The 115,343-nt window shown below is 44.8% G+C and carries 103 protein-coding genes, 1 other RNA gene, 1 pseudogene and 1 riboswitch; of the genes and pseudogenes, 66 read left to right on the top strand and 39 right to left on the bottom strand.

The window, feature by feature from the left end:
- The first annotated feature begins 49 nt into the window (after positions 1 to 49).
- The 5 genes from rpsA (at position 50) to pyrF (ending at position 4,614) form a co-directional block, all read left to right on the top strand.
- Positions 50 to 1,720 carry a 30S ribosomal protein S1 gene (rpsA, locus tag OH455_RS09750; RefSeq protein WP_045975247.1) on the top strand — a complete coding sequence of 557 codons (1,671 nt, stop codon included), beginning with the start codon at positions 50 to 52 and terminating at the stop codon, positions 1,718 to 1,720.
- A gap of 212 nt (positions 1,721 to 1,932) precedes the next feature.
- A complete protein-coding gene (ihfB, locus tag OH455_RS09745; RefSeq protein ID WP_045975246.1) occupies positions 1,933 to 2,214 on the top strand; it encodes an integration host factor subunit beta in 282 nt (93 codons plus the stop codon).
- A gap of 137 nt (positions 2,215 to 2,351) precedes the next feature.
- Positions 2,352 to 2,633: a lipopolysaccharide assembly protein LapA domain-containing protein gene (locus OH455_RS09740; RefSeq protein WP_045975245.1), complete on the top strand. Its 282-nt coding sequence runs from the start codon at positions 2,352 to 2,354 to the stop codon at positions 2,631 to 2,633.
- 25 nt (positions 2,634 to 2,658) lie between these two features.
- Positions 2,659 to 3,828, top strand: a complete 1,170-nt coding sequence (lapB, locus tag OH455_RS09735) for a lipopolysaccharide assembly protein LapB (protein ID WP_269981234.1) — start codon at positions 2,659 to 2,661, stop codon at positions 3,826 to 3,828.
- 87 nt (positions 3,829 to 3,915) lie between these two features.
- Positions 3,916 to 4,614, top strand: a complete 699-nt coding sequence (pyrF, locus tag OH455_RS09730; protein WP_269981233.1) for an orotidine-5'-phosphate decarboxylase — start codon at positions 3,916 to 3,918, stop codon at positions 4,612 to 4,614.
- A 250-nt stretch (positions 4,615 to 4,864) separates the two neighbouring features.
- Here the strand turns inward: pyrF and miaE are convergent, their stop codons facing one another.
- Together miaE and OH455_RS09720 are read right to left on the bottom strand one after the other, a co-directional pair.
- Positions 4,865 to 5,635: a tRNA isopentenyl-2-thiomethyl-A-37 hydroxylase MiaE gene (gene miaE, locus OH455_RS09725; RefSeq protein WP_269981232.1), complete on the bottom strand. Its 771-nt coding sequence runs from the start codon at positions 5,633 to 5,635 to the stop codon at positions 4,865 to 4,867.
- Between the two features lie 68 nt (positions 5,636 to 5,703).
- Positions 5,704 to 6,468 carry a DNA repair protein gene (locus tag OH455_RS09720; RefSeq protein WP_269981231.1) on the bottom strand — a complete coding sequence of 255 codons (765 nt, stop codon included), beginning with the start codon at positions 6,466 to 6,468 and terminating at the stop codon, positions 5,704 to 5,706.
- A 296-nt stretch (positions 6,469 to 6,764) separates the two neighbouring features.
- Between OH455_RS09720 and cysB the strand changes: the two genes are divergently transcribed.
- The 5 genes from cysB to OH455_RS09695 all read left to right on the top strand — a co-directional run bounded on the left by cysB (position 6,765) and on the right by OH455_RS09695 (position 11,929).
- Positions 6,765 to 7,739, top strand: coding sequence for an HTH-type transcriptional regulator CysB (gene cysB, locus OH455_RS09715; RefSeq protein ID WP_045975240.1), 975 nt, complete (start codon positions 6,765 to 6,767; stop codon positions 7,737 to 7,739).
- Between the two features lie 54 nt (positions 7,740 to 7,793).
- Complete coding sequence (locus tag OH455_RS09710; protein ID WP_269981230.1) at positions 7,794 to 9,008, top strand: methyltransferase; 1,215 nt, start codon at positions 7,794 to 7,796, stop codon at positions 9,006 to 9,008.
- Positions 9,009 to 9,159: 151 nt separating this feature from the next.
- The gene (locus OH455_RS09705; RefSeq protein ID WP_045975238.1) at positions 9,160 to 10,125 is read left to right on the top strand and encodes an ABC transporter substrate-binding protein; all 966 of its coding nucleotides are present in this window, start codon (positions 9,160 to 9,162) and stop codon (positions 10,123 to 10,125) included.
- A gap of 68 nt (positions 10,126 to 10,193) precedes the next feature.
- Positions 10,194 to 11,138, top strand: a complete 945-nt coding sequence (locus tag OH455_RS09700) for an ABC transporter permease (RefSeq protein ID WP_045975237.1) — start codon at positions 10,194 to 10,196, stop codon at positions 11,136 to 11,138.
- Positions 11,135 to 11,929, top strand: a complete 795-nt coding sequence (locus OH455_RS09695) for an ABC transporter ATP-binding protein (RefSeq protein WP_269981229.1) — start codon at positions 11,135 to 11,137, stop codon at positions 11,927 to 11,929. The genes OH455_RS09700 and OH455_RS09695 overlap by 4 nt, the downstream gene beginning before the upstream one ends.
- A 333-nt stretch (positions 11,930 to 12,262) precedes the next feature.
- Here the strand turns inward: OH455_RS09695 and dusC are convergent, their stop codons facing one another.
- Both dusC and OH455_RS23410 read right to left on the bottom strand, forming a co-directional pair.
- The gene (dusC, locus tag OH455_RS09690; protein WP_269981228.1) at positions 12,263 to 13,207 is read right to left on the bottom strand and encodes a tRNA dihydrouridine(16) synthase DusC; all 945 of its coding nucleotides are present in this window, start codon (positions 13,205 to 13,207) and stop codon (positions 12,263 to 12,265) included.
- 30 nt (positions 13,208 to 13,237) lie between these two features.
- Complete coding sequence (locus tag OH455_RS23410) at positions 13,238 to 13,462, bottom strand: prepilin-type N-terminal cleavage/methylation domain-containing protein (RefSeq protein WP_443088596.1); 225 nt, start codon at positions 13,460 to 13,462, stop codon at positions 13,238 to 13,240.
- Positions 13,463 to 13,721: 259 nt separating this feature from the next.
- Between OH455_RS23410 and OH455_RS09680 the strand changes: the two genes are divergently transcribed.
- The 4 genes from OH455_RS09680 (at position 13,722) to serS (ending at position 17,767) form a co-directional block, all read left to right on the top strand.
- On the top strand, positions 13,722 to 14,336 hold the full coding sequence (locus OH455_RS09680) for a YecA family protein (protein ID WP_269981227.1): 615 nt from the start codon (positions 13,722 to 13,724) through the stop codon (positions 14,334 to 14,336).
- Between the two features lie 81 nt (positions 14,337 to 14,417).
- Positions 14,418 to 15,014, top strand: a complete 597-nt coding sequence (gene lolA, locus OH455_RS09675; protein ID WP_045975232.1) for an outer membrane lipoprotein chaperone LolA — start codon at positions 14,418 to 14,420, stop codon at positions 15,012 to 15,014.
- A 2-nt stretch (positions 15,015 to 15,016) separates the two neighbouring features.
- Positions 15,017 to 16,363: a replication-associated recombination protein A gene (locus OH455_RS09670; RefSeq protein WP_269981226.1), complete on the top strand. Its 1,347-nt coding sequence runs from the start codon at positions 15,017 to 15,019 to the stop codon at positions 16,361 to 16,363.
- Positions 16,364 to 16,459: 96 nt separating this feature from the next.
- On the top strand, positions 16,460 to 17,767 hold the full coding sequence (serS, locus tag OH455_RS09665; RefSeq protein ID WP_269981225.1) for a serine--tRNA ligase: 1,308 nt from the start codon (positions 16,460 to 16,462) through the stop codon (positions 17,765 to 17,767).
- A gap of 56 nt (positions 17,768 to 17,823) precedes the next feature.
- Here the strand turns inward: serS and OH455_RS09660 are convergent, their stop codons facing one another.
- The 3 genes from OH455_RS09660 to sppA all read right to left on the bottom strand — a co-directional run bounded on the left by OH455_RS09660 (position 17,824) and on the right by sppA (position 21,795).
- On the bottom strand, positions 17,824 to 18,654 hold the full coding sequence (locus tag OH455_RS09660) for a CPBP family intramembrane glutamic endopeptidase (RefSeq protein WP_269981275.1): 831 nt from the start codon (positions 18,652 to 18,654) through the stop codon (positions 17,824 to 17,826).
- A 139-nt stretch (positions 18,655 to 18,793) separates the two neighbouring features.
- Positions 18,794 to 19,810: an asparaginase gene (gene ansA, locus OH455_RS09655; protein ID WP_045975229.1), complete on the bottom strand. Its 1,017-nt coding sequence runs from the start codon at positions 19,808 to 19,810 to the stop codon at positions 18,794 to 18,796.
- A 134-nt stretch (positions 19,811 to 19,944) separates the two neighbouring features.
- The gene (gene sppA / locus OH455_RS09650; protein ID WP_269981224.1) at positions 19,945 to 21,795 is read right to left on the bottom strand and encodes a signal peptide peptidase SppA; all 1,851 of its coding nucleotides are present in this window, start codon (positions 21,793 to 21,795) and stop codon (positions 19,945 to 19,947) included.
- A gap of 206 nt (positions 21,796 to 22,001) precedes the next feature.
- On the opposite strand from sppA, the gene OH455_RS09645 reads away from it, so the two are divergent.
- On the top strand, positions 22,002 to 24,005 hold the full coding sequence (locus tag OH455_RS09645; protein WP_443088595.1) for an FAD-dependent oxidoreductase: 2,004 nt from the start codon (positions 22,002 to 22,004) through the stop codon (positions 24,003 to 24,005).
- 60 nt (positions 24,006 to 24,065) lie between these two features.
- Here OH455_RS09645 and purU read toward each other — a convergent pair whose 3' ends face one another.
- Positions 24,066 to 24,899 carry a formyltetrahydrofolate deformylase gene (gene purU, locus OH455_RS09640; protein ID WP_269981222.1) on the bottom strand — a complete coding sequence of 278 codons (834 nt, stop codon included), beginning with the start codon at positions 24,897 to 24,899 and terminating at the stop codon, positions 24,066 to 24,068.
- Positions 24,900 to 25,094: 195 nt separating this feature from the next.
- Between purU and OH455_RS09635 the strand changes: the two genes are divergently transcribed.
- The 8 genes from OH455_RS09635 (at position 25,095) to rnd (ending at position 32,824) form a co-directional block, all read left to right on the top strand.
- Positions 25,095 to 25,295 (top strand): hypothetical protein, encoded by a 201-nt coding sequence (locus tag OH455_RS09635; RefSeq protein WP_045975225.1) that lies wholly within the window; start codon positions 25,095 to 25,097, stop codon positions 25,293 to 25,295.
- 121 nt (positions 25,296 to 25,416) lie between these two features.
- Entirely contained in the window at positions 25,417 to 27,342 is a 1,926-nt protein-coding gene (locus OH455_RS09630) for an ATP-dependent DNA helicase (protein WP_269981221.1), read from the top strand.
- Between the two features lie 12 nt (positions 27,343 to 27,354).
- Positions 27,355 to 28,056 carry a tRNA (adenosine(37)-N6)-threonylcarbamoyltransferase complex dimerization subunit type 1 TsaB gene (gene tsaB / locus OH455_RS09625; protein ID WP_269981220.1) on the top strand — a complete coding sequence of 234 codons (702 nt, stop codon included), beginning with the start codon at positions 27,355 to 27,357 and terminating at the stop codon, positions 28,054 to 28,056.
- A gap of 20 nt (positions 28,057 to 28,076) precedes the next feature.
- The gene (locus OH455_RS09620; protein WP_269981219.1) at positions 28,077 to 28,379 is read left to right on the top strand and encodes a chromosome partitioning protein ParA; all 303 of its coding nucleotides are present in this window, start codon (positions 28,077 to 28,079) and stop codon (positions 28,377 to 28,379) included.
- Positions 28,380 to 28,398: 19 nt separating this feature from the next.
- A complete protein-coding gene (locus OH455_RS09615) occupies positions 28,399 to 28,956 on the top strand; it encodes a Slp family lipoprotein (RefSeq protein ID WP_045975221.1) in 558 nt (185 codons plus the stop codon).
- Positions 28,953 to 29,810 (top strand): alpha/beta fold hydrolase, encoded by an 858-nt coding sequence (locus OH455_RS09610; RefSeq protein WP_269981218.1) that lies wholly within the window; start codon positions 28,953 to 28,955, stop codon positions 29,808 to 29,810. The genes OH455_RS09615 and OH455_RS09610 overlap by 4 nt, the downstream gene beginning before the upstream one ends.
- A 110-nt stretch (positions 29,811 to 29,920) precedes the next feature.
- Positions 29,921 to 31,609 carry a long-chain-fatty-acid--CoA ligase FadD gene (gene fadD, locus OH455_RS09605; protein WP_045975219.1) on the top strand — a complete coding sequence of 563 codons (1,689 nt, stop codon included), beginning with the start codon at positions 29,921 to 29,923 and terminating at the stop codon, positions 31,607 to 31,609.
- A gap of 99 nt (positions 31,610 to 31,708) precedes the next feature.
- Positions 31,709 to 32,824, top strand: a complete 1,116-nt coding sequence (rnd, locus tag OH455_RS09600) for a ribonuclease D (RefSeq protein ID WP_269981217.1) — start codon at positions 31,709 to 31,711, stop codon at positions 32,822 to 32,824.
- A gap of 67 nt (positions 32,825 to 32,891) precedes the next feature.
- Here the strand turns inward: rnd and OH455_RS09595 are convergent, their stop codons facing one another.
- Together OH455_RS09595 and rne are read right to left on the bottom strand one after the other, a co-directional pair.
- Positions 32,892 to 34,451 carry a SulP family inorganic anion transporter gene (locus OH455_RS09595; RefSeq protein ID WP_269981216.1) on the bottom strand — a complete coding sequence of 520 codons (1,560 nt, stop codon included), beginning with the start codon at positions 34,449 to 34,451 and terminating at the stop codon, positions 32,892 to 32,894.
- 298 nt (positions 34,452 to 34,749) lie between these two features.
- The gene (gene rne, locus OH455_RS09590; RefSeq protein WP_269981215.1) at positions 34,750 to 37,665 is read right to left on the bottom strand and encodes a ribonuclease E; all 2,916 of its coding nucleotides are present in this window, start codon (positions 37,663 to 37,665) and stop codon (positions 34,750 to 34,752) included.
- A gap of 558 nt (positions 37,666 to 38,223) precedes the next feature.
- Between rne and rluC the strand changes: the two genes are divergently transcribed.
- Complete coding sequence (rluC, locus tag OH455_RS09585; RefSeq protein ID WP_269981214.1) at positions 38,224 to 39,168, top strand: 23S rRNA pseudouridine(955/2504/2580) synthase RluC; 945 nt, start codon at positions 38,224 to 38,226, stop codon at positions 39,166 to 39,168.
- Between the two features lie 356 nt (positions 39,169 to 39,524).
- Here rluC and OH455_RS09580 read toward each other — a convergent pair whose 3' ends face one another.
- Complete coding sequence (locus OH455_RS09580; RefSeq protein WP_269981213.1) at positions 39,525 to 40,106, bottom strand: Maf family protein; 582 nt, start codon at positions 40,104 to 40,106, stop codon at positions 39,525 to 39,527.
- A gap of 148 nt (positions 40,107 to 40,254) precedes the next feature.
- Between OH455_RS09580 and yceD the strand changes: the two genes are divergently transcribed.
- The 15 genes from yceD (at position 40,255) to OH455_RS23405 (ending at position 52,951) form a co-directional block, all read left to right on the top strand.
- On the top strand, positions 40,255 to 40,779 hold the full coding sequence (gene yceD, locus OH455_RS09575) for a 23S rRNA accumulation protein YceD (protein WP_006959290.1): 525 nt from the start codon (positions 40,255 to 40,257) through the stop codon (positions 40,777 to 40,779).
- 31 nt (positions 40,780 to 40,810) lie between these two features.
- Entirely contained in the window at positions 40,811 to 40,981 is a 171-nt protein-coding gene (rpmF, locus tag OH455_RS09570) for a 50S ribosomal protein L32 (protein WP_006959289.1), read from the top strand.
- A 9-nt stretch (positions 40,982 to 40,990) separates the two neighbouring features.
- Positions 40,991 to 42,016, top strand: coding sequence for a phosphate acyltransferase PlsX (gene plsX / locus OH455_RS09565; RefSeq protein WP_269981212.1), 1,026 nt, complete (start codon positions 40,991 to 40,993; stop codon positions 42,014 to 42,016).
- Positions 42,017 to 42,021: 5 nt separating this feature from the next.
- The gene (locus OH455_RS09560) at positions 42,022 to 42,972 is read left to right on the top strand and encodes a beta-ketoacyl-ACP synthase III (RefSeq protein WP_045975503.1); all 951 of its coding nucleotides are present in this window, start codon (positions 42,022 to 42,024) and stop codon (positions 42,970 to 42,972) included.
- A 77-nt stretch (positions 42,973 to 43,049) separates the two neighbouring features.
- Positions 43,050 to 43,973: an ACP S-malonyltransferase gene (gene fabD / locus OH455_RS09555; protein ID WP_206374066.1), complete on the top strand. Its 924-nt coding sequence runs from the start codon at positions 43,050 to 43,052 to the stop codon at positions 43,971 to 43,973.
- A gap of 23 nt (positions 43,974 to 43,996) precedes the next feature.
- On the top strand, positions 43,997 to 44,731 hold the full coding sequence (gene fabG, locus OH455_RS09550) for a 3-oxoacyl-ACP reductase FabG (protein WP_029236328.1): 735 nt from the start codon (positions 43,997 to 43,999) through the stop codon (positions 44,729 to 44,731).
- Between the two features lie 235 nt (positions 44,732 to 44,966).
- A complete protein-coding gene (acpP, locus tag OH455_RS09545) occupies positions 44,967 to 45,200 on the top strand; it encodes an acyl carrier protein (RefSeq protein WP_004406112.1) in 234 nt (77 codons plus the stop codon).
- Between the two features lie 86 nt (positions 45,201 to 45,286).
- Positions 45,287 to 46,531, top strand: a complete 1,245-nt coding sequence (gene fabF, locus OH455_RS09540; protein WP_269981211.1) for a beta-ketoacyl-ACP synthase II — start codon at positions 45,287 to 45,289, stop codon at positions 46,529 to 46,531.
- Between the two features lie 77 nt (positions 46,532 to 46,608).
- Positions 46,609 to 47,412 carry an aminodeoxychorismate lyase gene (gene pabC, locus OH455_RS09535; protein WP_269981210.1) on the top strand — a complete coding sequence of 268 codons (804 nt, stop codon included), beginning with the start codon at positions 46,609 to 46,611 and terminating at the stop codon, positions 47,410 to 47,412.
- Positions 47,409 to 48,425 (top strand): endolytic transglycosylase MltG, encoded by a 1,017-nt coding sequence (mltG, locus tag OH455_RS09530; protein WP_269981209.1) that lies wholly within the window; start codon positions 47,409 to 47,411, stop codon positions 48,423 to 48,425. Before pabC ends, mltG begins: the two co-directional genes overlap by 4 nt.
- Positions 48,422 to 49,051 (top strand): dTMP kinase, encoded by a 630-nt coding sequence (tmk, locus tag OH455_RS09525; protein ID WP_269981208.1) that lies wholly within the window; start codon positions 48,422 to 48,424, stop codon positions 49,049 to 49,051. The genes mltG and tmk overlap by 4 nt, the downstream gene beginning before the upstream one ends.
- 2 nt (positions 49,052 to 49,053) lie before the next feature.
- Positions 49,054 to 50,016, top strand: coding sequence for a DNA polymerase III subunit delta' (locus OH455_RS09520; protein ID WP_269981207.1), 963 nt, complete (start codon positions 49,054 to 49,056; stop codon positions 50,014 to 50,016).
- The gene (locus OH455_RS09515; RefSeq protein ID WP_045975496.1) at positions 50,007 to 50,774 is read left to right on the top strand and encodes a TatD family hydrolase; all 768 of its coding nucleotides are present in this window, start codon (positions 50,007 to 50,009) and stop codon (positions 50,772 to 50,774) included. Before OH455_RS09520 ends, OH455_RS09515 begins: the two co-directional genes overlap by 10 nt.
- A 444-nt stretch (positions 50,775 to 51,218) precedes the next feature.
- Positions 51,219 to 52,715 (top strand): PTS glucose transporter subunit IIBC, encoded by a 1,497-nt coding sequence (gene ptsG / locus OH455_RS09510; protein WP_269981206.1) that lies wholly within the window; start codon positions 51,219 to 51,221, stop codon positions 52,713 to 52,715.
- A gap of 107 nt (positions 52,716 to 52,822) precedes the next feature.
- Positions 52,823 to 52,951, top strand: a complete 129-nt coding sequence (locus OH455_RS23405) for a hypothetical protein (protein ID WP_443088594.1) — start codon at positions 52,823 to 52,825, stop codon at positions 52,949 to 52,951.
- Between the two features lie 912 nt (positions 52,952 to 53,863).
- Here the strand turns inward: OH455_RS23405 and OH455_RS09500 are convergent.
- Both OH455_RS09500 and OH455_RS09495 read right to left on the bottom strand, forming a co-directional pair.
- Positions 53,864 to 55,063 carry a TcdA/TcdB catalytic glycosyltransferase domain-containing protein gene (locus tag OH455_RS09500; protein ID WP_269981274.1) on the bottom strand — a complete coding sequence of 400 codons (1,200 nt, stop codon included), beginning with the start codon at positions 55,061 to 55,063 and terminating at the stop codon, positions 53,864 to 53,866.
- A 76-nt stretch (positions 55,064 to 55,139) separates the two neighbouring features.
- Complete coding sequence (locus OH455_RS09495) at positions 55,140 to 55,373, bottom strand: hypothetical protein (RefSeq protein WP_269981205.1); 234 nt, start codon at positions 55,371 to 55,373, stop codon at positions 55,140 to 55,142.
- A 226-nt stretch (positions 55,374 to 55,599) separates the two neighbouring features.
- Between OH455_RS09495 and OH455_RS09490 the strand changes: the two genes are divergently transcribed.
- A complete protein-coding gene (locus OH455_RS09490; protein ID WP_269981204.1) occupies positions 55,600 to 56,835 on the top strand; it encodes an HlyD family secretion protein in 1,236 nt (411 codons plus the stop codon).
- Positions 56,835 to 58,982: a peptidase domain-containing ABC transporter gene (locus OH455_RS09485; RefSeq protein ID WP_269981203.1), complete on the top strand. Its 2,148-nt coding sequence runs from the start codon at positions 56,835 to 56,837 to the stop codon at positions 58,980 to 58,982. Before OH455_RS09490 ends, OH455_RS09485 begins: the two co-directional genes overlap by 1 nt.
- Before the next feature lie 133 nt (positions 58,983 to 59,115).
- Here the strand turns inward: OH455_RS09485 and OH455_RS09480 are convergent, their stop codons facing one another.
- The 3 genes from OH455_RS09480 to OH455_RS09470 form a co-directional block, all read right to left on the bottom strand.
- Positions 59,116 to 59,217, bottom strand: coding sequence for a MetS family NSS transporter small subunit (locus OH455_RS09480; RefSeq protein ID WP_157634026.1), 102 nt, complete (start codon positions 59,215 to 59,217; stop codon positions 59,116 to 59,118).
- Between the two features lie 2 nt (positions 59,218 to 59,219).
- Positions 59,220 to 60,680: a sodium-dependent transporter gene (locus OH455_RS09475; protein ID WP_269981202.1), complete on the bottom strand. Its 1,461-nt coding sequence runs from the start codon at positions 60,678 to 60,680 to the stop codon at positions 59,220 to 59,222.
- A gap of 511 nt (positions 60,681 to 61,191) precedes the next feature.
- Positions 61,192 to 61,779: an outer membrane beta-barrel protein gene (locus OH455_RS09470; protein WP_269981273.1), complete on the bottom strand. Its 588-nt coding sequence runs from the start codon at positions 61,777 to 61,779 to the stop codon at positions 61,192 to 61,194.
- Between the two features lie 139 nt (positions 61,780 to 61,918).
- Here OH455_RS09470 and cydH point away from each other — a divergent pair, with 139 nt between their 5' ends.
- Together cydH and OH455_RS09460 are read left to right on the top strand one after the other, a co-directional pair.
- Positions 61,919 to 62,011: a cytochrome bd-I oxidase subunit CydH gene (gene cydH / locus OH455_RS09465; protein ID WP_157634025.1), complete on the top strand. Its 93-nt coding sequence runs from the start codon at positions 61,919 to 61,921 to the stop codon at positions 62,009 to 62,011.
- 9 nt (positions 62,012 to 62,020) lie between these two features.
- Complete coding sequence (locus OH455_RS09460) at positions 62,021 to 63,166, top strand: patatin-like phospholipase family protein (RefSeq protein ID WP_269981201.1); 1,146 nt, start codon at positions 62,021 to 62,023, stop codon at positions 63,164 to 63,166.
- 35 nt (positions 63,167 to 63,201) lie between these two features.
- Here OH455_RS09460 and pyk read toward each other — a convergent pair whose 3' ends face one another.
- Positions 63,202 to 64,644: a pyruvate kinase gene (pyk, locus tag OH455_RS09455; protein WP_269981200.1), complete on the bottom strand. Its 1,443-nt coding sequence runs from the start codon at positions 64,642 to 64,644 to the stop codon at positions 63,202 to 63,204.
- Positions 64,645 to 64,941: 297 nt separating this feature from the next.
- Here pyk and mlc point away from each other — a divergent pair, with 297 nt between their 5' ends.
- Together mlc and OH455_RS09445 are read left to right on the top strand one after the other, a co-directional pair.
- The gene (gene mlc, locus OH455_RS09450; RefSeq protein WP_045975488.1) at positions 64,942 to 66,159 is read left to right on the top strand and encodes a sugar metabolism global transcriptional regulator Mlc; all 1,218 of its coding nucleotides are present in this window, start codon (positions 64,942 to 64,944) and stop codon (positions 66,157 to 66,159) included.
- Positions 66,160 to 66,283: 124 nt separating this feature from the next.
- Positions 66,284 to 67,231, top strand: a complete 948-nt coding sequence (locus OH455_RS09445) for a chemotaxis protein CheV (RefSeq protein ID WP_045975487.1) — start codon at positions 66,284 to 66,286, stop codon at positions 67,229 to 67,231.
- Between the two features lie 272 nt (positions 67,232 to 67,503).
- Here the strand turns inward: OH455_RS09445 and OH455_RS09440 are convergent, their stop codons facing one another.
- The 4 genes from OH455_RS09440 to OH455_RS09425 form a co-directional block, all read right to left on the bottom strand.
- Entirely contained in the window at positions 67,504 to 70,575 is a 3,072-nt protein-coding gene (locus tag OH455_RS09440) for an error-prone DNA polymerase (RefSeq protein ID WP_269981199.1), read from the bottom strand.
- Between the two features lie 14 nt (positions 70,576 to 70,589).
- Entirely contained in the window at positions 70,590 to 71,990 is a 1,401-nt protein-coding gene (locus OH455_RS09435; RefSeq protein WP_269981198.1) for a Y-family DNA polymerase, read from the bottom strand.
- Between the two features lie 2 nt (positions 71,991 to 71,992).
- On the bottom strand, positions 71,993 to 72,670 hold the full coding sequence (gene imuA, locus OH455_RS09430) for a translesion DNA synthesis-associated protein ImuA (RefSeq protein ID WP_269981197.1): 678 nt from the start codon (positions 72,668 to 72,670) through the stop codon (positions 71,993 to 71,995).
- A 126-nt stretch (positions 72,671 to 72,796) separates the two neighbouring features.
- Positions 72,797 to 73,540: a YciK family oxidoreductase gene (locus tag OH455_RS09425; protein WP_045975483.1), complete on the bottom strand. Its 744-nt coding sequence runs from the start codon at positions 73,538 to 73,540 to the stop codon at positions 72,797 to 72,799.
- A gap of 88 nt (positions 73,541 to 73,628) precedes the next feature.
- On the opposite strand from OH455_RS09425, the gene sohB reads away from it, so the two are divergent.
- The gene (gene sohB, locus OH455_RS09420; RefSeq protein WP_269981196.1) at positions 73,629 to 74,690 is read left to right on the top strand and encodes a protease SohB; all 1,062 of its coding nucleotides are present in this window, start codon (positions 73,629 to 73,631) and stop codon (positions 74,688 to 74,690) included.
- A gap of 61 nt (positions 74,691 to 74,751) precedes the next feature.
- On the opposite strand, the gene OH455_RS09415 is transcribed toward sohB, so the two are convergent.
- Both OH455_RS09415 and rrtA read right to left on the bottom strand, forming a co-directional pair.
- Positions 74,752 to 76,200, bottom strand: coding sequence for a DEAD/DEAH box helicase (locus tag OH455_RS09415; protein ID WP_269981195.1), 1,449 nt, complete (start codon positions 76,198 to 76,200; stop codon positions 74,752 to 74,754).
- A gap of 101 nt (positions 76,201 to 76,301) precedes the next feature.
- Positions 76,302 to 76,868 (bottom strand): rhombosortase, encoded by a 567-nt coding sequence (rrtA, locus tag OH455_RS09410; RefSeq protein WP_269981194.1) that lies wholly within the window; start codon positions 76,866 to 76,868, stop codon positions 76,302 to 76,304.
- Between the two features lie 3 nt (positions 76,869 to 76,871).
- On the opposite strand from rrtA, the gene OH455_RS09405 reads away from it, so the two are divergent.
- Together OH455_RS09405 and OH455_RS09400 are read left to right on the top strand one after the other, a co-directional pair.
- Positions 76,872 to 77,477 (top strand): tRNA-uridine aminocarboxypropyltransferase, encoded by a 606-nt coding sequence (locus tag OH455_RS09405; protein ID WP_206368572.1) that lies wholly within the window; start codon positions 76,872 to 76,874, stop codon positions 77,475 to 77,477.
- Between the two features lie 104 nt (positions 77,478 to 77,581).
- Positions 77,582 to 77,681, top strand: a riboswitch (purine riboswitch).
- 82 nt (positions 77,682 to 77,763) lie between these two features.
- On the top strand, positions 77,764 to 78,774 hold the full coding sequence (locus OH455_RS09400; protein WP_269981193.1) for an adenosine deaminase: 1,011 nt from the start codon (positions 77,764 to 77,766) through the stop codon (positions 78,772 to 78,774).
- Positions 78,775 to 78,804: 30 nt separating this feature from the next.
- Here OH455_RS09400 and OH455_RS09395 read toward each other — a convergent pair whose 3' ends face one another.
- The 3 genes from OH455_RS09395 to OH455_RS09385 all read right to left on the bottom strand — a co-directional run bounded on the left by OH455_RS09395 (position 78,805) and on the right by OH455_RS09385 (position 82,259).
- The gene (locus tag OH455_RS09395) at positions 78,805 to 80,121 is read right to left on the bottom strand and encodes an anti-phage deoxyguanosine triphosphatase (RefSeq protein WP_045975506.1); all 1,317 of its coding nucleotides are present in this window, start codon (positions 80,119 to 80,121) and stop codon (positions 78,805 to 78,807) included.
- A gap of 253 nt (positions 80,122 to 80,374) precedes the next feature.
- Positions 80,375 to 80,974 (bottom strand): 5'-deoxynucleotidase, encoded by a 600-nt coding sequence (gene yfbR, locus OH455_RS09390; RefSeq protein WP_045975477.1) that lies wholly within the window; start codon positions 80,972 to 80,974, stop codon positions 80,375 to 80,377.
- 70 nt (positions 80,975 to 81,044) lie between these two features.
- On the bottom strand, positions 81,045 to 82,259 hold the full coding sequence (locus OH455_RS09385) for a pyridoxal phosphate-dependent aminotransferase (RefSeq protein WP_045975476.1): 1,215 nt from the start codon (positions 82,257 to 82,259) through the stop codon (positions 81,045 to 81,047).
- Between the two features lie 219 nt (positions 82,260 to 82,478).
- Here OH455_RS09385 and OH455_RS09380 point away from each other — a divergent pair, with 219 nt between their 5' ends.
- The 7 genes from OH455_RS09380 to OH455_RS09350 all read left to right on the top strand — a co-directional run bounded on the left by OH455_RS09380 (position 82,479) and on the right by OH455_RS09350 (position 90,100).
- Positions 82,479 to 83,786 carry an isochorismate synthase gene (locus tag OH455_RS09380; RefSeq protein ID WP_269981272.1) on the top strand — a complete coding sequence of 436 codons (1,308 nt, stop codon included), beginning with the start codon at positions 82,479 to 82,481 and terminating at the stop codon, positions 83,784 to 83,786.
- Positions 83,787 to 85,505 (top strand): 2-succinyl-5-enolpyruvyl-6-hydroxy-3-cyclohexene-1-carboxylic-acid synthase, encoded by a 1,719-nt coding sequence (gene menD, locus OH455_RS09375; protein ID WP_269981192.1) that lies wholly within the window; start codon positions 83,787 to 83,789, stop codon positions 85,503 to 85,505. It begins immediately after the preceding gene.
- On the top strand, positions 85,495 to 86,280 hold the full coding sequence (menH, locus tag OH455_RS09370; RefSeq protein ID WP_269981191.1) for a 2-succinyl-6-hydroxy-2,4-cyclohexadiene-1-carboxylate synthase: 786 nt from the start codon (positions 85,495 to 85,497) through the stop codon (positions 86,278 to 86,280). Before menD ends, menH begins: the two co-directional genes overlap by 11 nt.
- 29 nt (positions 86,281 to 86,309) lie before the next feature.
- Entirely contained in the window at positions 86,310 to 87,176 is an 867-nt protein-coding gene (gene menB / locus OH455_RS09365) for a 1,4-dihydroxy-2-naphthoyl-CoA synthase (protein ID WP_269981190.1), read from the top strand.
- Between the two features lie 133 nt (positions 87,177 to 87,309).
- Positions 87,310 to 88,296: an o-succinylbenzoate synthase gene (gene menC / locus OH455_RS09360; protein WP_269981189.1), complete on the top strand. Its 987-nt coding sequence runs from the start codon at positions 87,310 to 87,312 to the stop codon at positions 88,294 to 88,296.
- Positions 88,296 to 89,669 carry an o-succinylbenzoate--CoA ligase gene (menE, locus tag OH455_RS09355; protein WP_269981188.1) on the top strand — a complete coding sequence of 458 codons (1,374 nt, stop codon included), beginning with the start codon at positions 88,296 to 88,298 and terminating at the stop codon, positions 89,667 to 89,669. Before menC ends, menE begins: the two co-directional genes overlap by 1 nt.
- A 257-nt stretch (positions 89,670 to 89,926) precedes the next feature.
- The gene (locus tag OH455_RS09350) at positions 89,927 to 90,100 is read left to right on the top strand and encodes a hypothetical protein (protein WP_167336327.1); all 174 of its coding nucleotides are present in this window, start codon (positions 89,927 to 89,929) and stop codon (positions 90,098 to 90,100) included.
- On the opposite strand, the gene OH455_RS09345 is transcribed toward OH455_RS09350, so the two are convergent.
- From OH455_RS09345 to OH455_RS09335, 3 genes are all read right to left on the bottom strand, one after another.
- Positions 90,097 to 91,020 carry a YeiH family protein gene (locus tag OH455_RS09345; protein WP_206368591.1) on the bottom strand — a complete coding sequence of 308 codons (924 nt, stop codon included), beginning with the start codon at positions 91,018 to 91,020 and terminating at the stop codon, positions 90,097 to 90,099. The genes OH455_RS09350 and OH455_RS09345 overlap by 4 nt on opposite strands.
- Positions 91,021 to 91,130: 110 nt before the next feature.
- Entirely contained in the window at positions 91,131 to 93,002 is a 1,872-nt protein-coding gene (locus OH455_RS09340) for an MFS transporter (RefSeq protein WP_269981187.1), read from the bottom strand.
- A gap of 27 nt (positions 93,003 to 93,029) precedes the next feature.
- Entirely contained in the window at positions 93,030 to 93,620 is a 591-nt protein-coding gene (locus OH455_RS09335) for a TetR/AcrR family transcriptional regulator (protein WP_045975467.1), read from the bottom strand.
- Between the two features lie 192 nt (positions 93,621 to 93,812).
- Here OH455_RS09335 and OH455_RS09330 point away from each other — a divergent pair, with 192 nt between their 5' ends.
- Both OH455_RS09330 and OH455_RS09325 read left to right on the top strand, forming a co-directional pair.
- Positions 93,813 to 94,691 carry a Tim44 domain-containing protein gene (locus OH455_RS09330; RefSeq protein WP_045975466.1) on the top strand — a complete coding sequence of 293 codons (879 nt, stop codon included), beginning with the start codon at positions 93,813 to 93,815 and terminating at the stop codon, positions 94,689 to 94,691.
- A gap of 105 nt (positions 94,692 to 94,796) precedes the next feature.
- Positions 94,797 to 95,117 (top strand): DUF1244 domain-containing protein, encoded by a 321-nt coding sequence (locus OH455_RS09325; RefSeq protein WP_045975465.1) that lies wholly within the window; start codon positions 94,797 to 94,799, stop codon positions 95,115 to 95,117.
- A gap of 74 nt (positions 95,118 to 95,191) precedes the next feature.
- Here the strand turns inward: OH455_RS09325 and OH455_RS09320 are convergent, their stop codons facing one another.
- Positions 95,192 to 96,256 carry a PLP-dependent cysteine synthase family protein gene (locus OH455_RS09320; RefSeq protein WP_045975464.1) on the bottom strand — a complete coding sequence of 355 codons (1,065 nt, stop codon included), beginning with the start codon at positions 96,254 to 96,256 and terminating at the stop codon, positions 95,192 to 95,194.
- A 115-nt stretch (positions 96,257 to 96,371) separates the two neighbouring features.
- Here OH455_RS09320 and OH455_RS09315 point away from each other — a divergent pair, with 115 nt between their 5' ends.
- Positions 96,372 to 96,845: an Lrp/AsnC family transcriptional regulator gene (locus OH455_RS09315; RefSeq protein WP_045975463.1), complete on the top strand. Its 474-nt coding sequence runs from the start codon at positions 96,372 to 96,374 to the stop codon at positions 96,843 to 96,845.
- 96 nt (positions 96,846 to 96,941) lie between these two features.
- Positions 96,942 to 97,967: a YHYH protein gene (locus OH455_RS09310; RefSeq protein ID WP_269981186.1), complete on the top strand. Its 1,026-nt coding sequence runs from the start codon at positions 96,942 to 96,944 to the stop codon at positions 97,965 to 97,967.
- A gap of 48 nt (positions 97,968 to 98,015) precedes the next feature.
- Here the strand turns inward: OH455_RS09310 and bla are convergent, their stop codons facing one another.
- Positions 98,016 to 98,867 (bottom strand): class A beta-lactamase, encoded by an 852-nt coding sequence (gene bla / locus OH455_RS09305; RefSeq protein WP_269981185.1) that lies wholly within the window; start codon positions 98,865 to 98,867, stop codon positions 98,016 to 98,018.
- Positions 98,868 to 98,985: 118 nt separating this feature from the next.
- A complete protein-coding gene (gene tesB / locus OH455_RS09300; RefSeq protein ID WP_045975460.1) occupies positions 98,986 to 99,846 on the bottom strand; it encodes an acyl-CoA thioesterase II in 861 nt (286 codons plus the stop codon).
- A 191-nt stretch (positions 99,847 to 100,037) separates the two neighbouring features.
- Between tesB and OH455_RS09295 the strand changes: the two genes are divergently transcribed.
- Positions 100,038 to 100,466: a YbaY family lipoprotein gene (locus OH455_RS09295; protein WP_269981184.1), complete on the top strand. Its 429-nt coding sequence runs from the start codon at positions 100,038 to 100,040 to the stop codon at positions 100,464 to 100,466.
- A 21-nt stretch (positions 100,467 to 100,487) separates the two neighbouring features.
- On the opposite strand, the gene OH455_RS09290 is transcribed toward OH455_RS09295, so the two are convergent.
- Positions 100,488 to 100,790 (bottom strand): MGMT family protein, encoded by a 303-nt coding sequence (locus OH455_RS09290; RefSeq protein ID WP_045975458.1) that lies wholly within the window; start codon positions 100,788 to 100,790, stop codon positions 100,488 to 100,490.
- A gap of 50 nt (positions 100,791 to 100,840) precedes the next feature.
- Here OH455_RS09290 and OH455_RS09285 point away from each other — a divergent pair, with 50 nt between their 5' ends.
- From OH455_RS09285 to OH455_RS09265, 5 genes are all read left to right on the top strand, one after another.
- A complete protein-coding gene (locus OH455_RS09285; RefSeq protein WP_269981183.1) occupies positions 100,841 to 101,581 on the top strand; it encodes a hypothetical protein in 741 nt (246 codons plus the stop codon).
- A 141-nt stretch (positions 101,582 to 101,722) separates the two neighbouring features.
- Positions 101,723 to 103,750: a GGDEF domain-containing protein gene (locus OH455_RS09280; protein ID WP_269981182.1), complete on the top strand. Its 2,028-nt coding sequence runs from the start codon at positions 101,723 to 101,725 to the stop codon at positions 103,748 to 103,750.
- A 120-nt stretch (positions 103,751 to 103,870) separates the two neighbouring features.
- An RNA gene (gene ffs, locus OH455_RS09275) (signal recognition particle sRNA small type) lies at positions 103,871 to 103,967 on the top strand.
- 771 nt (positions 103,968 to 104,738) lie between these two features.
- Positions 104,739 to 105,233, top strand: a complete 495-nt coding sequence (locus OH455_RS09270; protein ID WP_269981181.1) for a hypothetical protein — start codon at positions 104,739 to 104,741, stop codon at positions 105,231 to 105,233.
- A 700-nt stretch (positions 105,234 to 105,933) separates the two neighbouring features.
- A complete protein-coding gene (locus OH455_RS09265; RefSeq protein ID WP_206371294.1) occupies positions 105,934 to 106,356 on the top strand; it encodes a VOC family protein in 423 nt (140 codons plus the stop codon).
- A 157-nt stretch (positions 106,357 to 106,513) separates the two neighbouring features.
- Here OH455_RS09265 and OH455_RS09260 read toward each other — a convergent pair whose 3' ends face one another.
- Both OH455_RS09260 and OH455_RS09255 read right to left on the bottom strand, forming a co-directional pair.
- Positions 106,514 to 107,920 (bottom strand): HipA domain-containing protein, encoded by a 1,407-nt coding sequence (locus tag OH455_RS09260; protein WP_269981180.1) that lies wholly within the window; start codon positions 107,918 to 107,920, stop codon positions 106,514 to 106,516.
- The gene (locus OH455_RS09255) at positions 107,913 to 108,248 is read right to left on the bottom strand and encodes a helix-turn-helix domain-containing protein (protein WP_269981179.1); all 336 of its coding nucleotides are present in this window, start codon (positions 108,246 to 108,248) and stop codon (positions 107,913 to 107,915) included. Before OH455_RS09255 ends, OH455_RS09260 begins: the two co-directional genes overlap by 8 nt.
- Positions 108,249 to 108,550: 302 nt before the next feature.
- Between OH455_RS09255 and OH455_RS09250 the strand changes: the two genes are divergently transcribed.
- Entirely contained in the window at positions 108,551 to 108,703 is a 153-nt protein-coding gene (locus tag OH455_RS09250; protein WP_269981178.1) for a hypothetical protein, read from the top strand.
- Between the two features lie 127 nt (positions 108,704 to 108,830).
- On the opposite strand, the pseudogene OH455_RS09245 reads toward OH455_RS09250, so the two are convergent.
- The 4 genes and pseudogenes from OH455_RS09245 to OH455_RS09230 all read right to left on the bottom strand — a co-directional run.
- A pseudogene (locus OH455_RS09245) lies at positions 108,831 to 109,034 on the bottom strand (integrase core domain-containing protein); the annotation flags it as partial.
- Between the two features lie 96 nt (positions 109,035 to 109,130).
- A complete protein-coding gene (locus tag OH455_RS09240) occupies positions 109,131 to 110,381 on the bottom strand; it encodes an MFS transporter (protein ID WP_206372289.1) in 1,251 nt (416 codons plus the stop codon).
- 52 nt (positions 110,382 to 110,433) lie between these two features.
- Entirely contained in the window at positions 110,434 to 114,924 is a 4,491-nt protein-coding gene (locus tag OH455_RS09235; protein WP_269981177.1) for an amino acid adenylation domain-containing protein, read from the bottom strand.
- A gap of 4 nt (positions 114,925 to 114,928) precedes the next feature.
- A partial coding sequence (locus OH455_RS09230) for a phosphopantetheine-binding protein (RefSeq protein WP_269981176.1) occupies positions 114,929 to 115,343 on the bottom strand: 415 nt, incomplete at its 5' end.

Here is a 115,343-nt window from a genome sequence, read left to right as displayed (position 1 = left end):
CCACGTGGTAGGACACCCGTGGACGTTTAATTTATTGAAGATTAAATAAATGACTGAATCTTTTGCTCAACTCTTTGAAGAGTTTCTAAACGAGACTGAATTCCAACAAGGTACTATCGTTAAAGGTACTGTAGTCGCTATCGAGAACGGTTTCGTTCTTGTTGACGCTGGTCTTAAGTCTGAGTCTGCAATCCCTGCTGAACAGTTCAAGAACGCTGCTGGCGAACTTGAAGTTGAAGTTGGTTCTGAAGTAGACGTAGCGCTAGACGCTGTTGAAGACGGTTTCGGTGAGACTCAACTTTCTCGTGAGAAAGCGAAGCGTCACGAAGCTTGGATCGTTCTTGAGAAAGCTTACGAAGAAGCTGAAACTGTTGTTGGTATCATCAACGGTAAAGTTAAAGGCGGTTTCACTGTTGAACTAAACGGTATCCGTGCTTTCCTTCCAGGTTCTCTAGTAGACGTACGTCCAATCCGCGACACTGCTCACCTAGAAAACAAAGAGCTAGAGTTCAAAGTTATCAAACTTGACCAGAAGCGTAACAACGTAGTTGTTTCTCGCCGTGCGGTAATCGAGTCTGAGAACAGCGTTGAGCGTGATGAGCTTCTTGAGTCTCTACAAGAAGGCGCAGAAGTTAAAGGTATCGTTAAGAACCTAACAGACTACGGTGCATTCGTAGATCTAGGTGGTGTTGACGGTCTTCTACACATCACAGATATGGCTTGGAAGCGCGTTAAGCACCCTTCTGAGATCGTGAACGTTGGTGACGAGATCCAAGTTAAAGTTCTTAAGTTCGACCGTGAGCGCACACGTGTATCACTAGGTCTTAAGCAACTAGGCGAAGATCCATGGGTAGCAATCGCTAAACGTTACCCAGAAGGTCACAAACTTTCAGGTCGCGTTACTAACCTAACTGACTACGGCTGTTTCGTTGAAATTGAAGAAGGCGTTGAAGGTCTAGTACACGTTTCTGAAATGGATTGGACTAACAAGAACATCCACCCATCTAAAGTTGTTAATGTTGGCGACGAAGTTGAGGTTATGGTTCTTGAAATCGACGAAGAACGTCGTCGTATCTCTCTAGGCCTGAAACAGTGTAAAGCTAACCCATGGCAATCTTTCGCTGAAGCGCAAGCTAAAGGCGACAAGGTGACTGGTAAGATCAAGTCTATCACTGACTTTGGTATCTTCATCGGCCTAGATGGCGGCATCGACGGTCTTGTTCACCTATCTGACATTTCTTGGAATGTTGCTGGTGAAGAAGCAGTACGTGAGTACAAGAAAGGTGACGAGATCTCTGCAGTTGTTCTAGCAGTTGACGCAGAGCGTGAGCGCATTTCTCTAGGTGTTAAGCAAATGGAAAATGACCCATTCAATGCTTACGTTTCTGAGAACAAGAAAGGTGCACTAGTTAACGGTACTGTTACTGCAGTAGACGCTAAAGGTGCAACTATCGAACTAGAAGAAGGCGTAGAGGGTTACATCCGCGCTTCTGAAGTTGCTCGCGACCGCGTAGAAGATGCTTCTCTAATCCTAAGCGTTGGCGACAGTGTTGAAGCGAAGTTTACTGGTGTAGACCGTAAGAATCGCGTAATCAACCTATCTGTTAAAGCTAAAGATGAAGCAGAAGAGCAAGAAGCAATGGCTTCTCTGAACAAAGCAGATGATGCTTCGTTCGGTAACGCAATGGCTGACGCTTTCAAAGCAGCTAAAGGCGAATAATACATCGCTTTACTGAAAAAGGAGCCGAAAGGCTCCTTTTTTATGGATTGAGCTAAACGAGTCCTAATACCAATCTCAGCAAGTAACTCTGATAAAACGCGATTTGAAAATTGCGCAATTTGTTGGTTTTGTGTCTAGAATTGATAGCAAGTGTTTGTTGGAATTGGTATTACTTACTATAATAAGTGATAAACTACTCTACGAGGGAAACTATGACTAAGTCTGAACTGATTGAGAGACTCTGCGCTGAGCAAACCCACCTTTCAGCGAAAGAGATTGAAGATGCTGTGAAAGACATTCTAGAGCATATGGCTTCGACACTAGAAACCGGCGATAGAATTGAAATTCGCGGATTTGGTAGTTTCTCTCTGCATTATCGCGAACCTCGTGTAGGTCGCAACCCGAAAACTGGTGAAAAAGTCGAGCTTGATGGAAAATACGTCCCTCACTTTAAGCCAGGCAAGGAATTACGTGAGCGTGTCAACCTCGATTAATTCCTGTTATTCATCTGAAAAAGCGGCATACTTTCGTATGCCGCTTTTTTATGAGATGAAATTCAGAGATAGGCATGGTTTGTTCAGGGGTTTTACTGCATAATCGTATCGGCAGATATCGACTTAGGTGATAGAACATGAAAATTATAAAAATTGTTATCGTGCTGGCCCTGTTTTTAATCGCACTGGCTTTAGGCTCTCAGAATCAAGAAGTAGTTAAATTTAATTACTTGTTGGCACAAAGTGAGTTTCACCTATCAACATTAGTTGGTGTTGTATTTGTAACTGGCTTCGTTTTAGCTTGGATTATCTTCGGTAGTTTGCATCTACGCTCTCAACAACAAGTACGAAAGCTAAGAAAACAAGTGAAAAAACTTTCTCCTCCAGAAAGCGAACCTCAACAGGTTAAAGCCCAATAAGTTGTATAGATAGGCTTTTTACTCGATGCTAGAAATACTCTTCTTGTTACTACCAATCGCTGCTGCATACGGTTGGTATATGGGTAATCGAAGTGCCCAGCAAGACAAGCAGAAGCAATCCAATCAAATTTCCCGCCAGTATGTGACGGGTCTAAACCTGCTATTGTCTGATCAATCAGACAAGGCGGTAGACCATTTCATTGAACTTCTTCAGGTCGACAACGAAACGATTGATACCCATTTGGCATTGGGAAACCTCTTCCGCTCTCGCGGTGAAGTAGATCGTGCGATTCGTATTCACCAGAATTTGATTTCACGTTCAGGCCTAACGATCGACCAAAAAAATATTGCTCTTCAGCAATTAGCCAAAGACTATATGGCTTCAGGGTTTCTTGACCGAGCAGAGAAGATTTTCGAGCAACTTGTCGAGGAACCTGATCATCGAGAAGCCGCATTACAACAGCTGGTTTCGATTTATCAACAGACTCGCGAATGGGGTAAAGCGATTCAATATGCTTCGCAGTTGGTTAAATTGGGTCGAAAGAGGATGCGCACCAGTATCGCGCATTTCTGGTGTGAGCTTGCAATGCAAGATAAAGCTGACGGCGATAGCCATCGCGCTATTCAGCATTTCAAACGAGCGATATCAGAAGATCCTAAGTGTGTCAGAGCAAGTATTGCCCTAGGCAAGCTGTACTTGGACGTTGAAGATTATGCTAAAACGATAAAGTATTTGGAAATGGTGCTTGAGCAAGACAAAGACTTCATCAGTGAAGTGTTGCCCATTCTTGCAGATTGTTATCACCATCTTGGCCAAGAAGATGAGCTGCTAGATTTCTTACGCCAATGTATAGTCGCTAAGGCTGGTGTATCGGCAGAACTGATGTTGGCGCAATTGGTAGCACAACATGAAGGCTCAGGCACAGCACAAGAACTTTTGACTCGTCAGTTAGTAAAAAATCCAACAATGAAAGGTTTCTACCGCTTGATGGACTATCACTTGGCAGATGCAGAGGAAGGTCGGGCGAAGGCCAGTTTGCAAACACTTCAGAGACTAGTTGGCGAACAGCTTAAGGTGAAGCCGCACTATCGATGCCGCAAATGTGGCTTCTCTACCCATTCCATGTATTGGCATTGTCCCTCATGCAAAGGTTGGGGGACCATCAAACCTATTCGAGGCCTTGATGGTGAGTAAGAGATTCGATTGGTATTCCAATCAAAAAAATAGCAGCGGTGATCCCGCTGCTTTTTTTAGGCATGTAAGTATTAAGTAGGAGATGAAATGATTGACCAAAGAGTTATTGTTGCACTGGATTACGACAATCAAGCGGATGCATTGGCTTTTGTTGATAGAATTGACCCAAATTCTTGTCGACTAAAAGTGGGCAAAGAAATGTTCACGCTGTTTGGTCCTAATTTCGTTAAAGAGCTACATAAGCGTGGTTTTTCTGTATTCCTGGATCTCAAGTTCCACGACATTCCTAACACTTGTTCAAAAGCGGTACGCGCTGCAGCTGAGCTAGGTGTGTGGATGGTTAACGTTCATGCCAGTGGTGGAGAACGTATGATGGCCGCATCTCGTGAGATCCTGGAGCCTTATGGCAAAGATCGCCCATTATTAATCGGTGTTACCGTACTGACGAGTATGGAGCAAAACGACTTGGTTGGTATTGGCCTTGATGTTGAGCCGAAAGATCAGGTGATTCGTTTGGCTAGGTTGACAAAAAACTCAGGCCTAGATGGGGTCGTCTGCTCCGCACAAGAGTCTTCTATGCTTAAAAGTGAGCTAGGCAAAAACTTTAAACTTGTGACTCCCGGCATTCGTCCTGCAGGGGCTGCTGTCGGCGATCAGAAACGTATTATGACCCCTTTCGATGCAGTCCAGGCCGGATCGGATTATTTGGTTATTGGTCGACCAATAACTCAGGCTCTGGAACCAGCTCAAACGTTGGCAGACATCAACCAAACTCTCGTTATCTAACTCTCTAAAGTGGTTCGCAAAGTAGGCAAGTTTTTTGTTATAGGTACAACCTACCGAGATGGCAATTGTTCGTATTGATTATTGGTTAGGTTGTTGTTGTGAAGCAGAACCATTGAGACGTATAGCCCAAAAATAGTGCCGTAAAGGGCTCGATAGTGCTTTTTCTGTCCTAGTTTGAGGTTGTAGCTGATGTGACAAAAAGGTGCCGTATGGCACCTTTTTTATATAGGAAGGATAACTTAGGTTGATTTTATATCGGTGTGCCACTGTGGAATTTAAAGTCTTTATCGGGACTGATAATAAGATCAGCTTCTAATTGACCGAAAAAAGCAACGCGTTGTGAAATATCTTCTCCGGCGATGTCTTCAGCTAAGCTTAGGTAATCCTGATAGTGACGAGCTTCAGAGCGTAACAGTGATGTATAAAATTTGGCGAGGTCGTCATCCATATGTGGTGCGAGCATAGCGAAACGTTCGCATGAGCGGGCCTCAATATATGCGCCAATGATCAATTTATCGATCAGTGTCTGTGGCTCATGAGTTGCCATTTGACTTAAAAGGCCTTTAGCATAGCGACTCGCTTGAACTGGCTCATAATCGATCCCTCGATTTTCCATTATTTCCAGAACTTGATAAAAGTGATGCAGCTCTTCTTTTATCAGAAGCACCATCTTATCGATTAAATCCTGGCTATAGGGTGAATTCGATTTGGCCATAATCGCTTTGGATATGTTACTTTTGCCTTTTAACGTTTCAAGGCTCCCTGTCTTTCTATAAGCAAAGTCTTCATAGGGTTTAAACCAATCTAATAGGTTATATGCGCTATCCTTATCGACAGCATACTTGCGGATTAGATACATTGCCGATTGACCCGCTTTGAGCTCACACAACAAATGATCGATTAGAATTGTTTTGAGGTTTTCGGGTTTTCTTGCCTCTGCAATCCACTCATTAGGTGTCGAGCATTGGAGAAAATTATTGATAGGTTCGAGTAGGGAGTTGTAGTTTTCTAAATCGATCATGATGAGTATTTAAACAAATAGAAAAGGCCGCCAAGGCGACCTTTTGAAATTGGGATCCAAGGATTATATTACCATTTTTTCTTTTCACCAAAGAGCTCATCCATATCATTTTTACGCTGGTCTTCTTCGATTTGGTGAAGCTCCTCAGCGTTTTTAGACTGACGTTTCTGCTCTAGGTCATCGAGCATGCCCTGAAGTTTCTCTCGAGCTTGATTGGAATAATTATCGTTTTTGGTACTAAGTGCATCAAGGCCTTTACGCAGCAGTTGAAGGGCTGTGCCGGGCTGGCCACGAACGATGGAATCATTTGCTCGTTTAATGACGTTTTCGATGTTTATTCGGACTTGGATCGTTTCTAGACGAGCGTTTTCTGCCACATAAGCTTGAGTCTCAAATCGGCCTTTGTTGTGTTCGCTACGGATAGTGTCTCGTAGGCGTTTGACCAGCTTGAGCATCACAATCGCTTGTTTGTCGCTGCCCGGCGTTTTAAAGGATGTGCTTTCGCCACCTTTTTTATCTTCCTTAAGCTGTTTTATCTGCTGTTTTACATGCTCAACACGTTGTTCTAGTTGCTTGTTCTTGGGATCAAGCTCGAACATGCTTTCGACCGAATCTAAAATACGATTGTTCAAGCAAACCAATAAATCTTTGCTGTATGGCATGTGATGTGCGTGGCCGATGAGTTCTTCCGTCGCATCAATGATGGCGAGGTATCGAGCCCCTTCCTGTTTTTTAGCCGCTTCGACTTTCACTTTGTACTGAAGCATGATGTTATAGCCAAGCACTAACACCAGTAAGATGGCAACTAAAGCTATGATTAACCCAATATTCATAAATTCCGTATCTTATGTTTTGTTGGCTAGCGAGTAAGGATACACGATTCTTATCAACCACTGCACCTATTTTGTATTATTACGTTTCCATGGCTAATTATTAACGAAAACTCTGATCTGTGGGTAATTTTTGCGTTATTGCTTACAAAAAAGTCATCTAAATCAGAATTTACTCTGTTCATCCAACCCAAAAAGGCAAATCTGCTATCAATTTTAACCAAGAGACGTTATAACTAAATATTATAAACTATATTTGCTCACAATGGGGCGTCGAGTAAGGGATTGCGGGGTTAAGAATGAAGTTACAACAACTGAGGTATATTGTTGAGGTAGTTAACCACAACCTGAATGTTTCTGCTACTGCGGAGAGTTTATACACCTCGCAACCAGGTATTAGTAAACAAGTCAGATTGCTTGAAGATGAGCTGGGTATTCAGATTTTTGAGCGAAGTGGTAAGCACCTGACCCAAGTTACTTCAGCGGGCGAAGATATTATTCGAATCTCTCAAGAGATCCTCGCACGGGTTGAAAGTATTAAAGCGGTAGCAGGGGAGCATACTCACCCTGAAATGGGTACTCTCAACATTTCTACGACTCATACTCAGGCCCGCTATGCTTTACCCGATGTAATCAAAGGATTCACGGCTCGATATCCAAAAGTATCCCTGCATATGCATCAGGGTACGCCAACTCAGATGTCCGAAGCGATTGCAAAAGGGACGGCAAATTTCGCGATTGCGACGGAAGCTTTGCATCTTTACCAAGATGCTATCATGCTGCCTTGCTACCACTGGAACCGTTCAATTGTTGTCTCCAAAGAACACCCTTTGGCTCAAAAAGAGAAGATTTCAATCGAAGACCTTGCCTCTTATCCTTTGGTCACGTATGTATTCGGCTTTACCGGACGCTCAGAATTGGATACAGCTTTTAATAAAGTAGGTTTGACGCCCCGAGTCGTTTTCACCGCGACGGATGCTGACGTGATTAAGACCTATGTTCGGATGGGAATAGGGGTGGGGGTGATTGCAAGCATGGCGATCGATAAAGATCAAGATGAAGATTTAGTGGCTATTGATGCGAGCCACATTTTCGGTGCAAGTACAACCAGCATAGGCTTCCGCCGTGGTACTTTCCTTCGCTCCTATATGTTCGATTTTATGGAGCGATTTGCTCCGCACCTCACACGACCTGTTGTGGAACAAGCTCTATCTTTGAAATCAAGTGCAGAAATTGAAGAAATGTTTAAGGATATCGAGTTACCAGTCCGCTAAAAACTTTCATCTCATCATGCTTCCCTCTAGAATAAACCCTTGTCAGGGGGAAGCATGCAAGACACATTTCAACAACTCGATTCATTTCTCTTATCTCATCAGAAATTTTGGCGCTTTGAGCCCTTCTTTTCTAGCTTTGAAGATCGATTACCATGGCAAGTTGAGCACCCGCAGTTGTGTCAATGGCTTGCTTCTCTGAGCCCTGAACAAATTGAAGAATTTAAGACTAACCCCAAGCGATTCCATAAAGTTCTTGAGCAATTTATCCCGGCTTTATCTGTTGTTGATGAACTCACTCAGCTCACTGGCTCTACCTTATATGGTTTGCAATTGGAGCGAGGTCTTGAAACAGGTGTTCCAGGCAGAAAGCTCGAACAGATTGTATCGATGGGTGAAGCAGCGTTAAGCTCTCATCAAGGCAGTGAGTGGCTTGAATGGTGTTCAGGTAAAGGCTTCTTGGGTCGTATACTTGCCAGCAAAAGCCAGCAACCAGTCACCAGTTTTGAATTTCAACAAATGTTGTGTGATTCTGGTCAACAGGAAGCAGATAAGCAGAATTTACCCATGACGTTTGTTCAAGGGGATGCGTTATCCGCTAACGCGATGCAAGTGCTTAACCCTAAACAACACGCTGTGGCTTTGCACGCATGCGGAGATTTGCATGTTGCTCTGATTGAAAATGCTGTGTTGGTAGGATTGCCAGCATTAAGTATTTCGCCTTGTTGTTATCACCTTATCCAAGGTAATCATTATCGTCCATTGTCAAAACCCGCTCGTGCTTCTGCCCTTAACCTATCCAAATCAGAGCTGAGGATACCACTTCAAGAAACAGTGACAGGGGGAGATCGAGTTAAGCGGCATCGTTTTCTCGAAATGAGCTATCGTCTCGGGCTTGATCTGCTTTTGCGACAGGTTGGTGGGCATCAAGGTTACGTAACGGTACCAAGCATTAAAAAGTCGTTGTTGGCTGATGGTTTTGGCGCTTTTTGCCAATGGGCAGCCGATCAGAAACAGCTGGATTTACCAACCAATGTGTCGTTTGCCAAGTTTGAAGCGAAAGGTGAACAACGCTATTGGCAAATGGAGAGGCTCAGCCTTGTTCAGCAGCAGTTTCGTCGTAGCCTCGAAATGTGGCTGGTACTTGATAAGGCTTTGTATCTCAGCGAACATGGTTATCAGGTATCGATTGAAACTTTTTGTGCTAAAAGCATCACACCGAGAAATATCTTAATTCAGGCGACTAAAAACGGCCAGCATACACACGTCTAAGTTTGTTGACTAATTGTTAAAACTCTCTTCCCATTTTTCTAAGTTATTGGTAATAATGAATGAGGTGCACATAAAATGTGCAACTCAATCAACAATTATATAAACACCAAACACAACATCACATCAATAATGCTGTAATCAAGGAGTTGAGATGAAAGCAGGAAAAGTTATTGCTACTGCAGTATTGGCAGGAGCCGCGCTACTGTCATCAGCAAGCATCATGGCGAAAACAGCGAAAGTGGCGGTATCACAGATCGTCGAGCACCCGGCACTTGATGCTGCTCGTCAGGGGCTGATTGATGGCCTGAAATCAAAGGGCTACGAACAAGGTAAAAATCTCGACTTTGACTATAAAACGGCCCAAGGCAATCCTGCGATCGCTGTGCAGATTGCTCGCCAGTTTGTCGGTGAAAAGCCGGATGTGTTAGTGGGTATTGCTACGCCGACGGCTCAAGCCTTAGTCTCAGCAACGCGTACAATTCCAGTTGTGTTTACCGCAGTAACCGATCCGGTGGGCGCTAAACTGGTAAGAAGTATGGAAAAACCCGGGAAGAACGTGACAGGTTTGTCAGATCTCTCTCCAGTCAGTCAGCATGTCGAACTGATCAAAGAAATCATGCCAGACGTGAAATCTATCGGCGTAGTATTTAACCCTGGCGAAGCGAACGCCGTCACGTTGGTGGCACTACTCAAAGAGAGTGCAAAAGCGCAAGGTATTGAGGTTGTTGAAGCTACGGCACTAAAGAGCGCGGATGTTCAGTCAGCCACACAAGCGATTGCCGAAAAGTCAGACGTGATTTACGCGCCAACAGATAACACAGTCGCGAGTGCCATCGAAGGTATGATTGTTGCGGCGAACCAAGCCAAGACCCCGGTGCTTGGTGGGGCGACTTCTTATGTTGATAAAGGTGCGATTGCAAGCTTAGGCTTTGACTACTACCAAGTCGGTGTACAAACCGCAGATTATGTCGCTGCTATTATAGAAGGTTCGAACCCAGGTTCACTGGATGTAAAAGTCGCTAAGGGTTCTGATCTTGTGATCAACAAGAGCGCAGCAACTAAGCTAGGCATTTCTATTCCTCAATCTGTTCTAGATCGTGCAACAAGCGTGAAATAAACCTCAACCTCAAGTATGTGCAACACATGCTTGAGGCGTTTTGATCTCAAGCAGAAAAGGGAGTTGGTATGTCTGCGTTTGCATTTTTTGGCGCGCTTGAAATTGGCTTGCTATATGGTCTTGTTGCTCTGGGTGTCTATCTGACTTTTCGGGTATTGGATTTCCCCGATCTCAGTGTTGACGGCAGTTTCCCTATGGGAGCGGCCGTGGCTGCGACGGCAATTGTTGCGGGCATTAATCCTTGGGTCGCGACCGCAATGGCCATCTTAGCGGGAGCGGCAACTGGTTGGTTGACGGCTTTTTTAGCAGTTAGGTGTGGGATCCTTCACCTTCTCGCCTCTATTCTCACCATGATTGCTGCATTCTCGATCAACATTCGCATTATGGGGCGCCCGAATATAGCCTTGTTGGGGGAGGAAACGATTCTGACTCCCTTTGAAGCTATTGGTGATCCAATGCTAATGCGGCCATTGTTGGTTGGGATACTCGTGCTCGTTTCGGCATGGTTTGTCGTTAGGTTGCTTAACAGTGACTTTGGTTTAGGTTTACGTGCAACGGGTGTGAATGCACGTATGGTGTCAGCGCAAGGTGGTAGCACATCCTTTTATACCTATTTTGGTCTAGCACTGTCGAACGGCTTTGTTGGCTTTGCCGGTGCTCTATTTGCCCAAACTAACAGCTTTGCAGATGTGACCTCTGGTGTGGGGACTATTGTTGTTGGTCTGGCTGCCGTTATTTTAGGGCAGACACTCATTCCCGGAAGAAAGATATGGGTGACTGTGTTGGCTGTTATTGTTGGCTCTGTGCTGTATCGACTTGCTGTGGCATTTGCACTAAGTACAGGAATGTTTGGTCTACAAGCTTCTGATCTTAACTTGGTTACAGCGATTCTGGTAGCAATTGCGCTGATTGCGCCGAAGCTAAAAGGAAACTTCAAATCAAAAAAGCCTAGTTCACCTGTTGAGAGTAAAGTCGTCTCTGATCAGGATGAAAAATCAGGAGGTGCAGTATGATTCAGCTTGAGAACATTCAAGTCACTTTTAATCCTGGAACTATTCTTGAAAATCCAGCACTCAAAAGCGTTTCACTGCAAGTCCCTGAGCACCAATTTCTAACCGTGATTGGCTCTAATGGCGCCGGTAAGTCAACATTATTAGGGGCTGTGACCGGTGAAACGCCTATGGTTGGTGGTCGAGTGGTTATCAACGATCTGGATGTGACTCGGCAAACCGTCGATCAAAGAGCGCGCCAATGTGCTCGGGTGTTCCAAGATCCACTGGCGGGAACTTGTGGTGATCTCACAATAGAAGAAAATATGGCTCTGGCTTATATGCGAGGAAAAAAGCGCGGCTGGAGTCTGTCTTTATCAAGTAAGCGTCGCAAACTGTTTCAAGAGCGTATCAGCATTCTTGGGCTAGGGTTAGAAGATCGTTTGGGTGACAGCATCGGCCTGCTCTCGGGTGGTCAGCGTCAGGCTGTAAGCCTAGTGATGGCAACCTTATCTGATAGCAAGCTGCTATTACTTGATGAGCATACTGCAGCGCTTGACCCAAGAATGGCGGCATTCATCATTGATTTGACGAACAAAATTGTGACTGAATTTAATTTGACCGTGATGATGGTTACGCACTCAATGAAGGATGCGTTAGCGTGTGGTAATCGCACCGTGATGCTCCATCAGGGAGAGATTGTGCTTGATGTGGCAGGTGAGCAAAGAGCGAATATGCAAGTGCCAGACTTATTAGAAATGTTCTCTAAAGTAAGAGGAGAGGAACTGGCAGACGATAGCCTTCTCCTTAACTGATAAGTGGAAGTTAACGATACCTTAACCTTACTGCTTTGAGTTCTAACAAGTTTTTATCTAAAGCCCATTTTGCAGATTATCCTATGGATGGGCTTAGTGGTGTATCTACGCAGTCGAAATGTTGAAAAGATGCGAATGATGATGGAGCGCGTACACGAGGAAATTGGTTGGGATTGTGCAAACGTTATCTAAGGCGGATTTACGGTGTAAGTGGGGGGGAGAGATAGTCAGTTCGGAAGAAAACTGCGACTTTGAACGTTTAATCAAAGTCGCGGACGAAAAGTTTTATAGGGTCAAAAATAGAGGCAAAAACAGGTTGGTGTTTTAGGCCACTCATAACTGAGTTTGATATTCCGTAATACGTTCTACAATCGGCTCAGCCTTATTAAAGGTACGAATTTCACGAAAGAGCTCGTTGGCCTCTGGGTACTCATGACGTAAGTAGGAGAACCATTGCTTGACTCGATTTGGGTAGTAGAGGCCTTTATCGCCTTTCATTTCGTATTGCGAGTAAAGCAACAGCAGTTTGACCACATCTGTCCATGGCATCACGGTGTGATTGTGCTTAACTACGTTGCCCAAATTAGGCACATTGAACGCACCACGGCATACCATTAAAGAATCGACCCCAGTGGTTTCAATGCAGGCTTGGCCATCTTCATGGTTCCAAATCTCGCCATTCGCAATCAATGGAATAGTAAAACGTTGACGAATCTGGTTAATATAGTCCCACTTAATTTCGCTAGCCTTATAACCACCCGTTTTTGTGCGTGCGTGAACGGTGAGTTCGTCTGCCCCAGCGCTTTGAATCGCATCTACGATCTCGAAGCAATCTTCTGGGTTATCCCAACCAAGGCGAATTTTCGCTGTCAGTGGTGTGCTTTCTGGAACAGCTTCACGACACGCTTTGACTACGCGATGAATAAGCTCAGGGTGTTGCAGTAGTGCCGCTCCGCCTTTACTTTTGTTTACTAGCTTTGCTGGGCAGCCGAAGTTGATATCTACGCCTTTCGCTCCAAGCTCGGCAGCACGAACGGCATTTTCAGCCATCCAATGTGGGTCTTGTCCCAACAGTTGGATATGAACCGGGACACCGGATTTGGTGTGTGAGCCTTGCTTTAGCTCTGGGCAGAGGCGATAGAATACATGTTCAGGCAACAACTGATCGACCACGCGAACGAATTCAGTGACACATAGATCATAGTCATTGATGTCAGTTAATATCTCTCGCATCAAATGGTCTAAAACGCCCTCCATAGGGCCCAGAACAACTCGCATAACAACGCCTCCAAATTCGGAGGCGTGATTTTAGAGGCTTAATGACAAGATGTCTAACAACTCAGCATGATTTATACCAATCGCCTCCTCAACGATTCCGGTCAAGGGGAGTAGCGCAGCATCGGCCCTTGAAACATGCGCATCGCGTTGGTAAGTCAAAAATCTGGAGGCGGCGGTGACGGCAAGCACGCCAAGAAAAACTAGCACGACCACCAGTTCGATCAGCGTCAAGCCGCTGGGTTTGTGCTTTTTCATGGTTTACCCGACTGTGTTCAAATCGGTTACTAAAACTATCATCGACGGTATTTTTCACTCATCACTCTAAATCTCAAAGTGAAATAAGTCATTGATTTGAATCCTTACTCCATTTAAGCCTAAGACTGTTCAGCGGAATGAACATCTTCTCAAAAAATGAGCCAAAAGAGCCGTCTACGTACTTTATCAAGACTTGAGTGACCCGCAGCGATGCATAGGGTTATAATGGCGCTAGAATCTTGCAACACTGAATCAGATAATGACTTATCAACTACTGACACTTGAACCATCCCAAACTGAAGAATCTGCACTGTATCTTGAAGGCGTCACTTTGGCGGCAAATTTGGCGACAAAGCCACTTGCGCCAGAAAGTTGGTTGCCTAGCCTTTTCTCTGAGCAAGCACAGGCTATTAAAGCGGGGGTTGAAGGTCATATAAATCAGCAATACAGTTATTTAAAGCGTAATGAATATTCTTTGCTGTCCTTGTTGGATGAAGAGCAGCGTGACGAGCAGCTCGCAGATTTTGCTGAAGGGTTTATGATGCTCTGGCCCACCATCGAAGAGCAATGGGCGGAAACGTCTATCGGCGATGGGACATTACGCATGCTACAAGCTTTGCTAACCACAATGATGTTGGCAATCGATGAAGAGCAGACTCAAGCACAAATGAAAGAGGCAGGTATTGAAACGCCTCCAACCCTGAATGATTTTCTTGGTCAGCTGGATCTGATGATTAACGAAGTTGCGCAAGCGGCCGATGAAGCCATGGTTGGTGCCAAAGCACAAAGCGTAAACCCATTTAAAGATATCGGGCGTAACGACATTTGCCCGTGTGGTAGTGGTAAAAAATTCAAACAGTGTTGCGGTCAGTAGAACAAAGTTAACTTTACCCGGTCAAAATTGTATCGAAACCGAGGTATAACGTCGTATTCACGACGCATAGGATGATAAAGAATGAAGAAATTAGCCGCGTTGTTTTTCCTTAGCTTCTCCGTTATTGCAGCCCCCAAGGACGAATTGAGCCAGCGACTGCAACTGACTGACGGGTTTAGTGCGGACTTTTCACAGCAGTTGATCAGCCCTGAAGGGGAAATGTTGACAGAGGGTGAAGGCAAAGTCGAAATTGCGCGTCCAAGCTTGTTCCGTTGGACTACTACTTCACCAGATGAGAATGTCTTGGTGTCAGATGGTGAATCTCTGTGGTATTACAGTCCTTTCATAGAACAGGTCAGTATTTATTGGCAGGAGCAAGCCACGGAACAAACCCCTTTTGTTCTGCTTACTCGCAACCGCGCTAGTGACTGGGCCAACTACACAGTGTCACAACAGGGTGATGTGTTTACCTTGGTTCCTACTGCTGTCGACACCAATCAGGGCCAGTTTAAGCTAGAGATTGATCGCAAAGGCGCTGTGCAAGGCTTTAGTGTCATAGAGCAAGACGGTCAGAAAAGTACCTTCAAGTTCAATAACATCAAATTGGTTAAGCCGAGTGCTGATCGTTTTACCTTTACTATTCCAGAAGGAGTAGAGGTCGACGACCAAAGGAATTAATAGTGAGCAACTATTCATTGGATTTTTCAGGGGACGAAGACTTTCGTCCCCTTGCTGCAAGAATGCGTCCAGAAACGCTGGACCAATACATAGGTCAGCAACATATTCTTGGATTGGGTAAACCTCTGCGCCGCGCGTTGGAAGCGGGGCATATTCATTCAATGATCCTTTGGGGGCCGCCTGGCACGGGGAAAACGACGTTGGCGGAAGTGGCAGCGAACTACGCCAATGCAGAAGTCGAACGTGTCTCTGCGGTGACGTCTGGGGTTAAAGACATTCGGGCTGCAATAGACAAAGCGCGTGAAAATAAATTGGGTGGCCGCAGAACGATTTTATTCGTTGACGAGGTTCATCGCTTTAACAAATCCCAACAAGACGCGTTTCTCCCTCATATTGAAGATGGTACTGTGACTTTTATTGGCGCGACGACGGAGAATCCCTCCTTTGAACTTAACAACGCTTTGCTGTCTCGTGCTCGGGTTTACAAACTTACCTCTTTGGCTCAGCAAGATATCCGTCTAGCACTAGAACAGGCCATTTATGATGTTGAGCGCGGTTTAGGTCAGTTTGAAGCACATTTCGCCGATAACGTACTGGATCGCTTATCCGAGTTAGTGAATGGCGATGCGCGCATGTCACTTAACTATCTTGAGCTACTGTATGATATGGCGCAAGAGGACGATAAGGGCGTCAAGCAAATCACGATAGAACTCCTTGCTGAAGTGGCTGGCGAAAAAGTCTCGCGCTTTGATAACAAGGGGGACATTTGGTACGACTTGATTTCAGCAGTGCATAAATCGATTCGTGGCTCGAATCCGGATGCGGCACTGTACTGGTCAGCACGTATGATTACCGCAGGTTGTGACCCTTTGTATATTGCTCGCCGATTACTGGCGATCGCGTCTGAGGACATAGGCAATGCGGATCCGCGCGCAATGCAGGTCGCGTTGTCGGCGTGGGACTGCTTTACCAGAGTGGGCCCAGCAGAGGGTGAGAGAGCCATTGCCCAGGCTATTGTTTATCTTGCCTGTGCTCCGAAAAGTAATGCGGTTTATACCGCTTGGAAACAGGCCCTGCGTGATGCCCACAATCAACCTGAGTACGAAGTACCGCCTCATCTTCGCAATGCACCAACAAGTTTAATGAAAGATCTCGGTTATGGAGCGGAATATCGTTACGCTCATGACGAACCCGGTGCTTATGCTGCTGGAGAGGAATACCTACCACCAGAAATGGCAGACACTCGTTACTATTCTCCTACAAACCGAGGCTTAGAGGCGAAAATTGGCGAAAAGTTAGATTACTTGGCTAGTTTAGATGCAAAAAGCCCACAAAAGCGCTATGAATAAGCGTCTTTTTTGGATACATTTGTTCGGTTAATTATAAAAGCGTTTGAGCATGAAGTTTGGACGCACTTTCACAACCAAAAAAGCATAGGATTAACAATGCTGGATTCTAAATTACTTCGTACAGAGCTGGATGAAACAGCTGCTAAACTGGCGCGTCGTGGCTTTAAGCTAGACGTAGAGACAATCCGTACACTTGAAGAACAACGTAAGTCCATTCAAGTAGAAGTTGAAAATTTACAATCCACGCGTAACTCCATCTCCAAGCAAATTGGTCAGAAAATGGCGGCTGGAGATAAAGAAGGTGCTGAAGAGATTAAAAAACAGATTGGTACCTTAGGTAGCGATCTGGAAGCGAAAAAAGGCGAGCTGGTGGAAATCCAGAACAAATTGGAAGACATCACCTTGTCTGTACCAAACTTGCCAGACGATGAAGTGCCAGATGGCAAAGATGAAAACGAGAATGTTGAAATCTCTCGTTGGGGTGAGCCTAAATCTTACGATTTTGAAGTAAAAGATCACGTTGATTTAGGTGAAATGGGCGATGGCCTAGATTTCGCTAGCGCAACAAAGATCACCGGTGCTCGCTTTATCGTGATGAAAGGTCAATTTGCGCGTTTGCACCGTGCGATTGCGCAGTTTATGCTGGATCTTCACACAGATGAGCATGGCTATACAGAAATGTACATGCCTTATCTAGTGAATTCTGACAGCTTGTTTGGTACTGGTCAGTTACCTAAATTTGGTGAAGATCTATTCCACACTGAACCGTTGACTGAAAAAGTGAATGATGAAGAGCCACGTAAACTCTCCCTTATCCCAACGGCAGAAGTACCAGTAACCAACATGGTGCGTGACACTATTTCTGATGAAGCCGATCTGCCATTGAAGATGACGGCGCACACACCGTGTTTCCGTTCTGAAGCAGGTTCTTACGGTCGTGATACTCGTGGCCTGATTCGTATGCACCAGTTCGACAAAGTTGAGCTAGTACAAATCACCAAGCCAGAAGAGTCAATGGCAGCACTTGAAGAGCTAACAGGTCATGCTGAGAAGGTACTACAACTACTTGAGCTTCCTTACCGTAAAGTCATTCTATGTACAGGTGATATGGGCTTCGGTGCGCGTAAGACTTATGACCTTGAAGTCTGGGTCCCTGCGCAAGAGACGTATCGTGAGATTTCTTCATGTTCAAACATGTGGGATTTCCAAGCTCGTCGTATGCAAGCTCGCTTCCGTCGTAAAGGCGAGAAGAAACCAGAGCTAGTGCACACGCTAAACGGTTCAGGGTTAGCTGTGGGTCGTACTATGGTTGCGATTCTTGAAAACAATCAAGAAGCAGATGGCCGTATCGCAATCCCTGCTGTACTACAAAAGTACATGGGCGGCGTAACACACATCGGTTAATCTGAAATAAACACCAAAAGCCAGCTCAAGTGGGCTGGCTTTTTTGTATCTGCTTATTATCCACGAAGAATTGGGTAGGTATAAAACAGTAAATGACTGAAGTTAAATAGAAAGTGTACTAAAACCGCAGCCCACATTCTTCCAGTCGTATGGAAGATCAAGCCGTAGCCAAGCCCAGCTAGTGACGCGAAAACAATGAATAGTGGGCCGCCTGCAAAGTGTGCGAATCCAAATAACAGACTCGCGGCTACAACGCCGATATAGGCACCATACTTGTTAGTTAACTTTTGTTGGATATAGCCACGGAACAGGGCTTCTTCAGCGACACAGGTGAACAATAGATTGTTAAAGGCGAACAACCACCACCAGCTGGGAATAGAGAACTCAGGTTTGATTGCTCCCAGCAGTGATGCAATAGGCAGTAACGCGAACAAGGGGATTGATATCAATAGTACGGATCGATAGTTTACCTTGCGCTTTTCTCCTAACAATGTGGGGAAAGCCAAAAGAAGGGCGAAGAAGGCCAGAGGTTTGTCTAGGTTCAAATACATGCTGAAATCTGCACTCAGAGCGCCAGCTTGCACGTTTTGAAGGACTATCGGATTGCTAAAACCCGGGACCAAATGTAGAAAGAGCGCGAGGCTCCCAATGATGACAACTATTGAGAGTATCACTGATGGTAGCGAAGACTTGTTTTTGAGGTAGTAAGTAACTGCTAGAAAGGTCACGACGAGAATCAAGCCTAGAGGCGATAATACACCAGCTATCAAGCCACCGAGAAGAGTTGCGGCAAGCAAACTCAATGAGGAATTCGGCGCTTTAAGAAATGCGGCCAGAATGGAAGCGCTGAATAGGAGCCAAACCCATATAGAATGATCAATGTACATAAGGTGGAATTGATTGCTATTGAAAAGCGCATGATGAACTGAATCATAAGCCAGAACAAGTCTCATCAGAGCTCTGAAATAAAGAGAAAAGCCGACATCTTGTCGGCTTTTTTATCATTATTTTTGGAAAAGATATTTGTTATATCGACATTTCACCGCGCAGTACTTTCTGCATTTGAACTTTCACTTGCTCGTAAGTCAGGTTTTGACTCAAAAGATAGTGTAGTTTGGCCAGTGCAGCTTCAGGAGTCATGTCGTAACCGCTGATGACGCCAGCTTCTGCCAGTGCGCAGCCCGTGGCATAACCACCCATGTTGACTTTACCCGCTAAGCATTGAGTCAGGTTGACCACGATAACACCACGCTCGGAAGCATCTTTAAGATGTGCGAGCAGTTCCGGATTTTGCGGAGCATTGCCCACGCCAAAGGTTAGTAGGATCATCGCGTTGACTGGCTGGAGCAGTGTATTACGAATCACCTCATGTGAGATACCCGGGTACATGGTGATCACGCCAATTGGCTGAGGTGTAATGTCATGAACCTTAAATTCGCCTTCTGGTTTTTCACCCACCACAATATCGTTGCTGATCTGGATATTGATACCCGCTTCTAGTAGCGGTGGTAAGTTCGGGGAAGTAAAGGCATTGAAACCGTCTGCGTGTGATTTCGTACTGCGGTTACCACGCATCAATTTGTTGTTGAAGAACAGAGTAACTTCATTGATTGGGTAATTGGCCGCAATGTGCAGAGCGTTAAGCAGGTTGGCCTGGCCATCTGAGCGTAGCTCCGCAAGTGGGATTTGTGAGCCCGTCACAATCACAGGTTTGCCGAGGTTTTCCAGCATGAAAGACAATGCTGAGGCAGTATATGCCATTGTGTCTGTGCCATGTAGAATAACGAAACCATCGTATTTATCGTAATTCTCGCGAATATCATCCGCGATTTGCTGCCAGTCCTTAGGGGTCATGTCGGATGAATCGATCAGCGGATCATATTCGTGAATCGTAAATTCTGGCATTTCTGGGCGCTGGAACTCTGGCATGCTAGCCAGTTGTTTTTCCATGAATCCAGCCACTGGAACGTAACCGTGATCATCTGACTTTTTCATGCCGATGGTTCCGCCAGTGTAAGCGATATAAATGTGTTTTCTTGCCATTGCTTAGAAACCAGTTAATTGTAGGGGGAACAGAGCGTGGGATTATATATCAATCAGTAGCAATAAAAAGGGGTACCCCGCACAGGAATACCCCAGATACTCAGATAGGCTCAATCCAGTTGATGAATCAGTCGTTATTGAACCTGACAGTTTAGACAGAATGCGTAATGGCCTTTCGGATCATTGAAACTGTCCAGTAAGCTGGCATCCTGAACAACTTGTGCTGCTACAGGTTGCAGGGCGGTAGGCAACCATGCGCTGGCATCGACACCAAGATTGACCTTGACTTGACTCATGAAGTCTTGGATAAACTGCTCTGCAGGCGACAATGGTTCTTCTACCCAATACAGGTTATATTCTTCGACTTTTGCCAGCTCCGCTGCCAGCTTAACAGCGTCATCAAAGTCACCCATTTTATCAACCAGACCGAACTTCGCGGCATCTTGGCCCGTCCATACGCGACCCTGAGCGATACTATCCATATCTTTCAATGGGATGTTTCTGCTTTCACTGACTAAGCCGATAAAACGATGATAGCCGTGTTCAATACCCATTTGGAAAGCATCTGCGGCACCTTCAGATAAGCCGGTGGTGATACCTACTCCTGAAAACGGGGAAGTTCCCACCCCATCAGTGTATACACCGAGTCTATTTAAGCCTTTTTCGAATGTCGTAATAACACTAAAGATACCAATTGAGCCGGTTAACGTCGTTGGTTGTGCAACAATACGATCTGCGCCCATCGAAATCCAGTACCCTCCTGAAGCGGCTAAGCTCGACATCGAGGCCACCACTGGTTTGCCTGCTTCTTTCAGAGCTTCGATTTCATTGCGGATCACTTCGGATGCAAACGCGCTACCGCCCGGGCTGTCTACCCGCAAAACAACCGCTTTGATTTTTTCATCGTTACGTGCTTGTCGTAGAAGTGCAGCGACAGTATCACCGCCAGTTGTACCTCTTGGTTGAGAGCCATCCAGGATGGTACCACTAGCGACGACAATCGCGATATCGTCCTGCGACAAATTGAACGTTGGCTTCATTGTGGTTTGGTATTCGTAGTAATCGACGTAGTTGTAACTGTCTTCGCCATTGCTACCAAATATCTCGCTCAAATCGGCACGTACTTGTTGTCGTGTCGCCAGCTCATCCACTAAGCCTAGTTCAAGAGATAAGGCCGCCAAATCGCCATCTTGCTCTTTTAACAAGGCTAAAAACTCTTCCATGCTTGGATTCAGCGTTTCGGTTGACACCTGACGATTAGTGGCTACGTCATCGACATAGGCCCCCCACAATTGACCCAGCCAGCGTGACGCAGACTCTTTAGCCGCGTCTGACATATCATCGCGTACGAAAGGCTCAATGGCTGATTTGTAGGTACCAACACGAAAAACATGCGTGTTGACATCAATCTTTTCTAACAGTGTCTTGTAGTACATTGAGTATGCGCTGTAGCCTTTAATCAACACTGCGCCATCTGGCGCTAGGTAAATTTTGTCGGCGTAACTGGCTAGGTAGTACTGACTTTGGTTGTAAAATTCACCCGCGGCGTAAATAGGCTTGCCCGAAGCCTTAAACTCATTAAGTGCTTTAGCTATGTAGCGCAACTTAGTTAAATTAGTTTCTGGCATGTCACGCAGAGCAAGCACTATACCGGTGATCTTAGGATCGTCTTTGGCATGGCGTATTGACTCAACAATATCAAACAAGACGTTTTCTCTTGGCATATCCTGACCAAATAGCGAGCCAGTAAAAGAGTCCATAGGGTTCACATATCTTGATTGCTCAACGATTGGTCCAGAAAGATTGAGCACTAACGCAGACTCTTTAGGGACGGACGGGATGGCGGACTCTGCGTTTGTGTAAATGAAGTAAATAATGCCAATAGTGGCTAGAAAGATAAGATTAACCAGGGCAAGACGAATAAAGGTAATGAGTTTCCATATGCCTTTAAAAATCATACCGATCAACTTAAATAAATTTTTCATTAGGGCTCCGCTGCGCTTAGCACAGGTATAGGTCTTGATATTCTAAGATTGTCTAAATACAGATAAGTTATATCCTACTCAAACTAGTATACCCAAACAACTGCAAGATTGATCGGTGTTACAAAAATGTAAACGCTTGTTTGATTTTTATTACAACTCACCGTATTGTGGTCAGACCAGAGTAAAATAACAAAGTGATGTCTGCCATGTACCCAAACTTATTAAAGCCGTTGGATCTAGGATTTACTCAGATTAGAAACCGAGTCTTGATGGGCTCGATGCACACTGGTCTGGAGGAGCATAAAGAAGGTCTAGGGAAATTGGCTGCCTTTTATGCTGAGCGTGCAAAAGGTGGTGTCGGTCTGATTGTTACCGGTGGTTTCTCGCCTAACTTACGTGGTCGTTTACACCCGTTTAGTGCTGAATTCAGTAAGCCTAAGCATGCCCGCGCGCACAAAGTCGTGACGGAAGCCGTTCACGAACATGGTGGCAAAATTGCTTTGCAGCTTCTCCATGCCGGGCGTTACGCGATGCACCCATTTTCGCAAAGTGCTTCTTCCATTAAAGCACCGATTGCGCGATTTTCTCCAAGCGAAATGAGCCCTCGTCAGATTCACAAAACCATCGGGGCATTTGCTAATAGTGCGAAGTTGGCGCAGTCTGCGGGCTATGATGGCGTTGAAGTGATGGGCTCAGAAGGCTATCTGATCAATCAGTTCATCTGTAAACGTACCAATATGCGCTACGATGAGTGGGGTGGTTGCTACGAAAATCGCATGCGTATGCCGCTAGAGGTTGTGCGGGCCATTCGTAAGGAAGTGGGTGAAGAGTTTATCATCATTTTCCGGCTTTCTATGTTGGACTTGGTTGAGGAAGGCAGCACGTTTGACGAAGTGATTACTCTGGCAAAAGAGCTCGAAAAAGCAGGCGTGACCATCATCAACACTGGTATAGGTTGGCATGAAGCAAGGGTTCCGACTATTGCAACTCAAGTGCCACGGGGAGCCTTTACTTGGGTAACGGAAAAAGTGCGCCCACATGTCAACGTGCCGATTGTCACCTGTAACCGTATCAATACGCCGGAAGAAGCAGAGCGTATTCTCTCCGGTGGTCACGCTGACATGGTATCTATGGCAAGGCCTTTCCTTGCCGACCCGCATTTTGTCGTTAAGGCCGAAAATAAGCAGTCACATTTGATAAATACTTGTATCGGTTGCAACCAAGCGTGTCTAGACAATGTCTTTAAAGGTAAACGAGCTAGTTGTCTGGTAAACCCACTTGCCTGTCGTGAAGATGAGCTTGTGATCACCCCGACCGACAAGCCTAAGAATATTGCAGTGGTTGGTGCTGGCCCTGCCGGACTTTCATGTGCGACGACTCTGGCTAAGCGAGGCCACCATGTCGACCTGTTCGAACGTAACGATAGGATCGGTGGTCAATTCCGTTTAGCCATGCAAATACCTGGAAAAGAGGAATTCCGCGAAACCATCCGTTACTTTGCGAACCAGATTGATGAGACAGGCGTGAAGTTGCATCTTGAAACGGACGCAAATTTCGATCTATTGGCCGAGTATGACGAAGTGGTCATGGCATCTGGCGTAGAGCCGCGTAAAGTCAAGATTGATGGTATCGATAATCCAGAGAAGGTGATTGATTACCAGACGTTGATTAAAGAGAAAACTTACGTCGGTCAGAAGGTCGCTATTGTGGGCGCTGGCGGGATCGGTGTCGATATTGCCACCATGTTGACAGAGCCTACAGGTCATAACTTAGACGACTGGTTGCACGAATGGGGGATTGATAAAGAGATCTCTCATCCGGGTGGTTTGTACCCCTATCCCGAATCTCTGAGCGAAAAAGACGTTTGGGTTCTACAGCGCCGCCAGGGCAAAGTGGGCAAAGGTCCTGGTAAAACAACTGGTTGGATTCATAAACGTACTCTAGAGAAACGAGGAGTCAATCTAGTGGGAGGCGTTAGCTACGACAAGATTGATGATACTGGCTTGCACATTAGCCATGAGGGTAAATCCGAGTTGCTTGAAGTGGATAAAGTCATTATCTGTGCTGGTCAGGAATCGGTGAGACCGTTTGAGGATCAATGGCAGCAATTTGGTGACAAGATACATATCATAGGCGGTGCCGATCATGCCGGCGAGTTGGATGCTGTACGTGCTATCAGGCAAGGTGTCGAATTGGCTGCGAAGCTCTAACAAATCCAAACATTAAAAAAGACCTCCGATGAGAGGTCTTTTTGCATTTGGGATGGAAGACTAAAGAATGACCGTCTTGTTGCCGTAGACAAATACGTGGTCATTTATCACTTTATTGAGTGCTTTACTCAGAACATTCTTTTCAACATCTCTTCCCGCCTGAGCCATATCCTTTGCGCTGAAGTTATGGTCGACCGGAATCACGTCTTGCTTGATGATTGGCCCTTCGTCTAGGTCATTGGTGACGAAGTGAGCGGTTGCACCAATGATTTTAACGCCGCGCTCGTAAGCTTGTTGATAAGGCTTTGCACCAATGAAAGCGGGTAGAAAACTATGATGGATGTTAATGATCTTATGGTGGTATTTTTCGACAAATGATGGTGTTAGTACGCGCATGTACTTAGCCAAGACCAAATAGTCCGCATTGTACTGATCGATGACTTCGAGCATTTTTTGCTCATGTTCTTCCCGATTTAGCCCCTCGTGAGAGACGCAATGATATGGAATATCAAACTTCTCTGTCAGACTTTTAAGCGTATCGTAGTTACCCACTACTGCAGCAATATCAACGTCTAGGCTGCCATCGAAATTTTTCATCAGAATATCACCAATACAGTGTGCTTCTTTGGTGACGAGAATAACAACGCGCTTGCGGTTTGGGCCAATCAATTTTCTTTTAGCACCTTGCGGTAGAGCCTGGTCTAGGTCGGCAAGGAAGGTTTGATCATTGAAATAACCTTCCAGTTCGGTCCGCATGAAGAAATGGCCGCTGGTATTATCGACAAATTCATTATTATGAATGATATTGAGTTGGTGCTTATAACAAATATTGGTGATTTTAGAAATCAGGCCTGGTGCATCGGTACAATGAGTGAGCAGTGTTTTCTTTTCCATTGGGTTAAAACTTCCGTGATTTATTTTTTTCGCATTCTGAAATTTTTGCTGAGCGTCGAACGGTGAAGCGCTCCACAATATGGAAGCTACAATTAAACTAATATTAGAAAGGTTTCAACAATTAATCCGAGTTAACCGATTAGCTCGGCGAATTTGTTCAAAAATTGTCAGCTTTTAGCACGACAGGTGGTTCGTATGGATAAAGATCTACTCGCACGTAAGTTGTATTCCGAGAGAGTCAGTGCGCTTCTCGGTGACCACGAGATGAATGAAGAGCTGCTTAATGAAATGTGGGAAAGCAAAGCGTCGCCCAGTGAAGCCGCTCGTGTCATGATGGACAGTCACAACGAGTTTTCTGGCCCAGCGTGGTTATCACGTTATCTCAACCGTCGCTAACACAACTTGCACATCAATAACGTAGCCGACTGGCGCGGATCCGATTTGCATTCGCGCCCAGTCTCTAAACCTGCCATAATCCCTCGTTCGTAACCTCATTCAATTCAAATTACACTACTTGATGATCTCGAAAACGTTCTCAGCAGATGGTGCTCTAGGTAAAGCGATTCCTGGGTTCCAACCCCGACAGGCTCAACTTGATATGGCTGAATCTGTGGTTAAAGCAATTAAAAGTGACCAGCAAGTCGTTATTGAAGCAGGAACCGGGACAGGGAAAACCTTCGCTTATCTGGTTCCTGCATTACTGAGTGGTAAAAAAACCATCATTAGTACCGGTTCGAAAAACCTCCAAGAACAGTTGTTTCATCGTGATTTACCCTTGATGACGGACGCACTGGGCTTTTACGGTCAAGTGGCGTTACTTAAGGGGCGAGCAAACTACTTGTGTCTTGACCGTCTTAGTCGACAAATGGTTGAAAGTCATGGGCATCATGCGGATCCAGCGCTGCTCAGCCAGCTGGTCAAAGTCCGCTCATGGGCGAGTGAGACCAAAACTGGCGATTTAGGCGATTGTGACGAAATCGCAGAAGACAGCCCAGTTATCCCAACGATTACTTCAACCAACGACAATTGCTTAGGTAAAGAGTGTCCAAGTTATCAAGATTGTTTTGTTCTTAAGGCTCGCAAAAAAGCCATGGATGCGGACGTTGTGGTCGTTAATCATCATCTATTTTTGGCCGATTTAGCGATAAAAGAAACGGGGTTTGGGGAGCTGATACCAGAAGCGGAAGTGTTTATCTTCGACGAAGCTCACCAGTTACCTGATATTGCCAGTCAGTACTTTGGTCAGTCTCTCTCTAGCCGTCAGATTCAGGAGCTTTGTAAGGATATTGAAATAGGTTATCGCACCGAAGCAAAAGACATGCGCCAATTGCAGAAGATCAGCGAGAAATTGCTGCAAACTGCGATGGACTTAAGAATTGCCCTCGGTGAACCAGGTTTCCGAGGTAACTGGCGTGAAGCGATTCAATCTCCCTCAATTGCCAGAGAACTAGAAAGATTACGTGAGTCGCTGGATTTTTGTCTCGAAGTACTCAAATTAGCATTGGGTCGGAGCCAGCTGTTGGATACGGCGTATGAACGAGCCAGCACAATTCAAGCGAGACTGGAACGAATTTGTGAGGTTTCCATTACGGGGTACTCTTATTGGTATGATACGACGCCGCGTCATTTTAGCCTTCATATCACCCCGCTTTCGGTATCAGACAAATTTCAGGAACAGATCGAGTTAAAGCAAGGGGCGTGGGTATTTACTTCCGCTACTTTAGGTGTAAAAGGGGATTTCGGTCATTTTACTTCTCGGTTGGGCCTAAAACCTCAGACGGAAATGTCTTTGCCAAGTCCATTTGATTATCAGAGTCAGGCAAGGTTATGTGTGCCGCGTTACCTTCCTGAGCCGAATAGTCCGGGTATGGCGGATAAGCTTGTTCGCATGCTCGGCCCTTTGATCGAGCAGAATCAGGGGCGCTGTTTTTTCCTTTGTACCTCGCATAGCATGATGCGGGAACTCGGTGAGAGGTTCCGTGAGCGTTTGAGCATTCCAGTGCTAATGCAAGGTGAAACCAGTAAACAAAAAACACTGGCAGAGTTTATGGAACTGGGTAATGCTTTGCTGGTGGCGACAGGTGCATTTTGGGAAGGGATTGATGTTAGAGGTGACACACTGAGCTGTGTTATTATCGATAAATTACCTTTCACAGCACCCGACGACCCGCTACTTAAAGCGCGGATAGAAGATTGCCAGCTTAAAGGTGGGGACCCATTTTCACAGGTCCAGATACCGGATGCCGTGATTACCCTTAAGCAAGGGGTTGGTCGCTTAATCCGAGATAAAAAAGACAAAGGTGCGTTGATCATTTGTGATAATCGTTTAGTGACACGCGAATATGGCGGCGTATTTCTTGCCAGCTTACCTCCAATTCCCAGAACACGGGACTTGGGGCTAGTGCAGGATTTCCTTAAAAAAATTTCACAAACAACCGAATAATCAGAGAATTCAATGAGTGCAAAAATTCTTGCCTTAGACACGGCAACAGAGAACTGCTCTGTTGCGTTGCTAGTTAATGACCAGATCTATGTTCGTAGTGAAGTAGCACCACGAGACCACACTAAAAAGATCCTCCCGATGGTAGACGAAGTGCTGAAAGAAGCGGGGATCACTCTGGCTGAACTTGACGCGCTCGCGTTTGGTCGTGGACCGGGCAGTTTTACAGGTGTCCGCATTGGCATTGGTATTGCACAAGGTTTAGCATTTGGTGCTGATCTGCCTATGATTGGTGTTTCAACATTGCAAGCCATGGCTCAAGGTAGTTACCGTAAACATGGTGTGAGCCACGTGGCGTGTGCGATTGACGCGCGAATGAGCGAAATCTACTGGGGTCGTTTTTCGCGTCAAGAAGATGGCACTTGGATTGCTACTGATGCCGAATGTGTTATTCCTCCGGCGGTTTTGTCTGAAAATAGCCAAAGTGACGAGCAACGTTGGCTGACTGCAGGAACGGGTTGGGAAGCGTATAATGAAGCGCTAGCGGAGCTGAAATTTGAAGTCTCTGCAGGAGCAGTTCTTTTCCCCGATGCGGAAGATATCGTGGCATTGGCTAAACTCGAGTGGGAAAAGGGTAACACTTTGACGGTAGAGGATGCGAGTCCTGTGTATCTGCGTGATACCGTTGCATGGAAGAAATTGCCAGGCAGAGAATAAGGTGAAATTAGACGGATAGTATGGTTTCGATTAATGGATTACCTCCTTCGGTTCCGGGGCCGAATAAGGCCAATAAAACTGGAAAAAAGAATGAGGTAAAAAAATCTCAGGATCAGTCGTCCGTTGGCCGACCTTCGAAAGTCGCCAATGCGGTGGCTCATTCTATCCGTCAGGTAAACGAGTCAGACATCCATAGAGCTCAAGTGCAATACGATTTGCCTGAAGGACAGGGTCGTAAAGCGATGGAAGAGTATATGAATGTGATGAATCAGTCTAAGCGTGATGAACTATCGCAGCTGTTAGGTGTCGATATTTATATCTAGTTCTTTTGGTTAAGCTCTTATGATACCACGTGTTTTTAAACTCCTTTCTATGGTTAGTGTTTTGGCTACACTTACAGCCTGTAGTACGCTTCCAGAAAATCTTGCGTCAGATAATCCAGCTCTACAAACGGACTACTCTCGCTGGCAAGCTTCAGCATCACAAGCGCAGGAGTTACGTTTGGGGGGGGTTATTGCTAGCGTGACTAATCTGAAAGATAAGACACGAGTGGAGATCGTGAATTTACCAATCGGCTCGAATGGTAAGCCTGATATTGACCAAGAACCGCAAGGTCGATTCGTTGGATATATCAATGGCTTTGCGGATCCGGTAACACTGTCAAAAGGGCGATTGATTACTTTACTCGGTGATAGCCGTGGTACTGAAATCGCCAAAGTGGGTGACTATCGCTATGACTTCCCTGCTATGGATATCAAGAGTTACCATCTGTGGCGGATAGAAGAGCGCGTGATTGTTCACAATGACTTCGGGCCCTCGATGTATCCTTGCCGCAGTTTATATTGTCGTGACCTCACCCGCGGAACTAAACATGGCAAGGTGGTTCAAGAAGTTAAATGACCCGAAGAGACACTCGTTACCCCTTAGCAGATGGCTTCATAGCCGCTATTGAATACGGATACAGCCAGGCAGCGGATTGCTCTATTGTTTTTCTTCATGGCTGGTTGGACAACGCTGCTAGCTTTGAATCTTTGATGCAAGAGCTGCATCAATCCGCGCCAGAACTGCATTTGTGCGCGATTGATTTGCCCGGTCATGGCCATTCCAGTCACAAGTCCGGTAGTAATTTCTACTCATTTCATGACTACATTGACGATGTTTATCAGTTTCTGGCTAACTTATCGACAAACAGACTCGTGCTGGTAGGACATTCTCTTGGTGCTTTGATTGCAAGTTGCTATAGTGCCGCCTTTCCTGAGCAGATCAATGGATTGGTTCAGATAGAAGGGCGTGGGCCATTGGCGGAAGAAGAGAACGAAACGGTTTCTCGGTTGAGAGAAGGCGTTTTGAGTCGTCAAAGGATACGCAGTAAGCCAACTAGGGCATTTGAATCAGATACCATTGCTATTGATGTTAGAGCAAAGGTGAATCAAATTGCTTGTGAACTTATCAGACCCATAGTCAAGAGAGGGTTGGTAAAGACCAACGATGGCTGGGTATGGCGTCATGATGAGAAATTGCAAAGCCAGTCTTTGTATCGAATGTCATTTGAGCATGCGCAATCAATCAGGCGGCAGATCACCTGTCCGCAGATTGTGGTGCTAGGCGAACAAGGTTTTCCTCATTTGCAGAAGACACCGAATGATAGTCCCAATTCGACCGAAATTTTTACGGTTGAGGGAGGACATCACTGTCATCTGCAAGTCCCTTCTAGAGTATCTGACCTAATTTTTGGCTTAGTTAACAAAATTTAAACAAGTGTTTGAGTCTTTCGTGCTCAAGTTCTTTGCCTGTGTTGTAATGGACGTCAATAAAATCACGGCGTTTCGTCGACAACAGTCAGCTTAATTCGAGGAGTATTACCGTGGATAAACCTTGGTTATCACGTTATCCAAGTGATGTGCCTGAGCATATCAACCCAGATCAATATCCGTCATTGGTGGAAATGTTTGAACAGTCAGTACAGAAATATGCTGACCAACCTGCCTTTATGAATATGGGCTCGGTAATGACATTTCGTAAGCTTGAAGAGCGCAGCCGTGCTTTTGCCGCTTACCTGCAAAACGAACTTAAGCTGAAAAAGGGCGATCGTGTCGCTTTGATGATGCCAAATCTTCTTCAATACCCAGTGGCATTGTTCGGTGTTTTGCGCGCAGGATTGATTGCTGTCAATGTCAACCCTCTGTACACACCGCGCGAACTTGAACATCAGCTAAATGATTCTGGTGCGAAAGCTATTGTGATCGTATCTAACTTTGCTAACACATTAGAGCAAATCGTAGACAATACTCCGGTTAAGCATGTCGTATTGACCAGTTTGGGTCAAATGCTTCCGCGCGCAAAGGGCACCTTGGTCGACTTTGTGGTTAAGTACGTGAAAGGTATGGTGCCGAAGTATGATCTGCCCGGGGCGATTTCAATGCGTAAGGCTTTGCATAAAGGTCGACGTTTACAATACGTGAAACCTTTCATGTCTGGCGATGACATAGCTTTCCTTCAGTACACAGGTGGTACGACAGGGGTTGCGAAAGGTGCCATCCTAACTCATAGCAATATGATAGCAAACATTTTGCAGGCCAAAGGAATGTACGGGCCGGTACTAAAAGAAGGTAGAGAAGTGGTTGTGACCGCGTTGCCTCTTTACCACGTATTTGCTTTGACGGTGAACTGCCTATTGTTCCTTGAACTGGGTGGACGCAACCTGCTAATCACTAATCCGCGAGATATCCCAGGTTTTGTCAAAGAACTACAAAAGTGTCCGTTCACTGCAATTACCGGTGTCAACACGCTGTTCAATGCCTTGGTCAACAATGAAGATTTCCATGAGCTGGACTTTAGCAATCTAAAGTTGGCGGTAGGTGGCGGCATGGCCGTTCAACGTGCAGTTGCTGAGCAGTGGAAGAAGACAACTGGCGTACACCTATTAGAAGGTTATGGTCTCACCGAATGTTCTCCTTTGGTGACAGTTAACCCCTACGACCTCATCGAGTATACAGGAGCAATTGGTTTGCCTGTCCCCTCCACTGAAGTTCGTATTGTTGATGACGAAGGGAAGCCGTTGCCAAATACCGAAGTCGGTGAACTGCAGGTTCGTGGCCCTCAGGTCATGCAAGGTTACTGGCAAAGACCCGAAGCCAGCAAAGAAGTCATCAATAGTGAAGGGTGGTTGTCTACAGGGGATATCGTTAAGTTCGATGATCAGGGTCTGATTCACATTGTGGACCGTAAGAAGGACATGATTTTGGTGTCAGGCTTCAATGTATATCCAAATGAGATTGAAGATGTGGTGGCACTGCATGGAAAAGTAATGGAAGTTGCAGCCATTGGCCAACCTCATGAAGTCTCAGGTGAACTGGTCAAGATCTATGTAGTTAAACGTGATCCAAGTTTGACGAAAGATGAGCTCATAGCCCATTGTCGTCAGCACTTGACGGGCTATAAAGTTCCTAAGCTAGTTGAATTCAAAGATGAATTACCTAAAACCAATGTCGGTAAAATATTGCGCCGTGTCCTGCGCGAAGAGAATGATGCAAAGTTAGCCAAGGCTAGCTAAAGTTAAAGATAAGCACGGCCAAGTGTTTAATGTTAAAATGCCGACCAATACTAGTCGGCATTTTTATTTGTAGACCCCATCAGTCACAGTGAGAACTTTGTGAATTATCAAATCATTACCCGTCCAGATCAGCTAGAAAAAGTGTGTGAACAAGCTAGAGGCACAGATGTTGTTATGCTTGACACCGAGTTTGTCCGAACACGAACCTACCACCCCCAGCTTGGTCTTATTCAGTTATTTGATGGTGAAACACTTTCTTTGATTGATCCAACAGTCATTGATGATATGACCGCGTTTGTCCACCTTCTCAAGGACACATCCGTGTTAAAGGTTTTACACGCGTGTGGTGAAGACTTAGAAGTGTTTAACAACAGCTTTGATTGCCTGCCGTATCCTATGGTAGACACTCAATTGATGGCGGCATTTTTAGGTCATGGCCTGTCAACGGGTTTCGCTTCTTTGGTCGAATCTTATCTTGGTGTAGAACTGGATAAAAGTGAGTCGCGTACAGACTGGCTTGCAAGACCATTAACCGATAAACAACTCGACTACGCCGCAGCAGACGTCCACTACCTATTTCCTTTATATGAAAAACTACTTGAAGATATTATTCAAGCTGGCTGGTGGGAAGCCGCTCAGCAAGAAAGTGACTTGCTTGCAACCAAACGCATCAAATCACTTGATCCTGAAAAAGCTTATTTGGATATTAAGGGTGCTTGGCAGCTAAAACCGAGTGAGTTAGCGATATTAAAACCACTTGCCACCTGGCGTTTCAAAGAAGCAATTCGTCGTGACCTAGCACTGAACTTTATCTTTAAAGAGAATGATCTGCTGCTTGTTGCGCGCTTAGGCTTACAGAACAAACAAAGAATGGAACAGGAAGGTCTCGATATTCGTTCTGTGCAACGCCACAGCGCACGTATTATCTCGATTGTTAAATCAGCCCAAATGACGCCTGTTGATGAGTATCCTGCTAAAATTGAGCGTTTGATGGATATGCCAGGCTACAAGCAGAAGTTTAAAACCCTTAAAGATGAAGTGAAAAAAGCCTCTCAGGCGTCTGGGCTTGCGACAGAGTTTTTAGCATCCAAGAAACAATTAAATCAGTTGATGAGCTGGGTGTGGAAGAAAGATCGTGATCCATCCACTTTACCTGATGTGATGCAGAGTTGGCGTTTGGATCTGATGGGTGACAAACTCAACAAATTACTATAATAATTAATGATAAATAAAAAGGGCTTCCCAATGGAAGCCCTTTTTATCTATTTAACCCACAAGCAAATTAACCCGCAAGTACATCAGTGGCGACTTTGTAGCTTGGATCTTCTTTTACGTTAATCTCTACCAAGCTGCCTGCCTTATCGAGGAGCTTACGACAATCTGGGCTTAGGTGGCGTAAATGAAGTGTCTTGCCCTGAGCAGAGTAACGCTCGGCCAGTGTTTCGATAGCTTCGATAGCTGAGTGGTCGGTTACACGTGAATCTGCGAAATCGACGATAACATCACTTGGATCTTCATGCGCATCGAAAATTTCAAGGAAGTTGGCTACTGAACCGAAGAATACAGGGCCGTGAATTTTGTACTCTTTAGAACCTTCTGCGTTGATACTTGTATCGGCATAGATGTGTTTAGCGTGTTGCCAAGCAAACATCAGAGCAGAAGCAATAACACCAACAAAGACGGCAATAGCAAGGTCGGTCATTACTGTTACGACCGTTACTAGTACGATTACAAAGAAGTCTTGCTTTGGTACGCGACGAGCCAGTTTGAATGTTGCCCACTCGAAAGTACCGATCACCACCATGAACATTACACCGACGAGTGCCGCTAGTGGGATCATTTCGATAAGTGAAGAAGCGAAAAGGATAAATATCAGCAGTGCAGAGGCTGCTACAATACCCGACAAACGACCGCGGCCCCCTGAGTTAACGTTGATCATCGACTGACCAATCATCGCACAGCCACCCATAGCGCCAAACACGGAACATGTCATGTTTGCCATTCCCTGACCAATACATTCACGGTTTGACTGACCACGAGTGTTCGTCATTTCATCTAAAACTGTCAGTGTAAGCAGAGACTCAATCAGACCAATTGCGGCAAGAATGAGAGCGTACGGAAGGATAATTTGTAGCGTTTCTAGCGTTAGCGGGACTGCTGGGATAGAAAACGTTGGTAGTGAACCTGCCAGCGTCGCAGCAGCATCACCAGACATAGTGCGTAGGAAATCAACAACGGTACGTGTTTCTAGATCTAAGCCTACAACCAAAGCGGTCACAGTAACGATCGCTACTAAGGAAGAAGGAACTGCGGTAGTGAACTTTGGTAAGAAGTGAATAATCGCCATCGTTAGTGCGACTAAACCCAGCATCAATATCATCTGATCTTGAGGTAGCCAAGTTAGCATACCGTTAATGTCCGGCGCTTTGAACTGACCAAGCTGAGCTAGGAAAATAACAATCGCTAAACCGTTGACGAAGCCGATCATAACAGGATGTGGCACGATGCGGATGAATTTACCTAACTTAAATAGGCCAGCGGTTACCTGAAAGATACCGGCCAGTAATATGGCGGCAAAAAGATACTGGACGCCGTGTGATGCTACGAGAGAGACCATTACGACAGCCATTGCACCTGTTGCGCCCGAGATCATACCTGGACGCCCGCCAAAGATGGAGGTGATAAGGCCAACAATGAATGCAGCGTATAGACCAACCATAGGGTCAACACCTGCAACGAACGCAAAAGCAACGGCTTCAGGAACCAAGGCTAAAGCAACGGTCAGGCCAGATAACACGTCATTTTTTACAGAGTGTTTTGAAAATTGAGGAAATTCAAACATGCTTGCTCAGTTATGCTAAATGTTTACGGTAATTCTGAATATCAGAGAACGAAAGTTTGTCGTATAGGTTCTAGCTTAGTTTTCATGTAAGCAAAATGCGATGTAAAAGAGCACTGAAAACCAAACAAATGATTCAGATCGAGTCGGCGAATGCTACCTAAAAGTGTGATTAAGTTCAACAATGAAGCAGGTATTGGCTAATATTTGTGACAAATAGTGAGAGTCGTCATGCTCTTCACTGAATACACACAAAAAAACAGCCCCGTCATGGGGCTGTTTTTATTTTCATCAAACCTGACTAAAAGTTTTGAGGTTTTGCCATTGCAGCGCTGGCTTTATTGCTAGCGACTTGGCTACCTGCTCCTTTTGACAGGTATCGATCTTCTCGGAAAGGCGCAGCAATCACAGTAATATCTTTCATCTCTGTGGTGCCTGGGGCTTTTGCCATAGGGGCAGAGGCATGACCTTTAAATGCCTTCGGCACAACGATGTCAGAGCTTACAGTCACTTCAGTTGCTGTAACCGCTTCTCGAACAGTCTTCTCTTGCGCAGTTTCTGTCGATGCTTGGACTTGTTCAGTAACAGGCGTTTCCGCTAACTGAGCTGCTTCTACAGGTACGGTTTGCTCAACTAAAGGCTCAACCACTGATGCTGGTCGACGAACAATCACTTTACCCATGGCCATTTCAGGACAAGCAAATCCACCAAGTGCTGAAGTAGTCACTTCTGGAGCCGCAGCCTGTTCAGCTTTCGCTTTGTGCTTCGGCTCTGGTTTAGAGATACCGTAGCTCGGCATGACTTTACCCATTGCCATTTCAGGTGAAGCAACGCCACCTTTGCGTAAGCGGAATGGGTTAGGACGACGATCGCGACCACGACGACGGCGCTGACCGCTCGCACGCAGATGACGTGGAGAGCGGCGATTACGGCGTTGTTTTGGTTGTTCAGCCTCTTCCACATCCGTAGCTACTGTATGCTCTTCTACCGCTTCAGCTTTTGCTTCTGTAGTAACTTGCTTCGCATCTTCATCCGCTTTCGCTTTTGCAGCTTGGTCTTTGACTCGTACTTGCTTAGATAGCTTGCGGCGTTGACGACGTTCTTTCACTTTAGCGGCTTTCTCTTCCGCTCGCTCTTTGCGCGCTTCAGGTTTGTCAGTCTGTTGAGCGTCAGCCGCTAGTTTTAGACCTTCTTCAGCAACTTTGTTTGGCTTCGCATCATCGCGTTTGTTACGGCGATCTTGCTTAGGTTTACGGTTTTGCTGTTTACGTTCATTAGGCTTCGCTTCATTCGCAGCTTCGTCACGCTTGTTATCACGTCTGTTATCGCGCTTATCGTCACGGTTGTCGTTTCGATTATCGCGATTACCACGACGACGGTTGTCGTTACGGTTACGGCGGTTACGATTGTTGCGGTTACCCTCTTTACGCTCTTTAGGCTTCTGTTCTTCTTGCTTCTCTTCTTCTTTAGCTGAACCAAATAGGAAGCTGCCTAGTGCTTTAAAGATGCGGTTTACGAGTCCAGGTTGAGCCGTCTCAGTGTCAGCTTTCGCTTTCTTCTCAGGCGCTTTTTTAGCGACAGGTTTCGCTGGAGCAGGTGCAGACTGGGTTGGTGATGCGAAGCCTTTTAGGGCAGGCTCTTCAATCTTCTTCGCTTTGACTTCTTGCTCTACTGGCTCTTTACCTTCTGCTTCCTTCATCGCTTCGAGCTTTTTAGGAACTAGGTAAGAAAGCAGATCGAACTCTTCACCTTCACGTACTCGAATCACTTCAAAATGTGGCGTTTCCATATCTGAGTTAGGAACCACAGTGATCTTAGCTTCTTGATTACGTTCAATATGGTTGATTGAACGACGCTTTTCATTCAGAAGGTAAGATGCAATAGGGACAGGAACCACCGCCAGAACTTGCGCAGTATTGTCTTTCAGTGCTTCTTCTTCTATCAAACGAAGAACAGAGAGGGCAAGAGATTCATTATCACGAACGACACCAGTACCGCTACAGCGAGGGCAAATGTGGTGACTTGCTTCAGCTAGAGAAGGACTCAAACGTTGACGCGACATTTCTAACAGGCCAAAGCGCGAGATACGACCGATTTGAACACGAGCACGATCAAGACGAACAGCGTCACGCAGACGGTTCTCCACTTCGCGTTGATGGCGTACCGGCGTCATATCAATAAAGTCGATAACGACAAGGCCACCTAGATCACGAAGACGAAGTTGGCGAGCAATTTCATCGGCCGCTTCAAGGTTGGTGTTCAATGCCGTCTCTTCGATATCGCCGCCTTTCGTTGCACGGGCAGAGTTGATATCGATAGAGGTCAGAGCTTCTGTTGGGTCGATGACAATTGAACCACCAGAAGGTAGACGAACTTCACGTTGGAAAGCCGATTCAATCTGACTTTCAATTTGGTAATGACTAAATAGGGGGACCTCACGGTCGTGTTTTTTGACTCGGTTTTCAAAGTCAGGACGAACAAGGCGAATGTGTTGTAGAGCGCGTTCAAAGATAGTATTGCTATCGATCAGAATTTCACCGATATCACGACGTAAGTAATCGCGAATAGCACGAACGATAACGTTACTTTCTTGATGGATAAGGAAAGGAGCAGGGTTCGCCTCAGAAGCTTGTTTGATAGCGCCCCAATGGTTGAGGAGAACATTCAAGTCCCACTCAAGTTCTTCTGCGCTCTTTCCTACACCAGCCGTACGGACAATAAGTCCCATACCTTGTGGCAATTCTAGAGTGCTCAATGCCGCTTTCAGTTGCGTACGCTCATCCCCTTCGATTCGGCGAGAAATGCCACCTGCACGAGGGTTATTTGGCATCAGAACAAGGTAACTACCTGCAAGAGACACAAAAGTCGTGAGGGCTGCACCTTTGCTGCCACGTTCTTCTTTCTCTACTTGAACAATTACTTCTTGACCTTCAGTCAGCACCTCTTTAATGCTTGGGCGACCTTGGTAAGTGTAACCTTCAGGAAAGTATTCGCGGGCAATTTCTTTTAGAGGAAGGAAACCGTGTCGCTCTGCACCGTAATCGACAAAAGCTGCTTCCAGACTTGGTTCGATGCGAGTAATACGTCCTTTGTAGATGTTTGCTTTTTTCGATTCGTGGCCTGGGCTTTCGATATCTAAATCATATAAGCGCTGACCATCAACCAAAGCAACACGCAACTCTTCTTTTTGAGTTGCGTTGATTAGCATTCTTTTCATTGATAAATCTCGTTGTCATTCTATGTTGTCTTGCTGCCTTAATGTATCTTTCACGGTGCCTGATCCCATGGCTTAAATTTGTGCAGCCTCCCGGCTGGAGGGATGCTCTTTGGGCACGTCAGTCTTACAAACAAATTTGGCTTGTAAGCCGCAATGATGGCGGATAATACTCAACATGAAAGATTTTTGAGTAGGGCAACAAGTTGTACTAACTCCGAAAATGTCTTACGCCATGTGCTGCATTTTGGTAAATTAGCGGCTACTCAATGTCTTGCTCAAAAATGAATAGGTTTGTGTAAAATGCAACCTAATCATCCATTGCAGGTGTGAACTATAGCAGTACCCATTAAAGTCAGCAATCTGCTTTATTATAAAACGCTAAAAAACCCATTTTTTATTTCTGTAAAGCGCTGTATTTAAAAGATTTGTTTGATGATTTTTGAGAATTGTAAATATGTTGGTGAATTTTTATTCGTAGCGTAACAGAAACTCATTCTTAGAAAGGGATTTACCAAATCGTCACCTAGAAAATGTGAACTAGAATGGTAGAATATCGAAATGAGTGAAATTAGAACTAAAGTCCAATTTGTCGATATCGACGAAGATATGGCTGGTCAGCGTATCGATAACTTCTTACGTAACCAACTTAAAGCTATCCCTAAAAGCATGGTTTATCGGATCTTGCGCAAGGGAGAAGTACGCGTAAACAAAAAACGAATTAAAGCTGAATATAAATTGAAGGCGGGGGATTTGGTCAGAATTCCTCCAGTCACGATTGAAGAGAAGCAAGACGAAGTCGCACCGAGTACAAAATTGAATAAAGTCGCTGAGCTAGAACATATGATCATCCATGAAGATGAACATATGCTTATCCTCAATAAACCTTCGGGCACGGCAGTTCACGGAGGAAGCGGGCTTAAATTTGGTGCGATTGAAGCTTTACGAGCACTCAGGCCACAAGCTCGTTTTCTTGAGCTAGTACATCGTATTGATCGTGATACTTCGGGAATCCTTTTGGTTGCGAAAAAGCGCTCTGCGCTGCGTCATCTACAAGCTCAGTTTCGTGAGAAAACCGTGCAGAAATACTATTTCGCGTTAGTGATGGGGCAGTGGAAGAGTAGTTGTAAGGTTGTAAACGTACCACTATTGAAAAATGAAGTGAACAGCATCGTCCGTGTCAACTCTCAGGGTAAGCCTTCTGAGACACGTTTTAAGATTATTGAAAAGTTCGCTGAGGCTACTTTGATTCAGGCCAGTCCAATAACAGGACGTACACATCAAATCCGTGTCCATACTCAGTATACTGGCCATCCTATTGCTTGGGACGATCGTTATGGAGATCGACGCTTTGATGCTTACACAGGAAAAGTTGGGTTAGACCGACTGTTTCTTCATGCCGCTAATATTAAATTCAAACACCCATCCAATGACGAGTTGATGGAAGTGAGTGCGCCAATGGAAGTAAAGTTGGAGAAGGCGCTAGCGGGTTTACGTAAGCTTTAAAGGCAGGCTTTGCCTGAGAAGCGGGAACGGACTTTGTCCTATGGATCGCTTCACTAATGGAACGGGCGTTGCCCTATGGAACACTTCGTTGCGGGATAACTGGATCGGGCTTCGCCCTGATAGAAAGAAGAAGCTTTTTTTTGGTCATTCCATAGAGCGACGAAGGAGCGAGTAGGGAATCTTTAAAAGGTTCTCACTCGTATGAAGAGATCCCCAACTCGGTCGTACCTCCCTCTCGGGGATGACAGTTTTAATCTATTGAAATGAAAAGGGTTGACGCTATGTGCCAACCCTCATAATTATCCCGCATCCCGCATCCCGCATCCCGCATCCCGCATCCCGCATCCCGCATCTCCCTAAAGTACCTCAAAACCTTGCGTTTCAAGCATATCAATCAAGTCAATCAATGGTAGCCCAACCAAAGTATTCGGGTCTTTCCCTTCCAACTTTTCAAATAGTGCGATACCCAGCCCCTCACTTTTAAAACTGCCAGCGCAGTAATACGGCTCTTCTTTCTCTACATAGCGATTGATCTGTTGTTGAGTTAGCTGACGGAAATGAACCGTGAACGTATCCAGTTTGACATCTGTGATATTCGTTTCGGTGTTGTGAAGCGCAAGCCCGGTGTAAAACTGTATCGACTTACCGCTTTGGCGAGTCAACTGTTTGATCGCGGTTTCTCGATTGAGAGGTTTGCCAATGATTTCTCCGTCAATTACACATACTTGATCGCTGCCAATAACAAGACTCGGTTGGCTCGTTGCGCATGATTGTGCTTTTTCCTTTGCGAGGCGTTTCACCAGGTGCTCTGGTTGCTCGTTTATTAATGGTGTTTCGTCGCAGTCAGGTGAGGCAGTATCAAAGGGTATCGACAGTTTATTGAGCAGTTGTTTTCTAAACGGTGAAGTCGATGCTAAAACAAGTTGGTATTGTGGCATTTTCCAGTACAATCTTTCAGGGAGTTAGCACTAGCTTAATAGATATTACGATGCGAGTCCTAGCTCTTCTGATGATAAGGAAAAAAACTACAACTTTTTATCCTTTTTCTTTGACTCAAAACGAATTGGAAGATAGAATTCGCGCCCTATGCAAAAGGTAAAAATACCGCGAACGGTTGATCCGGCACGCGCTGCTCAGAAGCGACTTGATTATGATGGTATCATTCAGGTTAGTCTTTTTAAGCGTTTGTTCGAATCAGTTGAAGGCGTTAAACGCGACGCTCAAGTGTCATTGTCATTTGAGTTAGATGAACAGCGACTCGTTGTTATCTCTGGTAAAGCTAACATCGAAGTTGATTTAGAGTGTCAACGCTGTAATGAGGTTTTCGCACATGAGTGCGATGTCCAATTCACTTATACACCTTACAAAGGTGAAAAGACTGAAGAGGAAGCACCGGAAGAGTACGATTTGGTAGATCTGAACGAGTACGGTGAAATTGACCTGATACAGTTAGTTGAAGACGAGTTCATTCTAAACTTGCCTCAAATCGCAAAGCACGAAGAAGCGGATTGCAGCGTTAAATCAGACAATTTGGTATTTGGTGAAATTCCAGAAGAAATTGTGGAAGAAAAGCCGAATCCATTCGATGTTTTAAAAAACTTAAAGAAGTAATTCTTTAAGAATTAACATAGGAGTAGGGTCAATGGCCGTACAAAAGAGCAAGAAATCACGTTCAAAGCGTGGCATGCGTCGTTCACACGATGCCCTATCTACAGCTGCACTATCTGTAGACGCAACTTCAGGTGAAACTCACCTGCGCCACAACGTAACTGCTGAAGGTTACTACCGTGGTAAAAAGGTTATCAACAAGTAAGGTTGACCTTTGCCTAATATAACCGTTGCACTTGATGCAATGGGCGGGGATTTCGGTCCTCGCGTCACAGTGCCTGCCGCCGTGCAGGCACTGTCGCATTTCCCAGAGCTGAAAGTGATCCTCATAGGTGATCAGACCGCGATCACAACTCAATTATCGTCTCTTGGTTATCAGCCTGATGCTCGTTTGAGTATTCAACATAGTGACCGAGTTATCTCAGATTCTGAAAAACCTTCTCTCGCACTTCGAAACAGTAGTGGTACCTCTATGGGAATGGCTATTGATGCGGTTGCGCAAGACAGTGCCGATGCATGTGTCAGTGGTGGAAACACAGGGGCACTCATGGCTTTATCACGTTTTCGACTGAAGTTATTACCAGGAGTTGAACGCCCAGCATTAATCTCTGCTTTACCCACCGCTTCCGGTGGCAGAACTTGGATGCTTGATCTTGGAGCAAACGTTTCTAGTGACGCTGATTCATTGTTCCAGTTCGCTGTGATGGGAAGTGCATTGACCGAGCAATACTTGGATAGGCCGCCGCGGGTGGCAATTCTCAATATCGGTGCCGAGGAAATTAAGGGTAACGATCTGGTTAAACGTTGTGCTGAAATGTTGTCTCAGACGCAGTCCGTGAATTTTGTCGGCTATATTGAAGGTAATCAGTTACTCCACGATGCGGCGGATGTGGTGGTATGTGACGGCTTTGTTGGTAATGTTTGCCTCAAAGCATGTGAGGGTACCGCCCAGCTATTTATTGAAAAGTTGAAAGCGAGCATGATGGCTTCATCTGTAAAAGGCTGGATTGCAAGAAAATTGTTTTCTGGTCTATTTAATGAGCTGAAAACATTGAACCCCGACCAGTATAACGGCGCAAGTTTGCTAGGATTGCGCGGCATTGTCATAAAAAGCCACGGAAGTGCTGACGTAGACGCTGTCATCAACGCCATTGGAGAAGCGTTACACGAGGTCAAACGACAAGTACCAAGCCGTATTAGCGATCGTTTGGAAGCGGTTTTACTCGAGAGGCATTATTAGTCTTCATGTATAGCAAAATTTTAGGTACTGGCAGCTACCTGCCATCTCAGGTGCGTTCAAACGCAGACTTGGAGAAAATGGTAGATACAAGCGATGAGTGGATTGTTACTCGTACTGGTATTAAAGAACGTCGTATTGCAGCTGAGAACGAAACGGTTGCAGATATGGGGTATATCGCTGCAGAAAACGCCATTGAAATGGCGGGCATCGATAAGAATGATATTGACCTGATCATCGTCGCGACCACCAGCAGTAGCCACACTTTTCCCTCTTCTGCTTGTCAAGTGCAAGCTAAATTAGATATTAAAGGGTGTCCGGCATTTGATATTGCCGCCGCATGTTCAGGTTTTGTCTATGCGCTTTCAGTGGCAGACCAGCATATTAAAACAGGCATGTGTAAAAATGTGCTCGTGATCGGTTCAGACACTTTGTCCAAAACCTGCGATCCAACCGATCGCTCAACCATCATTTTGTTTGGGGATGGTGCTGGTGCTGTTGTGGTGGGCGCAAGTGAAGAGCCTGGGATTCTTTCAACGCATATCTACTCGGACGGCCGTTTTGGTGAGTTGCTAAGCCTTGAGGTTCCCGAGCGTGGAAAAGATGCTGACAAGTGGTTACACATGGCAGGCAATGAAGTGTTTAAAGTCGCTGTGACGCAGTTATCAAAACTCGTTAAAGATACGCTGGCTGCCAACGATATGCATAAGTCTGAACTAGACTGGCTAGTGCCTCACCAAGCGAACTATCGCATTATTTCTGCAACGGCAAAGAAACTATCTATGTCGCTTGATCAAGTGGTTATCACATTGGACAGGCATGGCAATACGTCTGCAGCTACTGTACCAACGGCACTTGATGAGGCTGTTCGTGACGGGCGAATTAAACGCGGGCAGACGCTTCTATTAGAAGCATTTGGTGGTGGCTTTACCTGGGGCTCAGCGCTGGTTAAGTTCTAATCCCAACCGAATTTAAAAGATTAAGATGCCTTTTTAGGCATCTTAATCTTTCTTACTTTGTTTTAAAGGAAAAGAAAATGAGCAATTTTGCTATCGTATTTCCAGGTCAGGGCTCACAAGCAGTCGGTATGCTTGCTGAACTTGGCGAACAGTATGAAGTAGTAAAAAACACTTTTTCGGAAGCATCTGAGGCGTTAGGTTACGACCTATGGGCGTTGGTTCAAAATGGCCCAGCTGAAGATCTCAACCAAACTTTTCGTACTCAACCAGCACTGTTAGCATCCTCGGTGGCTATCTGGCGTGTTTGGCAAGAGCTTGGCCTAGAGCAGCCTGCGAACCTAGCGGGCCATAGTCTAGGTGAATATTCGGCATTAGTATGTGCTGGTGTGATTGACTTTAAAGAAGCAATCAAGCTGGTTGAACTGCGTGGTCAACTCATGCAAGAAGCCGTGCCAGCAGGCACTGGGGCTATGTTCGCGATCATCGGTCTAGATGATGAGTCTATTGCTAAAGCGTGTGAAGAAGCGGCTCAAGGTGAAGTGGTATCACCAGTAAATTACAACTCACCCGGTCAGGTTGTGATTGCAGGTAGTAAAGACGCAGTCGAACGCGCAGGTGCTTTGTGTAAAGAAGCGGGGGCGAAGCGAGCTCTGCCACTGCCAGTTTCAGTGCCTTCTCACTGTGCTTTGATGAAGCCAGCAGCCGATAAACTGGCTGTCGCTCTAGAAGAGATTGAGTTCAATACTCCTCTATTGCCAGTTATCAATAACGTTGATGTTGTTGCTGAAAATGACCCTGCGAAAATTAAAAATGCACTTGTGCGCCAGCTATACAGCCCAGTTCGCTGGACTGAAAGTGTACAGCTAATGAGCGAACAAGGTGTAGAAAGACTTCTTGAATTAGGCCCGGGTAAAGTTCTAACGGGTCTGACAAAACGTATCGTGAAGACACTCAGTGGCGCTGCAGTAAACGATGCTGCATCTTTAGAAGCCGCTAAGTAAACTTTTAAGGAATAACAATCATGATGAACCTAGAAGGCAAGATTGCACTGGTTACTGGCGCAAGTCGAGGTATTGGTCGTGCTATCGCTGAAATTCTTGTTGAACGAGGCGCGACGGTTATCGGTACTGCGACTTCAGAAAATGGTGCTGCTGCAATCAGTGAATACCTTGGTGAAAATGGTAAAGGCCTGGCGCTAAACGTGACAGATATCGAATCCATTGAAGCAACTCTGAAAAATATTAATGATGAGTTTGGCGCAATCGATATTCTGGTGAACAATGCAGGTATTACGCGTGATAACTTACTTATGCGTATGAAAGATGATGAGTGGAATGACATCATCAATACTAACCTGACACCGATCTACCGAATGTCAAAAGCGGTACTTCGTGGCATGATGAAGAAACGTGCGGGCCGTATCATCAACGTTGGTTCAGTTGTTGGTACAATGGGTAATGCAGGTCAAACTAACTATGCAGCAGCGAAAGCTGGCGTGATTGGTTTCACTAAATCCATGGCGCGTGAGGTAGCCTCTCGTGGCGTAACCGTTAATACTGTTGCACCGGGATTTATCGAAACTGATATGACTAAGGCGCTAAATGACGAGCAACGTGCAGCAACTCTTGCAAACGTGCCGGCAGGTCGTCTTGGTGATCCTCGCGAAATTGCATCAGCGGTAGCGTTCCTAGCTTCTCCGGAAGCTGCGTACATTACTGGTGAAACTTTGCATGTTAATGGTGGCATGTACATGGTTTAATGCCTATGTTTGAACAAAATGGGCTATTCGTTGTCATAAAAATGGCCTACAGTTTGTGATAACTGGCATTAAAATGCGCAACATTTGTGCATGATATAAGTCAAAAATGTATTGAATTTCGGTTAAAATCGCGAAAATTGTGGTTTGACCAGCAAGGACCCCCTTGCAACTTTCAATAGTTCGAATAAACTACGGAATCATCGCATTGAGCGAAATCTGTAAAGGAAAAGAAAAAATGAGCAACATCGAAGAACGCGTAAAGAAAATCATTGTTGAACAGCTAGGTGTAGACGAAGCAGAAGTTAAAAACGAAGCTTCTTTCGTTGATGATCTAGGTGCTGATTCTCTAGACACTGTTGAACTAGTAATGGCTCTAGAAGAAGAATTTGACACTGAGATTCCAGACGAAGAAGCTGAGAAAATCACTACTGTTCAAGCTGCTATCGACTACGTGAACAGCGCTCAGTAATATCTCTCTCAGGCGGCCTTCCGGTCGCCTGTGTTCTTTTATTCCTTCTTTACCTCTCATACATTTCAATCCCGGAGAATAAAATCGTGTCCAAGCGTCGTGTTGTTGTCACTGGCATGGGTATGTTGTCACCGGTCGGCAACACCGTTGAATCATCCTGGAAAGCCCTGCTAGCCGGTCAAAGTGGTATCGCTAATATTGATCACTTTGATGCTGAAAACTTTTCCACTCGCTTTGCAGGCTTAGTAAAAGATTTTGACTGTACAGAGTACATGTCCAAGAAAGATGCTCGTAAGATGGATTTATTCATCCAGTACGGCATCGCAGCCGGTATGCAGGCTCTAGACGACTCTGGCTTGCAAATTAATGAAGACAACGCAGCACGCGTCGGTGTTGCGATTGGTTCAGGCATTGGTGGCCTTGATCTTATCGAAGCTGGCCATACAGCACTTGTTGAAAAAGGCCCTCGCAAAGTTAGCCCATTTTTCGTGCCCTCAACCATTGTAAACATGGTTGCTGGTAACTTATCTATTATGCGTGGTCTTCGTGGCCCTAACATCGCTATCTCCACGGCGTGCACCACGGGTTTGCACAACATTGGTCATGCCGCTCGCATGATCGCTTACGGTGATGCTGAAGCTATGGTTGCTGGTGGTGCTGAAAAAGCATCGACGCCGCTGGGTATGGCAGGTTTCGGTGCGGCGAAAGCGTTGTCGACTCGCAACGATGAGCCACAAAAAGCCTCTCGACCATGGGACAAAGATCGTGATGGCTTTGTTCTAGGTGATGGCGCGGGCATCATTGTATTGGAAGAGTACGAGCATGCAAAAGCTCGTGGTGCCAAGATTTACGCAGAGCTGGTTGGCTTTGGTATGTCTGGAGATGCATACCACATGACGTCTCCGAGCGAAGACGGGTCCGGTGGTGCTTTAGCAATGGAAGCTGCCATGCGTGACGCGGGTATCACGGGGACACAAGTCGGCTACGTAAACGCACATGGTACGTCTACTCCTGCTGGCGATGTGGCTGAAGTGAAAGGTATCCGTCGTGCGCTAGGTGAAGAAGGCACTAAACAAGTGAAAGTTTCTTCAACTAAGTCGATGACGGGACACTTACTTGGTGCTGCAGGTTCTGTTGAGGCGATCGTGACTATCATGTCACTGGTTGATCAAATGGTTCCACCAACGATTAATCTAGATAATCGCGACGAAGGTCTTGAAGATATTGATCTAGTACCGCATACGGCACAACCTATCGATTCAGAGTATGCCATTTGTAACTCGTTTGGTTTTGGTGGTACTAACGGTTCTTTGGTTTTCAAAAAGATATAAAGAGTCACAACCCAATTTGTGATAAAACGGCTTAATGCTTTGGCATTAAGCCGTTTTCTTTTATGTGGATATCAATTATGTACTTGGTAAATGGACACACCACAGACTCAATCTCCCTTACTGATCGCTCATTTCAATATGGGGACGGTTGTTTCACCACCATGTTGGTTGTCAAAGGTCGCATTCAACATTGGGATAAACATCAAGACCGGATGCAATCTTGCCTCGACTTACTAGGTATCGCCTCTCCGAACTGGAGAGAGGTGCAAGATTGGTTAGAAAAAATGTGTCTAGAGTCTACTCGCTCAGGATTGAAGTTACACATCAGCCGAGGAGAAGGAGGGCGTGGATATAGCCCTACTCAAGTGACCTTACCAAATGTTACTATTGGCGCCTTTAATTATCCGGTTCACTATGAACAATGGTTGATGGATGGAATTGGTTTAGGTTTATGTAGCAAGAGACTAGGGGTAAACCCTTTGTTGGCGGGCCATAAGCACAATAATCGACTTGAGCAAGTATTGCTCAAAGCTGAAATGGACCAACAAGGTTTCCTGGATGGAATCGCACTGGATGTGAACGGCTATGTAATTGAGACAACAATGGCTAATTTGTATTGGGTCAAACAGGGAATCATCTACACCCCCGATTTAACGAATGCGGGGGTTGCAGGTGTTATGCGTCGCGTTGTTGCTGAACGCTTATCAAGTTGTGGGCTTACTTTATCGATTGGTCATTACAGGCTTGAAGAGCTAAACGAAGCAGAAGAAGTCTTTATATCAAACTCAATCCTTGGTGTCGCCCCAGTAAAAAGCATTGGCACTCAGACCTTTTCAATAGGAACAATAACAGAAAAAATTCAGGAGATGGTTAACCCGTGATTAAGAGAATCACCTTATTTCTGGCACTTGTATTACTGATTGCTGGTGCAGGATTTATTTATGTTACTAAACAAGTCGATGAGTATGTGACTCAGCCATTAAAGCTGAAAGAAGAACAGATTTACACGATTGAGACGGGTATGAGTTTCAACCGTTTACTGGCTGATTTAACGGATGATGAACTGATTGCTGCTGCTGGTGTGTCAAAGCTAGTTCGACGATTTCACCCAGAACTCACACAAGTGAAAGCAGGGACATACTTGCTTACTCCCGGTATTAACCTCACACAGGCGCTAGAGCTGTTCAAAACCGGCAAAGAGCATCAATTCGCCATTACCTTTGTTGAAGGTTCAACATTCGCGGAATGGCGATTAGCATTAGAACAAGCCCCGTACCTTGAGCATAAAACATCGGCTTTGAGTGAAGCAGAGATTGCGCAACAACTTGGCCTTGAAGAATCAAAACTTGAAGGCTTATTGCTTGCTGAAACTTATCATTACACGCTCGGTACTTCTGATCTTGATATCATCAAGCGAGCTGCAAAAAAGTTGCAGCAAATTCTTGATAAGCACTGGCGGCAAAGGCAAGACAATTTGCCGTTAAAGACTCCATACGATGCATTAATCCTGGCTTCTATCATTGAAAAAGAGACGGCAGTAAGTGCTGAGCGTGAACGTGTTGCTGGAGTGTTTGTAAACCGTCTTAACAAGCGGATGCGCCTTCAGACCGACCCAACAGTGATCTACGGTATGGGTGAAAAATACGATGGTAACATACGCAAGAAAGACTTACGCACACCCACACCTTACAATACCTATGTGATTTTTGGCTTACCGCCAACACCGATTGCGATGCCGGGTGAGGCCTCCATTGCTGCAGCCACCAATCCTGAAAACAGCAGTTACTTATACTTTGTGGCCAGCGGAGATGGCGGTCATGTTTTTTCCAAGACGCTGAGTGAACACAATCGCGCGGTACGCGCTTATCTAAGACAACTAAGAAGTAACAAATGACACAAGCGAAATTTATCGTAATTGAAGGCCTAGAAGGCGCAGGTAAAAGTACAGCAATTAATGCGGTGCTTGATACGCTAAAGCAAGCTGGTATTGAGAAGGTAACGAATACTCGTGAGCCGGGTGGAACGGCGCTAGCAGAGAAACTCAGAACCTTGGTCAAACAAGACCATGTAGGGGAAGAGTTGCAAGATATGACCGAATTGCTCCTTATGTATGCGGCGAGGGTACAGTTGGTTGAAAATGTCATTAAACCAGCATTAGATCGCGGTACTTGGGTAGTAGGAGATCGACATGATATGTCTTCTCAGGCTTATCAAGGAGGCGGACGTCAAATATCTAAACAAACTATGGCGGCGCTTAAGCAGACAACATTGGGTGACTTTAAACCAGATTTGACCATTTACCTTGACCTTGACCCACGCGTCGGCCTTGAGCGGGCGAGAGGCCGAGGCGAGTTGGATCGAATTGAGAAGATGGATATGAGCTTTTTCGACCGTACAAGAGAGCGTTATCTTGAGTTGGCAAGCAATGATGAAAGTGTCGTTGTAGTTAGCGCTGAACAAAGTATTGATAGCGTCGCACAAGATATTAGAACCCATTTAACGAATTGGTTGGCACAATAACCATGAATTCTATCTATCCTTGGTTAACCGACACTTGGCGCGAATGGCAGGCTAGTCTGGAATCAGATAGGTTTTCCAATGCAGCACTATTGATAGCGGAGAAAGGACTGGGTGCTGAGCAACTCGTGGAGCGGTTTAGTGGAGCTGCAATGTGTAGCAACTATGCCAGTGAAGCTTGCGGTTTTTGCCATAGTTGCCAGCTAATGCAGGCACGCAATCACCCGGATTTCCATATTGTTAAACCTGAGAAAGAAGGCAAAACTATCACGGTAGAGCAGGTGCGCGAGTGTAATCGTTTAGCTCAAGAGTCTTCACAGTTGTCAGGAGTGAGGTTGTTCATCATCGAACCCGCAGAAGCGATGAACGAATCTGCTGCAAATGCTCTATTAAAAACACTAGAAGAGCCATCTAACAGTTGTATGTTTCTTCTGGTTAGTCACAAAGCACATCGGTTGCTTCCAACGATTACCAGCCGTTGCCAGCAATGGCACGTGGTGAATCCGAGTTCAGAGTTGCTTGCTCAATGGTTAAATGAACAAGTCACTTTGGCAATCCCTGCTTTTGCGGCACATGTCAATGGCAATGCGCCACTCAAGACTCAAGCGTTTGTTGAACAGGGGAAAATTGAAAAATATCATCAGATTGAAAAGCATTTCCTTGAAGTCACTCAATTGACGGGCGATAGCGTCAAGCTAGCCAAAGAGCTGGCGACATCACCATCTGAGTACTTACAATGGATATGGTTTTTGCTGACAGATGCTCAAAAGAGTCATTTTGGTGTTCAGATGCCTTATTTTACACCAGGCTCAAAGGTTTTGGCGGCCAAACTCAGTTATCAATTGCTCTATACTCAAACAACAAACCTGAGTCAGTTGCTTGGACAATTACGAGAGCACACTGGGTTAAATAGTGAACTGCTGATCTTAGATTGGTTATTTAAATTTAATGAGGAATCATGTTTGTAGACTCACATTGTCACTTAGACAAACTGGATTATCAGGATCTGCATTCTGGTATTGAAGACGTAGTTGAAAAGGCTAAGGCTGCCAAAGTCTCAGAGCTACTTTCTGTTGGGGTTACACTAGATTCGTTTCCTGCAATGCTGGAAATGATTGAGCCTTTTGGCAACGTTTACGCTTCTTGTGGTGTTCACCCTCTAGATGTAGAGAGTGAGTTTGCCTTAGACCGATTACACGAATATGCCTCGCACCCCAGAGTTGTTGCAATAGGCGAAACTGGGCTGGATTACCACTATCAACCTGAGACTGCTGAGTTACAAAAGCTAAGATTCCAGCAGCACGTTGAATTAGCCGTTAAGCTGAATAAACCTTTGATCATCCACACACGGAATGCCCGACAAGATACGTTGGATATTTTACGTCGAGGCCAGGCTGATAAATGTGGCGGCGTGATTCACTGTTTCACCGAAGATCTTGCTTTCGCTGAAGCGGCGATGGATCTTGGTTTTTATATCTCCATTTCAGGGATCGTTACTTTCAGGCAGGCAACTGAACTAAAAGAAGTGGTTAAAACACTACCACTTGATAGATTGTTAATTGAAACTGATTCACCGTACCTTGCACCTGTGCCACACCGAGGGAAACAGAACCAGCCTGCTTACGTGGTTGAAGTAGCTTCCTATATTGCCCAGTTAAAAAACACATCACTGAGCGAAGTTGGCTTAAAAACCAGTCAAAACTTCCGAAATCTTTTTTTGAGATAAAAAAAGAGTTTTGAATGAAAAAGGAGCGCAAGCTCCTTTTTTTGTGTCTCAAATCACTTTTAGTACTATAAATTGTCTTGTTTACTAATTTTGTTGAAGATGAGAAGCTGAAAGTATCACAATGTAATTTTGTTACATGAAATAACAATTGAGTTTATTTTATTTACTCGTCAAAATTAATAGGCATTAATATTAATTTAATAAATATCAATCAGATACACTGAAATCATGGGTTCTATTCGCCTATTTTGGATTGTGATCTATCTATTAGTTTGAAACTTATTTCCGTAACCTGCTAGAAAGTTTGTTCACCATCAATATATATTTAGAGCCGGAAAATATACTGCAAGATGTGGTTACATTTTCGCGGGGTGCTAACATTTAAGGCTACGGGGGTGTGCCGTTAGAACCCGATAATTCTTATAACTTTTCAGGAGCATAAACATGTTTAATAACCTTTTTGCTAGCCTGCAAAAAGTGGGTAAAGCTCTGATGCTACCAGTATCGGTTTTACCTGTTGCAGGTATTCTACTCGGGGTAGGTGCTGCCGATCTGAGTTTCATTCCGGAAGTTGTTTCCAACTTAATGGAGCAAGCGGGTGGTTCAGTATTTGGTCAAATGGCACTACTTTTCGCAGTAGGTGTTGCACTTGGCTTTACTAACAACGATGGTGTGGCGGGTCTGGCTGCAATTGTTGGCTACGGCATCATGACAGCAACACTTGGTGTGATGGCTAACCTAAGTGTGGAGTCAGCACAAGCTGCAGCTGAAGCAGCAGGTTCAATATTGGATGATAAAGCTATAGACTTAATCAGAAAACAATATGAAACAGGTGTGTTGGGTGGTATTTTTGTTGGTAGTATTGCTGCTTGGTCTTTTAATCGTTTCTTTAAGATACAGCTTCCAGAATACTTAGGTTTCTTTGCAGGTAAGCGTGCGGTGCCTATCATCACTGGCTTTTTAGCTATTGCACTAGCTTTAGTTCTTTCTGTAGTTTGGCCTCCCATAGCATCAGTTATGCAAACATTCTCACATTGGGCTGCAACTCAGAACCCAGAGCTAGCTTTTGGGATTTACGGTGTTGTTGAGCGTTCTCTAATTCCATTAGGTTTGCATCATGTTTGGAATGTCCCATTTTTCTTCGAAGCGGGTAGTTGCGTAAACACAGTAGGTGAAGTACAAAATGGCGTTCTTAGATGTTATCTAGTAGCTGATGAAGCATCGCGTGCCGCTGGTAATGGCTTCGGTCAGCTAGCGGGTGGTTACATGTTCAAGATGTTCGGTCTACCAGCCGCTGCTATTGCGATTGCTCACTCTGCTAAACCAGAGAATCGTGCGAAGGTAATGGGTATCATGGCGTCTGCTGCGTTGACTTCATTCTTAACAGGTATTACTGAACCAATTGAGTTCTCGTTCCTATTCGTTGCACCTATTCTTTATGGTATCCACGCTCTACTGGCTGGCTCTGCGTACGTTGTTGCTAACACGCTAGGCTTTGTACACGGCACCACCTTCTCGCATGGTCTAATGGACTTTATACTATTGTCGGGCAATGCTCAGAAGATAGGACTGATGATTGCGACAGGGATAGTTTATGCTGTGGTTTACTATGTGGTTTTCCGTACCATCATCAAGGTCATGGATCTTAAAACGCCTGGTCGTGAAGATGAATCTGAAGAAGCAGTCGCTACATCGGGTTCAGATTTGGCAGGTGATCTGGTTGCCGCATTCGGTGGTAAAGCAAACATCACTGGCCTAGATGCATGTATCACTCGTCTACGCGTTGCAGTAGCGGATACAGAGGCGGTTGATCAAGACAAACTGAAACAACTAGGCGCGGCTGGCGTAGTGGTTGTTGCAGGTGGTGTTCAGGCTATCTTCGGTACAAAGTCTGATAACCTGAAAACTGAAATGGATGAGTGGATCCGCAACAACGTTTAACTACTATTGTTAGTTTTAGTTGAAAAAGGAGGTGTTAACCTCCTTTTCTTTTTAGGGGCCATAAAAAGTAACCAGCAGTCCGGCTAGTTGTTGACTAAGGTTACTCTTTGGTCGAAGCGGCTGAAGCGATGAATGTGAGCAAATCTGCTATGGACGAGTGGTTAAGGCAGATTGAACAAGAGATACAGGGTGCAGTACCGCTGGCGATAGAACCAAGGAGAACCGAGAGCTTATAAAGCGAATCGCTGAGCTTGAAGAGCAAAATGAAATCATAAAAAGGCTAAAGCTCTGTTGAGGTCGCACTCACTGACAAACTCTCGATAGTCGAGAGACTTAAACAACTCAAACAGAGCTACAGTATTCTCAAACGGTTTAGCATATTCGGTGTCCATTGCAGTAGTTAAAAGTATTGGAAAATGCGACCGAGAGCTATTCTTGCGCATGAACTTCGAATTAGATCGCTTGCCCAATAGGCTCACAACGCGAGCTATTGTAGGCATCGTTACGAATTCAGACACGAGTTTGAGTTGTTGGGCTTATTTAACGGTTTTTATCGACTTATTCGCTCGAAAACCTGTTGGTTGTGCTACATCCTTTTCGTCCACAATAGTCAGTTGACCGTCAAATCGGTAAAGGTGGCTTATGAGTCACGAGGAATGTCTAAAGGAGTTATCCGTAATAAAGAGCAACTAACGCATTGCACAAGTCGAACATACCGTCAGACCCTAGGGTTATATCAAATTAAACAGACTTTATCTCGTAGAGGTAACCGTTGGGATCTTAGTCCAGTGGATCGCTTCCTTGAAGTCTGACAACAGAGTGGATGCCTGTCAGTGGTTTTCGCAGTTTAGTTGAAGCTTGATACAGTAATGTTGGTTATATCATTAGATATAACAGCCAAGTCAGAGCGCACTAGTACACCGGTGGCCTAACCCCGAAAAAATTTACTTGGATACTTACAAAACTGTGGCGAATCTTAGTTGACCATTACAACTACATATCAGGCATTGTTGCTCTTCATCAAAATTGAGTTAAAAGCGCCGTTTGGGTATGTATTCTTCATTTGCGCAGAATCAAAAAAACACTTCAATTATGCATCTCTGTCCATATTTTTAAGATATCGACTTATACTTTACCTAGTTTACGAATTAAACTGTTTTAAGCCAAGAGGAGCGAGTTTCTTGTCCTGTCATTCTAGTTTGCTGTCTTATACCTAGGTTAAAAGGTGCATTTTGTATCAGAGTGCAAACTTCACTTTCTGAGATGTTTTTATCTGTACTAGATAGTGAATAGTATACACCAATTATTACTTCTAAGATTAAAACAGGGCCACTAAGTAAAAGTGTTGCATTCTCTATATCTTGTAATCCATCTAATCTATAATTTTTTAGTCTATTGTAATAACTACTGTTTCCAACACGTGTTGAAATCGGTTTATCATATTCCCATAGTTCAATATACCTATAGCGTCTTAAGCACTCTTTAATAATGATTCTTACAAGTCTGGACTGTTTGTGACATCGAAGGATATTGTTGTTAAACTCGGCATCGTCTTTGACGCTCAGGTGTAGCGCATCATTGCTACACAATGTAGGAAGAGAACTAAATTTTGGGAAAGAATCAACTCGATGTATGGCTTTGGTTATATAATAAAAGTTAATAAAACAGTCTTTCTTGATTATATCAATGAGATGCTTTAGCTGTTCGCAAGACAATGTTCTACTATTCGGCTCGATTTTGCATAATATCGATTCACTAAGAACGAGCTCGGTTATTGAGTTTTTATTAATATGGTGTATTTGGTGTGTATCTTTAAGGCAAGGCAATGTATCGACATCAATATAAGTGCCTCCCATTTTGTATAGTAATGATAATCTCGCCAAATCACTTGCGCTTGCAAGATTTTGGCGTAATGTTATTTCTTTTTGATATAATCTGTATGTCTCTTTATTATAGAAGCTATTCTCACTTAAATATCTAATGTTTAAATTATTCTTTACCGAAAGTAGATCGCTCTCTATTTTACGCCTATGTTTAATTAATGATTCTGTTATTTCTGGTTTATGGATTTTTGAATATTCAATTATATTGGTATCAATAGAATTTCCAGAGTTGTAACGACAATATGAATGAAATCTATCTTGGCATGATAACCTTTCCTCTATACTGGATTTCCCACATAATATAACGTCATTGATTTTATTAGCTAGTAATGCAGAAGGATCTATCCACAATTCAAAATCACTATTAGGATATGATTTTTTCCAGATATTAATATATCCACTGATACAGTTGTTCGGTTCACCTATCCATATAAAGAACCCAACGTTTCTGGCTATTTTTTCCACATTTTTCAATACTGTTTCTCTTAAAAATAGCGAGCCATTCTCTGGCTCGCTAGTGTATCATTTATTACTAATGTGTTTAGTTTCGACGATCTCGACGATCTCGACCATTGTCACGTCTGCCACTGCTGCCTCCCGAGCGGCGACCTCTCTGAGCATCACGAGCACCAGCCCCACAGCCTCTAGACCAACGACCGCCACCTAAAGCGCGAGATACTGCTCGATTCAAGCGATCGCTCCAGCTGCCTCCTGAAACCATTTCAAGTTCTTGGTCGTTCAGTACAGCCATTTGTTGACATTCAATCTTTTTCATTATTTTCCCTTATTTATTTTTAATCTCACCTATGTGGTAATTTTTTAACCAATTCAAAATCAATTTTATTGGTCTGGTCAATGTTATTATTTTGATTTATATTCATGCAAATAAATTGTAATTAATTTATTTGTTATTGTGAAATTGATCACATATCGGGTTTGAATAATTATGACGGTTTGTATTTTTTTTATTAATATCTCGCGCCTTAAATAGGGAGGGAAGGATGTTTAGAAAAGAAGTTTTCGAAGCGAAGAAGCAAAGCCTTTATGGAGAGGTTATACTGACTCAGCCTAAAAGACTGAAGCTCATATGTACAATTTCTTGCACCTTGATGTTAGTGTTTTTGATTTTTGTTAGCCAGCTTGAATACAATAAAAAAGAAACCGTGCGAGGCTACTTAGTTCCAGAAAAAGGTGTAATAAATGTTTTTCCTGAGCGTGATGGTGTTATTAGAGATCTATATGTTTCTGAGGGAGATACTATCCATAAAGATGATGCACTCTTTATGCTAAAGACAAATAACTCCAATATAGATGGGCAATCTCTTGACTTAATGACGATAAAGTCTTTAGTGGACGAGAAAGCAAAGTTTATTGAAGAAACAGAAACTTCAATACGTATTGATGATATTAATTATGTTTCAGCTTCAAAACAAAAAAAAGCCTATACTAATGGGTTGATTGCATTAAATAATATGATAGATATCAATAAGGAATTAATCGAAAGTAAAGAGAAAAAGCTCATAAAAAATAAAAAGCTTCTTATTGATGGGAATATATCATCAATAACTTATGACTCATTTCGAGAAGACTATCTAAAAACTCTAGAAAGTGATGCTAGGCTAAAGTTTGAAGTTTCTGAACAAGAGAAAGAGCTGGCTTTGGTTCAATCCGTGTTAAGCGCACACCAAGATAATATAAAAATTAAAAAATCTAAGTTGCGTAGACAGGTAGACGCCATCGATCTAGAGATTGAACGCTTGCGAGCGAATGATCAATTTATGCAGCGTTCTTTTAATATGGGTACTGTGTCCTCCGTTCAAGCTTATCCAGGTAAGCGGGTAGTCTCTTCGATGCCAGTAGTTACCCTTCTACCTATCGATTCTACCCTCGTATTAGAAGTATTCTTACCGACTAAAGCGGCTGGTTTTGTTAAAAAAAATGATGATATCGTAATTCGATTTGATGCATTCCCTCATGAAAAATATGGGGTTGTACATGGTGAAATAATGTCAATAGATAAAACGCTGCTCTCTTCTCAGGCTATGCCGTCTTCTTTTCAAAGCAGAGGAGAGTTTTATTTAGTGAAAGCGACTTTGGATAAGCAGGTTATAGAAATGGACGGAGAAACTTTACAATTAAAACCAGGGCTTGAAGCAGAAGTAGATATTATTTTGAACAAAAGGAAAGTAATTGACTGGTTCCTCGATCCAATACGCAAGCTGAAAGGAAAAGTTTAATGAACTTAGCTGACAATGATTTAGACAACGGTACTCCAGAAAAACTGCTTAATTTTAAGCTTAATCGACGAGTTCCAATGGTTATGCAATCAGAAGTCTCTGAATGTGGGTTGGCATCAATAGCCATGATTTCTAGTTATCATGGTAACCAAGTAAATCTCGCCGCCCTTAGAAGCAAGTTCAAGATTGATGGTAATGGTATGAGCCTTAAGCAGGTTATTGAACTATGTGATGATATGGGTTTAGCAGGCCGCGCATTAAAATGCCCGCTTGAACAAATAAGTCAACTCAGCTTGCCATGTATTTTGCATTGGGATCTCAACCATTTTGTAGTGCTGACGTCTGTTAGTCGTGACGGTATTCAAATTAATGACCCGGCAATCGGTAGGCGTACATTGACGTATGAACAGGTCAGTGCTTCGTATACTGGCATTGCTTTAGAACTGAATGTAACAGCTAATTTTAAGAAACGAAATCAGGTTAGGACCATTTCACCTTCGCAACTTTGGTCTAAAGTGACGGGTCTAAAGAGTGTTTTGTTCAATCTAGTATGTCTCACTAGTGTTCTTCAGATTGTTTCGCTTATCTCACCTTATTATATGCAGTGGGTAATTGACAGTGTTTTGGTTACCAACGATTCATCTTTGCTGTTGATATTAGCTTTCGCATTTGGTTTATTGATGTGTTTTAAAGTGCTAATTGGCGCACTCAGAAGCTGGGTTACAATAAGGTTGAGTAGTGCGTTGAATTTGCAAATGGGTCTTAATTTATTCAATCATTTACTGAATTTGCCTCTGGATTTCTTTGAAAAGAGACATGTAGGTGACATAGTTTCAAGATTTGATTCAATGTCTGAGATCAGAGAAATGATAACCAACGGATTCATCGAAGCTATAATTGATGGTTTTACAGTTATCCTCATACTAGGCATGATGTTCCTCTATAGCGTTGAATTAACACTGATATCTTTAGTTTTGGTGCTTACCTCTTCACTTGTTCAATGGATCTTTTATAACCCTTCAAAAAATGCAACTGAAGAAATGATTGTCTCTGAGGCAAAAGAGAAAAGTTTGTTTTTAGAGACTGTGCGTTCAATGCAGACATTGAAGGTTTTCTCTCAAGAGAACAATCGAAAGAACTTGTGGTTAAATAGATATGCAGATGTAATAAATGGTGAGATAAAACTAGCTAAAATTAATATCAAAGAAGATGTTATTAACAAGCTTATTATCGGTATTGGTGGCATTACTAGTATCTACTTTTCAGCTACCTTTGTTATCTCTGGTGATCTTACAATTGGTATGATGATTGCCTTTATTGCTTATCAAAAGCATTTCTTAGATAGCGCAGAAGGATTGGTTGATAACATACTGAGCTTCAAAATGATGGGGCTTCATTTAGAGCGGGTATCTGATATTGCATTGGAAAAAAATGAGTTTGATAGTTCATCCAAACTATGTCCTGTTCAAATTGACAATTTCAAGTCTTTAGAGCTTAAAAACGTCAGCTTTAGATATTCTGACTCTTCAGATTACATTTTGAATAATGTTAACCTCACAATCTTAGCAGGAGAGTCAATTGCTTTGGTAGGCCCTTCTGGTTGTGGTAAAACAACATTGTTAAAAGTTATTTTGGGTTTATTGAAGCCGACTAGCGGAAGGATTTTAATTAATGGTATTGATGCCGATAAAATAGGAATAAAACAGTATCGAAGCTTTTTTGGCTCAGTAATGCAGGATGATAACCTTTTATCAGGCACAATTGTCGAAAATATTACTTTGTTTGATTCTCTTTACGATGAAGAGTTTCTTTACGAATGTGCAAAAAATGCAGCAATTCATGATGATATTATCAAGCTACCCATGGGGTATCACTCATTAGTAGGAGATATGGGAAGCGTATTTTCTGGTGGTCAAAAACAGAGGATTTATTTAGCCAGAGCCATCTATAGAGAACCTGATATATTATGCTTGGATGAGTCTACAAGTCATTTGGATGGAGAAGTAATCCAGCTTGTTGATGAAAGCGTCTCTAAGTTAAAAATGACTAGAATAATTATTGCTCATCGAGAGGAGACTATCAACATTGCTGATCGAGTTGTCGATTTAGATCAAATAAACCTTGTAAAAGACGTTACCTGTTATTAAATTTAGATAGGTGGTTTTTAAATATGAGAAACTATTAGCCTTTATTTTTCTGGTTAAAATACACATTCTAGCTCTGACCAATAAAAAATGCCGACACTCAGTGTCGGCATTTTTACTCAAGCCACAACAGTAATCACTGCTGCTGTTTATTCATTGCTCGTTTGATACATATAGCAGCGCCGCCCCAAGTAATTCCAAGGCCCAGTATCATCATAATAATCGCACCTGTTGTCATGATCAGGCCTCCTTACGACTTGTTGCGTTAATCAATACACCAATAACAAATAGAGCTGCAATCATTGCCCAACCGAGAGTTAGGTCATAGCCACCGTAGCCTTCAGTGAATAGTGTTTGTAGTTTGGTTGCTAGAATAACGGCCAGCATAATCGGGGTGATGAAGCGCAGACAAACCACGAACCAAGCACCGATAGAAAAGTCAGAGATCTCATTAACGTATTCGCGTACATCACTGACTTTATTCAGTAGCCAAGCCATAAGAATAATCTCGACAAAACCACCCACCATGATGCCGACATTGTTCGCGAAGTGATCGACCAAATCTAGTAGTAGTAGACCGCCATTGGTTGCAAATGCCATAGAAACGACAACTCCCACACCAATAACAACGCTTGCTGCTTTCTTACGGCTCCACTTTAGTTTGTCGATAACGGCAGACGTCACGGCTTCCATGATGGAAATGTGTGAGCTTAGACCTGCAACTACTAGTGCGAAGAAGAAAAGTGGGCCTAGGATGTACGGCGCTGGTAGCAAGTTGATTGCAGCTGGCAGTGTGACAAATGCTAAACCAACGCCCGCTGATACGACTTCAGTCAGAGGTTTACCTTGCTCTTGCGCCATATAGCCAAGGACTGAGAAGATCATGATACCAGCTAGGATTGAGAAGCCACAGTTAATCAAGACCGTCATGAAGGCGTTGTTAGTAATGTCTGATTTTTCAGGCAAGTAGCTTGAATAAGCCAGCATGATAGCGAAACCAATACTCAGAGTGAAGAAGATCTGGCCATACGCGGCTGCCCAAACTTTCACATCCCAGATTTTGCTAAAGTCAGGTTCAAACATATAGTTTACGCCGTCCAAGGCACCAGGAAGGAAAACCATACGACCAATCAGTAGCACAACCATGATAAATAGAATCGGCATCATGATCTTAGATGCGCGCTCAATGCCTGCTTTGACACCACCGACAATAGCCGCGTAAGTGATACCCCATGCAATTAGCATCGCAACGGCAATTTTCCATTGAATGCTTCCTAGGTTAGTTGGCGAGTTATCGCCTAAACCAAGGTATTCACTGAAGAAGAAGGCATTGGTATCGGTGCCCCAGCTTTGGTTGAAAGACATACCAAAGTAGGAAATTGCCCAACCGATAACAGCAACGTAGTAAACAGCAATAACCGCTGCGACACCTACTTGAAACCAGCCTAGCCATTCAAACTTAGAGTGAATTTTTGCTAGCGTACGAGGTGCGCTACCACGATATTTCTGACCCATGCTGAATTCAAGGATCATAAAGGGAATGCCTGCGGTGATCATGGCAAAAAGGTAAGGTATAAAGAAGGCACCACCACCGTTTTCATAGGCCATATAAGGGAAACGCCAAATGTTTCCCAGACCGATAGCCGATCCGACAGCGGCTAGAATAAATCCAGCGCGGGATCCCCATTGTTCTCGCTTCATAAAGGACTCCTGTAAATCCAGTATCTGAGATTGAAGCTACCCTAAAGCGAATTTTTAGACTGAACGGCAGCCTAAAAAGCTTCACAAGTTGGAAAGCAGGTATTTGAAGATATATCGATATGCTTGATAAAATATCGTCAATAGAATGATTTTTTGGTTATTTACACTGCTTTTGCTAATGTTTCTCAGATTTTAATTCTAAAAAGTTGAGTATGTGTTTGCTTTAGCTAAAATAATCAGCTGCGCATAAAGAAAAGACTAACTACTAATATGAGTTAAAGCAATAGATTGTAGTTGTAAAGGTAGTGTTCTTGGTTGGTGATAAAATTGTTTTTATGACAGTTTGACGGTAAGTATAGTTATTAAAATATCACTATGTAGAATAAAAGTTTGTAACAATGTTGTTTAATTGAAATTTAATCCTTTTTGCATTTAAAGAGTGTATGACTGAAAAACATCCGCCTGTTTGATTTATTTTACTAAATTGTTAATAGTGTGATCTTATTGTTTCCTAGAAATGCCAAGTTAACCCTAAGTTAGCCGAAAACTGATTCATCCAATCTGTTTTAAACTTGATGATGCAGCTTCCAGACTGTGATGCGGGTAAAGAACATATTCCACTTGTGTCATTATCAACAACGGTACCAAGCCAACGTAACTGAGTATTTAGCGCAAAATTATCAGTGAGACGGTACGCAAACCCTCCAAAGATACTAGCCGAAAAACCAAATTCGTCTGTGACCCAATCAGCATCTATGTACGAGCCTCCAAGCCCCACACCGAGATAGCTGTGTAGCGACTCCTCGACGGGGTAATAGATGCTACTCTGAAAGTGAAGGTAATGCATGGTCGAACCAAGACCAAGCGTCTCGACACTAGTGTGTTGATTGGCGTAAAACAAACCTATTCTACCTTTGTCGAAATCCATTTCAGTACTGATAGCAAAGCTTTCAGAACCCTTTAGGTCATAGTTCTGTTGATCTTGATTTTCCACGCTGCCACCTGCGGTATAACCAACCCATGGTGTCAGATAAACATCTGCAAGAGTTGGTGGAGCAAAACAGAGCAAAGTACAAACGAAAAGGTGAATCCTGTTCATGTCCATAAAGATTGTCCAATCAGAGCGCTACACCTATTAATTGTGATAGTAACGTCATAATTACGCACAGAAAAAAGGGAATTATTGAAGATGCCTCACAACGATGTTATTACTTTGTTACACAATCAAGGAGGTGTCTATGGAACACGAACTAAAATACGCGTTAGTCATCACTGTGGCCGTTTTTGCGGTTCTGATTGGTTTTGGTTTAGTCGCGATCACTTCTGCCTAGGTTGAGCTTATGGACAACAGCGGTGTCGTTACCAGCGCTGCTATCCAGTTGGATACTCAACGCCTTGCTAAGTATACTGGCGGTAAGAATGCGTTGGTCGCTCAAGGGGGGGGCCAGCGTGGCATTTTTACTTCGGGTGTTCTTGATGCCTTTCTCCTATCTAATTTCGACCCTTTTGATACCTTTTACGGTACTTCAGCAGGTGCGCTAAATCTTTGTGGCTATCTTTGTCGCCAACGAGGAATAGGGCGCTCATTCATTCTTGAACTCACTACTGATGCAGAGTTTTTTAACCTGTTTCGTTACATTAGGCGCAAGCAGTATTTGGGTATCGACTGGGCGCTAGATAAGATCAGTGATTTCCCCTACAAACTGGATATCGATATGGGGCGACGGGTTTTGGCTGATCGTCAGGCGTTTGCTGCGGTCACAGATACTAGTCGTCTTTTCGATCATTATTTACCTATGCTTCAGGATGATTGGCGCAAAGTACTCATTGCCACTTGCGCGATCCCGAGGTTGTACCATGAAGCGGTGGCGTTTGAGCATGGGGAGTATGTGGACGGAGGAGTTTCGGCGTCCATTCCTGTTCAAGAGGCATGGCGTAAGGAGGCGCGTTGTATTGTTGTGATACGCACAGAAGGGGAAGATCTGAAAACGGCGACAGAAAATGTGCCTCACGAAAATGACGTTAAGTGGTACCGTGATTCGTTTAATCTTGTTCAAGAACATTGGCAGCAAAAGCTTGCTCAATGGAAAGGAGATTGGGCAAGTTTCTTTACAGAGCAATTGCAACGTTCTCAGGAAGATAAATTTCAGCACCTGGAGTCTCTCAACGGCGGACGTTGGTTGTTTGGAGCGGATGATATCTATCGATTAAGTCATCTACTTGGAGAGAAATTTGATTCGGGGCTGGCAGACATGTTGATGGTTCACTATCAGACCTATTCCCTGACTCAAGATTTTCTTCACAATCCACCAGACGATTGCTTTATTATCCAGATCAAGCCAGAGCAGCCTTTGATGTCCAACTCGCTGATGAGTGATCGACAAGCGCTTCTGCACGACTATCAAATGGGGCTTGATTCGGGTTTCCGATTTGTAGAGATGTTTGCTTCCGTCTCAAAACGTTTGGTTCCTAACATACAGAAATGAACGAGGGAGCTCTTATCGCTCCCTCTCAGCCACTTTTAAGCAGACAGGACACGCATGCAGTTGGTTGACCCCACGACGTCCATGACATCACCCTGAGTGATGATCACTAGGTCGCCTTCATGGAGTAACCCTTTTTCTTTTAAACAATTAACGGCCGCTTTGGCCGTCGGTAAACCTGAATCGCCTTTAGAGTCGAAGTAAACGGGTGTGACACCGCGATACAGAGCAGTGTGGTTCAGGGTGCTTTCATTCCGTGATAGGGCAAAGATAGGTAGACCTGAACTGAGTCGTGACATCATCAATGCTGTACGACCCGATTCGGTAAGAGTCACTATGCCTTTGACACCTTTCATATGATTTGCAGCGAACATGGTCGACATAGCGATGGTTTCTTCGCTGCTTTTGAACACGGAGTCCATTCGGTAACTAGACCGGTTAATAGCCGACATTTTTTCCGCGCCTAAACATACCTCTGCCATTGAGCGCACGGTTTCCAGAGGGTATTTACCCGCTGCTGTTTCTCCTGAAAGCATTACCGCGTCGGTGCCATCCAAGACGGCATTTGCCACGTCCATGACTTCCGCACGGGTAGGCATAGGATTTTCGATCATGGATTCCATCATCTGAGTCGCTGTGATGACGGTGCGGTTGAGGCTTCGCGCTCGGCGAATAAGTTGTTTTTGTACCCCAATTAATTCTGGGTCTCCAATTTCTACCCCTAAATCGCCACGAGCAACCATGACGGCATCTGAAGCGAGAATGATATCGTCGATATTCTCTTCACTTTCTACCGTTTCAGCACGCTCTACCTTTGCGACTAATTTTGCTTCTAATCCAGCGTCCCTTGCTAGGCGACGAGCGTACTTCATGTCTTCGCCATTACGTGGAAACGAAACCGCGAGGTAATCCACTTTAATTTGTGCTGCGACCTTGATGTCATTCTTATCTTTTTCAGTCAGTGCATCTGCTGATAAGCCTCCTCCTTTTTTATTAATACCTTTGTTGTTAGAGAGTGGACCGCCAATAATGACTTTGGTAATCACTTGATTGCCAGAGACCTTGGTGACTTGCAGTTGCACACGACCATCGTCGAGCAGTAAAACATCGCCTGTTGAAACGTCTTGCGGTAGCTCTTTGTAGTCAAGGCCTACAGCATGTTGATCACCTTCTCCCTGAGCGAGGTCACTGTCGAGAATGAAGCTGTCCCCGACGGCGAGATGAATCTTGTTGTCTTTGAATGTTGATACCCGAATTTTGGGACCTTGGAGGTCTCCTAAGATGGCGACATTGGTACCATATTGAGCCGCAATATTACGTACGCGAGTGGCTCGCTGAATATGATCTTCTTCGGTGCCGTGTGAAAAATTCATTCTGACCACATTTGCGCCAGCCTGAATGATAGCTTCGAGAATCCCCTCTTTGTCCGTAGACGGACCTAACGTAGTGACGATTTTTGTTCTTCTTTGTATTGCAGTCATGATGAGTTCCTTGATCAAACCATGAGCCTCTATGAGTCATAAAATTATAGAGGCCCCAATTGAGTATATGCAAAATGCTGAGTTATGAGAGATTTAGGGGCAATTTATCTCGCCATACATACATATTTATTAATGCAAAAAAATGAACGCTTAAATGTGATATCGGTTTTGCAATTTGATTGAACGCCCAAAGAATCATGTTTATCCGTGATGCTTGTCACGGCGATCTATCAAAGCTCTTCACAATTACTTCGCAAAGTAAAAAAATTGCCCAGTTGTTGATATTCGGAGCATCCTATGTACATGGCTCAACCAGGCCATATTGATCACATCAAGCAGGTCAATGCTGGCCGTGTATATAAACTCATTGATCAAAAAGGCCCTATCTCGCGGATTGACCTGTCAAAAGAGAGCGAGCTTGCCCCCGCAAGTATTACCAAAATTACCCGTGAGCTGATCGATGCTCACCTGATCCACGAAACGACCGTGCAGGAAGCGACCAGTCGCGGCCGCCCGGCAGTGGGGCTACAGGTGAACAATGAAGGCTGGCAGTTTCTCTCAATGCGTCTCGGCCGTGGTTATTTGACCATTGCTTTGCATGAGTTGGGCGGCGATGTCCTGATCGACACTAAGATCGATATCCATGAAATTGACCAAGACGATGTTTTGGCTCGTCTGCTCCATGAGATTGATGAGTTCTTTCAGACATATTCTGAGCAATTAGATCGTGTTACCAGTATTGCCTTAACATTGCCAGGCTTGGTGAATTCAGAGAAAGGCATAGTGTTACAGATGCCGCACTACAATGTCGAAAACCTTTCTCTGGGCCCTGAAATTTATAAAGCGACTGGGTTACCTGTTTTTATTGCTAATGACACCCGTGCTTGGGCGTTGGCAGAGAAGTTGTTTGGTCATTCTCAGGAAAACGAAAACTCGGTGCTCATTTCTATCCACCATGGTCTTGGAGCCGGTATTGTACTCGATGGACGCGTACTTCAAGGGCGTCATGGCAACATTGGCGAGTTGGGACACATTCAGATAGATCCTAATGGTAAGCTTTGTCATTGTGGTAATCGAGGTTGTCTTGAAACTGTAGCGAGTTCTCACGCAATCCGCAGTGAGGTGTCAGAACGTCTAGCAAGCGGTGAAGAATCAACCCTGTCTGATATTAATGAACTGACGGTGGAAGACATTTGTGAAGCCGCTGCAAACGGTGATCCTCTCGCTGTAGATTCAGTTGAAAAGCTAGGTCGTTATTTGGGTTCGGCGATTGCTATTGTCATTAACCTCTTCAATCCTGAAAAAATTCTGATTGGTGGTGCCATTAATCAGGCGAAAGATGTCTTGTATCCAGCGATTCAAAATTGCATCCAAGAACAAAGTTTACCTGTGTACCATCAAGATCTCGAAGTGGTCGAATCTCGTTTCTATAAACAGGCCACAATGCCCGGTGCGGCATTGATAAAACAAGCACTTTACGACGGCTTGTTATTGATGAAAGTGATAGAAGGCTAAGCTCGTCGTCGATAAGCTTTATCTTTTATGTAAACCCATATAACCTTCAAGTTGTATGGGTTTATTTTTGTTTAGCCTGGCTTTAGGCTATTTTTGATATATTACAAAGTTGTTGAGAGATCGTATGTCCGGAGTTTTAAATAGCGTTGATCAGCGAACGAATCTTGTTGGTGAAAACCGATTGGAGTTGCTGCTGTTTAGTCTTAACAGCCGTCAGGTCTTTGCGATCAACGTTTTTAAGGTTCGCGAGGTGATCAAAGTCCCGCCGTTGACCAAAATGCCAGGCTCACACCACCACATTACTGGTGTGGCTTCTCTGCGCGGAGTCTCAGTTCCTGTGATTGATTTACGAAGTGCCATTGGGTTTCCGCCCCCTCGACAAGAAGATCAAGAGCAAAATCTGATCATCACAGAATACAACCGTACCATACAGGGCTTTTTGGTTGGTCAAGTGCGTAATATCGTCAACACGGCTTGGACGGAAATTCAGCCACCACCGAAAACGGCTGGTCGAGCAAATTATCTGACGGCTATTACGCACATCAAAGATGAGGACGGGCAGAAAATCGTTGAAATTATTGATGTCGAAAAAGTACTGGCAGAGATCATCGACTACGACGTCTCTATCTCTGAAGGTGTACTTGATGAAGACCTGTCTACACAAATGGTTGGGCGTAATGTTCTTATTGTGGATGACTCTTCTACTGCTCGAGCTCAGGTTAAAGGAACACTGTCTCAGCTCGGCTTGAATATTCTCGAATGTCGTGATGGCTTAGAGGCACTTAGGTTGATCAAAGGTTGGAGTGAAGAGGGTAAAGACGTGCCCCGTGAATTGCTATTGATGATCACCGATGCGGAAATGCCGGAGATGGACGGCTACAAGCTGACTCACGAAATCCGTAGCGACCCTAAGTTAAAGGATCTCTATATCACGCTCAATACATCGCTAAGCGGCAGCTTTAATGACGCGATGGTGAAGAAAGTAGGCTGTGACCGATTTATTTCTAAATTCCAGCCTGATTTATTGGTTGAAGTGGCACAAGATCGACTGCGTGACATTTTGTCGAGATAGTACCTCGATTGATATGAAGCATGTCAATCAGTTGAACTACCGGTTGTACTTGGTCGATCATTTACTTTGCGAATTAATTAATCTTCACTTTTCGTCACAAGCGAAAGGTAGTTGCTATTCATGATATGGTTTACGTCCAAGGTTGTGATGACCTTATGCATGTCACTATACAGAGAATACAAAAAGAGACGTATGGACGCTGAAGACGATGTGTAACTCGTCTAACTGTTAATCTAAAGGGAGCCGAGTGGCTCCTTTTCCCTTTATGGTGGTTAGTGGAAATCTCGTGACTTGCTTTGGAGCCCATCTAGTTTGTCTGTCATATCAATCAGTCTCCCGGCAATGATGTGCGTGACTTCTCCTTCTCTTTCTAGAATACCTTTTACCATCATTACCTTGGCTGTGAGATAGGCCTGCTTTTGTGCCCGCGCCGTTGCTTGCCAAACCACGACATTCATGTTGCCACTGTCGTCTTCTAAAGTGAAAAAGGTGACGCCAGCAGCGGTACCGGGAGCTTGCTTACCTGTCACAACACCGACGATGGTCACCAGAGACTGATGTGGCTTATGAATAAGCTCCTTCATTCTTGTAAAGCGCCCTAGGGCACCCGCTTGCTCTAAAAGTGTGATAGGGTGCTGGCTGAGTGATAGCCCCATGGAAGAGTAGTCTTCCAGTAGTGTTTGAACCTCTGAAGGTTTACTGATTGAACCACTTTGTGGTTCTTCCAAATCTTTAAAGAGTGGTAAATCGGATAACGAATCCATCATTGCCCAGCGGGTTTGAAAGCGGTTATTAGCGATTGACTGCATGGCATTAGATGAAGCAAGTCGCTCAAGCTCTCTCTGATTCAAACCGATATGCTTGAGTTGACTAGGGTGTTGAAAGCCCTCGAGACCACGTGCTTTGATGAGTTGAAGGCTACTATCTAACCCGAATCCTTTTATCTGACGAAGGCCAAGTCGAATAGCTAGCTTGTTGCCGCAATGAACGACCTGATGATCATAGTGTGATTGGTTGACGCAGACAGGTAGAATCAATACGTTATGACGCCTTGCATCCTGCACTAGCTGTGACGCACTGTAAAAGCCCATAGGTAGGCTATTGAGGAGTGAAGCGTAAAAAGCTTCCGGGTGATAATACTTGAGCCAAGCCGAACAATACGCTAATACAGCAAAAGAGGCAGAGTGACTTTCAGGAAAACCGTACTCACCAAATCCGAGTATCTGATCAAAAATGCGTTCAGCAAACTCTTGTTCGTAGCCGCGAGCCAACATTCCCTCAATCAGCTTGGTACGAAACTTCACCAGATTGCCATTTTTTTTCCAAGCGGCCATAGCACGACGTAATTGATCGGCTTCACCACCACTAAAGCCTGCTGCGACCATCGCCAGCTTGATTACCTGCTCCTGAAAGATAGGTACCCCCATAGTTCGTGATAACACCTCTTTGACTTCATCCGAAGGGTAGGTCACGGGTTCGATACCATCACGACGTTTGAGAAAAGGGTGAACCATATCCCCTTGAATGGGGCCTGGGCGTACAATAGCAATCTGGATCACTAGATCGTAATAAGTCTTGGGCCTGAGTCTAGGCAGCATGCTCATTTGAGCTCGTGATTCGATCTGAAATACACCGACTGTGTCGGCTTTCTGGATCATGCCATACACTTCAGGATCATCTTGCCTTCGGGTGATCTCTGCAATAGTCAGATCTTGCTGATGGAAACGTTTGACCAACTGGAAACATTTATGGATAGCGCTGAGCATCCCTAGGGCGAGGACATCAACTTTCATTAGCTTGAGGCTTTCCAGATCATCTTTATCCCACTGAATAACTGTCCTGTCTGCCATAGAAGCATTCTCAACTGGTACCAGCTCATATAAAGGGCCTGCGGCAATCACAAAGCCGCCGACGTGCTGTGACAAATGCCGAGGAAAGCCGAGAATATCGTTAACCAGAGTGATGAACTGTTCACCTTTGAGAGAATCCGGCTGAAGGCCAAGCTCGACGATCTGAGCCTGCCAGCCGAGCTCGCGGTCTCGGCGGTTAACGTTTTTAATGAAGTAGTCGAGCTGGCTTTCTTCAATCCCAAGTGCCTTACCCACATCGCGAACGGCACTTTTAAAGCGATAAGTGATCACGGTTGCCGCAAGCGCTGCTCGTTCACGGCCATATTTCTGATAAATGTATTGAATGACTTCTTCACGGCGCTCGTGTTCGAAGTCTACGTCGATGTCAGGTGGCTCATCACGTTCTTTACTAATAAAACGCTCGAAGAGAACGGAAATTTGCCTAGGATCGACCGCGGTAATTTCCAGACAGTAGCAAACGACAGAATTGGCTGCTGAGCCACGCCCCTGATAGAGAATATTCTGACGCTTGGCAAACATCACTATGTCGTGAATGGTCAGGAAATAGTAGGGGTAGTTGAGCTCACCAATCAGCTCAAGCTCTTTGTCGATAGTTTCTGAAATATTCTGAGGAACACCTTCGGGAAAGCGGCGACGCTTGCCACTGTCGACTAATTTGCGCAGATAGTTCATCGGCGTTTCACCACTGGGTACCAGTTCATGGGGGTATTCGTACTTGAGTTCTTCTAAACTGAATTGGCACTGCTCGGCGAGGCGAATACTCTCTTCCAGCCATTCTTGTTTAAACAGTCGGGCGAGCTTTTCTTTGCTTCGCAATGTGCGTTCTGTATTAGTGAGTAGGTGCTTACCAATTTTATCAACGCGACTACCATGCTGGATTGCGGTCAGAACATGTTGTAGAGGAAGACGGTTAGCGGTATGCATGAGTACACCACCACAAGCGGTGATTGGCACCATCAGTTCCTGAGCGAGCTTCTCACAATGAGTGAGATAGCTTTTATCGCCTGCTTCTAAATGACGTTGAACACCTAACCACATTCTTGGTTGATGATGTTGAGCAAGCCAGTGTCCCCATTTCTGATCGCTATGTTGATGGCTGGGGAGCCAGATCATCAGACAGTGGCGAAGCGACATTAAATCCCATTCTGCCAGCTGATATTGTCCTTTCTCGGTACGTCTTCTTGCGTTTGTGATGATGCGACAGAGTTCAGCATAGGCTTCACGGTTTGGGCAGAGTAATACGACCTGACATTCATCACTTAACCAGAACATACTTCCTATGATCAGTTTGATATTGAGGCTATGAGTTTCGATCGCTCTATAAGCTCTGACCACGCCTGCGACGGAGCACTCATCGGTAATCGCCAGTGCGTGGTAGCGTAAAAAGTCGGCTTGTAGAATAAGCTCTTCCGCGTGAGAAGCACCAGTGAGGAAAGAGAAATTGGTCTGGCAGAAGAGTTCAGCGTATTTCATTATCACACCTCCGCTTAGCTAAATAGTCCGTGCAGGAACCACTGCATTTCTTGATTACGAAATACCCAGAGCCAACGTCCACTGTCGCTGCGCGCAATAAAATAATCACGCGTCATTTCATCACCATCCCACCAGCCAGTTACAAAGCGTTCAGGGCCATGTATAACATTGACCTTTTCTGTTAAAGGCTCTGGAGTTGGTAGCATTAAAGAGGGGCGTAAACCAGAGAGCGAAACTTTAGTAGGAATGGGGAGATCGGGGGCGCACAATGACATCGATTTCTCTGGTCTAGGATCATCTGTTGGTGCGACTTTAAGGACTTGGTTGTTACCCAACTTAGCTTGTAGTGTAGCTATCAACTCCAGTTCCGTTTGTTGGCCTTTGCGTCCTGCGAAAATATCTTGGCTGGTGGACTCAAGTTCGCCACTCCGTACCACTTTCAGAGTTAAGCCTTGTATTGGAGCATCAAGTTGAATGGACTCCATTGTCAGTTGACAAAGCTTAGCCCAGCGCTGAGCGAAGTAATCTCCACAGGCTGAAGTAAATGCAATCACACCAGCGCCACGATCGCGTTGATGAAGAGTCAACTCAAGTTCGTATGCGACCTGATTACGTAATGTCAGGAAGCCTTCCAGTTTTTTTAGCAGCTTTAATAACGGTTTTTCCAACCATTGGACATTTTCGATATCAAACAACAACTCAAGGTAACTTTGAAAGTGTTCAGGTGGGTGGTAGAAATTTACTGGGTGTTTAAACTGCCCCATCAGTCGTCCGACATAGTTAACCAAATCGATATCAAAACGTCTGGCGACCTCTTGCATCGGCAGCTCCAGCAGATCGTTGAGGGTTAACACTCCCACACGAGAGAGTTTTTCAACCTGTTTACTGTCAAGCTCAGTGGCTGAAACTGGGTAGGATTTAAGTGCTTCACAGAGCTGAGTTCTATCTTGGCTGATCAATGCACTTCCAGACTTTGCCAGCAGAATGGCAGAGAAGGGAGAAAAACCAGTAGCGTACTGATACTGGATACTCAGCTGCTGTAAATGTTGTGATACTCGGCGCCAATAAGCATCCAGCCCACCATAGAGTGACAGCATATCTGTGACTTTTAGCAATAACCCTTGTGGCGGAAAGAGCACCAGATCAGAGGTCACCATATACAACCACTGAGCGATATCCAGTAAGGTCTGTTGCTCTACCTTCTCATCATAGGGGTGGACCTGAAGCGAGTGACACAAAGCGCTGGCGCTGCCCAGTCCCATTCCCGGTCGAATACCTTGTTCGTGCGCGGCGAAATTGCATTGCACGATTTGGAAACGTTTGGAATCAACTACTACCAAAGGCTGCTGAGCCTGTTCAGAGTACAGCGCATCCAGTTGTAGAGTCGGGAAATGCAAGTACAACCACACCTGCATCGTTAGCCTTGCTTACGCAGTGGGAAAGGAAGAATAACAGGTTCAGGTCTGGACTCTGTTAATGAAGGCCAGAGTGTACTCATGTCCAGAACGAAGCTGGCATGTGGCCACCCACCTTTGCGCTTAGTGATGGTGATTTCAACGCCAAGTGAGTGGGGGAGTAGCGTCATGCTCAAACTGACGGGCAGAGAAAAGAGACTGCGCTGTGCGGTTTTAAACAAAAACGACAGGCAATTTCCAGTTTCACTGGCGACCTGAAGTCGACGAGCATGATGGACTTCCAGCCCCGAATGCCAAAGCAGCACGTTACTGCAAGCGCCGCTTTTCAGGCACTGCTCTGCCGCCCATAAGGCTTCGTTCTCTGTTTTCGGATAAATCAGCAGAACATGGTTCAGATCGAGCCCTTCTGCTGTCAGAGACTGCGCAGACAGGTGTCCAGGTGGTTGTATGAATACAGATAACCTACCTTGGCTGCTGTTTTTAAGGTGAGGGAGTAGCAGGCGAAGCTCTCCGATGCCGGGAGTCGTTTGCAATTCCACCACGCCATGAATGGGAAAACCGCCTTCCAGTTTTTGATCCAGAAGATCAAAGCCTGTCGAATGGTGATCTCTGGACTCAGGAGTGTGATTGCCCTGCCAAAGCCATTGTTTTTTCTTAAGATGTTCGATCAGTTCATACATAACAATTTACCTGTATATACATACAGTATAAATTATTATTATTTATCAGCAAGTGAAGGGCTGAATAAGTGGATAAAAAAACGCCTTGTGTTTCCACAAGGCGTTGAATATATGAGAGGTTTTTTTCTATTTCTTCGGCTGTGCGTCAATACACTGACCACGAACGTGTTTGCTCTCGTTCGACATCAGGTGAAGATAAAGCGGCATGATATCCAATGGCGTTTTTAGCAACTCAGCGTCTTCCGCTGGGTAAGCCTTCGCGCGCATGGACGTACGTGTGCCACCTGGGTTGATCGCATTGACACGGATGTGTGTATCACTCAATTCATCCGCCAGAATCTGCATCATGCCTTCCGTTGCGAATTTAGATATCGCGTAAGTTCCCCAGAAAGCACGGCCAGCGTGGCCAACCGTTGATGATGTAAAGATAACGCTGGCATCATCTGATTTATGCAATAGCGGAAGGATTGCCTGAGTCATCAAGAACTGGGCTTTAACATTAACCTGCATGATATCGTCGTAAGTGTCTTCACCAATCTGATCAAATGGGCTCAGTACACCCAGTTGACTGGCGTTGTGAAGCACTCCATCAAGCCGACCAAACTGACTACCAATGGTATCGGCCATATCAATATAGTTTTGCTTGCTTGCGCCTTTCATATCCAGAGGAATGATTGCTGGTTGAGGGTAGCCAGCTGCTTCGATTTCATCGTAAGTTTGCTCAAGCTTCTTCACGGTACGACCTAACAGAATGACGGTGGCACCATGCTGAGCAAACGAGATTGCGGCTTGTTTACCGATGCCGTCACCGGCACCTGTCACGAGAATGACTTTGTCTTTTAAAGCGTCTGAGGAAATGGAATAATCCACGACATGCATCCTTATTGTAATGTTCTGCTTTATGAATCCGTAAGATGGTGGTTACAATACACTAATTCGCACATTAGGGGATATTACATTGGAATTTTTGTTGGACTACGGGCTGTTTTTAGCCAAGATTGTGACTGTTGTAGTCGCAGTGATTGCGATTCTTGTTATAGCCAAAGCCGTAGGGGGGAAGAGTGGTGCTGCAAAGGGTGAATTGGAGATCACCAACTTGACGGATCAGCATAAAAACACCGTTGAGCAGCTTGAGCATCACCTGCATGATTCAGCGTTTATCAAAGCGCGTGATAAGGCAGACAAGAAACAAGAGAAAGAGAAAACAAAAGCCCGTGAAAAAGAAGTCAAGCAGGCTTCAAAAGACGGTGATTTGGACAGCAAGCGTGAGCCTCACCTGTTTGTTCTGGATTTCAAAGGCAGCATTGACGCCAAAGAAGTCGCGTCACTACGCGAAGAAGTGACCGCAATTCTCGCGGTAGCTCGTGAAGGGGACGAAGTACTACTGCGCCTAGAGTCTGGTGGTGGTATGGTACATGGCTACGGTTTGGCATCGTCTCAACTTGATCGTATTAAGGCGGCTAAGTTACCACTGACCATTGCAGTAGATAAAGTGGCTGCCAGTGGCGGTTATATGATGGCATGTATTGCTGACAAGATTGTTTCAGCACCATTTGCAATCGTAGGTTCCATCGGCGTGATTGCCCAGTTGCCTAACTTCAATAAAGTGCTTAAAAAGTACGATATTGAGTATGAACAGCTAACAGCAGGTGAATACAAACGTACCTTGACCATGTTTGGCGAAAACACTGATAAAGCGCGTGATAAGTTCAAACAAGAACTTGAAGAAACACATGGCTTGTTTAAAGACTTTATTCGCGAGCGTCGCCCTGAACTTGAATTAGATAAAGTGGCAACTGGTGAACACTGGTTTGGCACTCAGGCGCATTCATTGGGTCTGGTTGATGAAATCAAAACCTCTGATGATCTGGTTGTGGAAGCGTGCAAAGATAAAACAGTCTTAGCGATTCACTACGTAGAGAAGAAAAAGCTGACATCTAAGCTGGCAGGTCTGGCAGGTGAAGCGGCTGATAACGTACTGATGAAGCTGATTGATCGTGGTCAGCGCCCTATCGTCTAAGCTGACTTCTTTTGTTTAGTTAAATGAAAAGCCCCTCAACAGAGGGGCTTTGTGTATTGGGTTACTGTGCTTTAGGTTGCGAATGGTTTGGCTTGCGGTTCGCTGGTCTACGACGTTTCTGTCCATTATTGCCAGCATTGTTAGAAGCTTTGCTATTAGAACTGCCGTCCTTACGTTTGCTACCATTATTACTCTTGGAGCCATCACCATTGGGTTTGTTATGGCCAAAATGACGCTTGTTTTTCCCCGCTGGCTTATGGCCACGAGCATTGTCACCTGAGCGCTGACCATCGGCATGGTCGACTTTTGGCTTCTTAGGCTTTTTCGGTTTCTTAGGTTTGATTGGGCGAGTGTCCAACTTAGACTCTGGCAGCACATTGACCGGTTTATAGCCTTCCAGCTCCAAACGAGGTAATACTTGCTGGATGAGTCGTTCAATACCAAATAGCTCGCTGGCTTCTGCGGCTTCAACTAAAGAGATCGCTTTGCCAACTTCACCTGCGCGGCCAGTGCGGCCAATTCTGTGGACATAGTCTTCTGCTACGTGTGGCAGTTCGAAGTTGACGACCTGAGGCAGTTGAGGAATGTCGATACCACGTGCGGCAATATCTGTGGCAACTAATACACGCACTTCTCCAGATTTAAAATCAGCCAGTGCCTTGGTGCGCGCGCCTTGGCTTTTGTTACCATGAATAGGCGCCGCCGTAATACCTTGATCATTAAGGTAATGAGAAAGTCGGTTCGCCCCGTGTTTAGTACGGCTGAAGACCAGAACTTGCCTCCAGTCGCCGTCTTTGATGAGCTTAACCAGCATCGGGGCTTTTTTACGCTTATCTGCTGGATAGATAGATTGTTCAATGGTGACTGCAGTGGAGTTCTCAGGGTTAACAGAGACTTCGACCGGATCGTTAACTAGACCTTTGGCTAGTTCGCGAATCTCAGCAGAAAAAGTGGCAGAGAACAGCAGGTTTTGGCGCTTCTCAGGAAGTAGTGCGAGAATTTTACGGATATCGCGAATAAAGCCCATATCCAACATGCGATCCGCTTCATCCAGCACTAAAACTTCCAACTGGGAGAAGTTAATCGCATTCTGCTGGTATAAGTCGAGCAATCGACCTGGTGTTGCGACAAGCACGTCTGTGCCTTTCCGCAGCTTCATCATTTGCGGGTTAATCTTCACTCCGCCGAATACCACATTCGACGTCAGACGTTGATAACGGCTGTACTTAAACACGTTTTCCTGAACCTGTGCCGCCAATTCACGAGTTGGTGTCAGCACCAGTGCTCTTACATGGTTGCCTTTGACTCGTGTGCCGTTATCTAGTCTCTCTAGAATCGGCAAAGTGAAGCCTGCGGTTTTACCCGTGCCGGTCTGAGCCGCTGCCATGACATCTTTACCGGCTAACACTGCAGGAATGGCTTGCTCCTGAATTGGAGATGGTTTGTCATAACCCTGTTCGTCTATAGCTTTGAGGAGTGGGGCAGAAAGGCCTAAAGCGGTAAAACCCATAAATTGTTCTCTGTTTAAGGTGAGATAAATGCTCAGGCGATAATAGACCGCCAGCAAAAGGGCGCCATTCTGAGGCCTTTGGTCAGGAACATCAATAGAAATTATCGCTGAGAGCGGTTGAGCCTTATCTGAAAGTTTAGCGTCGTGATGAAAAATGCAAGTACTAGACCCGTCAAGGCACCAAACAGATGAGATTCCACCGCTACACGGGCATTGATTAACTCGCTGGTCGATTGTGATGCGCCCATGGTCATTTCCCAACCTACTTTGGCCAGTACACCAATGACAAGTAACCAGCTACCTTTACGACCCTGTAGGGACTCCTGAAGCGCATAATAGGCGAAGATGCCATGCAGCACACCCGAAAGACCGACATAGCTAGTCATACTTGTTGTCAGGTTGAGCATACCCACGGATAAGCTAGTCACGAACAATATACAGAGTAGAGAAGTTACCTTCGGCTTAAACAGATAAGTGATAACCCACAAGCCGGCCAGATTCATGCCTAAATGAGCAAAGTTGGTATGGGTGAAATTTCCTGTTAGGATTCGCCACCACTGGCCTTCAGAAATAAGTAGATGATGCCAGTATGTCAGGCTGGCTAAAGGCTCGAACTGCACGCCTAGGCAGACTAAGCTGATAGCAATTAACAGAAGAAGTAAACGCACGCTATGTCCCGATATTGTTCTCAATGTGGTAAGTCACTCAAAGCTTGTATTTGTGAGTGGATACAAAGCCTAGCATCGAATGTTGAGCTGGTCATCTTACAGCATCCGACAGAAACAAACAGGCCCATGGGCACTGCGCGTATTCTCAGACTCTCACTGGAGAATAGTTACCTGTTTGAAGGCGAAAATTTTACTCAGCATAGTGAGCTGAATAAGTTGTTGGACGAACAAGGTTGTCAACATTTTGTGCTTTATCCGGGAGAAGTGTCTGTCAGCCATGAAGAGGTGGCGAAAGCCTTCTTCAGAGAAAGCAAAGTGCGGATTATTTTGCTCGATGGCACGTGGAAAAAAGCGTACAAAATGTGGCAACTGTCTGAGAATTTGCAAGCGTTACCTCTAGTACGTTTGCCAGAGAACCTACAGGGCAATTACCGTATTCGCAAAGCGCCCAGTGACAATAGCTTGTCTACTGTGGAAGCTGGTTACCATATCCTGACTTTGCTGCAACCAGAGCAAGACTTCACCCCATTACTTGATACGTTCAATCACATGATTGACTTTCAAATCAAGCAGATGCCGCCCGGTGTGTTTGAAAAAAATTACCGGTAATAAACGCAAACTCGTCATTTGAGGTCTAAAATTATTTTCAAGCGCAGCGTTGTACAGTGAATCTTTGTCAGAATATAATGACGCGCAATCGTTTAGTTATGGCGCTTAAGTCATAAACGATGCTTCGTATAATCCCACTGATAAGGTGTGGGAGTCTCTACCTGAAACCGCAAATTTCAGATTACGAAGAGTGAAGTGCATTGCGCTTTTCTCTTTGTATGCCTGTTTATCTTCACAAGAGAAAAGCGTTTGTTGAATACCAATCGAATTGAATGGGGAGACAAGCGTGAACCAAACAGAATTTATTCGTCAGTTACCGAAAGTTGAGTTGCATCTGCATATTGAAGGTTCACTTGAACCTGAAATGATGTTTGAACTCGCATTACGCAATCAAATCGCGCTGCCATTTACCACGCCTGAAGAGGTCAAAGCCGCGTATGAGTTTACTAACCTTCAGTCATTCCTTGATATCTACTATCAAGGCGCCAACGTATTGATTCATGAGCAGGACTTTTACGATTTAACCTGGGCTTATTTACTGCGCTGTAAGGCTGACAATGTTATTCACACCGAGATCTTTTTCGACCCACAGACTCATACTGAGCGCGGTATCGCGTTTGACACCGTGATCAACGGTATTCACCGCGCTTTGCAAGATGCGCAGACGCAATTGGGTATCAGTAGTCGGATCATCATGTGCTTTTTACGTCATCTGGATGAAGACAGTGCCTTTGTCACCTTGGAACAAGCATTGGCACATAAAGATAAAATCATTGGTGTAGGTCTGGATTCATCGGAAGTGGGTCACCCGCCAGAGAAGTTTGCTCGTGTTTTTGCCAAAGCACTCGAGGCTGGTTTTCTCACGGTCGCACACGCAGGAGAAGAGGGGCCTGTGGCCAACATTTATAACAGCCTTGAATTATTGAAGGTGTCGCGTATTGACCATGGCGTGCGCTGTGCCGATGATCCGAATCTGGTGGTATCGCTGGCTCAGTCGCGTATGCCGCTGACGGTTTGCCCGCTGTCCAATACTAAACTCAAAGTATTTGAGGAGATGAAGCAACACAATGTTGTCGATTTATTGCGGCAAGGGTTGTGTGTGACGATCAACTCAGATGATCCGGCCTATTTTGGTGGCTACATGACCGACAATTTCCTTGCTGTGGCAGGCAGTCATGGGGTGACGCAAGAAGAGTTGGCGCAATTTAGTCGCAATGCGATTGAAGCGAGCTTTATCAGTGACAGTGAGAAGCAACGTCTAATGAGCCAGCTCGATGAATTTGTCGACAGGTGTTAAAAACAAGCGGAGCATAAGCTCCGCTTTCTGTTAATGAGATGAGAACAACTGCTGATGCAGCCGCTGAGCATGGCCGTCAGTCATTGAAGAAATATAATCTGCAATCACACGATATCCTTCACTCTCACATGTCGCTTGCTGCCATTCATGACGAATTGGAGTGGGCAGTAATCTTTCAGGATCAGCGCTAAACGCTTCGAAGATATCCATAATGATCTGTTGTCCCTTATACTCGACAACTTGAACATGAGGTACCTGAATCACATACTCACTGACAAAGCGCTTAAGGACTTCCAGCGCCTGGGCCATTTCCGGTTCCAAATAAGCATTGAACGCCAGCAGTTGACTTTCGAAAGGTGCATCAACGGGCTTAACAGAAATACTGGTTAGCAAAGCGTTCACCATACCACCGATGGCGTCTTTACGCTGATGATGAGTTCCTGAAAAAAGCATATCTGTAATGGAGTCGATATGGGCTTCAAACCAAGGTTCACCACATTCTGAAAGCAAACTCGCCGCACCTTCTATCCACTGATGCCTTGTCACCATGCCAAGCACCACCGCATCTTCGAGATCATGCACTCCATAAGCAATATCATCAGCCAGTTCCATGATAGAACAGTCGATGGATTTAAAGCGGGTCTTTTTATGCTGACGCTCCGTCAATTGTTCATCACGCATTTGGCTGAACAACTGCTTATCTGTCTCACTAAGCGGCTCTAGTACCCAGTCAAATAAGGATTGGTCACAGTCATATAAACCTTTGGCCGGTGCCCATTCTTTTGCTTTAAGCTTCCGCTGGTGAGAGACACTGTCTGGAGTGACATCAGCGCATGTTTTACTGATTAGCGCTGGGTATTTGATCAGGCCAAGCAAAGTTCGTCGCGCCAGGTTCATACCAAAATGTTCGGTATATGGCTCAAGCTTGGTCACGATGCGAAATGTCTGTGCGTTTCCCTCAAATCCGCCATGCTCACGCATCATGTAATTAAGGGCGACTTCACCACCATGCCCATAGGGTGGATGGCCAATATCATGAGCCAAGCAAAGCGAATCGATTAAGCTATCGCTAGGCAAAAGGTCGCGAAATTCTGCCTGTTTCTTCTTTATCTGCGCAACGATCCCCGTTCCTAGCTGAGCCGCTTCGAGAGAGTGGGTCAGTCGAGTGCGGTGAAAATCGTCAAAACTGTTGCCGTGAACCTGAGTTTTTGCCTGCAAACGTCGAAACGCTGCGGAGTGAAGAATTCTCGCTCTGTCACGTTGATAAGGACTGCGGTGATCGTCGCGACGAATCTTATGTTCATCATCGTGACGTTGTTCCCATAGCCGCTTACTGTTTGAACTCATATGAATTTTGGCCTTTAACTGCATGAATAATAGAGCGCTTTAGCGACGGTGCCTAACACCTTGCTAGAGATGCATAGCTTTATTGTGCTTGAGTACGACGCTGAGAGCAAAGCCAAATAAGGTCGTGTTTTCAACCACTCTTGCGCTAGTTTGTGTGTCCCAGCTTTCAAGCATATTTGTCTTTTCTGCGATTATAGTATTGATTTTTCCCTCTAAGTTATTGGTAATAAATAAGATTAATTAAGAAATAAAGCTAACTAATTTCGTCGAGAGATAATTCGAAGCTTGGGGCAAATGTGGTAAGAAAGTAGTTCATTTCAGGGGTTCGCCTCTCTTGCAAAGTGACATCAAGGCGCTTTTTGGCTAGTGCATATTCATGGTTACCTGCACTGAGTTCTTCCAAACATTTGAGGTAGGCGCAAATAGTATCAGCTTGTTTGACGATCGCTTCATCTTCTGGATACACAGCTTGAGAGACCAGATAAGGTGCAAAATCTTCCTGAAATTCTTCGGGCAGCATTGAAAGCAGTTTTTTTTCCGCTGCGGATTCTATCTTCTTATACTCTTTTGCTATCTCTGGGTTGTAATACTTGACGGGAGTGGGGAGATCCCCAGTGAGTACTTCACTGGTATCGTGGTACATTCCCAGTAAGGCGATGCGTTCAGGGTTGAGGTTACCGCCATATTTTTTGTTTTTAATTAATGCCAGAGCATGGGCGACAAAAGCGACTTGAAGACTGTGCTCTGAGATATTCTCTGTTGACACAGAACGCATCAATGGCCAGCGCTGAATCAGTTTCATACGAGCAAGATGAGCGAAGAAATGACTTTCTTTAGACTTACTCTCTGTCATGGATCTTCCTCCTAATAAAAAGAGCACTCTCTGAGTGCTCTTTAAGCATATGAAAGATCGAATCTAATTACTACTGGCTATACGTCGACAGGAAGCGTTCGAAGCGTCCAATCGCCATTTCGAGATCTTCAACATGTGGCAGGGTCACAATGCGGAAGTGATCAGGCTTTGGCCAGTTGAAGCCTGAACCTTGAACCAACAGCACTTTTTCCTGAATAAGGAAGTCGAGCACCATCTTCTGATCATCTTTGATGTTGTACATCTTAGTGTCGATTTTCGGGAACAGATACATCGCGCCTTTAGGTTTGACGCAGGAAACCCCAGGGATTTGATTGATCAGCTCGAAGGCGCGGTCACGCTGTTCCAATAAGCGGCCGCCGGGCAGGATCAGTTCGTTAATACTCTGATAACCACCCAGTGCGGTCTGAATGGCATGTTGCATCGGTACATTGGCACACAAGCGCATAGAAGCCAGCATATCCAAGCCATTGACGTACCCTTGAGCGAGATGCTTCGGACCAGTGAGGAACATCCAACCACCACGGAACCCACAGACGCGATAGGCTTTTGATAAGCCGTTGAAGGTAACGGTCAAAACATCATCTGAAAGTGTCGCAACAGAGGTGTGTGTGGCGCCGTCATAGAGTACTTTATCGTAGATTTCATCGGCGAAGATGATCAACTTGTGCTGACGTGCAATCTCAATCACTTCTAATAAAAAGTCGCGGCTGTACACTGCACCTGTTGGGTTATTAGGGTTGATGAGGACAATGCCACGAGTATTCGGTGTTATCTTGTTGCGAATATCATCCAGATCTGGATACCAGTCTGCTTGCTCATCACAAAGATAATGCACAGCTTTTCCGCCAGATAGGGCTACAGATGCTGTCCAAAGCGGGTAATCTGGTGCGGGAACCAGCATCTCGTCGCCATTGTTGAGCAAAGCCTGCATCGCCATAACAATAAGTTCCGATGCACCATTACCGATATACACGTCTTCGACATCTAAAGAACGGATGCCTTTGCGCTGATAGTGTTGAACGACGGCTTTACGAGCAGAGTAGATGCCTTTCGAGTCACAGTAACCTTGCGAAGTGGGCAGGTTACGGATGACATCAACCAAGATTTCATCTGGGGCGTCAAATCCAAATGGAGCGGGATTACCGATATTCAGCTTCAGTATTTTATGCCCCTCTTCCTCCATACGCTTAGCATGTTTGAGTACAGGCCCCCTAATGTCATAGCAGACATTATCGAGTTTTGATGACATCCCGATATTTTGCATTGTGTAAAACCTAAAAGAGATTGTATTTCTTTATTAAAGTACATCAAAAAGGGCTTTGTTAGAATAAAAAACTGAATTATTACGCTTTTTTGTATGCGCTTTGTTCGTTTGCAATCACAGGATTATGCAAAAGATGGGCTACAACCTTGATCTAAGTAAGGTCTATTAATAGAGTAGCGATCTAAAATGAATAAAAATCCCCAGGCATACGAGGCTGATTTGTCACATTTTCATCAAGCCGTTACTGAACTGATCGAACGCGTAAAGGATGCAGAAGACGGCGTAAACCGTCTGGTTCAAGTTCTTGAGGAAAAACCAGATTTTGCATTCATAGATTGGCTGGAGTCCCAGCCGCTGTTTCCAAAGTTTTATTGGCAGTCTCGCGATACCCGTGAAGAAGTGGTGGCATTGGGACAGTTACATACTTTTGTCGACCCTGCTCCAGCCTACACGATTCTGGCAGATGAACAACGTATCTGGGGTGGACGTTCTTTTGACGGACAGACCGAAAAGAATCGTCGTTGCATGTCTGCTTTTTTCTTCCTACCACAAATCGAGCTAATTCGTTTTGATAACCGCTGGTCATTAGCCGTCAACCTGACAGCCGATAAACATCGTACATTAGTCGGACTCAGTAAACTTAAAATTGAAGTTGGTGCTTTACGGCCAGTCTCCGCGCAGATCAAAAGCATCAGCCACATACCGGAGAAACCGCAATGGGCTGAGCTGGTTGAGAAAGTCCTGACTGGTATTGAAAATAATGACTTTAAGAAAGTAGTACTGGCTCGTCGAACGTCCGTCCAGATGGACAGCACGGTGAGTGCCGCGCAGCTACTCAAATCAAGTTATCTGCAAAACCATCATAGCTTCCACTTTATGCTCTCTCTGGATAAAAAGCATAGCTTTATAGGTTCTACACCGGAACGTTTGTATGCCAGACAAGGGCAAGAGCTCTACACCGAAGCTTTGGCGGGTACGATAGGTCGAGGCGACAACGCCAGCCACGATATGGAGTTGGCAAACTGGTTATCACAAGACAGCAAAAACCTGAATGAGAACCAATATGTCGTCGATGACATTATTGATCGACTAACGCCTCACTCGGAGCATGTTGAGGTTGAGCAAGAAGCCCGTTTGGTTAGGCTGAGAAAAGTTCAGCATCTTAAACGCAGTATCCATGCACACCTCAAACCGGGCATTAATGGCGTTCAATTGCTGGCGGCATTACAACCGACGGCAGCGGTTGCCGGATTACCACGTAAGGCGTCAATGGACTTTATCCAAAACAATGAACCCTTTGCGCGTGGCTGGTATGCCGGCTCGATGGGTTTTATTAGCCATCAGCGTGCGGAGTTTTGTGTGGCGATACGCAGTGCTCTTATTCTTGGTGAAGAGGTGCAATTATTCGCAGGCGCGGGTATTGTTCCGGGTTCTGTGGCGGATAATGAGTGGCAGGAGTTGGATAAGAAAATGTCGACCTTGCTCTCACTGATCGCCGATATTCCTCCACTGGGAGTCGCGTCGTAAATGGGCAATCAAAACCAAGCCGTTATCAATCGTATTTGGTGTCAGACCTTGCTTGAAGAGTTATCTCGTCTCGGTGTCACTGAGGTGTGTATTGCCCCAGGCTCACGTTCAACGCCATTAACGCTAGAAGCGCAACAAAATACAAACCTGAATCTTCATACGCATTTTGATGAACGTGGTTTAGGTTTTCTCGCTCTTGGTCTGGCAAAAGCGAGCCACAAGCCCGTTGCACTGATTGTGACATCGGGGACAGCGGTAGCAAATCTGCTGCCTTCGATTGCCGAAGCTAAACTGACGGGTGAAAAGCTGGTGGTTCTGACAGCAGACAGACCCATAGAATTGATTGACTGTGGGGCCAATCAGGCGATCCATCAATCTGGGATTTTCTCAACTCATGTCACCTCTAGCCTTGAGTTACCAAGCCCTTCGGACTCCATATCGCTGAAGTGGCTCCTAACTTCCATTGACCAGAAAATGTTTGAACAAGCTGAGAAAGGTGGAGCTGTCCACATTAATTGCCCGTTTCCTGAGCCTTTGTACGGTTCTGAATCGAAAGGAATATTTCAGGCGTATCTCGATGAAGTAAAACCTTGGTCCGACTCTGATAAGTCATACTGCTTCAAGGCTCTAACTCAATCATTGCCCACTCTTGACTACTCTGACTTAGCTGATAAACCGGGGGTAATGGTCGTTGGCAGTGTCACTCTAGAGGAAGCGCAGCAGGCGCAACGGCTGGCGGAAAAACTGGGCTGGCCATGTTTGTGTGATCCGCAATCGGGGATTTCATCGACTTTCGCACACTATGATCTTTGGTTGCAGAACCCTTCTGCGAAAGAAGTGATGAATCAGGCTCATGTCATTGTACAGTTTGGCTCGCGAATTGTATCAAAACGGCTCATTCAGTGGATATCTCAGCAAGTTGAATCCAGACAAGCGGGTTATCATTTTGTTTCTTCGTGCGTCGAGCGCAACAACCAAAGCCACTTGCCACAAACTCACCATGTCGTGGAAATAGAGATTTGGATTGAGAGTTGGATGAAGGAGCTTACGGAAGACAAAAGTGCCCATTATGGTTGGGCGGCGGAGTTAGAGCGCTATTCTGAGCGGGTAGCAATGTTGTCTTCACAATATGAGCGAAGTCAGCAGTCAGTGAATGAGGTTGCGCTGGCTAAATCTATCAAAGTATTGCCTCAGCAAGCTCAGGTCTTTTTGGCAAACAGTCTGTTTGTGCGGCTGGCGGATATGTTTGGTTCGATGCCAAACCTTGACACGTATAGCAACCGAGGTGCATCAGGGATCGATGGTTTGATTGCGACTCTAACGGGTGTTGTGCGGGCCACTCGTAAGCCCAGTGTATTGTTCATTGGTGATACGTCGGCACTGTACGACCTTAACTCTTTGTCTCTATTGACTCAGGAAAAAACACCGGTCGTTATCGTGGTCACTAATAATAATGGAGGGGCTATCTTTGATTTGCTCCCTGTCCCACAAGCGCAGAAACAATCCCTATATCAGATGCCTCATGGTTATACCTTCGAACATGCTGCGATGCAATTTGGTATTCGATACCAAAAACCAGCCACTCTTGCCGCATACACTGAGTTAGTTGGTCAGCATTTACAACAGGGTGAAGGAGCACTTCTTCTAGAGATACAAACACCGCCTGAACAAGCTTCCTCACACCTGAAAGAGATAACTCAGCGCGTTCATGCTTTATAGCCATCTTTACAACAATACGAGCAATGACAGCTCCACACCCTTAATTGTTTATCTGCATGGTTTACTTGGTTGCAGTGATGACTGGAAGAGCTGTACGCAATGGCTTCCCGAGTACACTTCCTTATGTATTGATCTTCCTGGTCATGGCATGAGCAATCTGATGCATTGTCGCGATTTTAAAACGTGCTGTGATCAAATATCTGATGTTTTACTTACTCAATTTCCTCACCAACCACCTATAGTGTTAGTGGGGTATTCAATGGGGGCTCGAATTGCGATGGTAGGGCTCACTCAACAGCACTTTTCTGCACTTAATATCCAAATGCTTATTTCTGAAGGTGGACATTTTGGACTGTGTAGTGACGCAGAAAAAACAGCTCGCTTACGCAACGACTCGCGTTGGGCTGAGCGACTTCATCATGAACCAATCGAACAAGTGTTAGGCGATTGGTATCAGCAGCCGGTATTTAGTTCACTAAACCATGAGCAAAGACAAACACTCATACACAAACGCAGTGCTAACCTAGGGCCATCTGTTGGCAAAATGTTGATGGCAACCTCATTAGCAAAACAGAATTATTTGCTTGAGTCACTCACAGGCTTGAGTATTCCAGTACATTACATTTGTGGTGAAAAAGACAGTAAGTTCAGCCATTTGGCCGAACTGAGTGGTTTGTCTTATAGCCAAGTAAAACGAGCTGGGCATAATGTTCACATCGAACAGCCTAAAGCGTTTGCTGACGTTGTTAAATCTCAAATTCGCGCCTTTCTCTAACAGCGCAACATCAATAAACAGGAATCACCATGGCAAAAACAGTCGGTATTTCAGAACAAGAACTATACGCACCAGTAAACTGGAACGATTGCACAGGTGAATATGAAGATATTCAGTACCATAAATCGGAAGATGGTATCGCAAAAATCACCATCGCCCGCCCTCAGGTACGGAATGCGTTCCGTCCTCAAACCGTAAAAGAAATGATCAATGCGCTAGCGGATGCACGTTATGATGAAGGCGTCGGTGTGATCATTTTAACAGGGCTTGGCGAAAAGGCGTTCTGTTCGGGCGGTGACCAAAAGATACGTGGTGATTATGGCGGCTATCAAGACGACTCTGGCACTCATCACCTGAATGTGCTTGATTTCCAGCGTCAGATCCGTACTTGCCCTAAACCAGTTATCGCGGCTGTTGCGGGTTGGGCTGTAGGTGGTGGTCACGTATTGCATATGATGTGTGACTTGACGATTGCCGCAGAAAACGCTCAGTTTGGTCAGACTGGACCAAAAGTTGGTTCGTTTGATGGCGGCTGGGGTGCCTCATATATGGCTCGAATTGTCGGTCAAAAGAAAGCGCGTGAGATCTGGTTCCTATGCCGTTTCTATGATGCTAAAGAAGCATTGGATATGGGTCTGGTTAATACGGTGGTGCCACTTGACGAATTGGAAAAAGAGACCGTCCGTTGGTGTCGCGAAACCCTGCAACATAGCCCTATGGCATTACGCTGCTTGAAAGCGGCCTTAAATGCTGATTGTGATGGTCAGGCTGGTCTCCAAGAATTAGCCGGTAACGCAACCATGATGTTTTACATGACCGAAGAAGGTCAGGAAGGTCGCAATGCGTTTAATGAAAAACGTCGACCAGACTTTAATAAATTCCCTCGTAATCCTTGATGCGCCGTTCGGTTTATAACGTGAAAGCAAAGCTGCTTAACAGAGTATCTTTGGTTACCCGTCTAAATCAAAAGCTATCAAATAAACAACAGTATATATCAACGATTACACAACGATGATAAGGGATATTGGTATGAGAACAGCCAAACTGTATCGCTACGAGCTGCCTATGGACAGCGGAGTGATACTGAGAGAGCAGAGGCTCACGGAACGAGAAGGCTTTGTGGTTGTACTAGAAAGTGACGGAGAAATAGGTCGAGGTGAAATTGCGCCTTTACCGGGGTTTAGCATTGAGAGTCTGGATGAGGTTTACCCTCAGCTCATCGAACAACTTACTCTTTGGCAAAGTGGTCAGGTCCTCGACTACAAAGACTTATACCCATCGGTGGCTTTTGGTTTATCCATGGCGCAACTGGAGTTGGCTAACGGCCTTCCTGACACAGGCTGTTACCAAGCCGCGCCGCTGTGCTCTGGTGACCCAGACGAGCTGCTACCTAAACTTGAACGCATGTCAGGCCAAAAAGTGGCGAAAATCAAAGTGGGGCTGTATGAACCTGTTCGTGATGGGCTGCTTGTCAGTCTGTTCTTGGAATCTATTCCAGACCTCACGTTAAGGCTAGACGCCAATAGAGCTTGGACCGCAGAAAAAGCGCAGCAATTTGCCAAAAAGATTGCACCTTCTCTGCGTCAACGGATCGCGTTTGTCGAAGAACCCTGCCAGGCTCCAGGTGATAGCTTTTCTTTTGCTATCGATACTGGGATTGCCATTGCTTGGGACGAAACTCTTCAACATGCTATCCGTAAAGATGACTTTAAACTGGAAGACTATAATGGAGCCAAAGCCATTATTATAAAGCCAACGTTAATAGGTTCTGTGGAGTGTTGTATAGAGCTGATCGACCGCGCTAAAGCGCTAGGTATAAAGCCTGTGGTCAGTTCAAGTATTGAATCCAGTTTGGGTCTGACGCAATTAGCTCGATTTGCCCAATGGCAGCTACCTGAAGAGATTCCGGGCTTAGACACCATAGGTTTGTTTGCCCAGCAGCTAGAAGTGACTTGGCCTGGCTGTGATCTTCCGGTGACTGCACTGTCAGGCCAGTCACTAATCTGGCAATCTTAATGCAAAACCAACTCTCTCCTTTGAAACGATGGGCTCAGTTGAGCCCATCTTTGTTAGCCCTGCATCATCAAGAGAGGCAATACACCTGGGCTGAGCTAGTACAACTGGTGGATGAAGTTGCGGCGAGCTTATCTGCACAGGGGCTAGCGCGCGGTGAGGTGTTGACGTGTGTTGGTAAAAACAGCTTGGATCTATTGTTAGCCTATCTTGCGTGCATGGAGATTGGTGCAATTTGTGCTTTGACGATGCCACAGACTCAAGTAGAGCTGGATACCAAGTTGGCATCACTATACTTGCCGGAAACAGAGCGAAAAGTTTGGGTGGCACCACCTAACTTGATGCTTTCTTCCTTGTCGACGATGACGGTAGAGCGTGCACATTTGGCGGACTATCCCGCGGGTTATCAAGCCGATAATTTGGCGTCGATTGTATTTACGTCAGGTTCAACAGGAACACCGAAAGCGGTGGCGCACACCTCTGCCCAACATATGGCTTCTGCATCAGGATTGCTGGAAAAATTCACTTTTAAGCAGGGTGATAGCTGGTTGTTGAGCTTACCTATGTACCATGTTTCGGGATTGGCGATTATCTATCGCTGGTTGCATGCAGGTGCGATGTTAAAAGTGGGGGCCGGATTGCTTCAAGAAGATATTCGTCACGTGACGCATGCGTCGCTGGTGGCAACGCAACTTCAGCGGTTATTGGACAGTAATATGCCACTTGACCTGACCCATGTCTTACTTGGGGGCAGTCACATCGCCGTTTCTCTGAGCCTCAAAGCGGAGCGACAGGGGATTGAAACTTGGTTAGGTTATGGCATGACGGAAGCGGCTTCTACCGTGACGGCGAAGCGGGTAGATAGTGACACTACGGCAGGCAAGGTATTGCCCAAGCGCAGGGTGAAACTTGAAGGGCAGAGGATTTACATCGGGGGAGAAACGCTAGCCTCTGGTTATTACCAGCAGGGTACGCTTGAACCTATGGTGCACGACACGTGGTTCGATAGCAAAGATCTCGGTGAATGGAAAAACGATGAGCTGCAAATTATCGGCAGAGCAGACAATCTGTTCATCTCAGGTGGCGAAAACATTCATTGTGAAGAGATAGAAGCCGTACTCAACCAGCTCCCAGATGTGATTCAATCCATTATAGTGCCAATTGAAGACCAAGAGTTTGGGCATCGGCCGATCGCCGTTATTCAAAGTCATCAAGGGTTAGATATAAACTGTATCGAGCAGCATCTCGGTGAGTTTTTAACTCGATTTAAATGGCCGATCGCCTACTACGAGTTGCCAGAGCGTCTTTGCCAGTCGGGGATCAAAGTGTCGCGAAAAGCAGTGAAAGATTGGCTTTTGACTCAACTCGATAAATAATGTGCAGTACAGAATCGGTGACTAGTTGCGAAATCACCACATGTCTCTCTAATTAACTGGCGAGTGCTTTTTCTTTGGCTGAGCTCTCATGCCCAGCGCATTCAGCAAGCAATGACCTGTTCGTTACTTAATCGGCCAAGGTGAAAGTCAACTTAGTTGAAATTGATCTTTCATAGTCCAAATCTGAATTTATCAAACTTATAACTCTATCTCATAATACTGCCTGAAATATGAGTATATGGATATAAGAGGCGATCATGAAAGCCGTCATTGTGTTGGCAATATTGATTCAGATTGTGGTTGCAGTGCAAAGTGAAGGCTTGGTGCGATCACTGGCTGAGTTATCTGCGTTTCTATTTATCGCCGCTTTGGTCTTAATATACCAACGACAAAAGCGCAAAAAGCTTAAAATTGAGCCGGAGGAGCTTTAGCTAAGTGTCAACCATGCTAATGAGCTGGTCGATATAGCAATCCACAGCGTAACACCAAACAGTAGGGGTTTAGGTCCTGCAGACTTGAGCTTTTCCACCGAAATTCCGCAGCCAATCAAAAACAAACACACCACTAAAGCCCGTTTAGCAACATCGAAGATTCCCTGATAAATCATCTCAAACTGTGGCAACAGATCGCTGACTGCAATCGCGACGCAATAAAACAAGATGAAGTAGGGGATAGTGATTTTCTTCGAATCGCTACGGAATAAAAAGGCGCTAAACAACGCAACCGGAATAATCCAAAGAGCCCTTGCCAGTTTTAAGGTTGTCGCGGTGGTGAGTGCTTCCTCACCGTAGGCGGAGGCAGCACCAACGACGGATGAAGTGTCATGTATGGCAATCGCTGCCCAAGTGCCGAAAGTATGTTGATCGAGATTCAGCGCATGGCCAATCACAGGGAAGACAAACAGAGCTATAGAATTTAGGACAAATACGGTGGCTAAAGAAAGGCCGATTTGCTCATCGTTTGCTTTGATAGCAGGAGAAACCGCGGCGATCGCACTGCCACCACAGATGGCGGTTCCAGAAGAAATCAGATAGCCCGTTTCTTTATTGAGGCCAATGGCTTTTGCCACCCACCAGCCTATAAATAAGGTGCCGATAATGGTAGTAATGATAAGACCAATGCCATCTGAGGTAACCGCAAGGGCATTTTTGAATTGAATGCCAAAGCCCAAGCCGACGATTGAATAAGCCAATAGTTTTTTGGTCACTTTTGCCAGATTAAAATCGTGTGGCACCATGCCCAATGAAGCCAGCAAGAAACCAATCACCAATGCGGTTGGTGAGGTCACCCATGGTGTTAGGCAGATGATCATTGCCAACCAAAATGGCAGTTGCTTTTTAATCGTCGTCATTACAAAAAGTAGCAATCAAAACAGCTGGTGAGTGTAACCAAATCCAGCCGATAAGTAGATTTGAATGAATTGAACATACGTTCACATTTAATGAACGTATGTTCGTAAAGTTATTTCCAGTCACCTCTGAGCTGAGAGACCTTATACTGCATTAACTCAGTGGTTGCTGCTGATGAGTCGACAGGCTGACCTGCTTCTATCTCTAACTTGGACCAGAATCTGCTAGGCAGCCCGCTACAAGCCTTACCTTTATATCGACTGAAGAAGCTACCCCATAAACCTTTAATCGCAATAGGGATAACTGGGACAGGACTCCGTTTTAGAATGATGTCCATGCCACGCATAAAGTCATTCATTTCACCATCGCTAGTGAGGCGTCCTTCAGGAAAAATACATACCAAATGACCTTCTTCTAACGCTTGTTCTATCTCACCAAACGCATTGCGAATGGAGCGTCGGTTGGAAGCGGAGATAGGGATTACTCCCGCGCGCTTAAGAAAACGACGCAAAGGTGGAAGGTTGGCGTAATCTTCTTCCATTACAAAGCGGATCAGCCTTGGGCAAACCGCGCTCAACAACAAAGCGTCCATATAACTGACGTGGTTACAGACAATGAGTGCCCCCCCTTTTTCAGGCAGGTGGTGTAAGTTTTTATGGTTCACGCGATACATGGTATGCGTCAGTATCCAGACGATGAATCGTACGGCAAAAACAGGTACACGCAAGAATAAGGACATGGCAACCACTAGGTTCATGAATGCGAGTAACAAGAACAGCTGCGGAATACTCATTTCTATCACCGCTAGGCAGACGATACCCAGTACAGCACTGCCAACCATAAACAGTGAGTTATAGATGTTGAGTGCTGCAATCACCTGAGCGCGCTCTGTGACTTTGGCACGCTGCTGCATCAATGCGTAGAGTGGCACAATAAACACCCCACCAGATGCACCCAGCATCAACAGCGAGATGAACACAGGCCATAATGGCTGGTAAGACACAAAATCTGTAAAGCTTTCAAACTCCGGTAGACTGGCTGGGACAGAGGTTGCCATTAAGAAACCAAATATTGAAATCCCTAAACTACCCAGTGGCACGATACCGACTTCAATTCTGTGGTTGGATAATTTATCACAAGCCAGCGATCCAATGGCAATACCGATAGAAAAAAGTGCCAGTAGGAACGAAACAGCACTTTCACTGCCATTGAGATAAAGTTTCGTGAAATTAGGGAACTGAGTCAGGTAGGCTGCCCCCAAGAACCAGAACCAGCTGATCGCCATCAAGGCTTGGAAAATCGTTTTGTCGGATTTAGCGATGGCGATGGTATTACGGGTTTGTTTGATCGGCTGCCAGCGGAATTTTATGTCTGGTGCGCTTGCGGGGGCTTCAGGAATTGAACGACTGGCGAGGTACCCAAACACGGCAAACACTACGACGCATCCTGCTGCCACGTATTTGGCGCTTTCCGCTGAAGCAATAATGCCTGCACCTAGCGTGCCGAGAAGAATGGCGAGAAACGTGCCTGTTTCTACCAAAGCATTACCCGGAACCAGCTCTTGCGGTTTAAGCTGCTGTGGTAATAGTGCGTATTTTACCGGACCGAAAAATGCCGATTGCGTCCCCATCAAGAAAAGTAGAATTAACAGGATGACGTAGCTTTCGGTGATAAAGCCAATAGCCCCCAGAGTCATAATGCCAATTTCAGCCAGTTTGACCTTGCGAATGAACCAAGACTTCTCATACTTATCGGCCAATACGCCAGCAGAGGCAGAAAAAAGGAAGAAAGGCAAAATAAACAAGCCAGCCGCAAGGTTGATGAATAAATTGCTGGAGATAGGTAAGGCACCAGCACCAGCGAAAGCGACGAAAAGCAGTAAGACGTTTTTAAAAATATTATCGTTAAAAGCACCAAAAAATTGGGTCACGAAATAGGGCAGAAATCGTCTCTGTCCTAAAAGAGAAGTTTGGCTGTTTGGCATGGTGATCCTTGTTCCTTTAGGATGCGATTACCAGTTCGCGATGTAGTTAGAGAGTAGGTTATTTATCAGTTCTTTGCCGTCGATAGGTTCTGCTGCGAAGAACTTATCATCAACACTCAACAAGGTAATACCGTGGACACCAGACCAAAGTACTCGACTGGCTTGTAACACTTCCTTTTCTGAACGGTGAGGAGCGATAACTTGGAGTAGCTGTTCAAGCATGCCCGTCATGCTATCAATACGTTCAGCTTGCCATTCGGGTAGCGTCTCACCATGCATATTGTGTTCGAAAATTAACTGCCAACGGTAAGGGTGGCGCTGGGCAAAGTCGTGATAACAGTAAGCGAGCTCATACAAGGCCGTTTTTGGCGCCTGACTCTGTTCAACAACCACTTTTGCTTCACTTGCTAGCTCATCTAGAGTCTGAGCGACAGCATGAAGCAGCAGTAGATTGTAATTACCAAACACGTTGACCAGTGTGCTTGGCACATAGCCGATCATATTCGCAACCTTGCGCAAACTTAACTCGTGATAGGAGTTTTCGCTCAAGAATTCTTTTACTGTGTCTAACGTGAGAGCGATAAGCTCATCGCGTGTATGATCGTTTCTACGGGCCATGACAAAATTTCAAAAATGAACAACGTTCAATATTCTAATGAGGCTGTGTGTGAAGCGCAACTGACTATCTTCGAATTTGCAATACTTTGATACATGTATTCGACTTTGGCATATTTCATTCTCTAGAGACACAGGCTACTATTGCCCCATAAGTATAATTCTTACCTTATACAGGAAACCCTAAGGAAAAATATGAAACGACTTTTTTCCCTCGTTGCTTTGCTGATGGTCTCTGTTGCTATTACTCCTATCGCAGAAGCGAAGAAGTTCGGTGGCGGCAAGTCATTTGGTAAGAGCTTTAAAACAGCTCCTGCACCAAAGCAACAACAGCAAAACACAAACACGATTGGTAAAGACCAAGGCGCAAAAACGCAAGGGTCAACTAAAAAAGGCCTGATGGGCGGATTGCTTGGCGGTCTGTTAGCGGGTGGTCTTTTAGCGGCATTCTTCGGTGGCGCGTTTGAAGGAATCCAGTTCATGGATATCCTTATCATGGGCTTGGTGGCGTTTGTCATCTTCAAATTGATGCGAGGTCTGCTTGGGTCGAAGCAAGGCAGTATGAATCAGCATAAACAGCAGCCTGCTTTCGGCGGCTCTGCTGCTAAATTTGAGCAGCCTAATGTTCATAATTTCGAACAGCAGCCTCAGTCTGGCAGCCAAGGCGGTTTTGGTTTTGGTGCTCAGTCCGATATTCCGCACAACTATCCACCGGGTTTTGACAAAGTGGCTTTTGTGAATGGCTCTCGTGAGCATTACAGAACGCTTCAAGGTGCATGGAACCACAACCAGCTTGAAACGATTGAGGAATATGTTTCTCCAAGTCTGTTTGAAGATTTAAAATCAGAGCGTGCGAAACTGGAAGGTGAGCAGCATACAGATGTGATGTACGTTGACGCAGAAATCGTTCGTGCCGACTACGATGCAAGCAAAGCACAGCTTAGTTTACAGTTTAGCGGTCGCTACCGTGATACTGTAGAGAATGTTGAAGAAAACATTGAAGACATCTGGCACCTTGAGCGTGACCTAACGGTACCTAATGCTCCATGGTTGATTGTCGGTATTCAAGGTTAACCGCATAACCTGATAATAAACGCCCGAGCCAAGTGCTTGGGCGTTTTTGTATTGGACAAAGACTTGATAAGATAATTCGATACAGAACAACAATAGGCAAGTAAAGTGGCTGAATTTAAGTATAAAAACCTTTCTCAGGAAGAGCAGGATAAATTGGATGCAGCGGTATTTCGCCGCCTACTTTCTCATCTTGATGAGAATAAAGATGTGCAGAACATCGATCTAATGATCCTTGCGGGGTTCTGCCGTAACTGTTTCAGTAAATGGTATAAAGCTGAAGCGGAAACTCAGGGTTTAGAGCTGGATATCGATGATGCACGTGAACGTGTTTATGGTATGACTTACGATGAGTGGAAACAGAATCACCAGCCGAAAGCGACACCTGAACAACTCGCGGCTTTCGAAGCACGTCAGAAAAAGCGTTAACGCTCTCCCTTGATATGAAAAACGCCACTCAGATGAGTGGCGTTTGAGTTTCCAACTGATGTTGTTATTGTTATTTAGATTTGGCCCGTTGCTTTAAACGCTTCTAATTTTGCGAGATAAGGTTGCAAGTCGCCGATGTTTTGTTTGACCCACTCACTATTGTAGTAGGTGTCTAGATAACGTTCACCACTATCACACAAAAGTGTCACGATAGAGCCTGTTTCACCGCGTGCTTTCATTTCACTTGCTATCTGCAGTACACCGTATAGGTTAGTTCCCGTTGACGCACCTACTTTACGGCCAAGGATCTTTTCAAGCCAATGTGCCGTTGCAACAGAAGCGGCATCTGGAATGGTGCGCATCTCATCAATCACGCCTGGAATGAAACTTGGCTCTACACGAGGTCGACCGATGCCTTCGATTTTACTTCCGCAGTTGCCCTTGAGTTCAGGGTTCCCTGTTTTGAAGAATTCGTGGAAGACAGAATTTTCAGGGTCAACGACGCAAAGTTTAGTCGAGTGTTGTTGATAGCGAATAAAACGGCCAATAGTAGCGGAAGTCCCCCCCGTTCCTGGGCTCATGACTACCCATTTAGGAATAGGGTTATCTTCAAGCTTCATCTGGCTGAAAATAGAATTGGCGATATTGTTATTACCACGCCAGTCTGTCGCACGCTCGGCATAGGTGAACTGGTCCATATAATGGCCATTGAGTTCTTTCGCTAATCGATGCGATTCTGCGTAGATTTGATCTGAGCGATCAACCAAATGTGCTTGACCCCCATAAAACTCAATCTGCTCAATTTTCTTCTTCGCTGTGCATTTAGGCATAACGGCAATAAATGGCAAACCAAGTAGCCGAGCAAAATACGCTTCTGATACAGCAGTACTGCCAGATGATGATTCAATAATTGGGGTTTCTGGGCCGACCCATCCATTACAGATTGCGTAAAGAAACAGTGAGCGTGCCAGACGATGCTTTAAAGATCCTGTCGGATGTGTACTTTCATCTTTGAGATAAATATCGATCCCTGCCACACTGGGCAAATCCAATTTGATCAAGTGCGTATCCGCGGAACGTTGGAAATCAGCCTCAATTTTTCGAATCGCGTTATTAATCCAGTTGTGGTCTGTACACATGAGTACCTCCTTAGCATCGTTATGCTAATAATCTATCTATATATTAGGAGAAATGCTTTGCCTAATTGCCTTTAATTTGCTTTATTTGTAGAAAATTTTTCTATAGGAGTTCTTTATGGGTGTGGAGTTGGATAAGGTAGACCGAAAAATTTTAGCGTTGTTACAACAAGATGGAACCTTGTCCTTAAATGACTTAGCAGAGGCGGTGAATTTAACGACGACACCGTGCTGGAAGCGGCTGAAAAAGCTTGAAGAATCAGGTGTCATTGAAAAAAGGGTGGCTTTGCTTAACCCGGAAAAGCTCGACTTATCTTTCACCGCTTTTGTTTTGGTGAAAACCTGCGACCATTCCCATGAGTGGTACAGTCAATTTGTTTCTACCGCTGCAGACTTTCCTGAAGTGATGGAATTTTATCGAATGGCTGGTGAGTACGACTACATGATGAAAGTTCAGGTCAAAGATATGCAGTGCTTTGATAACTTCTATAAAAAATTAGTTAACTCCATCGCTGGCATCTCCAATGTCACGTCAACCTTTGCCATGGAGCCGCTGAAATACACGACAGCGCTACCGATTGGAGAAACGTAAAGAAGTGTATAGACACGTAAAGTCTGGTAAATCAGATTTATAAATTTGCAGGGCTGGCTAATCTCACTAAAAACAATGATTAGTTGGGTGAATGAAATGCCAGTCTCAAATTTAGTCTCATATTCCGCGACGGGTGTACTGACGTTGTTGCTGTTTGGGTGCAATAGTGGTGAAGAGGAAAGCTCGACCACAACTTCCACGTCTCGATCTGATATCACCAATACCTTTTTCACTAATCTTTCTGGTGACTGTCAGCAATATTTAGGAACTTTCTTTTCCTCAGTCAGTGATATTCAGCGGTCACTATTGTTCACCGGGCAAGTTGATATTTCTTCTAGTGGTTCAAAGTGTATTGTGGCGTCGAATGCGATTCCGAATCATGATTTTAATGATGCGACGGCTTCATTTGCGACGAATGTGACAGAGCAAACCATCCGTTATGAGTTCACGGCTTCTCCGAGTGTTGCGTCCAGTGCCACAGCGCTTAGCTTGGGTACCTCTGAGGCGATCTTGCTCAATGGCGTCAAAGTGGACTTGCTCGCGGCGGCTTGCTACGGCGTCGGCGATGAAAAAACAGGGTGCGGGCAAGACCAGATCAATAATCCTTGGCGTTACGACCCTATGTCTTCCTTAAATAGCTTCGGTACGGATATCCATAATGCTCACGTTCAGCCGACAGGGGCGTATCACTATCATGGCAATCCGGTCGCCATGTTCATTCAGGATTGTGCTGGTGGACAGGCTTCTCCGGTCATTGGCTTTGCAGCCGATGGCTTCCCAGTGTATGGCAGTTGCTTCACGGACACGTCAACAGGTCAAGTGAGAAAGGCGGTGGCTAGCTATCAGTTGAAATCAGGTGCCCGTGTCGACGAAGGCAGCTATACCGCTCCCGTTGTGGGAGGTAATGTGGTCAGTAGCAACTACGATGGACAGTTCCGTGGGGATTGGGAATACACAGTTGGCTTAGGGGATCTCGATGAATGCAATGGTATGACAGTGAATGGCCAGTATGCTTACTATATCACTGACTCTTTTCCTTGGGTTCTCAACTGTTTTAAAGGCAGCGTAGATTCGAGTTTTAGCGGCTACAGTGCCGAGCGTTCACATGGGCATTCACATTGATCATACATTGGAGACGCAAAGAAGCCAGCGATGGCTTCTTTGTCGTTTCTAGTCCACTGAAAAATGTTCAAGTACCAGTTTTGCTACTTGGTTGAGCGTTTGATTGCGCTGCGCTATATCAAGCTGAGTTTGGGTCAAATAAAGACTGATAATGATCGGTTTATGCTGCTCGTTCCATACCAGTGCGTTGATCGCTCTTGAACCTTGCTCACCAGCGCCGGTGCGATCGGCAATGGACCAACCTTGGGGTAAAATAGAGCGGATCAGAGAATCTGAGATTTTATTGTTTTTCATCCAAGTCAGCAGAGTCTGTTGGTTTTTTTCGCTCAACCCGTCTTGAAGCAAAATGGTGTTGAGAGACGTGACCATCGCATGAGGAGAGGTGGTATCGCGTTTATCACCTGGAGTGGCTTGATTGAGTTCCGGTTCAAAGCGGTCAAGGCGAGTGACTTTATCATCGAGAGTTCGGACAAATTGTGTCACTTGCTGCGGGCCGCCAATTTGATGCAATACGATATTGGCCGCCGTGTTATCGCTCATCAGCATCGTCGCTTCGCAAGCTTGTTGAATTGTCATGTCTTGACCAATCAATTTTTCAGTAACCGGAGACCAAGTCACCAGATCGCTTTCTTTAATCGTGGTTGTGTCGTTTAAGCTAAGCTTGTTTTGGTCGGCAAGATCGAGTGCGCTGGCACACATCAGTGCTTTAAAGGTACTCATCATAGGGAAGCGCTCATCGCCACGATATTGCCACTGATGATTATTTTGGGTATCCAAAACGGCGACACCGAGACGACCACCAGATTGAGTCTCTAACTGAGCGACTTGTTGTGCGAGTGTGTCTGCAACCGTGTGTGATGACAAAAAGAGACAGGTCAGGGTTATAAGTATATTTTTCATTAAGATAAGCCAAATATTATACGTGGCTTTGCATCCTAATCTGAGGTCATGTCCTGAGTAAACCCGATGGGTTTAGAGTATACATAATTCTGACATTCGGTCTCTTTTGTGGGAAAGGCTATTTGGTAAACCGCATCACACCTTCCTGAACGGCAGAAGCGACCAGATGACCCTGACGGTTATAGATCTCACCACGCACTAAGCCACGCGTATTACTGGCCGTCGGGCTTTCAATCACGTAGAGCAACCACTCATCCATCTTAAAAGGTCGATGGAACCATATTGAATGGTCGATGGTGGCGACTTGGAAATTAGGCGTCATCAGTGATACGCCATGTGGATGCAATGCGGTGACCAGAAAGCCCCAGTCTGAAGCGTAGCCGAGAAGATATTGATGAATGAGTTGGTTGTCCGGCATGGCTCCGTTGGCCTTAATCCACAGATATTGCTTTGCTTCTTCTTTGTGGGGTTTTAGTGGGTTCACCACTGTTACAGGGCGAGTTTCAATCGGTTTCTCACCACAAAATGCCACTTTGATTTTCTCTGGCAAAAAGTCTGCTATTTGTTCAGCAAGCTCTGATTCAGAAGCGTAATTCTCAGGGCCTGGAATGTCTGGCATGGCGTTTTGATGCTCAAAACCTGGGGCCTCACCATGGTAAGAGGCGGTGAGATAAAAAATCGGTCGACCATTTTGGATGGCTTTGACACGGCGAGTACTAAAACTTCTTCCATCACGCAAGTTTTCTACATCATATACAATCGGCTTTTCCGGATCCCCAGGGTAGAGAAAATAGCTATGAAATGAATGAACAGTTCGATCATCAGCCACTGTGTATCGAGCGGCAGAGAGTGCTTGGCCAATCACTTGACCACCGTATACCTGAGGCAAGCCAAGGTTCTCACTTTGGCCTCTGAAAAGCCCTTCTTCTAGCTTTTCCAGTTGTAATAGTTCTAGAAGTTCGTCGAGAGGCTTACTCATTCTCACACCTTTAACAATTTCATCAATATAGCCTTATTCTAAGCACAAATTGATCAGTTAAACAGATACTTGAACATTAAGTTATAAAAATATCTTTAGACTCAGGGTGGAGAATTCTGCTGGTTCACATCATGACAAACCAGAGAGTCAAATCTATAATAGTTGGAATTTTAATAAGTTAGTGAGGGGTTATGAAGAAAGGATTAACTCTACTAGTGGTCGCTTTACTTGGGCTGACATTGTTGGGTTGCCAGTCCCCAGCAAAACCGACTAAAGACGATAAAATAGATGCCATTACAGGTACGATTACATACCGAGAACGTATTGCGTTACCCGCAAACGCCCTGGTGATAGTGACTCTACAAGATATCTCACTCGCTGATGCGCCCGCGACAGTGATAGCAAAACACCGATTTGAAACGGGAGGTACTCAGGTTCCTTTTAAATTTGATTTAGCGTTTGATCCCAGAAAAATAAAGCCCCATCACACTTATAGCGTCAGTGCTCGAATCGAGGTGGAAGGCCAATTGCGTTTCATCAGTGATACCGTATATCCGGTTATCACCGATCGTCAACAGACCAGCCAACTTGACCTAGTTTTAGTGAACGTCAGTCAATAATCTGGGCTGTAAAATGGCAGCCTAGGGCTGCCAGCGAAACTTTCTCAAGCTCACCTTTCCATCGTTGGTGACTTCAATATCTTCTGCTATCAGCAACTCCCTTTGTCTGACTAAATGCTGCCCTTTTAGTGAAATCCTTCCTTGGCTATTAATGACCCTAAACCAAGGAAGTTTGGAATCTTTTGGCAGGTTCCCCAAGGCTTTTCCAACATGGCGCGCATAGCCTGGATAACCGGCAAGCTTGGCAATATCGCCGTAAGTCGTGACTTTTCCACATGGAATTTGGTGAATCACCGCAAAGATTTGCACTAAAAACTGGTCCATAATGATGTTGTCCTAGTTCGATTTTTCCATGGAAGGGATGAGGAGAGGGCATGGTATTTTCTACATTTCAGTTCATAGTGACAACCTTGTTGGCCGTGGTTTGTGCTCGGGCTATCAGTCTGAGTGACGGCGACATTCCAATTTTGGCGTTGATCATTCCTGCGTTATGGATCATTCCGAACAAGGGCAGTGCCGGACTTATTTTGATGGCGGCACTCACAACCTATGGTTTGACGTTGCCGCATCAGCCGATTGCACTATCGATGAGTCAGTGGATCCTATTTCCACTAATGATGGTGGTGTTTTCCAGACGAAGCACTTTAGGTGTCGTATTGACCGCGGCACTGATTGTGGTGACCTTGCAGGTGGGCATTATGACGACTCAGTCGGCGGGCAAACTCGGTGGAGAACCCGTAGTCACCGTGGTGCAGACGTTGGCGGTGATAGTGACATGGTGGGCTGTACGTTATTGGCAACCCAATAACCAGCACAGTTGGTGGGCGTTGGGGCTTATTTTACCTCTGTGGATGGCTGACTTACCCTACGCAGCATTGGTTGCACTCTGTGTCACGGGGATATTCGCGTCTATGGAAAGCTTGGCTAAGTTAGAAAGCTTTCACTGGGGCAAGCTGTTGTGCTGGACACTCCCTACGGTCGGGTTTGCGGCATTGGTCGTCACGCCAACGGTTGAGGTGCCAAACCCAGTGTTTGTTGTGTGGATTTGCCTACTGGGTACCGCATGGATGACAGACTATATTCTGCGTAGCTCAGAAGAAGAAGCCGATTTGTAATCAAAAATAATAAATTGATTTTAAAATATGCGCTTGGACAATTTCATTATCTATGCCAGAATTGCGCATATTTTAAACATCACTTATTGTGTGGTTGCACGTAACCACCTACTCGTCACACTGCCTTTTTGAACCTTCTCTATGCTAATAAAACGACGCTTCGGCTGGATAGCTGTCTTGATTTTTACTATCTGGTTTCCGCCCGTCAAAGCCCAGACTCCCAATTACAAAGTTGCCATTGAAGCAGACGACGTAGTGACGCGCGTCCTGTTCGATGCCGTTGCGTCTAAGTTTTCTCTTAATATTGAATACGTCTATTATCCCAGCTTTGGCGCAATCCTTGACTCAGTGAAAGCTGGAGAGAGTGACTTCGCGGCGAACGTGACTTTTACACCAGAGAGAGCGTTAAATTTCGACTTCTCTAGTCCAACCAATATTGAATATACGTACGTATTTAGTGCTACGAATGCTACATTGGACGGGATTCGCACTGTCGGTGTGCCAAAAGGTACCATCTATGGCGAGCTAATACGCAACGCGTTTCCCTCGATAACCTTGGTAGAGTACTCTGGTCAGTCGGAAGCGTTAACATTACTCAAGCAAGGGAGTGTGGGTGGTGTGGTTGATGCTATCAATCAGCTCAAGCCTATGTTGATTGAGGGTTATGACGCTCAGCTACTTAACAATCAGCTTTCAATTAAACCTGTCTCCATCGTCGCACGTAAAGGTGCCCATCCGGCTTTGTTAAAAAGGATTGAGCACTATTTACACAGTGCTGAAGTGCAGAAACTGTTGCGCGAATCTATCAATCAATATCAGTTTGAGATCCGTCAGCAGGCACTACGACAAGCGGTACTCAGTAGTGGTATCAACTTTAATCGCCCACTCAGAGTTAAAATAGAAAATATCGGTCAATACGCCACGTACCACAAGGATGGTTCTATCAACGGTATTACCGCGGATATTGTTGTTCAAGCTTGCGATATTCTGATGTTGAATTGTCAGATTGAAAGCACAGCGGATGAATCTTGGGAAAGTATGTATGGTGATTTGCTTGCCAAGCGAATAGATGTACTCTCTCCGATTGCTATCTCTGAAGTTCGCAAAGATCTTGTTTACTACAGTGAACCGTATTATCAGCCCGAAGCGATATTGGTTAAGCGCGAAGGTTACAAAGATAATGTATATAGCAATGTATCAGAGCTGATTGCTGAGCGTGTCGGTGTGGTAAAAGATGACTTTTATGAGGAGCTACTCAGGGGATTGCTGCCTAAGAAAACATTACTCACCTACGACAGCAGTGAGTCGCAACTGAAGGCGTTAATGAATCATGAAGTCGACTACATTGCGATAAGCCGAGCCAACTTTAATTCGCTTTTGCGAGAGTCAAAAGATCTCCTTCCTTTGAAGGAAGATCCGTTGATAGGGGGGTATTACACTTCAGATATCGCGATTGGTTTTGCTAAAAATCAGATAGGGGCATCGCTAGCTCCTCTATTCAGTCGGGCGCTGAAAATGATAGATACCGAGCGAATTGTCCAACGCTATGACTATCGGCCAGACTGGAAAGCCACCCTTGAGGCGGAACAGCGCTTTTCGCGTCATATCAGGGCGTTATTTATGCTGGTGTTAGCCTTCCTAGCAATTGTCGCTATGTATCTTCACAACCAGTCAACCACAGACAATCTGACCCGGCTCAAGAATCGACGTTCAATGCACAGGCGTTTCCGCTCGGGTATAAGTGCTCATTACACCTTGCTCTATCTGGATGTGAATCGCTTTAAGTTCATCAATGACACCTACGGTCATGAAATCGGTGACCAGGTTCTGCGCGCGGTGGCAGAACAAATCGAACGTTTCTGGAAAGGGTACCGATATAGAATTGGTGGCGATGAGTTTATTCTTATTGGCCAGCCAGATTCGCAATCTTTAAACTCACTTTTGGAGAAGCTTTCCACTATACATTTTGTATCTGAAGCGCATCAGGTGTCTTTGGAACTCTCCGTAGCGATAGGCGTGTCTTTTCCGAGAGAAAGGCTGATGACCCTGCAAGAAGTTCTTAATCAAGCTGACCAAGCCATGTACGATCATAAACGAGAAAGTCATCAAGGTATGCGAAGTAGTCAGTCTCATGAGCAAAATGTTGTCCATTTAAGTCAGGGTGGTTAACGACTAATCACTTGGCACTAAATCGAAGGAAATATTAGGAATTTCCCTTGAATTACCTGCGGTGATGGCTGATAATCCCCTCACTCCTTAGCCATGCTAAGGAAACAGAATCTATGGAGGCCCTGGTCCTCCCGCAACAATAGCTCGTGAACTCGGTCAGGTCCGGAAGGAAGCAGCCGCAGCGAGTGACTTGTGTGCCGGGATGTGGCTGGGGCTTCCACCCATTTAAAACGCCGCTTTTATTAGCGGCGTTTTGCTATCTAAATTTCACCAAAGCAATGTCTTACCCACGCTAAGAGTATGCAAGGCTTAGTGCAAGGTGCTGAGTTTGATCAGTACATCGAAGAGCAGAAGCAAAAAGAGCTAAGTCAGATAGCAGAAGAAGAGAAGCTAAGGTCACTTCGTTTTGCGTGACTTCCTTGGCCTCAAATCAAGCTAGGATAACTTCAAATTAGTGGTACCAAGCGCATTTAATAAACCCAGCGAAAATAGCTTATAAAACAGCTTATGGTGCCTGTCCCTAAATCACTTCTCTTCTCAGCCTTAAACAATAGCAGCCGTTTTCTGTGATGGCCTTGTCTAAACCTCATCCTTTACTCGACACATTGTTAACACACCTCTTTACAAGGTACTGATTTTTGAACAGTTAATCGGCCTACGCGCTGAAACCGTTGACTCTTCAGAACCCCAGCGATATCCTGCAAAAGCACTGGCAAAATCCAGTGCCAGGATTGAACCCCTGCAACTTACACATGGCGCATTGATGCCGGCTGAACCTTAGCCTTCATCATGTGCGGCCTCGGCGCATCCGTCGAAACCTGAATTGCTTAGTTATTGCGCAATTCAATTCGGTATTACGGTGGGCTGGGCGAGGCAGCTTCGGCTGGCCGTTTCCATGTGTGCGGTAGGTTCAACCTTGTTCAGTTCACCACCCTTTGTTATGGGGTCTCTGTGTGGTGATGGAAATGTTTTCCTGTTGGAGGTTACCATGCCAAAGCTCACAGACGATCACGTTCTGAAGGTTCTCAACTCTATTTGCTATCGCATTCACACCGAGCCTGAATCGATTCGCTCCCATATGCGTGATTTATCGACGCTGCTCAATGGGCCCGACCCTAAACAAACGTCCAAATACAGCTGGCTCGAAGCGATTATTAGACAAGCGCAACTCAATCGCTTTACTGAGCACTGCTCCCCATCTAGTGGCACTCCCGATCTTTGTTTAATCAAGATGCAGAACCAAAATGCCTATAACTTGTGTTTTACCCAAGACGTTGACCAATGTATTTGTCGTTTACAGTCTTTGTGTGCACAGCCGATCGAGCTGGTGGCGCATGGGAAGGCGAAACTCAGCCCAGATGCATTGCTTGAGGTACTGTCTGAACCGCAGATCCAGAAGAACCGTTGGTTTCCGCTGAGCGAGAGTCAGCGAGACGGCATCGTTAAAACGCTTAAGGCAGAGCAAACTCTCACCTCGCGTTAATTGGCTATCAACGAGCAGGCACAGAATCACTGAGATTTGGAGTAGGTTACTCGCTCTAAATTATTGTTAGTAATAGAATTTTCACTCTTCTTGCTAATATACCCCCACGCTCGCTTTTATATATTGATGCGATGTATATCTTGATGCATTTATATTGATTTTCAGTTGCTTATGATAGGTTAATGGCAAGTCAGACAGAAAAACGAGACTGCCTGTTATTAAGCATGTTATATGCTCAAAAGATAAGGAACTGCAACTTATGGTGCCTGTCCCTAAATCAGCTTAGACAGAAAAACGCAGCTTATGGTGCCTGTCCCTAAATCACTCCATCAGAAGTATTTGAAAAATTTATAGCACGTCAAGACGAGTTTATTGACGGTTAAATGTAGAATCGATCAAATAGCTAAGAAGCTTTGTCCAATCGTTTGTTAAATACATGACCAACGTGTCTTTCGGACAGGTTGGCTTGTATGTGGTTTAAAAATCTCCACTTCTACTTGCAAGTCAATTACGCAGGATGGACTCATTTCTGCCCCATTATTTGGTATACCTTTCACTCATTCACATCCCGTTAATGTGCTTTTGCCCTATAAAATGTTATGCGATGGCGTAAATCTTTGCTTGATCTCAAGTTAAGTTGAGGAGTTAGGCTACTTTGAGTTGATACTTTAGCTCATTGATAAAAAGGATATATTTGAACATGACAAGGATCGAGCATTTAAATATTACAGTTCCAAATATTGACGCTGCATTGGCATTTTTAGTTATTGTAGCTCCGGATTTTAATGTACGAAAAGATGTTAAGTCTCCAGATAGACATCGTTGGGTTCATGTGGGCAACAAGCAAAGCTATTTTGCACTTCAAGAGCCCCATCTAGACTCAATTGTTCCCCAAAATTTTCAAAAAACGTATAAAAACTACGGGCTAAACCATATTGGCTTGGTTGTGGATGACCTTGAAGCTACAGAGAGCCGCCTGATTGAACAAGGATATCGTAGAGGTATTTTTGCTCCCGAAGAGACATATCGTAAAAGGGCGTATTTTTTCGACAAAGCTGGCTTCGAGTGGGAATTAACAGAGTTTTTGTCTGACGTAGAAGATGAAATGTACTTGTATGAGTAAGTTGTGAAAAGCGCATACAAAATATTTAGGTTTTCAAGATACTTTTTCTAATCCAATTTTGGCACGTTAGAATCCATAGCCTAACGTGCTTTTGTACAAAAATGATTCAAATGGCTAAGTAATGACAAATTGCTAAAGATCGCCCCTGCATTGGCTCTTAAAGAAGCTTACTCATTTCTGGCACACTGTCGGCTTGCGCTAACAAGTAGTCACACTCTGTTTGGATTAGTGAGACACAGAGTTCTATGTGTTCACGCTCTCCGTCATCGATTCCTTGAGCTTCGGTAAGTCCAACCGTTTCTTTCAGGGCATTCTTTATGGCACCAATGGTTTCTGCAATTATGGAAGCCATTTTGGTGCCTGAATAGCCGAGCAGAGCACCGAATTCAGCTAAATCATAGCTGGTAATAGGGTATTTGAAGTTACCTTGCGGCGGATTTTGAAAATCCTCACTTTCCCAATCTCCAATCGACATTGCAAAATATTTAGGGATACTGGCGGCACGCCCTTCATCAGCAGACAATTTACCGCTTTGTGAGTTGCGTTTTGCTCCCTCTTGAGCAATAGCTTCTATGTTGACTAAATCATAAAAAGGGGTCAGTTCAAGGCCTTTAGGGGTGACGAAGAAGCTAATATTTTTACCATGAGCATCGTAGTTTTGTGTTGCTAGATTAAACAGCATCCATTGGGTAAGCTTTAGGTTGGTGATTACTGTGTCTATGGTTTTGACGCTCAGTAGGCGTGGGAAAGAAACGCCATCACGCATATATACACCATCACCTCCATCCCCATTCTGACGCTCGTATTTGTAACCTGGAGGTAAGTCAGTCGCCTGACAGCCATCAATCACATGTTTTCGTTGAACGACATCACGAGCCTCGATATAGGCACGATCGAACCGCTCTATGACAAGTGTCCTAGTCTTCCCAATACGGGTTAACTCAACATTCGCGACGTCCAAACCTGTTAGCTTAGCTAATGTCATGCAAAAGAACTCATTCACAGCAATACACGGTGCTTTACCGCTTTCAAACTTCAGAATGTAGTTCGAACTCAATTTTCCTTCACCAAATCCCCATTCATCACCGCGCTTAAGTAAGTTTAACTTGTTTTGCACACCGGCAACCGAAAGGCGAACCTTACCGTCCCAATACACTAATGGTGCCAAATTTCGCTCTAGTCGTTCTATTAGTTCATCATCAGAGACAGCTCTAAAGCGGGTTTCCTCAGGTTCTGAGTTTGGGACTCGAAAAGATAATGCGCCAGATGTTTCCGCACCAAGCTTACGAATTAGCCCAAACGTATTGCTTTTGGGAATAGTGGTGTTTTGTATCATCTCCTCAAAGGCTTCTCCTTCAGGAAGTAGATTTCTGAGATAGTTCTCGATACTTCGTGGCGAAGGCTTATCATCAACAGGGATGTGTGGAGAAATCGGGAAACCCATGAGTTGCCATTCATCTTCATAGATGAATGAGAACTCTGTTTCTGTTCCGACAGGAAGAATTAAACGACCAATTTTGGTATTCGTACCGATAAACACGTCTAATTGTTGCAACTTACTCATACCAACCATCCTCATTGCTTATCACGTTGTTTTCGTCTTGGTAGGTTATTTGGTTGTGTGGACGAACAAGTAGGTTTAAGTCGATAAGGCGTAACGACAGCCCTAAAATATCCATGAGAACAAGTACATTGGCAAAGGTGACGCTAGTATCGCCTTTTTCAATCTTCATGATTGTCTTACGAGATAAATTGGCTTTTGAAGCGAGATCATCAATACGCCAGCCTCTATCGGTGCGCTTTGAGCGAATGGCGGCTCCCAGCGTTTCCATACTGAACTCGGTATTCAAATCAGGCATAGGTTGTGCCTTTACCATTTTACCTTTTTTCATAAGTGCCTTTTAATGTACTTTTGTTACTTTTGGGGTCGTCTTAACATATAAGTTCATTATAAGTTACTTTTGAAGTGCCTATATAAGAAATTATTTAAAAGTGTAATTTAAGTAACTTATGTTTAGTTTGCTAGTTGCATGTTCGTTCCAATCAGTGGCAATCTGTTTTGCTAAACTAGAGTAAGCGTGTCATAAATCACCATGTGAATAGAACAAGGTTCTAAGCAGCAATGAAAGTTAAAATTGAGACGACCTGTGATGGTGAAGCTTTCCTCAACATTCCAGAAATTCTGCAAGAATAATTGCAATGGGAAGAAGGCGATCAAATCGAATGGCTCGACAATAACGATGGCTCATTGACTTTACGCAAAGTTGAACTTGAGGATGATACCCAGTTGAAGTCTATAGAGTACATTCTTTCACAACACCCTACTTTAAAAGAGCAGAATGGTTAACTTACGCAATTCCAGCGCTATCTGGTCTAACTCCGCTAGAAGTTGTGCTTAAAGGCGATTTAAAACGGCTTTTATTAGCGGCGTTTTGCTATCTAAATTTCACCAAGGCAATGTCTTACTGTAGTGGTCAACAAATTCCGGACACAGATTTAAGCCGATTTTCGGCATCCACTGGCGACAGCTCATCATTTGTTTGATGGGGCCAGAGTTGGCTGTAATAACCTGTGATATAACGAATTATATGCTCTCTTGCTTCGCTAAAACTACGATAACCCGGTACTGGTATCCATTCTGTTTTTAGACTTCTGAAGAACCGCTCTATCGGGCTACTTATCGTAGTAAGTAAAGCAATCAAGGTCTTGCTTTAGATGATATAAAAAGAAAGACCTTAATGTGTTATTTGGCGAATTAGCCCAAAAAACTATTATCAGATAGCTTCGATTTTATTGAGATGAGATGCGCGTTTTTGCTGCAGATACAATAACCAGAACGATAATGCAGCCAATGTTGAGGCTCCAGCAATAAAAAGCCACGCGCTTTGGTAGCCAAAATCGTCAATAAATGAACCCATAAACATATATGTTGGCATAAGTCCTATATTTCTTATGGTAAGCAAAATACCGCTGATTCTTCCCCGGTGACTAGCAGGTGATTGATTGGCAATGTAAATACCCTCTTTGGTTAAGAGGAGAACCTCGGCGGCGGCAAGAAAAAACCACGCAACAAACTGCATTGGGATGTTTGTATAAGAGACGACTAAGCCATACCCGACTACAAAGAGAACTCCTGACATTGCTAAGCTATTAAGTTCGCTGTGCTTAGAAGTAAGCCTCATTAGAATGGGAGTAATAAGCACGACGGCAATACTAGCAAAAGTCATTAGCTGACCAAACAGAATTGCACCCTCTTTGTCAAAGGTGTGGCTGTAATATAGGGGGCTTGTTAAGGTCATTTGGTTAAGAGTAAACCAAAGCAAGGTACATAAAACACCAAAAACAATAAGGCGAGGGCGTTCTTTGAAGACAGACCAAACTCCTCCATCGATATTCTTTTCTAGTTCAGATACCTCTTGTTCATCTTCAATATTAACGGGTTTAGCTTTGACGTAGAAAGCCACAACCAGTATCCCAATGAAAATAGCTAAACCATTTCCCCAATAAACCCACTCTGTGTGATTCCAGAAAAGATATCCAGCTATTACCGGACCAACCCCTGAACCGAGATTATAGGCAAGATAGCTTAACGACATAACTGCATCACGGTTTCCAGGATTCGAGTGATCGGCAACTAATGCATTACTAGCTGGTACTGCGATACCTATGAAAAAGTATCCTAGGAACAATAACCCTGGTGCAACCAAATGGTGCTCTGCAAAAAAACCACAAGCGATAAGGACTAAAGCCCCAAGCAGCTCACCAATTACCATTATATTTTTATGGCCATATGCATCAGAAAGTTTGCCACCAAGGAGGCTACCAACCATGTAGGTACCAGTAACAACCATGACTAACGTACCAGCTACCGAGGTCGAGTAACCCTGTTTTTGAGTTAGCAGGAGAACCATGAAAGGTATAATAAAATTGCCTAATCCTAGAATAAATCTAGCAATGGCAAGATAATAGATATCTTTCGGTAATCCTTTATATAAGGAAAATAAATTACTAATCCGTTGTAGCATGCTTAAGCCTTAGTTTTCTATTGTTGTCATGAGTTTTCATTAGTTATCAACCCTAATAAAAATAATTTTTAAGGAATCTGTCATCGATAGTTGGGACATGTATACCTATGCTTTCTAGACTCTCTTGAGTTAATTTCGAGCATATTTTTGGTGCTCCTCCCTCAAAGGTAATTTGATTTAATTCATCATTCGACATTGTAAAGTAATGCCTTATGAAATAAGGAACAGGGACAGACTTTCCTTGTTCAAGCTGTACTTTTAACTGTTTTATAAAACCTTGGAAGCTGATCAGCTCAATACTATTGTTTGTGTGATTGTTGTACTTACAAATAATGTCTTTTAAGTTCAATTCATATGGACTTGCTAGGTGAAACACTCGCTGTTCCATATCACCTTGCTTCATCAATGACACGGAAGACCTTGCTATATAGTCAACAGGCAGAGTACTAACGTCGATGTACTGATCATCGAAGGCCACCCCCGATAGTCGACATGTTCTGAGCAATTGGGAGAACCACTGTGTAGGTTCATTTTTTCCATGTTTCTGATCACCACCAATTAAACCAAGCCTAAAAATTTTACAGTCTAGGCCTCGAGCGATGGCTTTCAGAATTAATCCCTCTGATATCCATTTTGTCGAGCAGTAACCTTCGTCATTTTGGTGATACTGTATATCTAGTGGTGTGTTTTCATTAGCAACGCTTTGTGTTGTGCGGGTAAATATACCGACAGTAGAAAAAGCCGCCAGTTTTTTGTTTCTGCTCGTACAGCAAAAACGGAGTATCTCGGCAGTACCAGTGACATTTGTTGCTTTCATGGTGTCAAATGTAGCAAGGTGGTGCATGAATACGGCCGCATGATAGACCGAACCAATTGTAGCCGCCAAGGAATTGTACTGTTTGGGCGGAATACCTAGGAGTGTTTGCGATAAATCACCAAGAACAATATGAATCCGAGGCTTGAAGCTTGCGTCCCAAAGGTTGTACTCCTCAAGTCCAACAATCAGTCTTTTAAGTGCGCTTACTTTATCATTACCTCGGAGTAAACAGAAAACGTCTGCGTCTGTATTTTTCAGCAGCTCTATTAATAAGTACTTGCCAACGAACCCAGTAGCACCAGTTAATAGGATATGTTTCTGGGAGGTGAGAGTCTTGTCTTTAGGCAAAAGAGCGACTTTTGGATCAAGCTTCGTCTCCTGCTCCCAAGATAGTTTTTGTGTTTTAAAGGCATTTTCACATAGTGCACGTATGGTTTTCTTTGTATAGAAATCCCTTACTGTGTATGTAAGTCCCAGTCTGCTTTGTATCGTTTTGATGGTTTGAAACACCAATAATGAGTTGCCTCCAACAGCAAAAAAATCATCATCTATTCCGATATTTCCCTGATTTAAGACCTCTTGCCAGATAGTACAAATCGATTGCTCTTGTTCGTTTCTTGGTGCAGCATACGTAGAGCGTTGTTCGAATACAGCTTTAGGCAGCGCTGAAACATCCAATTTTCCATTGATGGTGAGAGGAAGAGTATCTAGCTGAGTGTAGCTATTTGGGTGCATAAACTCAGGTAGTCTATCTGCTAATGTAGTTTTTATCGAAGTAAGATCAATTTCTTTACCAGTCTGACTCACTATATAAGCTGCCAGGTGCTTTGGTTCACTCTTTTGATAAATCACGACGGCATCGCGAATAAGTGGGACATCGAGTAAGACTTGTTTTATTTCGGAAAGCTCTACTCTCTGTCCTCGGATTTTTAACTGAGAATCTGCCCTACCTGCATACTCTAAATTTCCATTGGAGAGGCGCTTGACCAGGTCCCCAGTTTTATATACACGCTCGTGTAGTGAATTGGGATTGGTAATCAGTGAAAGGAATGGATTGGGAGCAAATTTTTCGTGTGTTAAGTCAGGTAGGTTGATGTATCCCAATGCAACACCAGGGCCACTGATCCAAAGTTCTCCTACCGAATTGACCGGCGCCAACATTCCATTTTTCGCAACCACATAAGTAACATGATCAGGAAACGGTTTTCCAATTATATTGCCATCAGTTCCATTACGCGGTTGGTATAGAGTTACTTCACCAGTTTCGGTCGGTCCATAGTAGTTAATCGTATTAATGGCTTGAAGATCGAGCTTAGATAAGTGCTCATTGCTTAAGTTCTCCCCACTAAAGTACAGCTTTTTTAGGCCCGTTAGCGTTATGTTTGCCGCATATAGAGCGGAGAACTGTGATGGTACTAGATGACAAGCAGTAATCCCATATGCCTGAATGATGTTGGGCAGATCGAAAATATTAAAATCAGTCGGGGAAACGACTAGTGTTGCCCCGACGAGAAGGTGAGCAAAAATATCAGATACCGAGACATCAAAAATATAATTGGTTTTGAATAGGTACGTATCACCCTGAGTTTTACCCTTTTCAGCCATATACAAGTTGCGTGACATACTGGAATGATGGCTAATGGCAACCCCCTTAGGGCGTCCAGTCGTGCCAGATGTGTATATGATGTATGCCAAATCACTGGTTGCACAGTGTTGAGCAGGATTGACTTCAACACCAGATTCTCGGCATTGCTCTGATAATACCACTTCTGGGCATAGACTTGTCTCTCCACATATGGCATCGATGAATGAGCAATGAGTTTGGTCAGTAACAATCATCGAGGCACCTGAATCGTCAATTAGGTATTTTACTCGATCTCTTGGGTGTTCGGGTGATATGGGAACGTATGCCGCACTAGTTTTCAGTACTGCAAGTATTGAGATCAACATTTCACTTCCCCGATCTAAGTAAAGTGCTATTCTCGACCCCGCTGATATCGGTTTGCCATAACGGCCCTGATAAGTTTGAATGAGTTCATGAGCGAGTTTGTTTGAAAGAATATTCAGTTCACTATATGTAAGCGACTCTTGCTGAAAAACAACCGCCGTTTTGTTAGGTGATAGCAATACTTGCTGTTCAAAAGCCTGAGCCAATGTCATTTCTGAGCGTTGGAGGTCAACATTACTTGGGATAATAGTCAGTAGCTGCTTCTTATCTAATGCATCTAGAAACTCGATCTGTTTTAACCGTTTTTTAGGTGATTTTACGAATTGCTTTAATACCCGCACATACACTTCCGAAATCTGATTTATGCAGTGAGAAGCAAAAAGGCTTGTAGCATAGTTGAAGGTTAGACTCAGCTCATTTGAGTTATCGCTTACATAGAGACTCAGGTCGAACTTGGCAGGGGAATAGACACCTGACTTACTATCTAATTGCACAGGAACCCAGGGTAAGCATTGTGTGTCTTCACCAAAATGCTGCAAGGTAAACATAACTTGAAAAATAGGATGGAGCGCTGGATTCCTTGCGATTTCAAGAGAATCAACCAACAAATCAAACGGTAAGCTCTGATGCTTTTTAGCCTCAGCCACCGTTTGGTGTATTTTTTCGATCAATTCCGATACGGTGTGCTGATGATCTAGTTTTGCTCTCATCACGATAGAGTTTGCAAAAAAACCAATCAGTGACTGTGTTTCAGGAAGTGCTCTATTTTCTGAAGGAGACCCAACGACTATGTCATCTTGGTGGCAAAACGCACCTAAAGTGACAAAAAAGGCACTCAACATGACAGTATATAATGTTGTTCCTTGATTTCTGGACAACTCTCTGAGGTCATTGGAAAGGTTGTGGCTTAGTTTTAGTTTTAAATCATTTCCGCGATAATCGAAATGTTCCGGGCGCGGGTAGTCTAAAGGCATGTCTAGTTGAGGTAACTCCGCAAGTTTCTGCATCCAGTAGTCTAAATGGACCTGCTCTTTTTTCGAACAATGGAAAGTCTCATTCTGCCATCGTGCATAATCTGAATACTGGATAGGCAGTTTTGGGAGCTGTGGAGTTGAGCCATTCAATTTAGATTCATAAACGGTGGATAGTTCATTAATAAATAGATTTGTAGACCAACCATCAGTGGCAATGTGATGCCAGACAAACAATAAATACGCTTCTCCATCGACGAGGTAACGTGTCACCTTTAGAGGTATTTCTTCAGCTAAGTCGAATGGTTGCTGAATGCGATACCGCATGGCGTTGTACCAGTCTGTTGAGGATTTACATGTAATCGAGTTAATTATTATCGTTTGATCGATTGGGATCTGATAGTCAAGCCCCTCCTCTGTTGTTTTATAGATGGATTTCAGTATGAGATGTCGGCTCGCGACCTCATTGATAGCAGCTTCAATTTTCGCTATATCTGCGTGCTCTTCCAATTTAACTAGATAAGGGAGGTGATATGCACTTGTCCCTTGCTCAAGTCGCTCGATAAAAAGCAACCCTTTTTGAGCGTATGAAAGGGGCCAATTCAACTCTGGGTATAACTGAGAGAAATCATCTTGGCTCGTTATCTCTAAATCGGTGAGATAACTAATTAATGACTCTTTGTGCGCCTTGAGCTGGGCGACTAACTCAAGATCGGCACTATCAGATGAAAATGCAGCCTTTAATGCATTTTCTTCGACCCAAACGGCAGCATTGTTTTGTTTAATACGGTTTATGAGTTCTTGCATGGGATTAGATCTCGACGATGCATTGATTGTTATTTGCGTTCAATGAAGGCGCTATGTGGAGGCTCTCTATATTTGGACTGACCAAGCTCTGAGCGAGTGCTTTTATCGTGCTCTCAGTGAAGATCAAAGACAGAGGAACTTCAGTCCCCAAGCGTTGTTGAAGTAACGAACTAACTCTAACTGTCGAGATCGAGTTACCTCCAAGTCGGAAAAAGTTATCTTCGACACTGACTTGCTCCACCCCCAGGACCTCTTGCCAAATCTCACATAAAGTGCGCTCTAGTGGCGAGGAGGGCGCGACATATTCACGTGTCGAGTGAATGTTAGGGGCTGGTAGGGCGTTGCGATCAAGCTTGCCATTGATCGTGACGGGAAGCTTATCCAAATAGGTGTAGCTTACCGGCAACATGTAGCTCGGG

Source organism: Vibrio sp. T11.5 (genome assembly GCF_027587155.1).
In the GTDB taxonomy this organism is placed as follows: Bacteria; Pseudomonadota; Gammaproteobacteria; order Enterobacterales; family Vibrionaceae; genus Vibrio; species Vibrio neptunius.
This window is presented reverse-complemented; position numbering and strand designations above follow the sequence as displayed.

Bases quoted from the DNA above. Each gene is read 5' to 3' on its own strand.
- OH455_RS09480 (WP_157634026.1), bottom strand. From the start codon at position 59,217: ATGACAACAGGTGCGATTATTATGATGATACTGGGCCTTGGAATTACT.
- OH455_RS09240 (WP_206372289.1), bottom strand. From the start codon at position 110,381: ATGCTACAACGGATTAGTAATTTATTTTCCTTATATAAAGGATTACCG.
- OH455_RS09440 (WP_269981199.1), bottom strand. From the start codon at position 70,575: ATGAAATACGCTGAACTCTTCTGCCAGACCAATTTCTCTTTCCTCACT.
- OH455_RS09700 (WP_045975237.1), top strand. From the start codon at position 10,194: ATGTCTGCGTTTGCATTTTTTGGCGCGCTTGAAATTGGCTTGCTATAT.
- OH455_RS09255 (WP_269981179.1), bottom strand. From the start codon at position 108,248: ATGAAAAAAGGTAAAATGGTAAAGGCACAACCTATGCCTGATTTGAAT.
- OH455_RS09385 (WP_045975476.1), bottom strand. From the start codon at position 82,259: ATGCAAAATATCGGGATGTCATCAAAACTCGATAATGTCTGCTATGAC.
- OH455_RS09320 (WP_045975464.1), bottom strand. From the start codon at position 96,256: ATGTGTACAGACCACAACTGGATTAATAACGCGATTCGAAAAATTGAG.
- OH455_RS09285 (WP_269981183.1), top strand. From the start codon at position 100,841: ATGGTATTTTCTACATTTCAGTTCATAGTGACAACCTTGTTGGCCGTG.
- lolA (WP_045975232.1), top strand. From the start codon at position 14,418: ATGAAGAAATTAGCCGCGTTGTTTTTCCTTAGCTTCTCCGTTATTGCA.
- rpsA (WP_045975247.1), top strand. From the start codon at position 50: ATGACTGAATCTTTTGCTCAACTCTTTGAAGAGTTTCTAAACGAGACT.
- acpP (WP_004406112.1), top strand. From the start codon at position 44,967: ATGAGCAACATCGAAGAACGCGTAAAGAAAATCATTGTTGAACAGCTA.
- tesB (WP_045975460.1), bottom strand. From the start codon at position 99,846: ATGAGTAAGCCTCTCGACGAACTTCTAGAACTATTACAACTGGAAAAG.
- OH455_RS09660 (WP_269981275.1), bottom strand. From the start codon at position 18,654: ATGTACATTGATCATTCTATATGGGTTTGGCTCCTATTCAGCGCTTCC.
- OH455_RS09580 (WP_269981213.1), bottom strand. From the start codon at position 40,106: ATGCCACAATACCAACTTGTTTTAGCATCGACTTCACCGTTTAGAAAA.
- OH455_RS09615 (WP_045975221.1), top strand. From the start codon at position 28,399: ATGATACCACGTGTTTTTAAACTCCTTTCTATGGTTAGTGTTTTGGCT.
- menD (WP_269981192.1), top strand. From the start codon at position 83,787: ATGGGCAATCAAAACCAAGCCGTTATCAATCGTATTTGGTGTCAGACC.
- OH455_RS09645 (WP_443088595.1), top strand. From the start codon at position 22,002: ATGTACCCAAACTTATTAAAGCCGTTGGATCTAGGATTTACTCAGATT.
- OH455_RS09260 (WP_269981180.1), bottom strand. From the start codon at position 107,920: ATGAGTAAGTTGCAACAATTAGACGTGTTTATCGGTACGAATACCAAA.
- menE (WP_269981188.1), top strand. From the start codon at position 88,296: ATGCAAAACCAACTCTCTCCTTTGAAACGATGGGCTCAGTTGAGCCCA.
- menH (WP_269981191.1), top strand. From the start codon at position 85,495: ATGCTTTATAGCCATCTTTACAACAATACGAGCAATGACAGCTCCACA.
- pabC (WP_269981210.1), top strand. From the start codon at position 46,609: ATGTACTTGGTAAATGGACACACCACAGACTCAATCTCCCTTACTGAT.
- cydH (WP_157634025.1), top strand. From the start codon at position 61,919: ATGGAACACGAACTAAAATACGCGTTAGTCATCACTGTGGCCGTTTTT.
- OH455_RS09280 (WP_269981182.1), top strand. From the start codon at position 101,723: ATGCTAATAAAACGACGCTTCGGCTGGATAGCTGTCTTGATTTTTACT.
- pyrF (WP_269981233.1), top strand. From the start codon at position 3,916: ATGATTGACCAAAGAGTTATTGTTGCACTGGATTACGACAATCAAGCG.
- OH455_RS09445 (WP_045975487.1), top strand. From the start codon at position 66,284: ATGTCCGGAGTTTTAAATAGCGTTGATCAGCGAACGAATCTTGTTGGT.
- OH455_RS09435 (WP_269981198.1), bottom strand. From the start codon at position 71,990: ATGCAGGTGTGGTTGTACTTGCATTTCCCGACTCTACAACTGGATGCG.
- lapB (WP_269981234.1), top strand. From the start codon at position 2,659: ATGCTAGAAATACTCTTCTTGTTACTACCAATCGCTGCTGCATACGGT.
- OH455_RS09520 (WP_269981207.1), top strand. From the start codon at position 49,054: ATGAATTCTATCTATCCTTGGTTAACCGACACTTGGCGCGAATGGCAG.
- sppA (WP_269981224.1), bottom strand. From the start codon at position 21,795: ATGAAAAATTTATTTAAGTTGATCGGTATGATTTTTAAAGGCATATGG.
- serS (WP_269981225.1), top strand. From the start codon at position 16,460: ATGCTGGATTCTAAATTACTTCGTACAGAGCTGGATGAAACAGCTGCT.
- menB (WP_269981190.1), top strand. From the start codon at position 86,310: ATGGCAAAAACAGTCGGTATTTCAGAACAAGAACTATACGCACCAGTA.
- imuA (WP_269981197.1), bottom strand. From the start codon at position 72,670: ATGTATGAACTGATCGAACATCTTAAGAAAAAACAATGGCTTTGGCAG.
- rpmF (WP_006959289.1), top strand. From the start codon at position 40,811: ATGGCCGTACAAAAGAGCAAGAAATCACGTTCAAAGCGTGGCATGCGT.
- ptsG (WP_269981206.1), top strand. From the start codon at position 51,219: ATGTTTAATAACCTTTTTGCTAGCCTGCAAAAAGTGGGTAAAGCTCTG.
- tsaB (WP_269981220.1), top strand. From the start codon at position 27,355: ATGAGTGCAAAAATTCTTGCCTTAGACACGGCAACAGAGAACTGCTCT.
- OH455_RS09295 (WP_269981184.1), top strand. From the start codon at position 100,038: ATGAAGAAAGGATTAACTCTACTAGTGGTCGCTTTACTTGGGCTGACA.
- yceD (WP_006959290.1), top strand. From the start codon at position 40,255: ATGCAAAAGGTAAAAATACCGCGAACGGTTGATCCGGCACGCGCTGCT.
- OH455_RS09470 (WP_269981273.1), bottom strand. From the start codon at position 61,779: ATGAACAGGATTCACCTTTTCGTTTGTACTTTGCTCTGTTTTGCTCCA.
- bla (WP_269981185.1), bottom strand. From the start codon at position 98,867: ATGAAAAATATACTTATAACCCTGACCTGTCTCTTTTTGTCATCACAC.
- OH455_RS09345 (WP_206368591.1), bottom strand. From the start codon at position 91,020: ATGACGACGATTAAAAAGCAACTGCCATTTTGGTTGGCAATGATCATC.
- OH455_RS09395 (WP_045975506.1), bottom strand. From the start codon at position 80,121: ATGAGTTCAAACAGTAAGCGGCTATGGGAACAACGTCACGATGATGAA.
- pyk (WP_269981200.1), bottom strand. From the start codon at position 64,644: ATGACTGCAATACAAAGAAGAACAAAAATCGTCACTACGTTAGGTCCG.
- OH455_RS09475 (WP_269981202.1), bottom strand. From the start codon at position 60,680: ATGAAGCGAGAACAATGGGGATCCCGCGCTGGATTTATTCTAGCCGCT.
- OH455_RS09270 (WP_269981181.1), top strand. From the start codon at position 104,739: ATGCCAAAGCTCACAGACGATCACGTTCTGAAGGTTCTCAACTCTATT.
- OH455_RS09695 (WP_269981229.1), top strand. From the start codon at position 11,135: ATGATTCAGCTTGAGAACATTCAAGTCACTTTTAATCCTGGAACTATT.
- fabG (WP_029236328.1), top strand. From the start codon at position 43,997: ATGAACCTAGAAGGCAAGATTGCACTGGTTACTGGCGCAAGTCGAGGT.
- OH455_RS09610 (WP_269981218.1), top strand. From the start codon at position 28,953: ATGACCCGAAGAGACACTCGTTACCCCTTAGCAGATGGCTTCATAGCC.
- OH455_RS09515 (WP_045975496.1), top strand. From the start codon at position 50,007: ATGTTTGTAGACTCACATTGTCACTTAGACAAACTGGATTATCAGGAT.
- miaE (WP_269981232.1), bottom strand. From the start codon at position 5,635: ATGATCGATTTAGAAAACTACAACTCCCTACTCGAACCTATCAATAAT.
- OH455_RS09330 (WP_045975466.1), top strand. From the start codon at position 93,813: ATGAAACGACTTTTTTCCCTCGTTGCTTTGCTGATGGTCTCTGTTGCT.
- OH455_RS09630 (WP_269981221.1), top strand. From the start codon at position 25,417: ATGATCTCGAAAACGTTCTCAGCAGATGGTGCTCTAGGTAAAGCGATT.
- OH455_RS09490 (WP_269981204.1), top strand. From the start codon at position 55,600: ATGTTTAGAAAAGAAGTTTTCGAAGCGAAGAAGCAAAGCCTTTATGGA.
- OH455_RS09560 (WP_045975503.1), top strand. From the start codon at position 42,022: ATGTATAGCAAAATTTTAGGTACTGGCAGCTACCTGCCATCTCAGGTG.
- OH455_RS09620 (WP_269981219.1), top strand. From the start codon at position 28,077: ATGGTTTCGATTAATGGATTACCTCCTTCGGTTCCGGGGCCGAATAAG.
- OH455_RS09720 (WP_269981231.1), bottom strand. From the start codon at position 6,468: ATGAATATTGGGTTAATCATAGCTTTAGTTGCCATCTTACTGGTGTTA.
- OH455_RS09710 (WP_269981230.1), top strand. From the start codon at position 7,794: ATGCAAGACACATTTCAACAACTCGATTCATTTCTCTTATCTCATCAG.
- OH455_RS09290 (WP_045975458.1), bottom strand. From the start codon at position 100,790: ATGGACCAGTTTTTAGTGCAAATCTTTGCGGTGATTCACCAAATTCCA.
- OH455_RS09350 (WP_167336327.1), top strand. From the start codon at position 89,927: ATGAAAGCCGTCATTGTGTTGGCAATATTGATTCAGATTGTGGTTGCA.
- OH455_RS09460 (WP_269981201.1), top strand. From the start codon at position 62,021: ATGGACAACAGCGGTGTCGTTACCAGCGCTGCTATCCAGTTGGATACT.
- mlc (WP_045975488.1), top strand. From the start codon at position 64,942: ATGTACATGGCTCAACCAGGCCATATTGATCACATCAAGCAGGTCAAT.
- OH455_RS09680 (WP_269981227.1), top strand. From the start codon at position 13,722: ATGACTTATCAACTACTGACACTTGAACCATCCCAAACTGAAGAATCT.
- OH455_RS09405 (WP_206368572.1), top strand. From the start codon at position 76,872: ATGTCCCGATATTGTTCTCAATGTGGTAAGTCACTCAAAGCTTGTATT.
- fabD (WP_206374066.1), top strand. From the start codon at position 43,050: ATGAGCAATTTTGCTATCGTATTTCCAGGTCAGGGCTCACAAGCAGTC.
- menC (WP_269981189.1), top strand. From the start codon at position 87,310: ATGAGAACAGCCAAACTGTATCGCTACGAGCTGCCTATGGACAGCGGA.
- rluC (WP_269981214.1), top strand. From the start codon at position 38,224: ATGAGTGAAATTAGAACTAAAGTCCAATTTGTCGATATCGACGAAGAT.
- purU (WP_269981222.1), bottom strand. From the start codon at position 24,899: ATGGAAAAGAAAACACTGCTCACTCATTGTACCGATGCACCAGGCCTG.
- OH455_RS09595 (WP_269981216.1), bottom strand. From the start codon at position 34,451: ATGTTTGAATTTCCTCAATTTTCAAAACACTCTGTAAAAAATGACGTG.
- OH455_RS09235 (WP_269981177.1), bottom strand. From the start codon at position 114,924: ATGCAAGAACTCATAAACCGTATTAAACAAAACAATGCTGCCGTTTGG.
- ansA (WP_045975229.1), bottom strand. From the start codon at position 19,810: ATGGCAAGAAAACACATTTATATCGCTTACACTGGCGGAACCATCGGC.
- OH455_RS23410 (WP_443088596.1), bottom strand. From the start codon at position 13,462: ATGAAAAAGCACAAACCCAGCGGCTTGACGCTGATCGAACTGGTGGTC.
- OH455_RS09340 (WP_269981187.1), bottom strand. From the start codon at position 93,002: ATGCCAAACAGCCAAACTTCTCTTTTAGGACAGAGACGATTTCTGCCC.
- OH455_RS09485 (WP_269981203.1), top strand. From the start codon at position 56,835: ATGAACTTAGCTGACAATGATTTAGACAACGGTACTCCAGAAAAACTG.
- OH455_RS09335 (WP_045975467.1), bottom strand. From the start codon at position 93,620: ATGGCCCGTAGAAACGATCATACACGCGATGAGCTTATCGCTCTCACG.
- OH455_RS09315 (WP_045975463.1), top strand. From the start codon at position 96,372: ATGGGTGTGGAGTTGGATAAGGTAGACCGAAAAATTTTAGCGTTGTTA.
- tmk (WP_269981208.1), top strand. From the start codon at position 48,422: ATGACACAAGCGAAATTTATCGTAATTGAAGGCCTAGAAGGCGCAGGT.
- yfbR (WP_045975477.1), bottom strand. From the start codon at position 80,974: ATGACAGAGAGTAAGTCTAAAGAAAGTCATTTCTTCGCTCATCTTGCT.
- OH455_RS09310 (WP_269981186.1), top strand. From the start codon at position 96,942: ATGCCAGTCTCAAATTTAGTCTCATATTCCGCGACGGGTGTACTGACG.
- OH455_RS09265 (WP_206371294.1), top strand. From the start codon at position 105,934: ATGACAAGGATCGAGCATTTAAATATTACAGTTCCAAATATTGACGCT.
- OH455_RS09415 (WP_269981195.1), bottom strand. From the start codon at position 76,200: ATGGGTTTTACCGCTTTAGGCCTTTCTGCCCCACTCCTCAAAGCTATA.
- cysB (WP_045975240.1), top strand. From the start codon at position 6,765: ATGAAGTTACAACAACTGAGGTATATTGTTGAGGTAGTTAACCACAAC.
- OH455_RS09495 (WP_269981205.1), bottom strand. From the start codon at position 55,373: ATGAAAAAGATTGAATGTCAACAAATGGCTGTACTGAACGACCAAGAA.
- ihfB (WP_045975246.1), top strand. From the start codon at position 1,933: ATGACTAAGTCTGAACTGATTGAGAGACTCTGCGCTGAGCAAACCCAC.
- OH455_RS09740 (WP_045975245.1), top strand. From the start codon at position 2,352: ATGAAAATTATAAAAATTGTTATCGTGCTGGCCCTGTTTTTAATCGCA.
- dusC (WP_269981228.1), bottom strand. From the start codon at position 13,207: ATGCGAGTTGTTCTGGGCCCTATGGAGGGCGTTTTAGACCATTTGATG.
- OH455_RS09705 (WP_045975238.1), top strand. From the start codon at position 9,160: ATGAAAGCAGGAAAAGTTATTGCTACTGCAGTATTGGCAGGAGCCGCG.
- OH455_RS09635 (WP_045975225.1), top strand. From the start codon at position 25,095: ATGGATAAAGATCTACTCGCACGTAAGTTGTATTCCGAGAGAGTCAGT.
- rne (WP_269981215.1), bottom strand. From the start codon at position 37,665: ATGAAAAGAATGCTAATCAACGCAACTCAAAAAGAAGAGTTGCGTGTT.